93 protein-coding genes (2 of these 93 running past the window's edge) are annotated in these 115,343 nt (G+C 70.4%); 45 read left to right on the forward strand and 48 right to left on the reverse strand.

The window, feature by feature from the left end; all coding sequences use genetic code 11:
- Positions 1-313: the 3' portion of a DUF3043 domain-containing protein gene (locus ACW9TB_RS08910; protein WP_472747451.1), read on the forward strand. Its footprint begins 296 nt before the window's first position; only the last 313 of its 609 coding nucleotides appear in the window; its start codon lies off the left edge, out of view; its stop codon occupies positions 311-313.
- 362 nt (positions 314-675) lie between these two features.
- Here ACW9TB_RS08910 and ACW9TB_RS08915 read toward each other — a convergent pair whose 3' ends face one another.
- Complete coding sequence (locus tag ACW9TB_RS08915) at positions 676-2,037, reverse strand: SMI1/KNR4 family protein (protein WP_472747452.1); 1,362 nt, start codon at positions 2,035-2,037, stop codon at positions 676-678.
- A gap of 55 nt (positions 2,038-2,092) precedes the next feature.
- Between ACW9TB_RS08915 and ACW9TB_RS08920 the strand changes: the two genes are divergently transcribed.
- Positions 2,093-3,091, forward strand: coding sequence for an aldo/keto reductase family protein (locus ACW9TB_RS08920; protein WP_472747453.1), 999 nt, complete (start codon positions 2,093-2,095; stop codon positions 3,089-3,091).
- A 261-nt stretch (positions 3,092-3,352) separates the two neighbouring features.
- Here the strand turns inward: ACW9TB_RS08920 and ACW9TB_RS08925 are convergent, their stop codons facing one another.
- On the reverse strand, positions 3,353-3,559 hold the full coding sequence (locus ACW9TB_RS08925; protein ID WP_329092749.1) for a hypothetical protein: 207 nt from the start codon (positions 3,557-3,559) through the stop codon (positions 3,353-3,355).
- Between the two features lie 480 nt (positions 3,560-4,039).
- Between ACW9TB_RS08925 and ACW9TB_RS08930 the strand changes: the two genes are divergently transcribed.
- On the forward strand, positions 4,040-5,266 hold the full coding sequence (locus tag ACW9TB_RS08930) for a bifunctional adenosylcobinamide kinase/adenosylcobinamide-phosphate guanylyltransferase (RefSeq protein ID WP_472747454.1): 1,227 nt from the start codon (positions 4,040-4,042) through the stop codon (positions 5,264-5,266).
- A 393-nt stretch (positions 5,267-5,659) separates the two neighbouring features.
- Positions 5,660-6,622, forward strand: coding sequence for an adenosylcobinamide-GDP ribazoletransferase (locus tag ACW9TB_RS08935; protein ID WP_472747455.1), 963 nt, complete (start codon positions 5,660-5,662; stop codon positions 6,620-6,622).
- Positions 6,623-6,685: 63 nt separating this feature from the next.
- Here ACW9TB_RS08935 and ACW9TB_RS08940 read toward each other — a convergent pair whose 3' ends face one another.
- Both ACW9TB_RS08940 and ACW9TB_RS08945 read right to left on the reverse strand, forming a co-directional pair.
- Positions 6,686-7,723, reverse strand: coding sequence for a DUF1648 domain-containing protein (locus tag ACW9TB_RS08940; protein WP_472747456.1), 1,038 nt, complete (start codon positions 7,721-7,723; stop codon positions 6,686-6,688).
- On the reverse strand, positions 7,720-8,055 hold the full coding sequence (locus ACW9TB_RS08945) for a GntR family transcriptional regulator (RefSeq protein ID WP_344916610.1): 336 nt from the start codon (positions 8,053-8,055) through the stop codon (positions 7,720-7,722). Before ACW9TB_RS08945 ends, ACW9TB_RS08940 begins: the two co-directional genes overlap by 4 nt.
- Positions 8,056-8,157: 102 nt before the next feature.
- Between ACW9TB_RS08945 and ACW9TB_RS08950 the strand changes: the two genes are divergently transcribed.
- From ACW9TB_RS08950 to ACW9TB_RS08990, 9 genes are all read left to right on the forward strand, one after another.
- Positions 8,158-9,699 carry a leucyl aminopeptidase gene (locus ACW9TB_RS08950; RefSeq protein WP_472747457.1) on the forward strand — a complete coding sequence of 514 codons (1,542 nt, stop codon included), beginning with the start codon at positions 8,158-8,160 and terminating at the stop codon, positions 9,697-9,699.
- 207 nt (positions 9,700-9,906) lie between these two features.
- Positions 9,907-11,286 (forward strand): dihydrolipoyl dehydrogenase, encoded by a 1,380-nt coding sequence (gene lpdA / locus ACW9TB_RS08955; protein WP_472747458.1) that lies wholly within the window; start codon positions 9,907-9,909, stop codon positions 11,284-11,286.
- 37 nt (positions 11,287-11,323) lie between these two features.
- A complete protein-coding gene (gene sucB / locus ACW9TB_RS08960; RefSeq protein ID WP_472747459.1) occupies positions 11,324-12,808 on the forward strand; it encodes a 2-oxoglutarate dehydrogenase, E2 component, dihydrolipoamide succinyltransferase in 1,485 nt (494 codons plus the stop codon).
- A gap of 152 nt (positions 12,809-12,960) precedes the next feature.
- Complete coding sequence (locus tag ACW9TB_RS08965; RefSeq protein ID WP_472747460.1) at positions 12,961-13,857, forward strand: TIGR01777 family oxidoreductase; 897 nt, start codon at positions 12,961-12,963, stop codon at positions 13,855-13,857.
- 48 nt (positions 13,858-13,905) lie between these two features.
- Positions 13,906-14,643 carry a Type 1 glutamine amidotransferase-like domain-containing protein gene (locus tag ACW9TB_RS08970; protein WP_472747461.1) on the forward strand — a complete coding sequence of 246 codons (738 nt, stop codon included), beginning with the start codon at positions 13,906-13,908 and terminating at the stop codon, positions 14,641-14,643.
- Positions 14,644-14,671: 28 nt separating this feature from the next.
- Entirely contained in the window at positions 14,672-15,349 is a 678-nt protein-coding gene (lipB, locus tag ACW9TB_RS08975; RefSeq protein WP_472747462.1) for a lipoyl(octanoyl) transferase LipB, read from the forward strand.
- A gap of 216 nt (positions 15,350-15,565) precedes the next feature.
- Entirely contained in the window at positions 15,566-16,495 is a 930-nt protein-coding gene (gene lipA, locus ACW9TB_RS08980; RefSeq protein ID WP_472747463.1) for a lipoyl synthase, read from the forward strand.
- 364 nt (positions 16,496-16,859) lie between these two features.
- Positions 16,860-17,540, forward strand: a complete 681-nt coding sequence (locus ACW9TB_RS08985) for a DUF4191 domain-containing protein (protein WP_344916624.1) — start codon at positions 16,860-16,862, stop codon at positions 17,538-17,540.
- Positions 17,540-18,334 carry a class I SAM-dependent methyltransferase gene (locus tag ACW9TB_RS08990; protein ID WP_472747464.1) on the forward strand — a complete coding sequence of 265 codons (795 nt, stop codon included), beginning with the start codon at positions 17,540-17,542 and terminating at the stop codon, positions 18,332-18,334. Before ACW9TB_RS08985 ends, ACW9TB_RS08990 begins: the two co-directional genes overlap by 1 nt.
- Before the next feature lie 147 nt (positions 18,335-18,481).
- Here the strand turns inward: ACW9TB_RS08990 and ACW9TB_RS08995 are convergent, their stop codons facing one another.
- The 5 genes from ACW9TB_RS08995 to ACW9TB_RS09015 all read right to left on the reverse strand — a co-directional run bounded on the left by ACW9TB_RS08995 (position 18,482) and on the right by ACW9TB_RS09015 (position 24,341).
- A complete protein-coding gene (locus tag ACW9TB_RS08995) occupies positions 18,482-20,788 on the reverse strand; it encodes an ATP-binding cassette domain-containing protein (protein WP_472747465.1) in 2,307 nt (768 codons plus the stop codon).
- Between the two features lie 132 nt (positions 20,789-20,920).
- Complete coding sequence (locus tag ACW9TB_RS09000; protein WP_472747466.1) at positions 20,921-22,081, reverse strand: serine hydrolase domain-containing protein; 1,161 nt, start codon at positions 22,079-22,081, stop codon at positions 20,921-20,923.
- Positions 22,082-22,417: 336 nt separating this feature from the next.
- Positions 22,418-22,720: a cupin domain-containing protein gene (locus ACW9TB_RS09005; protein ID WP_472747467.1), complete on the reverse strand. Its 303-nt coding sequence runs from the start codon at positions 22,718-22,720 to the stop codon at positions 22,418-22,420.
- Entirely contained in the window at positions 22,717-23,757 is a 1,041-nt protein-coding gene (locus ACW9TB_RS09010) for an RNA polymerase subunit sigma-70 (protein WP_472747468.1), read from the reverse strand. The genes ACW9TB_RS09005 and ACW9TB_RS09010 overlap by 4 nt, the downstream gene beginning before the upstream one ends.
- A gap of 122 nt (positions 23,758-23,879) precedes the next feature.
- Positions 23,880-24,341, reverse strand: a complete 462-nt coding sequence (locus ACW9TB_RS09015; protein ID WP_472747469.1) for an RDD family protein — start codon at positions 24,339-24,341, stop codon at positions 23,880-23,882.
- Between the two features lie 286 nt (positions 24,342-24,627).
- Between ACW9TB_RS09015 and glnA the strand changes: the two genes are divergently transcribed.
- Positions 24,628-26,052 carry a type I glutamate--ammonia ligase gene (glnA, locus tag ACW9TB_RS09020; RefSeq protein WP_329092704.1) on the forward strand — a complete coding sequence of 475 codons (1,425 nt, stop codon included), beginning with the start codon at positions 24,628-24,630 and terminating at the stop codon, positions 26,050-26,052.
- Positions 26,053-26,114: 62 nt separating this feature from the next.
- On the opposite strand, the gene ACW9TB_RS09025 is transcribed toward glnA, so the two are convergent.
- The 7 genes from ACW9TB_RS09025 to ACW9TB_RS09055 form a co-directional block, all read right to left on the reverse strand.
- Positions 26,115-27,374, reverse strand: coding sequence for a tyrosine-type recombinase/integrase (locus ACW9TB_RS09025; protein WP_472747470.1), 1,260 nt, complete (start codon positions 27,372-27,374; stop codon positions 26,115-26,117).
- Positions 27,371-27,547, reverse strand: coding sequence for a helix-turn-helix transcriptional regulator (locus ACW9TB_RS09030; protein ID WP_472747471.1), 177 nt, complete (start codon positions 27,545-27,547; stop codon positions 27,371-27,373). The genes ACW9TB_RS09025 and ACW9TB_RS09030 overlap by 4 nt, the downstream gene beginning before the upstream one ends.
- On the reverse strand, positions 27,534-28,511 hold the full coding sequence (locus ACW9TB_RS09035) for a replication initiator (RefSeq protein ID WP_472747593.1): 978 nt from the start codon (positions 28,509-28,511) through the stop codon (positions 27,534-27,536). The genes ACW9TB_RS09030 and ACW9TB_RS09035 overlap by 14 nt, the downstream gene beginning before the upstream one ends.
- 273 nt (positions 28,512-28,784) lie before the next feature.
- Positions 28,785-29,855 carry a hypothetical protein gene (locus ACW9TB_RS09040; protein WP_472747472.1) on the reverse strand — a complete coding sequence of 357 codons (1,071 nt, stop codon included), beginning with the start codon at positions 29,853-29,855 and terminating at the stop codon, positions 28,785-28,787.
- A 1,441-nt stretch (positions 29,856-31,296) separates the two neighbouring features.
- Complete coding sequence (locus ACW9TB_RS09045; protein WP_472747594.1) at positions 31,297-32,445, reverse strand: DUF4238 domain-containing protein; 1,149 nt, start codon at positions 32,443-32,445, stop codon at positions 31,297-31,299.
- A gap of 587 nt (positions 32,446-33,032) precedes the next feature.
- Positions 33,033-39,110 carry an RHS repeat domain-containing protein gene (locus ACW9TB_RS09050; protein WP_472747473.1) on the reverse strand — a complete coding sequence of 2,026 codons (6,078 nt, stop codon included), beginning with the start codon at positions 39,108-39,110 and terminating at the stop codon, positions 33,033-33,035.
- A gap of 171 nt (positions 39,111-39,281) precedes the next feature.
- Positions 39,282-42,542, reverse strand: a complete 3,261-nt coding sequence (locus ACW9TB_RS09055; protein ID WP_472747474.1) for a LamG-like jellyroll fold domain-containing protein — start codon at positions 42,540-42,542, stop codon at positions 39,282-39,284.
- A gap of 385 nt (positions 42,543-42,927) precedes the next feature.
- On the opposite strand from ACW9TB_RS09055, the gene ACW9TB_RS09060 reads away from it, so the two are divergent.
- Positions 42,928-43,581: a C40 family peptidase gene (locus tag ACW9TB_RS09060; RefSeq protein ID WP_472747475.1), complete on the forward strand. Its 654-nt coding sequence runs from the start codon at positions 42,928-42,930 to the stop codon at positions 43,579-43,581.
- A 51-nt stretch (positions 43,582-43,632) separates the two neighbouring features.
- On the forward strand, positions 43,633-44,469 hold the full coding sequence (locus tag ACW9TB_RS09065) for an LLM class flavin-dependent oxidoreductase (RefSeq protein ID WP_472747476.1): 837 nt from the start codon (positions 43,633-43,635) through the stop codon (positions 44,467-44,469).
- A 20-nt stretch (positions 44,470-44,489) separates the two neighbouring features.
- On the opposite strand, the gene ACW9TB_RS09070 is transcribed toward ACW9TB_RS09065, so the two are convergent.
- From ACW9TB_RS09070 to ACW9TB_RS09080, 3 genes are all read right to left on the reverse strand, one after another.
- Positions 44,490-45,701, reverse strand: a complete 1,212-nt coding sequence (locus tag ACW9TB_RS09070; RefSeq protein WP_472747477.1) for a hypothetical protein — start codon at positions 45,699-45,701, stop codon at positions 44,490-44,492.
- 241 nt (positions 45,702-45,942) lie between these two features.
- On the reverse strand, positions 45,943-48,924 hold the full coding sequence (locus ACW9TB_RS09075) for a bifunctional [glutamine synthetase] adenylyltransferase/[glutamine synthetase]-adenylyl-L-tyrosine phosphorylase (RefSeq protein WP_472747595.1): 2,982 nt from the start codon (positions 48,922-48,924) through the stop codon (positions 45,943-45,945).
- 262 nt (positions 48,925-49,186) lie between these two features.
- Entirely contained in the window at positions 49,187-49,897 is a 711-nt protein-coding gene (locus ACW9TB_RS09080) for a type 1 glutamine amidotransferase (RefSeq protein WP_472747478.1), read from the reverse strand.
- Between the two features lie 290 nt (positions 49,898-50,187).
- Here ACW9TB_RS09080 and ACW9TB_RS09085 point away from each other — a divergent pair, with 290 nt between their 5' ends.
- Positions 50,188-51,051 carry an alpha/beta hydrolase gene (locus ACW9TB_RS09085; protein WP_472747479.1) on the forward strand — a complete coding sequence of 288 codons (864 nt, stop codon included), beginning with the start codon at positions 50,188-50,190 and terminating at the stop codon, positions 51,049-51,051.
- A gap of 47 nt (positions 51,052-51,098) precedes the next feature.
- Here the strand turns inward: ACW9TB_RS09085 and ACW9TB_RS09090 are convergent, their stop codons facing one another.
- On the reverse strand, positions 51,099-51,833 hold the full coding sequence (locus tag ACW9TB_RS09090) for a hypothetical protein (RefSeq protein ID WP_472747480.1): 735 nt from the start codon (positions 51,831-51,833) through the stop codon (positions 51,099-51,101).
- Between the two features lie 318 nt (positions 51,834-52,151).
- Positions 52,152-53,423, reverse strand: a complete 1,272-nt coding sequence (locus ACW9TB_RS09095) for an MFS transporter (protein WP_472747481.1) — start codon at positions 53,421-53,423, stop codon at positions 52,152-52,154.
- A 95-nt stretch (positions 53,424-53,518) separates the two neighbouring features.
- On the opposite strand from ACW9TB_RS09095, the gene ACW9TB_RS09100 reads away from it, so the two are divergent.
- Positions 53,519-54,070, forward strand: a complete 552-nt coding sequence (locus ACW9TB_RS09100; protein WP_472747482.1) for a CGNR zinc finger domain-containing protein — start codon at positions 53,519-53,521, stop codon at positions 54,068-54,070.
- 192 nt (positions 54,071-54,262) lie between these two features.
- Here the strand turns inward: ACW9TB_RS09100 and ACW9TB_RS09105 are convergent, their stop codons facing one another.
- A complete protein-coding gene (locus ACW9TB_RS09105) occupies positions 54,263-55,624 on the reverse strand; it encodes a glutamine synthetase family protein (protein ID WP_472747483.1) in 1,362 nt (453 codons plus the stop codon).
- Positions 55,625-55,817: 193 nt separating this feature from the next.
- Here ACW9TB_RS09105 and ACW9TB_RS09110 point away from each other — a divergent pair, with 193 nt between their 5' ends.
- The 10 genes from ACW9TB_RS09110 to ACW9TB_RS09155 all read left to right on the forward strand — a co-directional run bounded on the left by ACW9TB_RS09110 (position 55,818) and on the right by ACW9TB_RS09155 (position 68,491).
- Complete coding sequence (locus ACW9TB_RS09110) at positions 55,818-56,690, forward strand: terpene synthase family protein (RefSeq protein WP_472747484.1); 873 nt, start codon at positions 55,818-55,820, stop codon at positions 56,688-56,690.
- Positions 56,691-56,725: 35 nt separating this feature from the next.
- On the forward strand, positions 56,726-57,271 hold the full coding sequence (locus tag ACW9TB_RS09115) for an EF-hand domain-containing protein (RefSeq protein ID WP_472747485.1): 546 nt from the start codon (positions 56,726-56,728) through the stop codon (positions 57,269-57,271).
- Between the two features lie 71 nt (positions 57,272-57,342).
- Positions 57,343-58,374, forward strand: a complete 1,032-nt coding sequence (locus tag ACW9TB_RS09120; protein ID WP_472747486.1) for a terpene synthase family protein — start codon at positions 57,343-57,345, stop codon at positions 58,372-58,374.
- Between the two features lie 177 nt (positions 58,375-58,551).
- Complete coding sequence (locus tag ACW9TB_RS09125; RefSeq protein WP_472747487.1) at positions 58,552-60,516, forward strand: sensor histidine kinase; 1,965 nt, start codon at positions 58,552-58,554, stop codon at positions 60,514-60,516.
- A gap of 85 nt (positions 60,517-60,601) precedes the next feature.
- The gene (locus tag ACW9TB_RS09130; protein WP_472747488.1) at positions 60,602-62,080 is read left to right on the forward strand and encodes a BTAD domain-containing putative transcriptional regulator; all 1,479 of its coding nucleotides are present in this window, start codon (positions 60,602-60,604) and stop codon (positions 62,078-62,080) included.
- Positions 62,081-62,082: 2 nt separating this feature from the next.
- Positions 62,083-64,212 carry a sensor histidine kinase gene (locus ACW9TB_RS09135; RefSeq protein ID WP_472747489.1) on the forward strand — a complete coding sequence of 710 codons (2,130 nt, stop codon included), beginning with the start codon at positions 62,083-62,085 and terminating at the stop codon, positions 64,210-64,212.
- Between the two features lie 58 nt (positions 64,213-64,270).
- Positions 64,271-65,212, forward strand: coding sequence for a TolB family protein (locus tag ACW9TB_RS09140; protein ID WP_472747490.1), 942 nt, complete (start codon positions 64,271-64,273; stop codon positions 65,210-65,212).
- A gap of 358 nt (positions 65,213-65,570) precedes the next feature.
- Positions 65,571-65,906, forward strand: coding sequence for a hypothetical protein (locus ACW9TB_RS09145; RefSeq protein ID WP_472747491.1), 336 nt, complete (start codon positions 65,571-65,573; stop codon positions 65,904-65,906).
- Between the two features lie 260 nt (positions 65,907-66,166).
- Positions 66,167-67,951, forward strand: a complete 1,785-nt coding sequence (locus ACW9TB_RS09150) for an NAD+ synthase (RefSeq protein WP_472747492.1) — start codon at positions 66,167-66,169, stop codon at positions 67,949-67,951.
- 63 nt (positions 67,952-68,014) lie between these two features.
- Positions 68,015-68,491: a hypothetical protein gene (locus ACW9TB_RS09155; RefSeq protein ID WP_472747493.1), complete on the forward strand. Its 477-nt coding sequence runs from the start codon at positions 68,015-68,017 to the stop codon at positions 68,489-68,491.
- Here the strand turns inward: ACW9TB_RS09155 and ACW9TB_RS09160 are convergent, their stop codons facing one another.
- Both ACW9TB_RS09160 and ACW9TB_RS09165 read right to left on the reverse strand, forming a co-directional pair.
- The gene (locus ACW9TB_RS09160) at positions 68,492-68,788 is read right to left on the reverse strand and encodes a WXG100 family type VII secretion target (RefSeq protein WP_472747494.1); all 297 of its coding nucleotides are present in this window, start codon (positions 68,786-68,788) and stop codon (positions 68,492-68,494) included.
- Between the two features lie 2 nt (positions 68,789-68,790).
- Positions 68,791-70,587 (reverse strand): hypothetical protein, encoded by a 1,797-nt coding sequence (locus tag ACW9TB_RS09165; RefSeq protein ID WP_472747495.1) that lies wholly within the window; start codon positions 70,585-70,587, stop codon positions 68,791-68,793.
- A gap of 728 nt (positions 70,588-71,315) precedes the next feature.
- Between ACW9TB_RS09165 and ACW9TB_RS09170 the strand changes: the two genes are divergently transcribed.
- The gene (locus tag ACW9TB_RS09170; RefSeq protein ID WP_472747496.1) at positions 71,316-71,561 is read left to right on the forward strand and encodes a DUF397 domain-containing protein; all 246 of its coding nucleotides are present in this window, start codon (positions 71,316-71,318) and stop codon (positions 71,559-71,561) included.
- 283 nt (positions 71,562-71,844) lie between these two features.
- Here ACW9TB_RS09170 and ACW9TB_RS09175 read toward each other — a convergent pair whose 3' ends face one another.
- The 3 genes from ACW9TB_RS09175 to ACW9TB_RS09185 all read right to left on the reverse strand — a co-directional run bounded on the left by ACW9TB_RS09175 (position 71,845) and on the right by ACW9TB_RS09185 (position 75,353).
- Positions 71,845-72,471 carry a TetR/AcrR family transcriptional regulator gene (locus ACW9TB_RS09175; RefSeq protein WP_472747497.1) on the reverse strand — a complete coding sequence of 209 codons (627 nt, stop codon included), beginning with the start codon at positions 72,469-72,471 and terminating at the stop codon, positions 71,845-71,847.
- Positions 72,472-72,478: 7 nt separating this feature from the next.
- Complete coding sequence (locus ACW9TB_RS09180; RefSeq protein WP_472747498.1) at positions 72,479-74,041, reverse strand: MFS transporter; 1,563 nt, start codon at positions 74,039-74,041, stop codon at positions 72,479-72,481.
- Positions 74,042-74,150: 109 nt separating this feature from the next.
- Positions 74,151-75,353, reverse strand: a complete 1,203-nt coding sequence (locus ACW9TB_RS09185; protein ID WP_472747499.1) for an MFS transporter — start codon at positions 75,351-75,353, stop codon at positions 74,151-74,153.
- A gap of 160 nt (positions 75,354-75,513) precedes the next feature.
- Here ACW9TB_RS09185 and panB point away from each other — a divergent pair, with 160 nt between their 5' ends.
- Complete coding sequence (gene panB, locus ACW9TB_RS09190; protein ID WP_329092631.1) at positions 75,514-76,359, forward strand: 3-methyl-2-oxobutanoate hydroxymethyltransferase; 846 nt, start codon at positions 75,514-75,516, stop codon at positions 76,357-76,359.
- A gap of 47 nt (positions 76,360-76,406) precedes the next feature.
- Here panB and ACW9TB_RS09195 read toward each other — a convergent pair whose 3' ends face one another.
- The 3 genes from ACW9TB_RS09195 to npdG form a co-directional block, all read right to left on the reverse strand.
- Positions 76,407-77,318, reverse strand: coding sequence for a threonine/serine dehydratase (locus ACW9TB_RS09195; RefSeq protein ID WP_472747500.1), 912 nt, complete (start codon positions 77,316-77,318; stop codon positions 76,407-76,409).
- Between the two features lie 112 nt (positions 77,319-77,430).
- A complete protein-coding gene (locus ACW9TB_RS09200) occupies positions 77,431-78,603 on the reverse strand; it encodes a trans-sulfuration enzyme family protein (protein ID WP_472747501.1) in 1,173 nt (390 codons plus the stop codon).
- Positions 78,604-78,684: 81 nt separating this feature from the next.
- A complete protein-coding gene (gene npdG / locus ACW9TB_RS09205; protein ID WP_472747502.1) occupies positions 78,685-79,356 on the reverse strand; it encodes an NADPH-dependent F420 reductase in 672 nt (223 codons plus the stop codon).
- Between the two features lie 123 nt (positions 79,357-79,479).
- Between npdG and ACW9TB_RS09210 the strand changes: the two genes are divergently transcribed.
- On the forward strand, positions 79,480-80,058 hold the full coding sequence (locus tag ACW9TB_RS09210; RefSeq protein WP_472747503.1) for a hypothetical protein: 579 nt from the start codon (positions 79,480-79,482) through the stop codon (positions 80,056-80,058).
- Between the two features lie 144 nt (positions 80,059-80,202).
- Here ACW9TB_RS09210 and ACW9TB_RS09215 read toward each other — a convergent pair whose 3' ends face one another.
- Positions 80,203-81,144 carry a LysR family transcriptional regulator gene (locus tag ACW9TB_RS09215; protein WP_472747504.1) on the reverse strand — a complete coding sequence of 314 codons (942 nt, stop codon included), beginning with the start codon at positions 81,142-81,144 and terminating at the stop codon, positions 80,203-80,205.
- A gap of 103 nt (positions 81,145-81,247) precedes the next feature.
- On the opposite strand from ACW9TB_RS09215, the gene ACW9TB_RS09220 reads away from it, so the two are divergent.
- Both ACW9TB_RS09220 and ACW9TB_RS09225 read left to right on the forward strand, forming a co-directional pair.
- Positions 81,248-81,517: a CBU_0592 family membrane protein gene (locus ACW9TB_RS09220; protein WP_472747505.1), complete on the forward strand. Its 270-nt coding sequence runs from the start codon at positions 81,248-81,250 to the stop codon at positions 81,515-81,517.
- The gene (locus tag ACW9TB_RS09225) at positions 81,514-82,182 is read left to right on the forward strand and encodes a cyclase family protein (RefSeq protein WP_472747506.1); all 669 of its coding nucleotides are present in this window, start codon (positions 81,514-81,516) and stop codon (positions 82,180-82,182) included. The genes ACW9TB_RS09220 and ACW9TB_RS09225 overlap by 4 nt, the downstream gene beginning before the upstream one ends.
- A 112-nt stretch (positions 82,183-82,294) precedes the next feature.
- Here ACW9TB_RS09225 and ACW9TB_RS09230 read toward each other — a convergent pair whose 3' ends face one another.
- Entirely contained in the window at positions 82,295-82,477 is a 183-nt protein-coding gene (locus ACW9TB_RS09230) for a hypothetical protein (RefSeq protein ID WP_472747507.1), read from the reverse strand.
- Between the two features lie 44 nt (positions 82,478-82,521).
- On the opposite strand from ACW9TB_RS09230, the gene map reads away from it, so the two are divergent.
- Positions 82,522-83,370: a type I methionyl aminopeptidase gene (map, locus tag ACW9TB_RS09235; protein WP_472747508.1), complete on the forward strand. Its 849-nt coding sequence runs from the start codon at positions 82,522-82,524 to the stop codon at positions 83,368-83,370.
- 54 nt (positions 83,371-83,424) lie between these two features.
- Here map and ACW9TB_RS09240 read toward each other — a convergent pair whose 3' ends face one another.
- The 4 genes from ACW9TB_RS09240 to ACW9TB_RS09255 form a co-directional block, all read right to left on the reverse strand.
- The gene (locus ACW9TB_RS09240) at positions 83,425-83,838 is read right to left on the reverse strand and encodes a sensor histidine kinase (protein ID WP_472747509.1); all 414 of its coding nucleotides are present in this window, start codon (positions 83,836-83,838) and stop codon (positions 83,425-83,427) included.
- Between the two features lie 177 nt (positions 83,839-84,015).
- Positions 84,016-86,058 (reverse strand): bifunctional copper resistance protein CopD/cytochrome c oxidase assembly protein, encoded by a 2,043-nt coding sequence (locus ACW9TB_RS09245; protein WP_472747510.1) that lies wholly within the window; start codon positions 86,056-86,058, stop codon positions 84,016-84,018.
- A complete protein-coding gene (locus ACW9TB_RS09250; protein WP_472747511.1) occupies positions 86,055-86,657 on the reverse strand; it encodes a copper resistance CopC family protein in 603 nt (200 codons plus the stop codon). The genes ACW9TB_RS09245 and ACW9TB_RS09250 overlap by 4 nt, the downstream gene beginning before the upstream one ends.
- Positions 86,658-86,746: 89 nt before the next feature.
- The gene (locus ACW9TB_RS09255; RefSeq protein WP_472747512.1) at positions 86,747-88,039 is read right to left on the reverse strand and encodes a helix-turn-helix domain-containing protein; all 1,293 of its coding nucleotides are present in this window, start codon (positions 88,037-88,039) and stop codon (positions 86,747-86,749) included.
- Positions 88,040-89,267: 1,228 nt separating this feature from the next.
- Here ACW9TB_RS09255 and ACW9TB_RS09260 point away from each other — a divergent pair.
- The 3 genes from ACW9TB_RS09260 to ACW9TB_RS09270 all read left to right on the forward strand — a co-directional run bounded on the left by ACW9TB_RS09260 (position 89,268) and on the right by ACW9TB_RS09270 (position 95,403).
- Positions 89,268-89,873, forward strand: a complete 606-nt coding sequence (locus ACW9TB_RS09260) for a helix-turn-helix transcriptional regulator (protein ID WP_472747513.1) — start codon at positions 89,268-89,270, stop codon at positions 89,871-89,873.
- Positions 89,874-89,973: 100 nt separating this feature from the next.
- Positions 89,974-92,943: an AfsR/SARP family transcriptional regulator gene (locus ACW9TB_RS09265; protein ID WP_472747514.1), complete on the forward strand. Its 2,970-nt coding sequence runs from the start codon at positions 89,974-89,976 to the stop codon at positions 92,941-92,943.
- Between the two features lie 237 nt (positions 92,944-93,180).
- A complete protein-coding gene (locus ACW9TB_RS09270) occupies positions 93,181-95,403 on the forward strand; it encodes a xanthine dehydrogenase family protein molybdopterin-binding subunit (RefSeq protein ID WP_472747515.1) in 2,223 nt (740 codons plus the stop codon).
- Positions 95,404-95,468: 65 nt separating this feature from the next.
- On the opposite strand, the gene ACW9TB_RS09275 is transcribed toward ACW9TB_RS09270, so the two are convergent.
- The gene (locus tag ACW9TB_RS09275; protein WP_472747516.1) at positions 95,469-96,674 is read right to left on the reverse strand and encodes an excalibur calcium-binding domain-containing protein; all 1,206 of its coding nucleotides are present in this window, start codon (positions 96,672-96,674) and stop codon (positions 95,469-95,471) included.
- An 841-nt stretch (positions 96,675-97,515) separates the two neighbouring features.
- On the opposite strand from ACW9TB_RS09275, the gene ald reads away from it, so the two are divergent.
- Complete coding sequence (gene ald, locus ACW9TB_RS09280; RefSeq protein WP_472747517.1) at positions 97,516-98,634, forward strand: alanine dehydrogenase; 1,119 nt, start codon at positions 97,516-97,518, stop codon at positions 98,632-98,634.
- A gap of 46 nt (positions 98,635-98,680) precedes the next feature.
- Here ald and ACW9TB_RS09285 read toward each other — a convergent pair whose 3' ends face one another.
- Complete coding sequence (locus ACW9TB_RS09285) at positions 98,681-99,421, reverse strand: DUF3105 domain-containing protein (protein ID WP_472747518.1); 741 nt, start codon at positions 99,419-99,421, stop codon at positions 98,681-98,683.
- A gap of 122 nt (positions 99,422-99,543) precedes the next feature.
- Between ACW9TB_RS09285 and ACW9TB_RS09290 the strand changes: the two genes are divergently transcribed.
- Positions 99,544-100,197, forward strand: a complete 654-nt coding sequence (locus ACW9TB_RS09290) for a DUF305 domain-containing protein (RefSeq protein ID WP_472747519.1) — start codon at positions 99,544-99,546, stop codon at positions 100,195-100,197.
- Between the two features lie 74 nt (positions 100,198-100,271).
- Positions 100,272-100,571 (forward strand): DUF3467 domain-containing protein, encoded by a 300-nt coding sequence (locus ACW9TB_RS09295; RefSeq protein WP_329092600.1) that lies wholly within the window; start codon positions 100,272-100,274, stop codon positions 100,569-100,571.
- A 225-nt stretch (positions 100,572-100,796) separates the two neighbouring features.
- On the opposite strand, the gene ACW9TB_RS09300 is transcribed toward ACW9TB_RS09295, so the two are convergent.
- The 5 genes from ACW9TB_RS09300 to ACW9TB_RS09320 all read right to left on the reverse strand — a co-directional run bounded on the left by ACW9TB_RS09300 (position 100,797) and on the right by ACW9TB_RS09320 (position 106,509).
- Positions 100,797-101,861 (reverse strand): threonine aldolase family protein, encoded by a 1,065-nt coding sequence (locus tag ACW9TB_RS09300; RefSeq protein ID WP_472747520.1) that lies wholly within the window; start codon positions 101,859-101,861, stop codon positions 100,797-100,799.
- A complete protein-coding gene (locus ACW9TB_RS09305) occupies positions 101,858-102,514 on the reverse strand; it encodes an SDR family NAD(P)-dependent oxidoreductase (RefSeq protein ID WP_472747521.1) in 657 nt (218 codons plus the stop codon). Before ACW9TB_RS09305 ends, ACW9TB_RS09300 begins: the two co-directional genes overlap by 4 nt.
- On the reverse strand, positions 102,511-104,598 hold the full coding sequence (locus ACW9TB_RS09310) for a DUF6421 family protein (RefSeq protein WP_472747522.1): 2,088 nt from the start codon (positions 104,596-104,598) through the stop codon (positions 102,511-102,513). Before ACW9TB_RS09310 ends, ACW9TB_RS09305 begins: the two co-directional genes overlap by 4 nt.
- Before the next feature lie 133 nt (positions 104,599-104,731).
- A complete protein-coding gene (locus ACW9TB_RS09315) occupies positions 104,732-105,331 on the reverse strand; it encodes a tetratricopeptide repeat protein (RefSeq protein ID WP_472747523.1) in 600 nt (199 codons plus the stop codon).
- A complete protein-coding gene (locus tag ACW9TB_RS09320) occupies positions 105,328-106,509 on the reverse strand; it encodes a CHAT domain-containing protein (RefSeq protein WP_472747524.1) in 1,182 nt (393 codons plus the stop codon). The genes ACW9TB_RS09315 and ACW9TB_RS09320 overlap by 4 nt, the downstream gene beginning before the upstream one ends.
- A gap of 240 nt (positions 106,510-106,749) precedes the next feature.
- Here ACW9TB_RS09320 and ACW9TB_RS09325 point away from each other — a divergent pair, with 240 nt between their 5' ends.
- The gene (locus tag ACW9TB_RS09325) at positions 106,750-107,178 is read left to right on the forward strand and encodes a toll/interleukin-1 receptor domain-containing protein (RefSeq protein WP_472747525.1); all 429 of its coding nucleotides are present in this window, start codon (positions 106,750-106,752) and stop codon (positions 107,176-107,178) included.
- Positions 107,175-107,345, forward strand: a complete 171-nt coding sequence (locus ACW9TB_RS09330) for a hypothetical protein (RefSeq protein WP_472747526.1) — start codon at positions 107,175-107,177, stop codon at positions 107,343-107,345. Before ACW9TB_RS09325 ends, ACW9TB_RS09330 begins: the two co-directional genes overlap by 4 nt.
- Positions 107,346-107,465: 120 nt before the next feature.
- On the opposite strand, the gene ACW9TB_RS09335 is transcribed toward ACW9TB_RS09330, so the two are convergent.
- On the reverse strand, positions 107,466-108,116 hold the full coding sequence (locus ACW9TB_RS09335) for a carbonic anhydrase family protein (protein WP_472747527.1): 651 nt from the start codon (positions 108,114-108,116) through the stop codon (positions 107,466-107,468).
- Between the two features lie 537 nt (positions 108,117-108,653).
- Here ACW9TB_RS09335 and ACW9TB_RS09340 point away from each other — a divergent pair.
- The gene (locus ACW9TB_RS09340; protein ID WP_472747528.1) at positions 108,654-109,280 is read left to right on the forward strand and encodes a hypothetical protein; all 627 of its coding nucleotides are present in this window, start codon (positions 108,654-108,656) and stop codon (positions 109,278-109,280) included.
- A 56-nt stretch (positions 109,281-109,336) separates the two neighbouring features.
- Here the strand turns inward: ACW9TB_RS09340 and ACW9TB_RS09345 are convergent, their stop codons facing one another.
- On the reverse strand, positions 109,337-110,140 hold the full coding sequence (locus ACW9TB_RS09345) for an SDR family NAD(P)-dependent oxidoreductase (protein ID WP_472747529.1): 804 nt from the start codon (positions 110,138-110,140) through the stop codon (positions 109,337-109,339).
- A 56-nt stretch (positions 110,141-110,196) separates the two neighbouring features.
- Between ACW9TB_RS09345 and ACW9TB_RS09350 the strand changes: the two genes are divergently transcribed.
- Both ACW9TB_RS09350 and ACW9TB_RS09355 read left to right on the forward strand, forming a co-directional pair.
- The gene (locus ACW9TB_RS09350) at positions 110,197-110,799 is read left to right on the forward strand and encodes a TetR/AcrR family transcriptional regulator (RefSeq protein ID WP_472747530.1); all 603 of its coding nucleotides are present in this window, start codon (positions 110,197-110,199) and stop codon (positions 110,797-110,799) included.
- 157 nt (positions 110,800-110,956) lie between these two features.
- The gene (locus tag ACW9TB_RS09355; RefSeq protein WP_472747531.1) at positions 110,957-111,661 is read left to right on the forward strand and encodes a hypothetical protein; all 705 of its coding nucleotides are present in this window, start codon (positions 110,957-110,959) and stop codon (positions 111,659-111,661) included.
- On the opposite strand, the gene ACW9TB_RS09360 is transcribed toward ACW9TB_RS09355, so the two are convergent.
- The 3 genes from ACW9TB_RS09360 to ACW9TB_RS09370 all read right to left on the reverse strand — a co-directional run.
- Positions 111,601-112,263: a response regulator gene (locus ACW9TB_RS09360; protein ID WP_386268462.1), complete on the reverse strand. Its 663-nt coding sequence runs from the start codon at positions 112,261-112,263 to the stop codon at positions 111,601-111,603. The genes ACW9TB_RS09355 and ACW9TB_RS09360 overlap by 61 nt on opposite strands.
- Before the next feature lie 189 nt (positions 112,264-112,452).
- Complete coding sequence (locus tag ACW9TB_RS09365; protein ID WP_472747532.1) at positions 112,453-114,024, reverse strand: serine/threonine protein kinase; 1,572 nt, start codon at positions 114,022-114,024, stop codon at positions 112,453-112,455.
- A protein-coding gene (locus ACW9TB_RS09370) for a hypothetical protein (protein ID WP_472747533.1) crosses the window boundary here: on the reverse strand, positions 114,024-115,343 show its 3' portion. It continues 303 nt past the right edge of the window; 1,320 of the gene's 1,623 nt are visible here — the last part of the coding sequence; the start codon falls outside the window, past its right edge; its stop codon occupies positions 114,024-114,026. The genes ACW9TB_RS09365 and ACW9TB_RS09370 overlap by 1 nt, the downstream gene beginning before the upstream one ends.

The raw sequence follows: 115,343 nt of genomic DNA on the forward strand, positions 1-115,343 counted from the left end.
CGCCAGCCAGTACTTCCTGCCGTTCTCCCTTCTTATCCTGCTGCTCACCTGGATCCCGTTCCCGGCGGACGTCCGCGGTTACGTCTACGTCGCGGTGATCACGGTCGGCTGGCCGCTCATGATGGTCGGCGTGCTGCTCACCTCGATCTGGGTGTCCTGGAAGGTGAAGAAGCTCACCGCCGAGAAGTTCCCCAACGAGAACCTCAGGGGTGTGGGCTTCTACGCCGCCATGCGCGCGCTGCAGATCCGCAAGCTGCGCTTCCCGCCGCCCGCGGTGCTGCCCGGCGGCAGGCCCGTCCCGCCGAAGAACTGACGGCGGACCGGCAGCGGAGCCAGCGGCGCTGTCTGGGGAGCACCTCGTCCGAGCACGTTTCCGAACCCCGTCCCCTCCACGAGGGGGCGGGGTTCCTCGCGTCTCCCACCGGTCTTCGTCAGCGGGGCGGCCTGCCCCCTGGATCCCCGGCTCGGAACTTTCACAGCGGGACTCCCGGGCCCGGGGGTCCCGAATCAGAATTTCAAGACCGGGACTCCCGGGCCAGAACTTCCGGACCGGAGCCCTTGAGGAGCCCTTGAGCCGAACAACCATCACTCCCGGATGACGGTCACCCCCGAGCCGAACGAGCATCACCCCTGGACGACGTCACTACCGAACCGGGCGACCTCCCCCGGACGACGTCAGTTCTCGATGATGTCCCACCTCAGCCCGCCGCCGACGGCCGCCGGTCGCCAGTAGCCGATGGACCCACCGGTCTCCAGGGCGTCCGCCGTCATCTTCAGCAGGCCGTGGTACGAGCCGATCCGGACGTCTCCGGGCGCGAAGTTCATCCGGCCCTCGTGGTCGGTTTCACCGACGTCGCGCACCACGGAGTCGATCACCAGGCGATGGCCCTCGTCGGTGCCGAACGGGATCATCCGCCCGTCCCACCATTCCTGCCGCGCGTCGGCGTCGCCCTCCGCGTCCATCGCGCACAGCCGCCGCCAGGTGTCGCGGATCTCGCGGACCCCCTGGTTCCGGTTCCTGAGGAACCCGAACGCCCCGGCGGCGACGGAGGCCCCGTCGTGCCGCAGCAGGGAGGCACGCAGGTCGTCGGGGAAGCGCAGGCCCATCTGCGCCTCGGCGACGGCGATCGTACGGGCCCTGGCGGGCCTGCCCAGCGTGCGGCGGCTCACGGGGGCATTGGCCTCCAGCCACCTCTCGATACGGCGCCACTGGTGGTTCACCGCCCGGGTCACCCGGGGGTTGAGCGCCCGCACCCGAGGGGTCCGCGCCCGTGGGTGGCAGTCGGCGTCGGCGACCGCCACGGGAGTCTCGTACGGGACCGGGGTCTCGTACGGCTGGACGGGTTCCGCCGGGCGGGGGCGCTGCTCCATGTCGGGGTAGGCCACCCCGACGTCGAAGAACCCTTCTGTCGCCGGGCACGCGACGGCGGGCAGACCCGTTCCCGGCTCCGCCCCGATCACGTAGCGCAGTCCCGGCTCCAACCGGTCACCCTGTTCCGGTTCGCACCGCTCGTCCACACTCCGGAAATCGGTCTCCACCCCGTTCGAGAAGACTGCGCTCTCCAGGACCTGTGTGCCGAAGGCGAGCAGGCACAGCCCGGCCCCGACGGCGCCCCAGCGGACCAGGCGGCTCCGGGTGGCGCCGTCCAGCGGCTCCCCCGGCTCTCCCGGCCTCCGCTCGAACGTCCGCTCGACGGCGGCCCGGAAGGCGGAGGGGGGCCTGGCCGCGTACCGCCTGAGGTCCTCGTCCGTGGGGGTGCCGAGGACGGGCGCGGGAGGCCATCGCGGTGCGCGCCCGGCTCCGGAGCCCGCCTCCTCCTCAAGGAAGGCCCCCCGGGGGCCCTCGGCCGGAAAGGCGCTCCGGGATCCCTCTTCCGGGAAGGCGGCCCGGGATCCCTCGGCCCGGGATCCCTCCGGGAAGGCGGCCCGGCGTTCCTCCGCTCGCCGCCACACGCGGGCGACCACCACGACGGCCGCAGCCAGCGCCGTGGCGGCGAGGGCCAGCCGTACTTTCCGAGAAATGATCAACCGCGACACGCCCGGCAGGCTATCCCGAATCATCCGGAATTATGGCGCCCACTAATCTCGGACCATGGAATTCCGCCACCTTGGCCGCAGCGGTCTCATGGTCAGTGAGATCAGCTACGGCAACTGGATCACACACGGTTCTCAGGTAGAGGAGGACGCCGCCAAGCAGTGCGTGCGAGCGGCACTCGACGAGGGGATCACCACCTTCGACACCGCCGACGTGTACGCGGGCACCAAGGCGGAGGAGGTCCTCGGCCGCGCTCTCGCGGGGGTTCGCCGCGAGTCCCTGGAGATCTTCACCAAGGTCTACTGGCCGACCGGACCTGGCCCCAACGACCGGGGGCTGTCGCGCAAGCACATCACCGAGTCGCTGCACGGCTCGCTGCGTCGCCTGCAGACCGACTACGTCGACCTGTACCAGGCACACCGCTTCGACAACGAGACGCCGCTTGAGGAGACCCTCAAGACCTTCGACGATCTCGTACGCCAGGGCAAGGTCCTCTACGTCGGCGTCAGCGAGTGGACCGCCGACCAGATCGGCCGGGCGCTGAAGATCGCCGACGAGATGGGCTTCGACCGCCTGGTCTCCAACCAGCCCCAGTACTCCATGCTGTGGCGGGTCATCGAGGCCGAGGTCGTGCCGCTGAGCGAGAAGGAGGGCGTCGGCCAGGTCGTCTTCTCCCCCATCGCCCAGGGTGTGCTCACCGGTAAGTACCGGCCGGGGCAGCCGCCCCCCGCCGGTTCCCGGGCCACCGACCCCAGCGGGGGCAACTTCATCTCCCGGATGCTGAACGACGACGTGCTCACCCGCGTCCAGCAGCTGGAGCCGATCGCCGCCGACCTCGGCCTGAGCATGGCCCAGCTCGCGGTCGCCTGGGTGCTGCAGAACCCCAATGTGTCCTCCGCCATCGTGGGGGCCAGCAGGCCCGAGCAGGTCCGCGACAACGTCAAGGCGTCCGGGGTGAAGCTGGAGTCCGAGGTACTGCAGAAGATCGACGACGTCCTCGGCCCGATCGTCGAGCGCGACCCCGCCAAGACGGTGAGTCCCGAGAAGCGTCCGTAGCGCGGTGACCGGTCACGGGTGAACCCGGCGAACGCCCGAGGCGTTGGCCGGGGCCCGTGTTCGTACGCGGGCCTCGGCGCGCGGAACGTCACGCGCGGGCCACCGCAGGCGGGCCCTCGTATGCCGGATCACGTACGCGGGCCTTCGCGCACCGGATTTCGTGCACCGGGTTTCGTGAGCGGGTCCTCGTGAGCGGGACAGGGAAAAACCCCTCGGTTCCTCGTTTTCGTCGAGGGGCCGGGGGTTTCCCATTCACCCGGGTCATTCCGGGCGCAGTGACATTCCCTCGTACTCCACGCGCTCGCCTTCGATCAGGGTGACTTTCTCAACCCCGGACTCCAGCAGCTCACGCCAGCTTTCACCGAGCCACGACTCGGCGTCCGCCTGGCTCGGGAACGTGTCGGACGGCGAAACACCCTCGACCACTTCGCCGCCATTCGCGTTTTCGTAACGCCAGCGCCACGTCATGCCATAGCTCCTTCTCGCGGATCCTGCCGGTGCCCCTCGGTGGCTCAGCGAACACTACCTCTCCCGGGCACTCCGGGCATGAAGGCGAGATCTTGACTTCCTCCACTCGGCTGAGGCCAAGGGATTCCAACCCTCACGGGCCGGGTTTCCTGCTTCACCACCGGTTGCCCGCCAGGGGGAAACGCTCCCCTTTGAGGTCTTACACCAGCTCCACAGGCGTTTTCTCTCCGTCGGCCCGGCGGCGAGGGTGGTGCGGGTCATGCGTGCGGCGGCTTGGTTACCGCCGCCGCACGAGCATGCTAACAACCCGTACGGCGCCCTGCCGCGTTTCCTCCCCACGCCTAAAAGCGGGTGTCTCCACGCTGAAAGGAACATGATGACCTCATGCTCCGCCGCCGGGACGTTCCCGGCACCCCCGGCACGCCCCGGGTGCCGTCCGCTTCCTCCCTACCGGCTTCTCGACCCGAGGGGAGACCTGGCGTGAAGGTCCTGATCTCCGGCACGGCGGGCGCGGGCGGGTGGCCCGCCCCGGACTGCGGGTGCGCCTCCTGCGCCCGTGTCACGCCGGGCCGTCGCCCCACCTCCGTGGTGCTCGACGTCCCGGTGGCACCCGACGGCTCCCCGGCACCCGGCGAACCCTCACCGCCCGGCGGCCCCCTGACACCTGACGGCTCGGTGGCGCCCAGCGGTTCAGCGGCGCCCGCAGGCCCCGTCCGGCTGCCGCTCTCCGGCCCGCTCCCGCCCGGCTACCGCGCCGCGCCCGGCCCGGACGGCATCACCGTCACCACCCCCGGCGGTCGGCGCGTCCTCCACGCCGTCTCTCCCCCGCCCGTCTCTCACCCGTACGGCGAATCCCCACACGACGGGCACGACGGGGGCCTGGGAGAGGCACTGGATCTAGTGCTGCTGGACGTGCTGGACCGGCCGGAACGGCTGGGGGACCTGCGTCGGCGAGGGCTGGTCGGCGAGCGGACGCACGTGGTGGCCGTCGATGTCGACCACCGGGTACCGACCGGGGCCGAACTCGCCCGGCGGGCCACGCTGTGGGGGGTGCGGGTCGTACCGGACGGCACGGTCGTCGACACGAGCGAGCCCCCTCCCGCCCCGGCTCCCCCGCCCAGGAGGACCCTGCTGCTCGGGGGGAGCCGGTCGGGCAAGTCGGCGGAGGCCGAACTGCGTCTGGCGGCCGAGCCCGAGGTCCTCTACGTCGCGACCGGGCCGTCCGGCGACGGTGACCCCGAGTGGCTGCGCCGAGTCCGGGCACATCGCGACCGCAGGCCCGCCCACTGGGGAACCATCGAGACCACCGCCCTGGCCGGGCTGCTGCGATCCGCCGACACCCCGCTGCTGATCGACGGACTCGGCACCTGGGTGGCCGCCGTCTTCGACGAGTGCGACGCCTGGCCCGGCGCAACCGGCGACAACGGCGGGGCCGACGAGGACGACAGAGGCGACGGGGGTGGCAAGAGCGGCGGGGCCGGTAGAGACGCCGTCGCCGCCCGGTGTGACGACCTGGTGGCGGCCTGGAGACAGACCCGGGCCCGGGTCGTGGCGGTCTCCGACGAGGTCGGCCTCGGCGTGGTGCCCGGCACCGCCAGCGGGCGGATGTTCCGTGACACCCTCGGCCGGTTGAACCAGCGCCTCGCCCTGGAGTCGGAGGACGTCACCCTCGTCGTCGCCGGTCGCCTCCTCCCCCTCCCCATCTGACCCTCCTGCCGTCCGGTCCCCGGTGTCGCGACCGGCCCCCACCGGGCCTCCCGGACTGCTCCGGCCGGGGCCGGTCCGGGAAGCGGCACCCGGTGAACGTGCGCCGCAGCTGTCCCACATCCCAACGTGGAGCGCTTCCTGGCTGCGGTCCGGCAGAACGTACGCGATCCAGCGAACGCACGCGGCCCAGTGAACATGCACGATCCGGCGACCATACGCGGCCCGGCGAACATGCACCGCCCAGTGAACGTGCACGGTCCAAAAACGTGCACAGTCCGGCGAACGCACGCGGCCCAATGAACATGCACAGTCCGGCGAATGTGCACGGTCCGGCGACCGCACGCGGTCACAACGGATTCCGCCCCCGGAGGCCGAAGGCTACGATCATCGACCATGTCCGAACCCTCGCCCCCACCCACGGACGGCCCGTCCACCTTCGTCGACGGAGTGCGTCTCGCGATCGGCACGCTGAGCGTGTTCCCGGTCCGTCCCGGAGTGGTCGACCGCCGGGCAGGGGGGATCGCGATGGCGGTGGCTCCGCTGGTGGGGGCGCTGATCGGGGCCGGTGGCGGGCTGGTGCTGGTGGTCTCCCTGTGGCTGGGAATGACACCGCTTCCGGCGTCGGTGCTGGCCGTGGCGACCGTGGCGCTGCTCAGCCGGGGGCTGCACCTGGACGGGCTGGCCGACCTCGCCGACGGGCTGGGCAGCGCCAGACCCGCCGAGCGGGCGCTGGAGATCATGAAGCGGTCGGACATCGGCCCCTTCGGCGTGGTGACGCTGATCTTCGTCCTGCTGCTCCAGGTGACGGCCCTGTCGGAGGCCGCCCGCGCGGGAGCGGGAACGGGCGCGATCACCCTGGTCGCGGCCTGCGCGGCCGGGCGGCTCGCCCTCACCTGGGCCTGCCGCGCGGGCGTTTCCCCGGCACGCCCCGACGGGCTCGGCGCGATGGTCGCGGGCACCGTGCGACGCGGCGTCGCGGTGGTCGTGACCGCGCTGGTGCTCGCGGGAACGGCGGCGCTGGTCTACCTCCACGGCGCCCTCGGCCCGTGGTCCTCCGGCTCCCCGTCCGAGCCCTTCGGCGGGTTCGAACGGGGCTTTGTCGTCTATTCGGACGTCACCAACCACCTCCCCGAGGTCGATGCGAGCATCCCCGGCATTGGCCTCACGTCAGGCCTGGGGCCGTTCCTCGCCCCCTGGGGGCTCCCCCTGGCCATGCTCGCGGGACTGCTGGTGGCCTGGGCCGTGCGGCGCAGGGCCGTACGGCGGCTTGGTGGCGTCACCGGTGACGTGCTCGGCGCCCTCGTCGAGACCGCCACCGCGACGACCCTGCTGGCCTGCACGATCCTCACGGTCTGACCCCCTCCCGGCCCGATCGGATGAGACCGCCGGGAAGGGGACACCGGAGGGAGGAACGGCGGGTCAGCGGGCGGCCGGGCCGGTGGACGCCCGGTCCACCAGGGTGTTCAGCAAGGCGGCCCCCCGCTCCGCGTCGTCGATCGAGACGGCGAAGCGGCCACCGGAGGCGTACCCCACCACGAGGCACTCCCCGCCGCGGATCATGACCGTCACGGCTCCCGGAAGCCCCCTGACGCCCCAGCCGCCGATGGCGGAGGGGAACAGCTCCTCCGACCAGGCCCGCTCCACCCGCTCGATCGGGATGTGCTTGCGCGGCAGGCGGAACGGCCCGTAGAAGAGCGCGAGACCCTCCTCGGTGACCTGCACCCGCACCGAGCTGAAGGCCAGCACCGGCAGGCCCACCAGGAACAGGATCGTCACGGGGATCCACAGCGCGCCGTCGCCGCCGATCAGGGCGAGCACCGCGCATCCCAGGCCCGCGGCCAGGAGGGAGCCGCCGAGCGCGGCGAGCGGGCCGCTGCTCACCGAGGAGACCCACACCGCGCGCTGCCCGGGGCCGAGCGGGAGCCGCCGCGTGGGGACGGCGGACGGCTCGGGGCGGTCGTCGGGCCCCGGACGGGCCGCGAGGGCGCCGAGCCAGCCACCCAGCACCAGCCCCGCGACCACGAGCAGCGCGCCCCACCCCAGGTTCGCGGCCTGCCTCCAGCCGGGGGCGTCGAGGTTGGCCGTCAGCGTGACCACCTGCAACCCCGGGAAGAACAGGCCGCCACCGCCCAGCAGGGCACCGAGCGCCATGCGGCTCGTCCTGCGCCTGAACATCGCGGTGCCGGCGAGCGCGACCCCCAGGGCCCCGCCCGCGATCAGCGCCCACAGGCCCACCTGGAGCAGCAGCGAGGCGATGAACGGCATCGACCTGTCGGGGGCGCCGGAAGGGCCCCAGTGCGTGGCGATCGGCTCGGGCAGCCGGTCGCGCAACATGAGCGGCACGGCGATCAGCGCGGCGGTCACCAGCGCGGCCCAACCGGCCGCGATGGACAGGAATCGGGCTCGCAGCCCCACGTCGGTCACCCCTTCGAAGGACCGGGCTCGCGGCCCGGTCATGACAGTTCCCTGATGAGCTCGATGACGTCGTCGTGGCGGTAGCCGTACTGAACCGCCTCGTCGAGCAGGGAGCGCAGCTTCTCCTCGATGACGCTGCGCGGGTTAGGGCGGCTGAGCACGCTCACGCCGCGACCCCGGCGGAACTCCAGCACCCCCTCGTCGCGCAGGTCCCTCAGGGCGCGCAGCACCGTGTTGGCGTTGATGCCCAGTGCGGCGGCCAGGTCGCGAGCCGGTGGAAGCCGGTCTCCCGGAGCGTACGAACCCTCGGCGACGGCGCGTCTGATCGCCTCGGCGACCTGCTCGTGCAGCGGCCGGGGATCGTTGAGATCCAAGGTAAGCAACATAGTGCTAGCGACATTAGCACCATGACGCCCGATGGTGCCACCCCGAATAGCACCATCGAGCATCACAATTCGTAGGACGAACCCTCGTTTATGCGTACTGCGCCAGCCCGACTAGCATCGGCCTACGTGACCACTGTGCGGCTTACCCCAACTGACAACGCTGTCTCGTTCGATACCGACGCGCTGGTCGTCGGCGTCCACACCGGAACGGACGGCCCGCTCCCCGCTCCCGGGGCGGAAGGCCTCGACCAGGCGCTCGGCGGCAGACTCGCCGCCACGCTTGCGAGCGTGGGCGCCAAGGGTAAGCCGGGCGAGATCTCCAAGATCCCCACCTTCGGCGCGCTGACCGCGTCCCTGCTGGTCGTCGTCGGCCTGGGCGACGCCCCCGGTGACGGTGACGGCTACGACGCCGAGGTCCTGCGCCGCGCCGCGGGCACCGCGGTCCGCGCCCTGGCCGGTACCGGCCGCGTGGCGCTCGCCCTGCCCGCCGCGAGCGCGGAGCACGCGGGCGCCGTCGCCCTGGGCGGCCTCCTCGGCGCCTACTCCTTCACCAAATACCGCACCGTGGGAGAGCAGAGCTCCCCGGTGTCCGAGCTGGCCGTGCTGACCGACGCCGAGGGCGCCCAGGCCGCGATCGAGCGCGCCACCACCCTGGCCGGGTCGGTCTCGCTGGTCCGCGACCTGGTCAACACCCCGCCGTCGGACCTGTGGCCGGCCCGCTTCGCCGAGATCGCCGAGCAGGTGGGCAGCGAGGCCGGCCTGTCGGTGGAGGTCCTGGACGAGAAGGCGCTCAAGGAGGGCGGCTACGGCGGCATCGTCGCCGTCGGCCAGGGATCGGCCAACCCGCCCCGGCTGGTCCGCCTCTCCTACAGCCACCCCGAGGCCAGTACGAGGCTCGCGTACGTCGGCAAGGGCATCACCTTCGACTCGGGCGGCCTGTCGCTCAAGCCGACGGCCTCGATGGACTGGATGAAGTCAGACATGGGCGGCGCGGGCGCGGTCTTCGGCGCCCTCCTGGCGATCGCCAGGCTGGGCCTGAAGGTCAACGCGGTCGGCTACCTCTGCCTGGCGGAGAACATGCCGAGCGGCACCGCGCAGCGCCCCTCCGACGTGTTCACCAGCTACGCGGGCAAGACCGTCGAGGTGCTCGACACCGACGCCGAGGGCCGCCTGGTCCTGATCGACGGCATCGCCCGCGCCGGGCAGGACGACCCCGACGTGATCGTCGACGTCGCCACGCTCACCGGCGCGCAGATCGTCGCGCTGGGCTGGCGGACGGCGGGCGTCATGGGCAACGACGACGACCTCCGCGCGGAGATCGTCGCGACGGCGGGCGAGCAGGGCGAGGCCGCGTGGCCCATGCCCCTGCCCGACGAGCTCCGCAAGGGTCTCGACTCCCCGGTGGCCGACATCGCCAACCTGCACCCCGAGCGTTTCGGCGGGATGCTGACGGCCGCCATCTTCCTGCGGGAATTCGTGCCGGACGGGGTCCGTTGGGCACACATTGACATGGCCGGTCCCGCCTTCAACAAGGGCGAGGCCCACGGCTACACGCCGAAGGGCGGCACCGGGGCGATCACCCGGACGCTCGTCGGCCTGGCCGAGCGCTACGCGGGCGAGCCTTCGCGCTGACCGTTGTCGCCGCGCAAGCGGGTCACAAGCAACCTAGACAAATGAAAAGATGCGGTTGCCGGAGTCAGGCCAAGGGCGGGCACCGGCGCGGCGCCGGGCCGGGTCCGGCGGCGGCGTGGATGCGATCGAGGATCCGCGCGGCCGTCCAGGGCACGACAAGGGGCGCGACCGTGAAGACGGTATTTCGATCCGACAAGGAGCTTTCCTGTGGCTGATGGCAGCGGCCCCTACGACATCGTCGTCCTAGGTGGCGGTAGCGGTGGGTATGCCTGCGCTCTGCGGGCGGCCGAGCTGGGCAAGACGGTCGCGCTGATCGAGAAGGACAAGATCGGCGGTACGTGCCTGCACCGTGGGTGCATTCCCACCAAGGCGCTTCTGCACTCCGCGGAGGTCGCCGACGAGACGCGGGAAAGCGCGACCTACGGCGTCAAGGCCCGCTTCGAGGGCATCGACGTGCCCGCGGTCCACGCGTTCAAGGACAAGATCGTCACGCGTGCCTGGAAGGGCGTGCAGGGCCTTCTCAAGAGCAAGGGCATCACGATCATCGAGGGTGAGGGCCGTCTCGCGGGCCCGAACCGGATATCGGTGGGCTCCGAGGTCTACGAGGGCCGCAACATCGTGCTGGCGACCGGCTCCGCGCCCAGGTCCCTTCCCGGCCTGGAGATCGACGGCGAGCGGGTCATCAGCAGCGAGCACGCGCTCAAGCTCGACCGGGTGCCCACCTCGGTGGTCGTCCTGGGCGGCGGCGTCATCGGCGTGGAGTTCGCCAGCGTCTGGCGCTCCTTCGGCGCCGAGGTGACGATCGTCGAGGCCCTGCCGCACCTGCTGCCCCTGGAGGAGGAGTCCAGCTCCAAGCTGCTGGAGCGCTCTTTCCGCCGCCGCGGCATCAAGCAGGAGCTGGGCGTCTTCTTCGAGGGCGTCAAGACCACCGACACCGGCGTGGTCGTCAGCCTGGCCAACGGCAAGACCCTCGACGCCGAGCTGCTGCTCGTCGCGGTCGGCCGCGGCGCGGTCTCCGCGGGCATGGGCTTCGAGGAGGCGGGCATCGCGATCGAGCGCGGCACCGTCACGGTGAACGAGTTCTGCCAGACCAGCGTGCCTGGCGTGTACGCGGTCGGCGACCTCATCCCGACCCTGCAGCTCGCGCACGCGGGCTTCGCCGAGGGCATCCTGGTGGCCGAGCACATCGCCGGTCTGAACCCGGTGCCGATCGACTACGACGGCGTGCCCCGGATCACCTACTCCGACCCCGAGGTCGCCTCGGTGGGCATCACCTCCGCCCAGGCCAGGGAGCGCGGCCACGAGATCGTCGAGCTGACCTACGACCTCGCGGGCAACCCCAAGAGCCAGATCCTGCAGACCCAGGGCGCCGTCAAGATCATCGCCAAGAAGGACGGCCCGGTGCTCGGCGTGCACATGGTCGGCCGCCGCATCGGCGAGCTGGTGACCGAGGGACAGCTGATCTACAACTGGGAGGCCCTGCCCTCCGAGGTCGCGCAGCTCATCCACGCGCACCCCACCCAGTCCGAGGCCGTCGGCGAGGCGATGCTGGCGCTGGCCGGCAAGCCGCTCCACGTCCACAACTAACGCAAGCCCTCACTCGGAACGCGAGAGAAGACAACCAATGCCGAAGTCCGTACAGATGCCCCAGCTCGGTGAGAGCGTCACGGAGGGCACCGTCACCCGTTGGCTGAAGAAAGAGGGTGAGCGCGTCGAGGCCGACGAGCCCCTTCTCGAAGTCTCCACCGACAAGGTCGACACCGAGATCCCGTCCCCGGCGGCGGGCATCCTCACGAAGATCGTGGTGGCCGAGGACGAGACCGTCGAGGTCGGCGCCGAGCTCGCCGTCATCGACGAGAACGGCACCGAGGGCGCCGCCGCTCCGGCGCAGGAGAAGGCCCCCGAGCCGGAGCCCGAGCCTGAGCCCGCCCCGCAGCAGCAGCAGGCCCAGCCGGCCTCCTCGATCCCGCAGCCCGCCCCGCAGCAGCAGGCGCAGGCCCCCGCCCCGGCCCCGCAGCAGCAGGCACCCGTGCAGGCGCAGCAGGCTCCCCCGGCCCCGCAGGCGGCCCAGCCCTCCCAGGCCGCGCCGCCGTCGCCGATCGCGGCGTCCGAGCCCGTCGCGCAGCCGTCGGGCGACAGCCCGTACGTCACCCCGCTGGTGCGCAAGCTCGCCGGTGAGCACGGCGTCGACCTCGACGCGCTGACCGGCACCGGCGTCGGCGGGCGCATCCGCAAGCAGGACGTCCTGGAGGCCGCCCGCGAGCAGCGCGAGCGTGCCGCGGCCCAGGCCCAGCCTCAGGCCCAGGCCCCGCAGGCCGCCGCCCAGGCCCCGGCCCAGGCGTCCGCCCCGCAGGCCCCCGAGCCGGTCGTGGTGGACACCACGCTGCGCGGGCGCACCGAGAAGATGTCGCGGCTGCGTCAGACCATCGCCAAGCGCATGGTCGAGTCGCTGCAGGTCTCGGCCCAGCTCACCACCGTGGTCGAGGTCGACGTCACCAAGATCGCGCGGCTGCGCGACCAGGCGAAGGCCGAGTTCCAGCGGCGTGAGGGCGTCAAGCTCACGTTCACGCCGTTCTTCGCCCTCGCCACGATCGAGGCGCTCAAGCAGCACCCGAAGCTGAACGCCACGATCAACAGCGAGACCAACGAGGTCACGTACTTCGACACCGAGCACCTCGGTTTCGCGACGGACACCGAGCGCGGCCTGCTCGTCCCGGTGATCAAGGACGCCGGCGACCTCAACATCGCCGGGCTGTCCCGTAAGATCGCCGACCTCGCCGAGCGCACCCGCACCAACAAGGTGAGCCCCGACGAGATCACCGGCGGCACGTTCACGCTGACCAACACCGGCAGCCGAGGCGCGCTGTTCGACACGCCGATCCTGAACCAGCCGCAGGTCGGCATGCTGGGCACCGGCGCCGTCGTCAAGCGCCCGGTGGTCCTGGACACCCCGGAGGGCGAGGTCATCGCCGTCCGCTCGATGATGTACCTGGCGCTCAGCTACGACCACCGCCTGGTCGACGGCGCCGACGCCGCCCGCTTCCTGACGACGATCAAGCGTCGCCTCGAAGAGGGTCGTTTCGAGAACCAGCTGGGCCTGCACGGCTAGTCACCCGTTCTCTCCCACCGGGCCGGTCCGCGACATCGCGGACCGGCCCGGCTCGTTGCGGGGGCCCAGCTCGTACGGGCCGCGAGGGGGACGCGAATCCGATAGGCGCCGGTTTCCGAAGACTCGGGGGGAGGTCGTTTACATTGGACAACATGACGATCATCGTGACCGGATCCTCGGGCCTGCTGGGATCGGCTCTGGTGAGGGCTCTGCGGGACGACGGCGCCCGGGTGGTCCGTTTGGTCCGGCGGGTGCCCGAGGGCGGCGACGAGGCCTTCTGGAACCCGGCGAAGGGGGTTGTCGAGTCGGCGGCGCTGGAGGGCGCGGAGGCGGTGGTCCATCTCGCGGGCGCGGGCATCGGCGACCGGCGCTGGAGCGAGGACTACAAGCGCGAGGTGGTCCGCAGCCGGGTCGAGGGGACGAGGACCCTGGCGGGCGCGCTCGCCAATCTGACGGCGAAGCCCTCGGTGCTGCTGTCCGGCTCGGCGATCGGCTTCTACGGCGACACCGGGGACACGGCGGTGGACGAGACGGCGCCCGCGGGTGCCGGGTTCCTCGCCCAGGAGGTCGTGGTGCCGTGGGAGGCGGAGACGGCGCCCGCCGAGGAGGCGGGGATCCGGGTCGCGAGGCTCCGTACCGGCCTGGTGCTGAGCGGCCGGGGCGGCATGCTGGCGCGGATCCTCCCCATCTTCAAGACGGGGCTGGGCGCCCCGCTGGGGTCGGGACGGCAGTACTGGTCGTGGATCTCCGTCGACGACTGGGTGCTCGCCGTACGACACATCCTGAAAAATCCTGAGATCTCGGGGCCGGTGAATGTGACGGCGCCCGAGCCGGTCACCAACGCCGAGTTCACCAAGGCGCTCGGAGCCGCCCTCCACCGGCCCACGATGCCCCTGGCCGTGCCGGGCTTCGTACTGCGTACGGCCATCGGGGAGTTCGCCGAGGAAGGGGTGCTGACCGGCCAGCGGGTGCTCCCCCGGCGCCTGCTCGACAGCGGTCACGCGTTCCGGCATACGCACCTCGACGAGGCACTGGCCGCCGTACTCTAAGATCCCTGTTTTCGGCGTTCCGGCCGACGAGACCACTGGGAGACGGACATGGGCAGCCCCGGGCAGTCGCACATCCTCGCGATCGGAGGCGGCTCGTTCCGCGCCTCCACCCGCCAGGGGATCATGGAGGCGAGCCCGCTGCTCAGGTACGCCCTCGACCTCACCGGCCAGGACCGGCCCCGCCTGGGCCTGCTCGCCACCGCCACCGGCGACGACGCGGAGTGGCTGCTGCGGATGTACGGCGCCTTCGGCGCGTGGGACGTCGAGGTCAGCCACCTGACCGTGTTCCCGATGACCAACGTCGAGGACCCGCGCGAGTGGGCCCTCAGCCAGGACATCATCTACGTCAGCGGCGGCAGCGTGGCTAACCTGGCGGCCCTGTGGCGGCTGCACGGCCTCGACGAGATCTTCGAGGAGGCGTGGCGGGCGGGCGTGGTGCTGGCGGGCCAGAGCGCCGGGGCGCTCTGCTGGCACGTGGGCGGCAACACCGACTCCTTCGGGCCGACGCTGCGGGTGTGGTCCGACGGCCTGGGCATGCTCCCCTACTCCTGCGGCGTCCACTACAACTCCGATCCGCAGCGCCGCCGGCTGCTGCACGAGGCGGTGGCTTCGGGCGAGCTGCCCGAGGGCTACGCCGCCGACGAGGGCGTCGCCCTGCACTACGTGGGCACCGAGTTCATCCAGGCCGTCAGCGTGCATCCGGACGCCTACGCCTACAAGGTGGAGCACGACGGGGCGGGCGGGGCCAAGGAGTTCCGCATCGAGCCTCGGCTTCTCACGTCTTAACCACGAACGGGTCAACTACTCTTGAGGCGTGAGTGACCTGGCAATCGTCCGTCTTGGCGTTGACTTCCCCTATGAGCAGGCTTGGGATCTTCAGCGGCGCATCCACGCGCGCCGGGTGGCCGAGGAGATCCCCGACACCTGCCTGATGCTCGAACACGCGCCGGTCTACACGGCGGGCAAACGCACCGCGCCGCACGAGAGGCCCTCCGACGGCACCCCGGTCGTCGAGGTCGACCGGGGCGGGCGGATCACCTGGCACGGCCCCGGCCAGCTGGTCGGCTACCCGATCGTCAGGCTCGGCGGCTCCCTCGACGTGAACGCCTACGTGCGGCTCCTGGAGGAGACCCTGGTGCACGTCTGCGCCGACTTCGGGGTCCAGGCGGGCCGGGTGGAGAGGCGCGGGGGCGTCTGGGTGGCCGGAGACCCCTCGCACGGCCTGCCGGACAGGAAGGTCGGGGCGATCGGCATCCGGGTCTCGGGCGGCGTCACGATGCACGGGTTCGCGCTCAACTGCTCCAACGACCCGAGCTGGTACAACCGGATCGTCCCGTGCGGCATCAGCGACGCCGGGGTCTCCTCGCTGTCGGCCGAGACCGGCCGCCGGATCGTGGTCGACGAGGTCCTGCCGTACGCCGAGAAGCACCTGGCGGAGGCGCTCGGCGCGCAGGCCTTCGAGCTGCCCGAGGAAGACCTCTTCCGGCGTTGACCTTCCGGTCCCCGGTCCCGGCACCGGTTCCGGGGCTTCTCGGGACCGGTTCCCTGACCGGTTCTCCGTACGACCTCCGGCACCGTTTCGCGCACCGCGCCCCGGGGCCGCCGCAGCTTACGGCGGGACATAAGCTGGTGAGGTGAGCGAGCGTGACGACATTTACCGCACCTCGATGTGCACCACCTCGGTCCACCGACCGACGAAGGAGCTCGCATGACCGTCGCCCCCGAAGGGCGGAAGCTCCTCCGCCTTGAGGTCCGCAACGCCGAGACCCCCATCGAGAAGAAGCCCGACTGGATCAAAACCAAGTTCAGGGCGGGCCCGAACCACACCGAGCTTCGGGAACTGGTCAAACGCGAGGGACTGCACACCGTCTGCCAGGAGGCCGGGTGTCCCAACATCTCCGAGTGCTGGGAGGACCGCGAGGCCACCTTCCTCATCGGCGGCGACCAGTGCACCCGCCGGTGTGACTTCTGCCAGATCGACACCGGCAAGCCCAAGGAGTACGACACCGACGAGCCGCGCCGCGTGGCCGACTCGGTGCGGCAGATGGGGCTCAACTACGCGACCGTGACCGGTGTCGCCCGCGACGACCTGCCCGACGGCGGCGCGTGGCTGTACGCCGAGACCGCCCGGCAGATCCACGCGCTCCTGCCCGGCTGCGGCGTCGAGCTGCTGGTGCCCGACTTCAACGGCGACCAGGCCCAGCTGGAGGAGGTGTTCTCCTCCAGGCCCGAGGTGTTCGCGCACAACATCGAGACCGTGCCGCGGATCTTCAAGCGCATCCGGCCCGCGTTCCGCTACGACCGGTCCCTGGGAGTGATCACCAAGGCCCGTCAGGCCGGTCTGGTGACCAAGTCCAACCTGATCCTCGGCATGGGCGAGGAGCGCGAGGAGGTCATCCAGGCCATGCGCGACCTGCACGAGGCCGGGTGCGACCTGCTCACCGTGACCCAGTATCTGCGGCCCACCCCGCGCCACCACCCCGTCGAGCGCTGGGTGAAGCCGGAGGAGTTCGTGGAGCTGCGGAAGGAGGCGGAGGCCATCGGTTTCGCCGGGGTCCTCTCCGGGCCGCTGGTCCGCTCCTCCTACCGGGCGGGCCGTCTGTACAAGCAGGCCGTCGAGGCTCGCCAGCACGCCTGAGCCCCTCGGGACAACCCGTGAGACCGGAAGGACCCCGCTCCCGAGCGGGGTCCTTCCGGTTTCCTGCCCCGCTGCCTCCACCCGGTACGACCGGATCACCCGGCACGGCCGGATCACGATCGCTCGGCACGGCCGGATCGCGGAGGCGTTGCGGAGGGCCCTCGCGCGGCCGGTCCGGGCGTTCGCAAGTTCATCCGGGCTTTCGCATGGCCGTACGGGTCGTACAGGTGCACGCTCGGCCGTACGGAACGCACGGCGGTGGTGAACACGGACGGTCACGGACGTCTCCGTGACCCCGCCCGGGACCGGCGTCCGGCAGATTACGTTTTCACTTCTTGACCCCTGGATTTGTATCCTTCAGAACATGGCCAAGAAGCCCGAAGACTCAGAGCGCCCGGGGCGCATCAAGCAGCTCCGCATGATCGCGAAGATCATCAAGGAGGCCAATCCCAAGGGGATGCCGATCGTCTATGCCTCGGCGTTGGGCACGCTCGCGCTGTGCGTGGTGATCGGCCTGGTCACGGGCTGGTTCTGGTATCTCCTCTTCATCGGGATCATGCTGGCCCTCACCGTCGGGCTGGTGGTGTTCGGCCAGCTCGCCCAGCGGGCCCAGTACTCCATGCTGCACGGGCAGGTCGGCGCCGCCGCCGCGATCCTGCAGGGCATGCGCGGCAACTGGGAGGTCACCCCCGCCGTCGCCGTCACCCGTGACCAGGACATCGTGCACCGCGTGGTCGGCTACCCCGGCATCATCCTGGTCTCCGAGGGGCCGGGCAGCCGCGTGCAGAAGATGCTGGTCGCCGAGAAGAAGCGCGTCCAGCGGGTCGCGCTGGACGTCCCCGTCTACGACGTGCAGTCCGGCGACGGCGACGGCCAGATCCCGCTGGCCAAGCTGCAGCGGCACCTGATGAAGCTGCCCCGCAACCTCAAGAAGCCCGCCCTGTACGAGATCAACAACCGGCTGAAGGCCCTCCCGCAGACGCTGCCGATGCCCAAGGGCCCGCTGCCGCGCGGCGCGAGGATGCCCCGCCCGAAGATGCGCTGATGAGCCTCGCCGGGGTGGGCCGCCACCGGGTGGACGCCGCGGCCACCTCCCGGGCCAACCGCGGCTGGTGGGACGGCGCCGCCGACGAGTACCAGGCGGAACACGGGGAGTTCCTGCGTGACGCCGGGTTCGTCTGGGGCCCCGAGGGCCTGGACGAGGCCGATGCCCGCCTGCTGGGCGACGTCGCGGGCAGGGACGTGCTGGAGATCGGCTGCGGTGCCGGGCAGTGCGGGCGCTGGCTGGCCGGGCAGGGCGCCAGGGTGGCCGCCTTCGACCTGTCCTTCCGGCAGCTCCAGCACTCCGGCCGGATCGACCTGGACGCCGGGTCCGCGCTGCCGGTGGTCCAGGCGGACGCGGAGGTGCTGCCCTTCGCCGACCGGACGTTCGACCTGGCCTGCTCGGCGTACGGCGCGCTGCCGTTCGTGGCCGACGCCGGGGCCGTCCTCGCCGAGGTCCACCGGGTGCTGCGCCCCGGGGGCCTGCTGGTCTTCTCGGTGAGCCACCCGGTCCGCTGGGCCTTCCCCGACGACCCCGGCCCCGCCGGGCTGACCTCCGACCGCTCCTACTTCGACCGTTCCGCGTACGTGGAGACCGGCGAGGACGGGCGGCCGTCCTACGTCGAGCACCACCGCACGATGGCCGACTGGGTCGGGCTGATCACCGCGTCGGGGCTGGTGCTGCGGGGGCTGACCGAGCCCGAGTGGCCGCCGGGTCACGACCGCGAGTGGGGCGGCTGGAGCCCGCTGCGCGGCCGCCACCTGCCCGGCACCGCGATCTTCACCTGCGCGCGATAGCCGCGCGGCGCCCCGGCGGGGCTCCCGGGCGCACGGGCCGATAAAGATCGCTCACACCGGGCGCGCGGACCGGCGAGGACCGTTCGCATCGGGCGCGCGGGCCGATGACGACCGTTCACACCGGACGTACGAACGAGTGGGGGCGGCTCACGCCGAGCGTGCCGACCGGTGGCGGCGCAGGTATTCGGCGGTGAGCGAGTCCTGGCAGGCCAGGAGCTCCCGCGGGGTGCCGGTGAAGACGATCTCCCCGCCGTTCCTGCCGCCGTCGGGGCCCAGGTCGACGATCCAGTCCGCGTGGGCGACGACATCGAGGTTGTGCTCGATGACCACGACCGTGTTGCCCCTGTCGACCAGGCCGTTCATCAGGGCCAGCAGGGTGTCCACATCCGACATGTGCAGCCCGGTGGTGGGCTCGTCGAGGATGTAGACGCTGCTCGTGCGGTTCAGGTGGGTGGCGAGCTTGATGCGCTGCCGCTCGCCGCCGGACAGGGTGCTCAGCGGCTGTCCGAGGCTGAGGTAGTCGAGGCCGACCTCGGTGAGGGTGCGCAGCTTGGCGCGGAGCGCGGGCTCGTGGAAGAAACCGGCGGCGACCTCGACCGGCATCTCCAGGACGTCGGCGATGGACGCCCCGCGCAGTTTGTGGACGAGCACCGCCTCGTTGAAGCGGCGGCCGTCACAGGCCTCGCAGTGCGTGGTGACCGGGTCCATGTAGGCCAGCTCGGTGATGATCACGCCCCGGCCCTGGCACTCCGCGCACGCCCCGGTGGAGTTGAAGCTGAACAGCCCAGGAGCCACCCCGTTGGCCGTGGCGAACAGCTTGCGGATGGGATCCATCAGGGCGAGGTAGGTCGCCGGGGTGGAGCGGGAGGAGGCGGCGATCGCCGACTGGTCCACGAAGATCGCCTCGGGGTAGGCCCCGGCGAACACCTGCGAGATCAGCGTGCTCTTGCCCGATCCGGCCACACCGGTGACGGCGGTCAGCACCCCGACCGGGATGTCCACCGAGACCTTCTTGAGGTTGTGCAGGTCGGCGTCGCGGATCGGCAGCGCGCCCCGGGCCGTCCTGAAGTCCTCCTTGACCTCGCCCGCGCGGCGCAGGCCCTGCCCGGTGAGGGTGTCGGCCTCCCGCAGGCGCGCGTACGTGCCCTCGAAGACGATCTCACCGCCGTGTGTCCCGGCCCGGGGGCCGACGTCGACGACGTGGTCGGCGATCGCGATCACGTCGGGGTCGTGCTCGACGACGATCACCGTGTTGCCCTTGTCGCGCAGCGCGCGCAGCAGGTCGTTGAGCCTGCCCACGTCGCGCGGGTGCAGGCCGGTGCTGGGCTCGTCGAAGATGTAGGTCATCCCGGTCAGGCTGCTGCCCAGGTGCCGTACCAGCTTCAGCCGCTGGCCCTCGCCGCCGGACAGCGTGGCGGCGGCCCGGTCGAGGCTGAGATAGCCGAGCCCGATCGCGGCCAGGCGCTCCAGGGCGCCGCGCGCCGCGGCGGCGATGGAGGCGGACGCGGGCTCGTCGAGCGTGGCCAGCACCTCGATGAGGTCGCTGATCTGCATCCGGGCGTAGTCGGCGATGTTGCGCCCGCCGACGCGGGTGGCCAGCGCCGCCGGGTTCAGCCGGTCGCCGTCGCAGGCGGGGCAGACGCCGTCGGTGACGAACTTCTGGATGCCCTCGCGGGTCCGCTCGCTCAGGGTGCTCAGGTCGCGCTTGACGCCCAGCCTGGTGAAGCGGTCGACGATGCCCTCGTAGGCGATCTGGTACGAGCCGTTCTTCAGGCTCAGCAGCACCGTGCCCTCGGAGCCGTGCAGCAGCGTCCGCCACTCCTCCTCGGTGTAGTCGCACAGGGGCTTGGCGGGGTCGAGCAGCTCGTACCTGCCGTAGACCTGCCACTCGGTGCCGCCGACCTTGTAGCCCGGCAGCAGGATCGCGCCCTCGTTCAGCGACTTCGTGCGGTCCAGCATGAGGTCGACGTCGGCCTGGACGGTCCTGCCCAGCCCGTCGCACTCGGGGCACATGCCCTGCGGGTCGTTGAAGGAGTAGGTGGAGACCAGGCCGTTGCCGTGCCTGGCGAACAGTGCCCGGATCATGGGGTAGATGTCGGTCATGGTGCCGACGGTGGAGCGGGCGTTGCCGCCCACCGGCTTCTGGTCGACGATCACCGGCGTGGTCAGGTTCTCGACGACGTCCGCCTGCGGGCGCTCGTACTTGGGCAGCTGGTTGCGGATGAACCAGGTGAAGGTGGCGTTGAGCTGGCGCTGCGCCTCCACGGCCACGGTGTCGAAGACGATGGACGACTTGCCCGAGCCGGAGACGCCGGTGAAGACCGTGATCATGTCCTTCGGGATGGTCAGGGAGACGTCCTTGAGGTTGTGCTCGCGGGCCCCGACGATCCGGATGCCGTCCTGCGCGGCCTCGGTCCGCGCCTTCGGCCCGGTCTTCTCCTCGGTGACGGTCACGGGGCGGCTCCTCTTTCCTGCTCGCGCGGCTCGCGGCTCGTGCGGCGTGTGGGCGTGACGAAGGCGTAAGGGATCGAGCTGGGGCGGACGGTGCGTGCCGCACGGCGGATCCGCCGTGCGGCACGCGGCACCCTAGCGGTCGCCACCGACATTCATGACGAGCCCGCCGAGGGCGTCGAAGGTGGCGAAATCCCCGCCGGAGACGAGGTTCTTGGTCACGGCGATCGAGATGCCGGTGGCCGTGTCGGCGTACGCGGCCGATCCGCCGCTGCCCGACATGCCGAACAGGGTGGGTCCGGAGAGGAGCTGGGTGGCGCCGAGGGCGTACCCGAGGGACCTGGTGGCCGGGAAGGCGGTGACCTCGTCCGTGCCGTTGAACTCCACGGCGGTGATCTCGCGGAGCCGTTCCGGCGAGACGAGCCTGACGCCGTCCACCTCGCCCAGCAGGGCGGCGTACATGCGGGCCACCGCGCGGGCGGACATGGTGCCGCCCGCCGGGATGTCGGAGGTCAGCACGTCGGCGCGGTTGCCGAAGCCCGCGTCGGGCATCGCCGCCATCGGCGCCGCCGTGTAGCCGTCCACGACCTTGAAGAACGGGATGTCCGCGAACATCGCCTCCGCGGACATCCCCTCGGGCATCTCGAAGTCGCTCGGCGCGTCCTCCAGGCGGGCCAGCCTGTCCAGCCCGGACTCCGGGACGCCGAAGAACAGCTCGTCGGCCACGCCCAGCGGTCCGGCGACCTCCTCCCGCAGGACCTGGGAGATCGGCGTGCCGGTGGCCCGGCGGACGATCTCACCGACGATGTAGCCGAACGACTGGGGGTGGTAGCCGCTCCCGGTGCCGGGCTCCCACCAGGGCTTGGCCCCGGCGATCGCCGCGCACATCTTCCCCCAGTCGCACAGGTCCTCCGGCGTGGTGTCCACCGGTACGCCGGGAACGCCCGTCGAGTGGGTCAGGGCGTGCCGCACGGTCGCGCGCTCCTTGCCGTGGGCGCCGAACTCCGGCCACAGCTCGGCGATCGGCGTGTCGTAGCCGAATAGGCCCCGCTCCACGAGCACGTGCGCCACGGTCGAGGTGACGCCCTTGCCGGTCGAGGCGCTCCAGAACGGCGTGTCCGGCGTGACGAGGCGCCCGGTGGCCGGGTCGGCGACGCCCGCGACGACGTCGACCACCAGCTCGCCGTGCCGGTACGCGGCGACCTGCAAGCCCCGCTCGGCGCCGGACTCCACAAGCTTGTCGGCCGCTTCCTGGACGCGCTTCTGCATGTCGTTCACGGTCTTTCCCTTCGCCATCTTCATGATCTTCGTGTTGGGGTGTGTGACCCGTATGACGGCCGGAGCCCGCGAAAGGAATCGGTCCCGGGACGAGAAATCGGTCCGGGTATCCAACGGGTATCCAAAAGGGCTCCGAAGCCGGACGGGGAGGGACGGGGCCCGTCATGTCCGGCGCCCTCCGGACGGCACCAAGACGCCGTTCCCGCCGCCCAGGACCGGGGAACCGGCGCCGCCAGGGTCCCCGGACCGGGAGATCAGCGCCGTGTGAATCGCCAAAAGAGCCGTGTGAATCGCCAAAAGACCGGCGTCGCGCGGGCCGCCGACAGGTCGGCACCGCAAGGGGCCACCGAAAGATCAGCGACGCGCGGGCCGCCGGGAGATCGCGAGCAGGACGGCGGGCTCCCGTCCCGGATTGCGCAGGGCTCGCACCGTGAGCCCGTCCAGCCACAGCACGTCGCCGCGCAGGAAAGCCCGGCGATCACCGTCGGAGCAGACCAGCTCGATCCGCCCGCGCTCCAGCAGGACGATCGCCCCCCGCCACTCGGCTCCGTCGTAGACGCGCGAGTCGCCGGGCTCGACGACGACCCTCCGTACGTCGAACGACGGCCCGGACCGTCCGGGAGGCGAGGGCGCCAGGTTCTCACCGGCGCTCGTCACAGCGTCTGGGGAAGACCGAGGGCCGGGAAGATCTCGGCGCCGAAGGTGGTGATCTGGCTGACCAGCCCGTCCTCGACCCGCAGGACACCGAGCCACGAGCCGTGGTACTCGGACTCGCCGGGCCGTTTGACGTACGCCGCCGCGGCGGGTTGCCGGTTGACGCGGGTGGGCAGGACGCGCCAGTCGCCCCACGCCTCGGGGCCGACCATCGCCGGGCTCCACGCGTCGACGATCGACGGCCCTCCCAGGATCCAGACCGGCGTCGGCGGCATCGACTGCCACGCGTCCGCGCGCAGCACCCCGGCCAGGATGGCGGGGTCGGCCTGCTCGACGGCGTCGATGTAGCGCTGCAGCACCGCGCGTTCCTCACCGGTCGGGTCCGAGGACGGCGCCCATTCCAGCCGCTGGGCGGGCAAATGCTCCCGCATCGTCGCCCGTGCCCGCTGCAGGGCGCTCTTCACCGAGACGACGCTCACCTCCAGCAGCGCGGCGGCCTCCTGCGCCGACCAGCCGAGCACGTCGCGCAGGATCAGCACCACCCGCTGCCGGGGAGGCAGGTGCTGGATGGCGGCCATGAACGCCAGCTCGATCGTCTCCTTGGCGACCACGGCGGCGTCCGGCTCGGCCCCCGCGGGCGCGACGGGCTCCAGGAGGTGGTCAGGGTACGGGCGCAGCCAGAAGATCTCGGTCGACGACGGCGAGGGCACCCCCGGGGTGGCCAGCACCGGCGCCTCGCGCGGGCGCGGGCGGCGCGGATGGCTGTCGAGGAAGTCCAGGCACGCGTTGGTCGCGATCCGGTACAGCCAGGCCCTGAACGTCGAGCGCCCCTGGAAGCTCTCCCGCCTGCGCCAGGCGCGCAGGAACGTCTCCTGCACCATGTCCTCCGACTCCTCGAACGAGCCGAGCATCCGGTAGCAGTGCACCCGCAACTCCCGCCGGTGCCTCTCCACGAGCACCCCGAACGCGGGCTCGTGACCCGCCAGCGCCGTGGCCAGGACCTCCTCGTCCTCCACCCGCTCCTGGCCTGTCTCGTTCATGGTCACGACCTCAACCTCCCGTACGGCGTCCCGACCCTCGCGGTCGCCCACGGTATGACGGCCACCGGCCGGAAAAGGAATCGGCGCCGGGCACGATCACGGACGAAGGGGCGCGGGCCCGTTCAGAGACGTACGACCACGGTGTTCGCCGCGCGGTCGTGCAGGCCGCGCCCGTCGCGGTCCCAGACGAGGGCGGGTACGGCCAGGCAGAGCAGGAAGGTCCGTATCAGCACGGGGACGAACCTGGGGGCGCCGCCGTCGAGCGCGGCGACCCGGACGCCGAGCAGGCGCATCCCGAAGGTCATCCCCATGGTGCCCACCAGCAGGAGGTATTCGGCGGCCAGGACCAGGACCGGCACCCAGGGCGCCGCGGTGGGGTCGATCCGCAGGAGTCCCTGGGTGATGGCCCAGGTGCAGATCAGCCAGTCGATCACGATGGCGCCGATCCTGCGGCCGAACCCGGCCGTCGAGCCGCTGCCCTCGGCGGGCAGCCCGAGCCGCTCCCCCGGGTAACCGAGATCGACTCCGGCGGACCTGACGCCGCCGAGCCAGGTCTGGGTCCAGCGCGGCTGCTTGCTGCTCATGCTCCCAACGGTAGCCGCCCCACCCGCCGCCCTCGTATCCGCCGTGAACCCTCGTACGTCCCACAGGCCCCGAGAGCCTCTTCTCCCCCCTCGGAAAGGCCGCTCCCGCCTGACGTCGCGGACGTGAAACTCCGGTAAAGGAAAGACCCGCCATACCCGCCCGAAGCGAACCTGACGACTAGCGTGGAGGCGACTTTCGCTTAACACGGGTGAAACAAACGAGACACGGGGCGGTAACGGCACAGGCATACTTTCGGTCTGTTAGCCCGTCCCATGGGAGGTTCGCGTGTTCAACTCCGCCGACGACGTCCTGAAGTTCATCAAGGACGAAGGGGTGCAGTTCGTTGACGTCAGGTTCACCGACCTGCCGGGGACGACGCACCACTTCACGTTCCCCTCGGAGAACTTCGGAGCCGGCGTCTTCACCGACGGCCTGATGTTCGACGGATCGTCGATCCGCGGGTTCCAGGCCATTCACGAGTCGGACATGCTGCTGCTGCCCGACCCGTCCACGGCCGTGCTCGACCCGTTCAGGCAGCACAAGACGCTCAACATCAACTTCTTCGTGCACGACCCGCTGACGGGCGAGGCCTACAGCCGCGACCCGCGCAACGTCGCCCGCAAGGCGGAGGAGTATCTCAAGGGCACCGGCATCGCCGACACGGTCTACTTCGGCCCCGAGGCCGAGTTCTACATCTTCGACGACGTGCGGTTCGAGACCAACGCCCATTCGAGCTACTACCACATCGACTCGATCGAGGGCGCCTGGAACAGCGGCAAGGCCCAGGACGGCGGCAACCTCGGTTACAAGCCGCGTTTCAAGGGCGGCTACTTCCCGGTCCCGCCGATGGACCACTTCACCGACCTGCGCTCGGAGATGGTCCGCAAGCTCATCGACGCCGGGATCGACGTCGAGATGCAGCACCACGAGGTGGGCACGGCCGGTCAGGCCGAGATCGACTTCCGGTTCAACACGCTGCTCAAGGCCGCCGACACCCTGATGCTGTACAAGTACATCGTCAAGAGCACGGCCCTGGAGCACGGCCACACGGTCACCTTCATGCCCAAGCCGATCTTCGGTGACAACGGCTCCGGCATGCACTGCCACCAGTCGCTCTGGAAGGACGGCGAGCCGCTCTTCTACGACGAGGTCGGCTACGCGGGCCTGTCCGACACCGCCCGCTACTACATCGGCGGCCTGCTCAAGCACGCCCCGTCGCTGCTGGCGTTCACCAACCCGACGGTCAACTCCTACCACCGCCTGGTGCCCGGCTACGAGGCCCCGGTCAACCTGGTTTACTCCCAGCGCAACCGCTCGGCGTGCATCCGCATCCCGATCACGGGCTCCAACCCGAAGGCCAAGCGCATCGAGTTCCGGGTCCCCGACCCCTCCTGCAACCCGTACTTCGCCTTCGCCGCCCAGCTCATGGCGGGCATCGACGGCATCCGCAACAAGATCGAGCCGGTCGAGCCGGTCGACAAGGACCTCTACGAGCTTCCCCCGGAGGAGGCCCGCAACATCCCGCAGGTCCCGGGCTCGCTCGACGCCGTGCTCGCGGCCCTGGAGGCCGACCACGAGTACCTGCTGGAGGGCGGCGTGTTCACGCCGGACCTGATCGAGACCTGGATCGCCTACAAGCGCGAGAACGAGATCGACCCGATCCGCCTGCGCCCGCACCCCCACGAGTTCGAGCTCTACTACGACGTCTGAGCCATAAAGCTTCTGACCTGGTGAAACGCTGACGGTTAACCCGTCAGGGCACATCCAGGGCACTAAGGCATCCCGCGAAAGGCCGTCGGCCGTCCCTCCGCTGAGGGCACGCTCGACGGCCTTTCGCATGCGCTCCTCCCCCGACGGCATGAAGTGCGTGTAGGTCCGCAGCGTGAACCCGGGATCCTCGTGACCAAGGAACTCGGCGAGGCTGCGAATTCCACCCCCTCCGCCAGGAGCACGCTCGCGAAGTGATGCCGCAGGGCGTGAAAGCCCTCCTCCCTGCTCTCGACCCACCGGCGAGTCCCGATCCCGCGGGCCGGGATGACTCCCCCGGCTTCGAGGGCCGGTTTCCAGATAAACGAGTTGAAGTAGTTCCGGTTCATCGCCTTGTGCTCTCGCGAGGTGAAGACAAGACGGGCACTCACCGGCTTGCCCTCCGGGTGCTTCCAGAGGAGCGTCACCAGGACGGCGGGATAGGCGCTCAGGTGATCGGTAAGGCGGAGCGCCACCGTCTCCGGCAATGGGATTTCTCGCGGCTTGCCACTTTTGGGCGGGGCAAAACAGAGCCTCGCACCCACGATCTTCACCTGCCGGACTACGTGGACGGCTCCTGACCTGAAATCGACGTCGTCCACCGCCAGATCGAAGACCTCCCCCTGGCTCATGCCGAGACCCGCGCCCAGGTCGACACTGGCGCGGTAGCGGAACGGGAAAAGCGACTGCATGAGCGCGACCCGCTCGCGGCTCCAGGCACGGATCTTCTTGCGGGCCGGGGCGGGAGACTTGACCGAGTTGGCCCGGCACGGGTTCTTGGCGATCACCCCGTCATCCACGGCGGCAGTGAGCACAGCCGAGAGATTGGCGAAAATGGTCCGCACGTAATTAAGCGCGAGAGTCTTCTGAAGGGTGCGCGTCCAGCCCTGTACGGCCGAGGGACGGAGCGACCGCAGTTCCCGGCTTCCCAGATACGGATAGATGTGCAGCCGCAACCGGAACTCCACAGCCTCGCGGGTGGACTCCTCGAATGTCTGATCTTCAAGCCACTTCTCGCCATACTCCTTGAGCGTGATCTTCCCGGCGTTCGGGTCGATGTAGGTTGCGCGGTTCGGCTCGTTCGTGATCTGTGCATCGAACGCTTCTACGCAGGTGTTCGCGTCCTGACCGGCATTCTTGGCGAAGTTCCTCTTGCGCTGGCTTCCGGACTCGTCGCGCCAGCGCACCTGCCACCGGTCGCCGATGCCGTACTCGGAGCTACGGACCTTCTTGGTGGTGCCGTCGGGCTGTTTCACCATCTTGTGCCAGCGGTCATGGACGGTCATGGCTGCCTCCGCACCCAGGCCACGACGTCTTCCGGCAGGTAGCGGAGGTGACGGCCGACCTTGTAACTCTCCGGACTGGTGCCGAGGTGACGCCACTGGTAGAGCGTGGCGACAGGTACTCGCATGAAGCGCGACGCTTCGGCCATGCCCCAAAGGTTGTCATCGAGGGTCATGCGGCCCCCATGGGTGCGACGTACCGGTAAGAGTGCTCACCAGAAGTGCGTCACCGACGGAGAACCCCTTGCCCGCGTACTCCCAGTTTGTGATGACGAGGACGGTGTCCTCGTCGAAGAGGGGCAAGCGTCCGGTGGTGGTCTCTTCGGTGCGGGCGAAGTCGCGGCGTTCGTCGCGGATGGAGCCGATGATGATGGAGTAGTGGCGGGAGCGGGTGGAGAAGTGACCGCGGAAGCCCAGCATGTGGGACCAGTGGGCAAGGCAGAGGTCAGCCAGTTCGTCGAGGGCGCCCAGGCGCTGGCATTCGGCGATGAGGCGGCGAGGGTGGTCGCGGAGGTTGAAGGCGGTCAGGTCGTCGAGGGGGTTGATGCGCCGGTCCAGGGTGCCGACGCACTCGGCGGCTTTGGTGGCGTACTTGGCGATGTAACCGACCACGGCCTGGTGGGAGAGTTCGCCGTCCATCGTGATCTGACGGACGTCGAGCTGCTGGCCCCAGCGCAGGATGCGCGTCGGTTCATCGCCTGCTGCGGGAATAGCCACGGTCACCGCTCGGACGGCGTATTGTACGGCGTGCGTCAGCACCTCCGCCGTCGCCCAGGCTGGAGGCGGTGAACCGGGTCCGTCCGGCCCGTCGAGGCGAATGACGGCGTGGAAGTGGACGACGCCGCGCTTCTGGTACTCGGCGACTTTGGCGAAGGAGATCGTCAGGCGTTCGCGGAGCTCCCACAGGGTCAGACCGGCCGTCTTGGCGACGCGTCGCCGCAGAGCGTCGGTGAAGCGCTGCCAGAGCTTCAGGGAAACGGCGTTGAACAGCACCGATCCCGTGTACTCGTAGCAGTCCGGGCAGAGCGGCTCACCGAGACACGATTCGTTGGCGCCGTGTCGGGGGGTGGATGCATCCGAAGCCAGCCTTCCACTACCTGCAAAGCTGAGCAGTTCATCAACAAAGAGGCCCGAGATTATCTCTGGGCCTCTTTGATTTTTCGATAGAGTGACCCACTAAGGTAACCCTGAGTCCCATAGATGCGAGGGGGGCCTGTCTTCGTAATAGCTAGTTCCGTAGTCTCCAACTTTCCAACCACGCTCCTTGATGAGGGTCGCTATGCCCTCAATTAGCTCTTGGACTTTTGAATGCTCCGCGTATTTGTCGTCCATGTAAATATCATCTAGCCCTGGAGGGTTGAAAGCGATCCAGAGTAGCGTGTCACCTCCCTACATATGACACCTTCGTTATCTTCACAAGCCTTCCCTTGAAGCTGATTTTTTGCGGCGGCAATCAATTGCAATTACATCGATATTTCCGGGCCTACTCCGAGCTAGTTCCGTTAGTTCAGCTTGGACCTCATCGGGATCCCTCTTGTGACACATGGCCATATAGTATCCCCAGATGGCGTCCGCGGCGTTCATATACTGGGGCAATTGATCTGCCAGTCCATGTCGCAGCTTTTTCGATTCGCGATCCTTCTTAAATTCAATCACGCACGTAGAGGCATTTAAGGTCAGGGTTAGATCCGTCGCCCCATTGCCGTGGTCAGCCCCAGGGTGAACATGGATGCCGAGCGCATCAAAGGTGAGGCTGGCGAAGAGCCTAAATACGCTTTGATGACGAGTTTCGTGCTCGGGCTCACCGTTGGCATTATACAGAAGCTTCCACGTGCCTTGGTCTCGAACTGCGGTAGCGAAACGTTCTGCTGTGTCGTGCACCGCCGCCATCAACACTTTTTCATCAGGTAATCCCTGATATTGTATTGTAGGGAGGTAGTGGGCTCTTCGGGAGCCGAGGGCGAGGGCATTGCCTTGAAGGTTATCGCGCGCATCCCAGCCAAAAGAAGCAAGCGGCTCGCGATAACCTGCCACAACCAGATCGAACCTGTTTGGTGATATTAGCCGTCCAACCACCAAGGAAATATCATCAACCTCTCTCATGTTACTAGAAGCCGTGCTGGTGATTCTACACTCTTTGCGCACGTAGCCCGAAATGGTCCTGCCATCCATCAGTTGGATCTGTGCGGTCAGTTCGTCCGGGTACTTCGTCTCCCCTGAGTGAACGAACCAGTCGCCCACTGCTGGATTAAAGTTAGCAACCTCGTCTAGCTGTAATCCCCGTATTAGATCGGCGATTAAATCGCCTATCAGTGCACTTCGATATAATTCACTGAGCTGTCGGCCATCACCTACATCCCAGAGATTTCCGAGTAAGCCCACACTAAAGCGACCCAGCAGGCCACCTAAGGCGTTTAGGCGCACATAATATGCCTGAAATGTCAAATTTGGATCGTCTTTTGCAGGTATTTCATTCCATGCCATGGCTACTTCCTTTTTCATGAGCGAGGCGAGTAAAAAAGCTTGTCGCTAGAGTGCGCGGTCGGGGGTAATCTCGCACTGTGGCCGACCTTGAGAAGCGTGGATGGAAATACCACGCGTCCATTGTCTCGGCAGGTTTGGAACGTGGTGTCTTCGAGCTGAGGCAGAGGTACGGCCTCCAGGGTGTTCCATTCCTGTTGGATGAGTTCGAATAGCTCCGCGCACTGCGATGCGCTACGGGCACCTCTTGATTGGCTTCGTTCCGGGTCGCGCGGTCGCCATTCGCCGGTACTAGTACGTGCACGTGCGTTGAGTGGGGGTCTGCGACAAACTTGGAGTAAGTACTCCAAGGCCAGGCCGCATGCCTCTGATCCCAGGATGCTTACCTGATCCTGCTGATTTGAGCTTGTAAGTTGGACTAGGTTGGGCCACTGGATGACCACTACGCGTTCCCATATCTCTGGTGGAACAGTAGTTGCTATATGATGGCTTTCCCCGATTGGGAGATCGCGCAGCCGCCGCTGTGCGTTTTGTGTCTGCCCCACGTACGCTAAGCCCGTGCCGGACAGGTATACGCCGTAGAGCGCAGGACCCGTGACCGCTGGCCTGTCTGGAGTGCTGCCTGCAAGGAGTTTGCCAATAGCGTAGGCGAACTGAAAACGGCTGTCTTGCCATTGTTCGAGCATCGGACGTGTGCCTGTCAGGTGCCCAAGGGCGGTCCATAGGCTCATGGGGTCTATCGGGGGGATCAGTTCCATCGGCTCAGCTCATTGTGGAGGTAGGGAAGGGTCGTCTACGTCTGTGCGTGCTTCGCGTGGGAGGGTTGCAACGCACAGGCATCCTCTCAAATATACCCATACAGAGGCACCCGGATCTTGTGGCATCTCATGGCTTAAGCTCTACGAGAGTGCTGGGACTCAGCCGAGCGTTGCTGCCGGCCCGCTGTTGCTCTGCGGTGGGTATGACGGCAGACGGGATAGACAAGCACGGTAGTGCCATTGGGATTGCGGAGCATTTCGCTAATTATCTGGAAATCCCCATTCGCTTCCTAGAACCCATCGGAGGGCCGAGAGCTTACCCTACACAAAACCCCACCCCCAATCGTCCCAAGGACCTACGTTTTCTGCACCATATCGATTCTCAATGCGTCGCATAGTGGATTCTACCTGGGTAGCCAACCCTTCCGGCACTGAGTCAGCTTCACCGTGCGCTTCTTTCTCCTGTCGAATTACAGGACCCGAATGCGGCAACACAGCCTTCCAGGCCCGCACGATCAGTCGTCATCACACGCTTGAGCAGGCCCACCCGGCATTGACGTTGATGCGGCCCGCAGTCCGCATCGAAGGGGGCGATGGCTCGAATCCCTGCGCTCCACTCACATGCTAGCGAAATCCCCCCTCGGCTAATCAGTGGCCCGATCGCGTACATGGCAAACGAAGGACGTTCAAGATGATCTGTATCGGCAGGCCGCCCTGACGAATCTTTCCGTGTCCTGGTCTGGTTTGAAGAACACGTGTCGGTAGGCTGCGAAGATCTGCAGCTGGTTGAGCCATTCGACTAAAGGTTTCTCCACTTCACTTGTCAGTTGCTGAGGGCCGAGGGCGACTAGGTGTCGGGGGCCGAGCGGCAAAACCACACTGTGTGCATCACCTACGGCCATATTGTACGTAGCAATGTTGAGATTGGTCGGATCGAACCTGACGGCGATTGCCGGACTGTCTCCGATGATGAACTGTCCAGCCTTGGCGGTTAGGATTTCGGGCTGCCATGTGTCGATCAAGGCTCGGACTTTTTTGAACGTTTCCTCGATGTTCTGCCTAAATAGCTGTCCGCTTGCGAAGCCTTTAGCGGGAAGGGACTCTTCCAGGATTGGATCGAGGAAGGCTGGCAGCGCCACATCCGGCAAGTGCAGGCCCGTCTGCCGTTGTGCTTCGGCACGCACCAGTTCCTTGCGCCGCCCGAGCATGTTGGCGCGCAGGTTCTGATAGGCGTGATGGAACGAGTCTTGGTGGATCTTCTTGTAGCGGAACGATCGAACGAGGTGAACACTGATCAAATCCCGAAGAATGGACGCGTTTGCCGTGTTAGTGAACGGATCGCCTTGATCGATGGCCGCGAAGATTTGTGGTGCACGTTGTTCAGCATGCGCCCAAAGATTTTCGATTGAAGCTGAATCCACCGGGACGAAGTCTTTGTCGTAGGCACATGCCCTCGGAGTCTTGAGCTTGTGCGTGCCATCCGGCCTCTCAAGGTTGAATCTCGTGAGTTGCCGTCCGCTGCTCTTTGAACCCGGAACCGTAAAGCGCTTGAGCAGCACCTGTGAGACGACATGCTGATCCCTTATATGCCTGATGGGCGCCTGATCCTGCAAGGGGCCAGACGTGGATCCTGCCTGTGATGAGGATGGAGCGGTGTGCACGTTAACCGATTCTGCCTGTGCGGACCGTAGTCGGCACACGATTTTGTCGATGACCCAACCGGCCCGAAGGCGATCCGCATCGTTGCTTACGAACGACGTCGACAATCGAGCGGTTTTCGTGCACGGCCGGACCCAGTGGTGGAAGCCATCCAGATCTGGAAGCACAGGGCACATGAGAACGAGAAGCAGCGCGAAACGCTGAGAACCAGCGAACGTCAAAAGCCCAGCTCAGAACGCCCTGTAAAAGATCACCGCAGGTCGGCCGCCATGGCAGATCAGATCTACGACGTCTGAGCCATAAAGCTTCTGACCTGGTGAAACGCTGACGGTTAACCCGTCGGGGCACATCCAGGGCACTCAGGCATCCCGTGAAAGGCCGTCGGCCGCCCCTCCGCTGAGGGCACGCCCGGCGGCCTTTCGCATGCGCTCGCCCCGGCGGCATGAAGTGCGCGCGGGTTCATCCGGAGCCATCGCGAAGGAACAGAGCCGCTCCAACTCGCCGGCCGACTGCCGGCGCTGCCGGGATCCGGGCAGGCCGCTGCGTCACGGCCGTGGTCGGCAGTCCGGCAGCCCGCGTTTCGCAGCGCACCGGTCTGCGTGCCCGGCTGCGGCTCTCCGGCCGGTCCGGGCACGCACCGCCCGCGCGGGGCCATGAAGGTCCCGCGCCGGTTAGTGCCCGGTGGGAACGCCGCCGGCGCGGGGCCTTGGGGGTCCCGCGCCGGTTGGTGCTCAATGAGGATTCAGTGGGACAGAAGGTGTTGTCAGCCCATTCCTCCGAACCAGGCGTTGAGGAAGTCGGTTATGATCTTCTGCCCTCGGACGCCGAGTTCGGCGGTCGCGGCGCCCGCCCGGTTCGTCTCGATCTCGTACTTCTCCGGTTTGAAGATCTGCCTCTCACCCTGGCCGGAGCCGCTGCGGGGCAGGTTCGACGGCGGCCTCCCCTGCGGGTACATCCGGCCGTTGCCGTAGATGGTGTAGGACTGGGTCGGCTGGGCGGAGCCGTCGTTGCGGTAGACCTGGCTCGGTCGTGGCCGGGCCGTCTGCCGGTTCGCCCTGGGCGGTGCCTGCCGCTGTGTCGACCTGTGGCTGGTCGGCCGTCTCGCCGCGCGCGAGCGCGCCTCCTGGATTCCTCTGGGGAGCCTGCCTGCCTGGCGGTTCCGCCGCTGGGACGCCTGCGCCAGCCGCCTCAGGGCCGCCGCCTCGCGAGCCGCCTTCCTCGCCTGTATCCGGGCCGCGACCGCGGCCCTTCGTTTCTCCGCGGCCTCCCGTGCCTTCCTGGCCACCTCGGCAGCCTTCCTTCTGGCCGCCGCCAAGGCTTGCTTCTTCTTCTCGGCTTCGGCCCGTTTCTTGGCCGCCGCCAACGCCCGCTTCCTGGCGTCCTCCAGGGCCTTCTTCCTGGCCTCCGCCAGGGCCCGCTTCCTGGCGGCCTCCCGGATGCGCTGGAGCATCTTCCGCCTGATGGCGCGTTCGGCCGCCTTCTTGGCGAGGTAGCGGGCCCCGAACCGGACGCCGATGGCGACCGGGATCCAGACCCACTGCCCGTCGGGGTCGCTCATGGTGACGGGGCTGTTGTTGGCGTAGGTGTAGGCGTTGAGCTGCTGCGGGTCCACGTCGTCGATGACCGGGTCCACCGACAGGAAGCGGCCGTTCTTGGGGTCGTACTCGCGGGCGCCGAGGTGGACGAGGCCGGTCGTCGAGTCCTCCGTGCCTCCGACGAACCCACGCTGGCCCGGCCACCAGGGAGGTGGCGCGCCCCGGTTCTCGCCGAACGGGGTCATCCTCCGTACGGCGAGGTCGCCGTTGCCCGCGTTCACCGCGGCCTGCGCGGTGCCCTGGTGGTCGTTGGCCAGGAGGTAGACCTTGTTGTCGGGGGTGCGTACCGCGATGGGCTGGTCGTTGATGGTGTAGTAGCGGGTCTGCTCGACGGCGTCCTTGGCGAAGTCGAAGCGCAGCTCCATGTCGTCGACGTAGAGCGTGGCGTCGGTCGGGGTCTTGCGGATCAGCCGGTCGCCGTCCGCGTCGTACACGAACGACGTGGTCCTGCCCGCCTCCGTCACCGACGCCAGGTTGCCCTCGGCGTCCCAGACCAGGGCCTGGTCCACGGCGCCGACCTTGCGCCTGGTGGTGTTGCCCGCGGCGTCGTACTCGAAGAGGTCCGTGCCGACGGCCTGCAGCGCGTGCGGCTGCCTGCCGCCCGCCTGCGGGTAGGTGGAGGTGCGGACCGTCTCGCCCGCGCCGCCCCAGGCGTGCCTGGTCTCCTTGGTCCGGTTGCCGATGGAGTCGTAGGCGTAGCTGGTCGCGTACGGCGCCACGCCGCCGATCTTGCCGGACGTGGGCGTGCCGCTCGCGCAGTCGTCGGTGCCCGTCCAGGCCGAGGTGAGGCGGCGCATCTGGTCGTAGGCGAAGCACTGCGTGTCCTGGCCGCTCGCTCCCCTGTCAGCGATCTTGGTGACGTTGCCGACCGCGTCGTAGGTGTAGTTGATGTCCAGGTCGGTCGCGGTGGTGCCCTCCCTGTCCAGCCGCATGCCGGTCAGCCTGCGGGTGGACTCGTCGTGGGTGTAGGTGAGCCAGGTCTTCCTGTCTCCGGTGCCCAGCTCGTACTGCAGGGTCTCGCCCAGCTTGGAGTAGCGGGCCGCGCTCACGTACGGCGACAGGCCGGTGACCTTGGTCGGCTGGTTCAGCTCGTCGTAGGTGTAGACGACCGACTCCTCCTCCAGCCCGCCCGCGGCCGGGAAGCTGACGGACTGGACACTGTCGTCGAGCGTGTAGCGGGTGTTGAGCACGTACGAGCCCGCCAGCTTGCCCTCCCGCTCGGGGATGGTGACGGTCTCGCGCAGCGGTCGGTAGTCGGCGTCGATCGCGTTGAACTCCGCCTTGTACGCCTGTCCGTCCACGTACCGGATGCTGGCGTTCATGTGGCCTTTGGCCAGCGCGTCGTACTTCCACTCGGCGAGCAGCGGACCGGTCGCGGAGCCCTCGCGCTGCTCCTTCTTGCGACCCAGCTCGTCGTAGACGTACCACAGGGTCCTGCCTCGGGCGTCGGTGGTGCTGACCAGCTCGTCGGCGTCGTTGTAGGTCATCGTCGTGACGCCCTTGTCGGGGTCCTCGGTCTTGGTCTCCCGGCCGCGCACGTCGTAGTGGTGGCGCCACACGTTGCCCGCCGGGTCGGTCACCGTGGACAGCCGTCCGGCGTGGTCGTAGGTGTACTTGGTCGCCTCGTACTCGCCGGTCGGGTTCGGGCCCTTGTACTGGCGCAGTTCGAGCAGGCGGTCCTCGGCGTCGCCGATGCGGGTGGTCGCCGTGCCGCCCGGGGGCGGCGTGACGTGGACCCTGTCGCCCTCCTCCTTGGAGGAGACCCGGTACTTCTCCACGCCCTTCGCCCTGAAGACCTGGGCGTCGACGTCACCCGTCCCGTCGAAGACGGACACGACCTGCGTGGGTACGTCGGTGTCGGCCACCGCCAGCAGGCTGGTGGAGGGTGCCCCGGTGGCGAAGTAGCCGGTGTTGGCCTTGGACTGCTCGCCCAGCGAGTTGTAGAAGGTGTCGGTGATCGTGCGGCCGTCACGCAGCGCGGGGTCCTGCGTCTGGTCGTTCCTGGGCGCGGGTTCCTGGGTCTGGCGCTCGCGCGCCAGGCCGTCGTACAGCTCGTGGCTGGCGGTGTAGCCGCCGTCGGCGCGCAGCGTCCTCGTGGTGACGACGCTGGGACCGTCGGCGCGCATGACGTAGGAGTACTCGGTGCTGGGCGACTGCCCGCCCGCCTTGCTGCGGTCGGGCTGCCAGACCTTGGTCAGGCGGCCGAGCGCGTCGTACTCGATGTCGACGCGGCGGTTGTTCACGTCGACCTCGGCGACGGGCTCGCCCCAGGCCGGTTCGAGGATCGTGCGGTTGGCGTGGCCGAGCTCGTTGGTCTCGGTCACCTCGTTGGGCAGGGCGCCCGTGGCCGGGCTGTAGGCGGTCACGGACCTGGCGCCGACCGCGTCGGTCTCGCTGGTCTCGCGGCCGTACACGTCGTAGGTGTGGACGCTGTCGGTGATCGTCGCGCCGTCCCCGGAGACGAGCTGCTGGACCAGGGTCACATCGCCCTTGCTCGGCGCCTGGCCGTACGCCTTGCCGTCGTACTGGACCCTCTCGTCGGAGATCGGCGTGGACGTGGTGGCGCCACAGCTCGCGGCGACCTTCTGGATGCGGCTGGGGTAGTCGAGCATCCAGCTCGCGTCGTTGCGGGCGTAGGTGTAGCTGACACACCTGTCGTCGCCGGTCGAGGCCAGGTCGCCCTTCTCCTCCACCTGGGTGAGCAGGCCCCTGGTGTCGTACGAGCGCTCCTCGCCGACGCGCCGCCACTTGCCGTCGGGCAGCGCGGTACGGGTGGCCATGGACTTGGCCTCGACCACGTAGGCGGCCTTGGTGACGCCGCCCTGCGTGGACTCCGCGGTCTTCACCGACCACGGCTGCTCGACGGCCGCCTTCAGGACGGCCCCGCCGTCGCCGTCGTACAGGATCTCCTCGCGCTCGAAACTGGCGTACTGGTCGAGGTCGTCCACCTTGACGCCCTCGGAGTCCTCGACCTGCGCGCTGCGCTTGGAGCCGTCGATCTGCTTGTCGCCGTGCATGCCGCGGAAGTAGCGGAACTCGGTCAGGGTGCGCCTGGTGTCCTGCCCGTCGCCCTCGCGCACCCGTACCCGGCCGAATCCCCGGAAGTCCGACCAGGTGCGGTGCTCGGGCTTGACGAGGATGTTGTCGGCGTAGTGCCAGGCGGCGCCGCCCAGGTACTCGTAGCTGGTGACCGCGTTGGGCGAGGCCGCGACGCGGTCCACCTCGACCGTCTGTGCCACCACGTACTTGTGGAACCAGTCGGTCACCTCGGTCTCGTTCTGCGGCGCCCAGCGCTGCGGGAAGCACCGCTTGGTGTTCTTGTCGGCCGCCGGCAGTTCGCCCGGCCTGCACTCGGCGGGGGCGTAGTTGATCCGCAGCTCGCCGCCGGTCCCGTTGTCGACCGACTGGACGCGCCACTTGACCAGCGGGGCACGGCCCTCGTTCGCGTCCACCCGGTTGGGGAGCTGGATGCCGGCGAACGTGGTCTTGGGCAGCGCGATCGTGCCGCCCACGTGACCGGTCTGCTGGATCGAGGCCAGCCACAGCGACGGGCTGAGTCCGTCACCCGTGGCGGGGAACTGGTGGGTCAGCGCCCAGGAGTCCACCGGGTAGTACTGGCCGGAGCGGTTGAGGACCTGGGTGGTGACCTTGGCCAGCCGCTTGCGGGTGAAGAACGTCGGCGCCAGGCGGTCGGTGCACTTCACCCCGGAGTCACAGATCTGGTCGAACGGGACGTCCGGCCAGTGACCGGCGGTCTCCTTCTTGAGCTGCTCGGGGGCGCAGGTGACGGTGCCGCTGGGCAGGCAGCGCTCGGCCACCTCGAACAGCACGCGGGACGCCGGGGACTTGGTGAACAGCTCGTTGTGCAGGTAGCCGTAGTCGATACGGGTGAGGTAGGCGCCCCGGACGTACTGGGTGCCCAGCTCGGGCTTGGAGTTTCGGCCGTAGTAGTTGGTCTCGCGTTCGTACCAGTACGTGGTCGCGTTCCCGTGGGTGTCCTGGGCGTGGTCGAGGTTCCACCGGTAGGCCTGCTGGCACCAGGCGTTGGCCGGGGTGCTGGAGTAGCAGGGCTCGCCGCTGTTGTTGCCGAACACCGGCACCGTCTGGACCGACCTGGTCTCCGGCTTGCCCGTCACCCAGCCGGGCAGGCGGTTGAGGCCGAAGGTGTACTGGGTGCCGTCGGCGCTGGTGACGCGCCAGTACTCCCCGTTGTTGTCGCCGTTGGTGGCCCCGGTGAGGTACTCGACGCGGGTGCCGTCGTCGCGCTTGGGCCGCCACTGCTTGGTCGTGGCGTCCTTGACCAGCTCGACGGCCGAGCCGCCGAGGGCCAGCGTGGCGTTCTCCTGGTCCCAGCACAGGTCGCCGGTCTTCTTACCGTCGATCATGCAGGACTTGTGGCGGCGCTCGATGTAGCCGCCGGGGCTCAGCTCGAAGCCGTCACCGGCCCATGACGCCTGGTTGTTGGTGGAGGCGGTGCGGCCGTCCAGGCTCTGCGAGGAGTAGGCCAGGGAGATCTCCGGCTCGTCGCCGCCCAGCGCGGGCGGCGTACGCATGTCGTGCCCCCAGCTGAAGTCGCCGGTCTGGGCGCCGACGCTCCAGTCGGCGGAGGGGGACAGCGAGGTGGCCGAGTGGTCACCGGACTGGCCGGAGGCGGCGGCCGTGAGCGCGTACACGGCGCCGGTCTCGACCTCGGCGGTCAGGGTGGCCGCCTTGGCGTCGTTCTCGCTCTTCACCGTCTGCGGCTGCGGGCAGGTGGCCGCGGCGGTGCTGAGCTGGCATTCGTCCAGTTTGACCATTCGGAGCCGGGCACCGTAGTCGCCCCCGTAGGCGTAACGGAAACCCGAGTAGTCGACCAGCAGACGCGTCTTCTTCGCCGCCTTGGCCGTCGCGACGCCCTGGCCAGGCGAGACGCGCATCGTCAGGCCGAGCCGGTCGGTGTCGAGCAGTTCCACGCTCACCGGCTCGGCGGACGCTCTGGCCTCCCCTGGGGCGGGGGCCAGTCTCACCGGGAAGTCGGCCGCCAGGGTGGTGGCACCGCCGCCCAGCTCGGCCTTCCCGGGTTTGGGCCAGGTGACCTTCGGTGGCGCCTTCCACGCCTGTTTCCGCACGGGGTCCGCCATCGCCGGCAGGACCGGGACCGCCTGGCCCCTGACCGGTGTCTCCTGCTGTACGAACGGGGCCGGGCGGGCCTCGGCCGAGGCGGGCATGGCGTGCACCAGCGGCACGACCAGGAAGACGGAGAACACGGTCGCGAGCCTGCGCGGCCAGGGCGACTCGCGTCTGGAGCCCTGGAAAAGGTTCCAGGAGGAGTCGGGAAGATCAGGGATTTCGGGTGGTGGAACACGATGCCAGCGGGATTCGGGCAGCTCTAACTCATCCGGTAGATCCATGGACCTCTCCCAGTTGGGGGGCGGGAGTTACTGGGCGGCCAGTTGAGCGATCTGCTCGGTGCTCAACACGCCGTCATACGCGCGGACGTCGTCCACCGTCCCCGGCCAGAAGCCGGTGAAGGCGCCCGCGGTCTTGGTGCGGCCCAGCTGTAGCGGGCCGGTGGCGCTCCAGGCGCTCAGGTGGTTGGTAACGGTGGTGGTGGACAGGCGGCCGTTGACGTAGACGCGGAGCTGACCGGCCAGCGGGTCGTACACACCGGCGAGGTGGGTCCATTCCAACGGGTTGGGAATGTCGTCGGAGCGGGTGCGGACGAGGGCGGCGGTGTCGGTGTCGGCGGCGGCCATGCCGAGGGTCCAGCGCCCCTGCTCCTTGTCGAAGCCGAGCTGGAACCCGGCGGCCCTGCCGCCGGTTTGTGCCACGGCCGCCGTGTCACGGGTGGGCAGGTAGTCGAGCTGGGTCCAGGCGGCCACGGTGAACCCGTTCCTGGTGTTGACCACGGGCGCGGTCGTCTGGGCGTAACCGCCGACCCCGTCGAGCGCGAGCGCGCCGTCCAGCCAGCCCGACGTCCACGAGGCGGCTCCGGCCAGCGTCGCGGCCGTCGCCCGGCCCGAGGCGTCGGCCGCCGTCGAGCCGGACTCCTCGTCCAGCGTCCAGTGGCCGACCAGCGTGGCGGCGCTGTTGACCAGCTCGGAGATCTCGTCGGCGAACATGGCGCGGCCGTGGACTCGCACCTCGTCGACGTCCCCTGACCAGTGCTCGGAGGCCGCCCCGCCGACCTTCCCCCGGCCGATCGTCAGGGGGCCCGTGGCGTTCCACGGGGGTGTGACGGCGACCGTGGACTCCAGCTTGCCGTTCACGTAGAGCGAGATCTGGCCCGCCGCGGAGTCGTAGACGCCGGTCAGATGGGTCCACTCGTTCAGCCTCGGGGCGGCGGAGGACAGGGCGCGCACCACCGGCGCGCCGTCCGTGTCGGAACCCGTCACGGTCAGCGCCCAGCGGTCATTGGCCTTGGCGTACTGCAGCGAGAACGCGCCCGTCCTGCCGCCCTCCTGGGTGACGGCGGTGGCGGTGGCGGCCGTGCCGGTCAGCCGGGCCCAGGCGCTGACGGTGAAGTTGCGGCCGGTGTCGACGACGGGGCCGGAGGTCTGGGCGTGGGCTCCGGCCAGTTTGAGCGCCGTGCCGACCTTGCCGGAGGTCCAGGTCGCCCCGTACAGCGTCACGGGGTGGGCCGCCGCGCTGTCGGCCGCCACGGTGCCCTGGCCCTCGTCCAGCGTCCAGTGACCGCTGGGGCCGCTGCCCGCGTTGACGTTGAAGACGTAGGTGCGGATCGGGCCGAGCTGGCCCGCGCGGTCCTTGCTGCGCACCGACAGCACGTTGGGGCCGTCGTGGCGCGGCGTCAGGGTGATGGTGGCGGTGCCGTCCTGGCCGGGCGCGACCTCCGTCTTGGGCGCGGAGTCGAGGCCCCAGACGTAGGCGGCGACGTCGGGGACGCCGTTCGGGGCGAACGTGAACGTGCCGGAGAGGCCGACCCCCTCGCTCCAGCCGTCCTCCGCGTACCGGGACGAGGAGATCTCCGGCTCCCTGCCGGGGGCCGTGGCGTCCACGGTGGCCTCGCACCACGGGCTCCACGCGCTGCTGGCCCTGCCGTCCTCGGCGCGGGCCCGCCAGCGGATCAGCGCGCCGTCGGAGTAGAGGTTCGGCGGGACCGTCGCGGAGAAGGCGGTGCCCGTCGAGCCCGTCGCGGTGAGGTACTCGCCCTTCTTGGTCCCCGCGGCGTCGTACCACTCGAACCGGCCCCGGACCGAGTTGTCGACGTCCTTCAGCTTGGCCCACAGCTTCGGCGCGGGGGTGCTGATGATCGGCCGGGCGTCCCCGGAGACGCAGGGACCGCCCGGGTCCGACCAGGTGTCGGCGGCGACCGGGTTCGTGGGCAGCGAGTTGTACTCGATGACCAGGCTCGGGTTGTTCTTGAACTTCTTCCAGGCGTACACGTCGGTCTCGCTGGTGGCGCGCAGGCCGATGGTGACGGTGGGCCACTTCTTGGCGGCGGCGTCCACGACCTGCGAGGTGACGTCGAACTCGACACCGCCGGGCAGGCACGACGGGCCCCAGCCCTTGGCCACGTTCACCGTGGACAGCAGCCTGACCCAGGTGGGCTGCTTGTTCCAGGTGGTGCTCTTACTGATGGCGTTGGTCGCCCAGGCCTCGACCTTGCGGGCGCTGCACGAGTACGACCACGTCTCGTACGTGCGCAGCGTCGCCTTGATGATCTGCTTGCCGTGGATGGTCGAGCCGGTGTTCATCTGGAAGAACGAGCGGTTCTTCTGCGAGTCGACGTGGCCCGTCCTGGCCACGTCGCTGGAGTTGAGGTAGTTGGAGTTGGGCCAGTTGCTCCAGACCGCCGTCCAGGCGTTGCGCGCGGCCGAGAAGTACGGGTCCAGGTAGACGGGGAAGCGGGTCTTCGGGTCCGTCATCATCTTCCTGTCGGGCCTGAGCCGCAGCCGGCCGCCCGCCAGTTCCACGCCCATCGTCGCCTCGCGGGCCTCCGGGGAGCGGCCCTCCTTGAGCGCCTGCGGGCTGGTGATCCCCTCGGAGTCCCACATCTTCGGGGTGGGCGCGGTGAAGATCGTGCCCTCGTTCCTGTCGACGGCCTCAAGGTTGCCCGCCCTGTCCGATCTCACCGACAGGCCGGAGACGGACAGCGGGAACGTCAGCTCCGTCATGCTCGCCGCGGCGGCTCGCGACTTGACCACCAGGATGTGCGAGAAGCCGTCCACGTCCGCGCTGACCTGGAGGTCGACGCCCGGCATGACCTCGGCGTAGGTGGCGGTGTCGCCCTTGAGCGTGGGCTTGGGCAGCTCGCCCTGCCAGCCGAGCCGCAGGGACTTGGCGCCGCGCGACAGCGTGGCCAGCGGGGCGTCGCCACCGCCGGAGAACGTCAGGCCGACCGCCGCCGCGGCCGGGCCGACCGTGCCGTCAGGGTTGGGCCGGAGGGTGGTGTCGACGGGGACCCAGCCGCCGGACTGGCGGACACGCACCGGGCGCACGTGCTGCTCCAGCGTGACGGTGCCGTCCGGCTTGGCGAAGACCTGGCGGGTCTCGGTACGCATCGACTCGACCTCGACCGGCTGACCGGTGCGGCGGGCCGCCGCGAACGCGTGCTCCTCGGTCCCCGGTTGCTCCCGGAGGGTTTTCCGCGGCTCCGGCACGTCGTCCGCACGGGCGGTCACCGCTGGGGAGATCCCCAGGATCAACGTCGCTGCCAGCAACCCACGCAGTACCCGCATACGTCCTCGCCCAAGGTGAGCAGGGGTTACGCGCGGGACGGACCACCCGCCCGGCGTCTCCACGATCTTCGATTGATGATCGGATCTTCACCCGCTTCGACCGATTCGTCCATAGTTTGGACGTTCTTTCTTAAAGATTTCTTCAGAAATCTCGCCCGTGTGAAGATAACCGCCAGAGGGCTCCGACCTCCTTCGCGGCCCGCCACCGCCCGTGTTCGATCAAGGGGACCGCATGGCGGTGACGTCGGCGGCCGACGGCGCGAGCGATATCGGCCCCGGGCGGACGAGGGCCGAAACCCGCCCTGCTGAATCCGTACAGAACGCACATCACCGGCTTGTTGGGCAGACTGGTCATGACTCACAGGGACCGACCAGGCGAGGTGACGTGGCGGCGGCGCTCCGGGACGACGAGGTGGATCTCACGCCCTCCCGGACCGGGAACCGGCCTCTCGGCCCTCACGTACGCCGCAGATGGGCCGCGGCGGTCGTGCTCCTGGGAACGTTCCTGCTCTTGAGCGCCTCCGCCTGGATACCGACCCGGCCCGTCACCCCCAACCGGATCACCGCCATCGCGTACGCGATCGAGGCCGGGCAGCACCAGCCCGGCTGGCGGGGCGGGGAGATCCCCTACTCCTGGGGCGGCGGCCACGACGAGGATCCCGGCCCCTCCCTCGGTACCTGCCAGGGCTACCAGGGATCGATCAAGCCCTGCCCGGCCACCAGGACCCTCGGCCTCGACTGCTCCGGTCTCGCCCGCTGGGTCTACCACCTCGCCTACGGGCGCGACGTGCTGGGACCGGGCAACACCGACGCCCACGTCAGGCGGCTCAAGAGGGTTCCCGCCGCCTCGGCCAGGCCGGGGGATCTCGTTTTCTACGGCAAGGTCGGCAAGCGTAAAGTCAGGACCCACCACGTCGGCGTCTACGTCGGCCAGGGCAAGATGATCAACGCGCGGAGGACCGGGACCGAGGTGCGGGTCGATCGCGTCGCGGCCGTCGACGACCTCGCCGGATACTTCCGCTACACGAGACCCCTCTGAGGTTCCGCGAAAACGGCACAGCGGGAACTCCCGCCGTTCACTAGGAGAGATATGCGCCTGGGCGTCATGTTCGACCGTGACCTTCCCCCCGAGTCCCTCGTCCCCTTCTGCCGCCATCTGGACGCGGCCGAGGTGGACGACGTCTGGGTGGTGGAGGATCTCGGCTGGACCGGGGCCGTCTCGTCGGCGGCCACCGCGCTCGCCGTCACCGAACGCCTCAGGGTGGGCATCGGGATCACCCCGGCGCCGCTGCGCAACCCGGCCCTGCTCGCCATGGAGCTGGGCAACCTCGCCAGGCTGCACCCGGGCAGGCTCGCGGCCGGTGTCGGGCACGGCGTCCAGGACTGGATGCGCCAGGTGGGCGCCCTCGCGCCCTCGCCGCTGGCGCTGCTGGAGGAGACGATCACGGCGGTACGGGGGCTGCTGCGCGGCGAGACGGTCACCTTGCGGGGCAGGGCCGTGCGGCTCGACGGGGTGAGCCTGGTGCATCCCCCCGCCGTCGTGCCGCCGGTGCTGGCCGGGGTGGTGCGGCCCCGCTCGCTGGAGCTGTCGGGACGGGTGGCGCAGGGCACGATCCTGCCCGAGGGGGTCGGCCCCCGGCGGATCGAGGAGGCCCTGAAGCTCACCGGTGAGGGTGATCACGAGATGGTGGTCTTCGTCAACCTCTACCTCGGTGACGACGCCACGGTGGTCACCGGCCTGGCCGAGGGGTCCGCCGAGTTCCTGAAGGTCGCCCCGGAGGAGGTCGTGATGGCGACGGGCTCCCCCGAGGAGGCCGCCGACCAGGTCAGGTCGCTGTGGGAGGCGGGTGCCCGTACGGTCGTGGTCCGCCCGTTCGGACCGGACCCGCTGCCCCAGGTGGACCTGCTCCTGGCCCAGCTCCGCTAGGAACGACCGCCGCCGGGGTTCTAGGAGCGGTCGCCCCGGACGCCGGTGAGGCGGCGCAGGACGTCCCACCAGAACGGGGCGCCAAACAGCAGCGCGACCATGGTGAGCAGGTAGCCGGGCCAGTGCCCGGGAGTGATGAGCCGGTCCCACCAGGCTTCGCCGTTCCAGTGGAAGGACGGGTCGGCGGAGCCGTCCGGCGGGATCGTGATGCTCACGATCGAGTGATCGAAGATCTTGACCAGCGCCGGGGAGCTGAGGGACTCGGTCACGCACTGGTACGGCTCGGCGAGACCGATCTCGGTACCGGCGCACTTGTCCTTGAGCGCGGCGTACCCGTCCCCGCCGCCGCCCGCGATGGCGCTCACCCCCGCGCGGTAGGCGTTGTCGCGCAGCAGGGTCTTGCCGTACTCCAGCGCGTCCATGCTGAACGCCAGCGTCAGCACCACGCCCAGCGCGAAGACCACCCACTTCACGTAGCGGGCGTAGAGCGTGGACAGGCGCTGCATCTCCCCGTCGAACCAGTCCTCGACGCCCTTGCGGAACCTCGGCAGGTCCCGCTGGGCCCCCTCCCAGACGCCCTTGAGGTGACCCGCGAGAGGGCTGTTGATCGCCTCCAGCTTGGCGAGCAGGCCGTCGATCCCGCCCTCCTCGGCCGCGACCAGCTCCATCACCGCGCCGGAGAACCGCTCGGGCGGGATGTTGGCGATGCTGGTACGGGCGCCCTTGGGGTGGTCGATCTCCTGGAGCCGCTCGTACAGCCGCGCGGTCATGTCGACCTTCTCGGCGACGTCGCCGTCCACCGGAGAACCGGACGAGTCAGCTGGGCCGGGAGAGCCGGGGGATCCGTCGGTGGCCTCCCCCGCGACGCTCTCCGGGGCGATCCCCTCGGCGATCTCCGCCGAGACCCGCTCCCTGGCCTCCTCGGAGGCCAGGACGACGGCGGGATCGACCCGCATCGGCTCGACCACCGCGGGCGCGGGGTCGGGGCTGTGCTCCGGGCGCGGATCGTCCCTGGAGAAGGGCAGCTTCGCGAAGACGTCGGCGATCTTCGACGGGATCCACGACCTGCCGTCCTCGGAGCCGTTCAGGGTGTCCCTGAGGTAGGCCCACAGGAACTTGCTGCGGATCCCGAGCAGCCGGACGAAGGCCTCGTTGATCCCGCTCACCAGGAGAGACAGGAGCAGGAAGGCCAGGATCAGGCCGATGGCCAGATCAATGTAAACGGATATCAAAAGGATCACCCGGATCGTTGATACACGCCCGTCCCAGGCGGCGCAACGCGATCACCGAAACAGGTCGGTTTTCGTGACCCGGAGAGTTTTCGCGACCCGGAGAACGGCCCGGAGAACCCGCCCCAAGAACCTCCCGGAGAACGGCCCGGAGGGCACGCGGACGAGCAGGTGCCCCCCGGCGCGGACCGGCCCACGCGATCCGCGCCAGTCATCGGAACGGCCCCCGAAGGGACCGGGCCGATCAGTCCTCGTAGAAGACGCGCTCCACGACCCGGCGGGCCCGGCGGGTGGCACGGCGGTAGTCGTCCACGAAGTCCTCCGTACCGTCGGGCGGGTAGCCGAGGGCGCGGGCGACGAGCGTGCGCTCGCGGGCGTCCACCGGGATCGCGTCGGAGGCGCGGCCCCTGACGGCGACGATGGCGTCACGGATGCGCGAGGCGAACCGCCAGGCCTCGGCGAGCACAGCCTCGTCGGCCTCCGACAGCAGCCCCTCCGCGACCGCCGCGCCCAGCGCCTCCAGGGTGCGGGTGGTACGCAGCGAGGGCCGCATCCCCGCGTGCCGGAGCTGGATGAGCTGGGCCACCCACTCCACGTCGGACAGCCCGCCGGGGCCGAGCTTGGTGTGCAGGGCGGGATCGGCCCCGCGCGGGAGGCGTTCGGCCTCCATCCGGGCCTTGAGCCTGCGGATCTCCAGCACGGCCGCGTCGGAGATGCCCTCCTCCGGGTAGCGCAGCGGGTCGGCCAGGTGCAGCAGCCCGACGCCGAGCTCGGCGTCCCCCGCCGAGAGGCGGGCGCGCAGCAGCGCCTGCGACTCCCACGGCGACGACCACCGCTCGTAGTAGGCGGCGTAGGAGGCCAGGGTACGGACCAGCGGGCCCGCCTTGCCCTCGGGACGCAGGCCGGGGTCGATGAGCAGCGGCGGGTCGGGGGCGGGCAGGGCGAGCAGGCGGCGCAGCTCGTTGGCCACCTCGAACGCCGTCTCGGTGGCCTCGCGCTCCGGCACGCCCTCCTTCGGCGAGTGCACGAACATCACGTCGGCGTCGCTGCCGTACGAGGACTCGATCCCGCCCAGGCGGCCCATCGCGATCACCGCGAACCTCGTGCCCAGCGGGGTGCGGCGCTCCATCTCGACCTTGTCGATGGCGGCGTCGAGCGCGGCCTGGATCGTCACGTCGTTGAGGTTGGACAGCGCCTGGCCGACCTCCTCGATGCCGATGATGCCGGACAGGTCGGCGACGGCCGTGCGGAGCAGCTCCCTGCGGCGCAGCGCCCGGACCGCGGCCACCGCGCCCTCGGCGTCCCCGGGGTGGCGGGCGACCACGGTCCGCGCCTCGGACAGCAGCGTCTCGACGGGCCTGGGGGCGAGTTCCGTGTCCGAGCCGAGCATCGCGACCGACTCGGGGGCGTTCATCAGCAGTCCCGTCACGTAGCGGCTGGTACCGAGCATCCTGGCCAGGCGCGACGCCACGGCGGTCTCGTCGCGGAGCAGCCGCAGGTACCAGGGAGTGGAGCCGAGCTTGTCGGAGACCTGGCGGAAGCCGAGCAGACCGGCGTCGGGGTCGGGGGCGTCGGCGAACCAGCCGAGCATGACCGGCAGCAGGGTCCGCTGGATCGCGGCGCGGCGGGAGACGCCCGTGGTCAGCGCGCTGATGTGGCGCAGCGCCCCGCCCGGGTCGGCGTAGCCGAGCGCCTCAAGACGGGCCTTGGCCGCGGCCGTGGAGAGCCGGTCCTCCGACTCGGGCAGCCGGGCCACGGCCTGCAGCAGCGGCCGGTAGAACAGCTTCTCGTGCAGGCGCCTCGCCTCCATGGCGTGCCGCCGCCACCTGGTGGTGAACTCCCCCACCGGGTCGGCGGTCATGCCCAGGCTCCGGCCGAGACGGCGCAGGTCGGCGTTCCCCTCGGGGACCACGTGCGTACGGCGGAGCCGGTGCAGCTGGATCAGGTGCTCGACCTGGCGCAGGAAGGTGTACGCCTCGGCGAGGGCCTTGGCGTCGTCCCTGCCCACGTAGCCGCCGCGGGAGAGGGCGCCGAGCGCCGGGAGCGTGGCACGGCGGCGCAGCAGCGGGTCGAGGCGGCCGTGGACGAGCTGGAGCAGCTGCACCGCGAACTCGATGTCGCGCAGCCCGCCGGGCCCGAGCTTCAGCTGGCGGTCGGCCTCGCCGCCGCGCACGTGGGCCTCCACCCGGCGGCGCATGGCCTGGACGTCCTCGACGAACCTCTCACGGGTGGCGGCCTGCCAGACCATCTCGTTCACCGCGGCGACGTACTGCTGGCCGAGCTCGGCGTCGCCCGCGACCGGCCTGGCCTTCAGCAGGGCCTGGAACTCCCACGTCTTGGCCCAGCGCCGGTAGTAGGCGAGGTGGCTGGCGAGGGTGCGGACCAGCGGCCCGGCCTTGCCCTCGGGGCGCAGCGCCGCGTCGACCTCCCACAGCGCGCCCTCCGGGGTGCTGGTCGAACAGGCGCGCATCATGCCCTGGGCCAGCCGGGTGGCGAGTTTGATGGCCTCGTGCTCCTCGAGGGAGCCGTCGGGTCCCTCGCGCGGCTCGGCCACGAAGATGACGTCGACGTCGCTGATGTAGTTGAGCTCGCGTGCCCCGCACTTGCCCATGCCGATGACGGCCAGTCGCACCGACCCCGCCTCCGGGTGCTCGGACCTGGCGATGGCGAGGCCCGCCTCCAGGGCGGCCCCGGCCAGGTCGGACAGCTCGGCGGTCACCCCGGACAGCGAGACGACCCCGGTGACGTCTCGCGCGGCGAGGTGCAGCAGGCGCCCCCGGTAGGCGGCGCGCAGCGCCGACAGGGTGGCGGTGGAGGCGTCGGCGGCCCTCGGCTCGGGGTCGTCCGGCTCGGCGCCGACCGCGAGCAGCAGCTCCGAGCGGAGCTCCTCCTCGGACGGGCGGTCCACGGCCGGTGCCCCGCCGAGCGCGCGCCAGTGGTCCGGGTGCCTGACGACGTGGTCGCCGAGCGCGGCGCTGACGCCGAAGACGCCGATCAGCCGTTCGCGCAGGCCGGGGTCGGAGCGGAGCGCTCCAAGAACGCTGGGATCCTGCTCGGCCAGCCGGTTCAGCGAGGTGAGCGCCAGGTCGGGATCGGCCGCGGCGACCAGCGAGGTCAGCAGGTCGATGTCACCGACGGCCTCCGGACCCAGCTCGTCGAGCAGCCGCTCGGCCCTGGCACCGTCGGCGAAGCCGAGTCTCGCCAGGCGCCCGGCGGTCGTCTGCATCCGGGGCACGGTTTCCACCGACCCTCCATGGTCCTCGATCACAAGCACGGGTGCCCTTCCTCAATCCCTACCCCGAGCGATCAAAGGTGCACGCTCCCCGCGGTCGCATGGGCCTCGGTTCCCCCGGCGGGCAGGGGGGATCGGCGCGGTCTGCCTCCGGATCCCCACCCTGGCTCGCATCCCAGGCGTTCGGAGCGTCGCCGCACAGGTTAATCCTGAAACTGTGCGGCGTCGTTAGCGGATTCGGAACGTAATCGCGCGGTCACGCGGTTTGCACGTCGGTGACGGCGGCGGCGAAACGCTCGGCGAGCGGCTTCCACGCGGCGACCAGGCCGTCCTCGGCCTCCTTCACCTGCGCGTTCAGCACCTCGACCGAATGGCCGAGACCGGTCAGGGCGTCGGCCGATCCGGACGTCCAGCCGACGAAGATCTCCGGGGTGGCCTCGGGGTGGAACTGCACCGCCCAGGCGTTCTCCCCCAGCCGGTAAGCCTGGTTGGGGTACGGGTCCCCGGTGGCCAGCGGCACCGCGCCCGGGGGAAGCTCCGTGATCGCGTCGCGGTGGTACTGCACGGCGAGGGAAGGGACGAGGCCGGTGAACAGCGGATCCGTCGCGGCGGCGGGGAGGGGGACGACCTCGGTCACGCCGACCTCCAGCCCGTGCCCTCCGCGCCCGACGGCACCCCCGCAGGCGAGCGCCATGAGCTGTGCCCCCAGACAGATCCCCAGGGTCGGCACGCCCTCCTCGACGCAGGCGCGGATCAGGTCGCGGGTGGCCGGCAGCCAGGGAAAGCTCTCGTCCTCCCAGGCCGCCGCCTCGCCGCCGAGGACGACCAGCCCCCCGGTGATCCGCTCGGGCACGGCCTCGCCCAGGTAGGGCCGGACGACCTCGCAGACGGCCCCGGCCTCCGACAGCCATCCGGCGAGGAACCCGAGCCCCGCGTCGGCCTCGTGCTCGATGACGGTAATCCTCATAGGGCAATTATGAGCTGATACGCACACAAAAGGGTCACAGCCGGAGGGACATATGCACTCGCCACGCTTCACGCGAGGCGGGCACGCTCAGGAGGGCATGCGCACCCGCCGCCTTCACGCCCGGAGCGGCATACGGACCCGCCACGCTTCATGTCGGCCGTGGACATTGACCGCGGGCGCGAGTACCCGCCACCTTGGCATCAGCCCCGCCGGAGCCAAGACCAACGTCAAAACCAAAGCCGGAACCAGAACCGGAACCGGAGGCGGGGCTCCAGGCTCAAGGAGAACCGATGAACCCCGTCCTGAGTGATGTCGAGGTCCCCGGCGGCACGCTGCGCGTCGCCAGGTTCGGCACCGGCCCCCGCGTGATCGTGGCGGTACACGGCATCACCGCCTCGCTCATGGCCTGGGCGGGCGTCGCCCGCAGGCTCCCCGCCGAGTGGTCGCTGGTCGCGATGGACCTGCGGGGCCGCGGCCACAGCGCCGGGCTCCCCGGCCCGTACGGCCTGGCCGGGCACGCCCGGGACGTGAACCTCGTCGCCCGGTCCGTGGGCGCCGAGTCCGGCATCGTGCTCACCGGTCACTCGATGGGCGCCTACGTCGCGGCCCTCGCCGCCGAGGGGCGCGACTACGCCAGGGTGGTGCTGGTCGACGGCGGGCTCCCGCTGCCGCTGCCCCCCGGCGCCGACCCCGACGCGGTCCTGGAGGCCACGCTCGGCCCGGCCCTCGCCCGGCTGGACCAGACCTTCCCGGGCGTGGACGCGTACCTGGACTTCTTCAGGGCCCACCCCGCCTTCGCCGAGGCCTGGACGGCGGAGGCGGAGGAGTACGTCCGCTACGACGCGTCGGGCCCCGAGGGGGCGGTGCGCTCGCGGGCGCGGCGGGAACCGGTCCGCGAGGACGGCCGGTGGCTGCTCACCGAGGGCGAGACGATCGGCGCCGCGCTACGCGCGATCACCTCGCCCCTGTCGCTGCTGCGCGCCCCGCGGGGGCTGCTGAACCAGCCGGTCGGCCTGATACCCGACGAACTGGCCGCCGCGTGGTCAAAGCGGCTGCCCGCGCTGGAGGACGAGGTGCTCGACGACTGCAACCACTACACGATCCTTTTCGACGACCGCTGTGCCTCGCTGGTCGCCGGGCACCTCTCCCGCTGACCCCCCCGGGCCGGATCACCGCCATACGGAACGCGAGAGGAAGCGGGTCAGCCGGTCTGGGCGGGAGTGATCCAGGTGGCCTTGGCGGCGGCGACCAGGGTGCCGTCGGCCTCGTAGACGGCGCTCTCGCCGAAGAGCTTGCGGCCCTCGCGGCCGGTGGCGCGGGCGACGACGGAGTAGGCGCCGCCGGGGTAGATCCGGCGGTGGATCCGCACGGTCAGGCGGCCGAGCAGCGCGAACTCGCCGGGCCCGAAGTGCACCCAGCCGGTGGGGCAGTCGAGGGCGGCCCAGAGGATCGCGTCGGGGACGGTGCCGTCCGCGTCGGTGATGGTCATCGGGACCCGCCAGCCCGCGGCGATCAGGTCGGTGCCGGGCACCGGGCCCGGGAAGATCCGCAGGCCGTCGCCGGGGCCGCGCAGGCCGCACGCGAAGCAGCCGGGGAAGGCGTGCCCGACGAGGCCGGTGAAGCCGCCCTCGGCCCGCGCGGCCTCGTTGAAGGGCACGAAGTCCGGGACGTCGAGCTCCTCGGCGACCGTGATGGCCTCGACGAGGAGCTTGTCGCCGTGGGTGAGGGTCGCGGTGTTGGCGAGGTGGCGCAGGGACAGCTCGGTGTCCAGTGGCGTGGGCGCGTGCAGCGTGACCTCGACGGCCGAGTCGTGCCGGGCGCCGTGCAGCGCCTCGGAGACCGTGCCCGCGATCCAGCCGCCGTTCGCGGACCCCTCGGGGCCACGGAAACGCGCCGGAACGGTCAGCACGGTCTGCAGCTCGGACGTCGTCGTCATGCCGCACCTCCTGTCGCCTTTATGGCGATCAATCCTCAGAAATCACGTTAATGGGACTGACCGATTTTATCGGACTGCTTGTACATACAGCCAACTCGGGATCGATGACGCCCTCATTAGCTGCAGGTAACGCCGGTATGACGTTCGGCGGGCGGCCCCGGATTACCCGCCGCGGCAACTCTCCGCCACATCGCCCGGATCGCGAGGCCCGGCACCCGCGTACGCCCGTGACCTGCTTCCCTGGCGTTCGTGGTCTTCAGGGGCGTGGCGGACACCCCGGAAGCCCACCCTGCCCTCGCCCGCCCGCGCCGATCGCGTTCACGCGACGGGCCGACGGTCCGCTTCCGGCTCGGCGGGCTCGATCGGCTCGATCGGCTCGATGGCCGCGGACAGGTCAGTGCGGAGCGCGTACGGCACGAAAACGCCCAGCACGACGACGGCGAGCCCGGCGGCCAGGACGAACACCGCCCGGACCCCCCACAGCTCCGCCGCGACCCCGGCCAGTGCCGCGCTGACGGGGATCACGCCCCAGCTGAGCATCCGGGACGCGGCGTAGACGCGTCCCAGCAGCTCCGGCGGCGACAGGTTCTGCCGGATCGTGGCCACCAGGACGCGCCAGACGCTCGACCCGGCTCCGGCGACCACCGCCCCCGCGACCACGGTCCACACCGGCCCGCCCAGCGCCACCGGCGCCACCAGCAGAACGGTCCCTGCGGCGTCGACGACCAGCAGCCTGGTCACCCCGAACCGGCGCCGGAGCGGCTCCACCACCGCCGCCGCGAGCAGCCCGCCCACCGCCATCGCCGTCAGTACCAGGCCGTACTGGGCCGCGGTGAGACCGAGCGGTCCCGGGCTGACGGCGTACACGACGAGCAGGGCCGTCGCGACCGCCCAGGGGATGTTCATCGCGGCGGTGAAAAGGGTCAGTGTCCGCACCACCGGCTGCCGCCACAGGTACCGGAAACCGGCGACCACCTCGCCGCCCCCCGCGGTCCCGGTCCTGGCAGGCGCCCGGCGCAGGGTCATCATGGCGATCCCGGCGACGGCGAGGGCGTAGAGGGCCGCGCTCGCGCCGGTGGCCAGGGCGAGGGTGAGGCCCGCCAGCAGGCCCGCGAGCGGCGGCCCGGCGAGCTGGTTGGTGACGTTGACGGTCCCCTCGATGCGCGCGTTGGCCCTGTTGCGACCGGCGGGCTCGACGACCACGGGGATGGTCGAGGTGAGCGCGGTGTCGACCAGCGTCTCGGCCACACCGAGCAGCACCGCCACGGCGAGGATCAGCGGCAGCGACAGGGTGCCGGTGAGGTGGCCGACGGTGAGGCCGGACAGCATCAGCGCGCGGGCCGAGTTGACGCCGCTCAGCAGCATCCGGCGGTCGACCCGGTCGACGATCCAGCCTGCGTGCAGGCCGAAGACCGGCCAGGCCAGGGTGAGCGCCGCCGTCACGGCCGCCACTCCGCCGGGTGAGGCACCGGCGGCGATGGCGAGGAGCGGCAGGACGAACAGCGCCATGCCGTCACCGAGGTTCGCGGCACCGGTGCCGAACCACAGCGCGTTGAACGGCCGGCCCAGGGACGAGGGGAGAAGGCGCATCCGTTTCTTACCTTTCAAATGCATTTGATCGGTCATAGCGTGGCCGCTACCGTCTAACCTGTCAACAGCGTTTGATCGGTGAGATACTCGACGCCATGACTGCCGTCGAGCTGGTGGGAAACGCGCTGTGCCTGGACTTCGCCAACACGGTCAACGCCCGTCCGGTGGCTCGGCGAGACTGGCTGGGCACGCCGGAGGAGGCCGTGACCTGGGCCGGGGCGACGGGACATCCGATCGAGGAGCCGGAGGGGCTCGCGGCGGCCCTGCCGGACGCCCGCGAGCTGCGCGAGGCGGTGTTCCGGGTGTTCCAGCCGCTCGCGCGGGGAGACCGGGCGCCTCGGCCGGATCTGGACGCCGTCGTCGCGCTGCACGCCGACGGCGTCGCTCACGGCCGCCTGGAGGAGGCCGGCGAGGGCTTCCGCCTCTCGTGGGGGGCGCCGCGCACGGCGCGAACCCTGCTCAGGGAGGTCGCGGCCTCGGCGGTCGAGCTACTCACCCACGGACCCCTGGACCGGCTCGGCGAGTGTCCGTCGTGCCACTGGCTGTTCCTGGACGTCAGCAAGAACCGGCGCCGCCGCTGGTGCAGCATGACCACCTGCGGCAGCCGCGACAAGTCACGGCGCTACTACGCGGGACGCCCCTCCTGAAAGCCCCGGCCGGGCACGAGGCCCACCGGTGTGGAGTCCCCTTGCAAAGCCTCAGTACGGGGAAAGGCCGCGACAGGATCCCCGAGGCCGCCGAAGCTCATCCTGGACCCTAAAAGCCGGAGCTCATCCTGAACTCCAAAAAAGGCGCGGGACGACGAACCGTCCCGCGCCCTTTACGGTGTAAGAATCGTCTTACAGCACCGGCAGGTAGCGGCCCAGCTCGAACTCGGTGACCTGCCTGCGGTACTCGTTCCACTCGGAGCGCTTGTTGCGCAGGAAGTAGTCGAAGACGTGCTCGCCGAGGGTCTCGGCGACGAGCTCGCTGCGCTCCATCACCGCGATGGCCTCGTCCAGCGACTGGGGCAGCGGCTGGATGCCCAGCGCCCTGCGCTCGGCCGAGGTCAGCGCCCACACGTCGTCCTCGGCGCCGGGGGGCATCTCGTACCCCTCCTCGATGCCCTTCAGACCGGCCGCGAGGATCACCGCGAAGGCGAGGTACGGGTTGCAGGAGGAGTCGAGCGAGCGGAACTCGATGCGGGTCGAGCCGCCCTTGTGCGGCTTGTACATCGGCACCCGGACGAGGGCGGAGCGGTTGTTGTGGCCCCAGGAGATGTAGCTCGGGGCCTCGCCGCCCGCCCCGGCGATCGCCTCGGCGCCGCCCCACAGCCGCTTGTAGGAGTTGACCCACTGGTTGCAGACCGCGGTGATCTCGGCGGCGTGCGTGAGCAGGCCGCCGATGAAGGAGCGGCCGATCTTGGAGAGCTGGTAGTCGGCGCCGGGCTCGTAGAAGGCGTTGCGATCGCCCTCGAAGAGCGACATGTGGGTGTGCATGCCGGAGCCGGGGTGCTCGGTGAAGGGCTTGGGCATGAAGCTCGCCCAGATGCCCTGCTCCAGCGCGACCTCCTTCATGACCAGGCGGAAGGTCATGATGTTGTCGGCGGTGGTGAGCGCGTCGGCGTAGCGCAGGTCGATCTCCTGCTGGCCGGGGCCGCCCTCGTGGTGGCTGTACTCGACGGAGATGCCCATCGACTCCAGCATCATGATCGCGTTGCGCCGGAAGTCGTGGCCCGAGCTGTGCGGGGTGTGGTCGAAGTAGCCGCCGCCGTCGATCGGCTCGGGCCGCTCGCTGCCCTCCGGCCGGTTCTTCAGCAGGAAGAACTCGATCTCCGGGTGGGTGTAGAAGCTGAAGCCCATGTCGGAGGCCTTCGCCAGGGTGCGCTTGAGCACCCAGCGCGGGTCGGCGTGCGAGGGAGAGCCGTCGGGCATGAGGATGTCGCAGAACATGCGGGCCGCGCCCGGTGTCTCACTGCGCCAGGGAAGGATCTGGAAGGTCGACGGGTCGGGCTTGGCGAGCATGTCCGACTCGTAGACGCGGGCGAAGCCCTCGATGGCCGAGCCGTCGAAGCCGATGCCCTCCGCGAAGGCCCCCTCAAGCTCGGCCGGGGCGATGGCCACCGACTTCAGGAACCCGAGCACATCGGTGAACCACAGCCGGATGAACCGGATGTCGCGCTCCTCAAGGGTACGGAGAACGAACTCCTGCTGGCGGTCCAAGGCTTCTCCTTCATTGCCGACGTGTCGCAACACGCCTAGTGGTCTCCCAGTTTGCCCTCTCAGTGTTTCGCACACGTTACGAGGAAGAACGGTGAGATGTGGCCCCGCGACCGTCGCGCCTCCACGTGTCCCACCCCCTCTCCTCCTACAGTGTGCGACCGGAGCCGCTGGAAGTTCGATCCGGGGGGAAACGATGACGCGTACCGAAGTCCACGAACCGTCGCACGCGATCCCGCCACCGGTCAGGCTCACCGAACGCCTCGCGGCACTGGCGATGCCCTGCCCCGTCCATCCGTCGATACACCTGGTGGAGGCCGCGACGTCCGGCTGGGCGGGCGCGGTGGGGCTGGACCCCGACCCGGCCGCCCCCCGGCTGGCCGGATGGGCGTTCGCCCGTTGCGAAACCGGCGCGGCCACCCTGCTGGCCCGCTGGCTGACCTGGAGATCATGCCTGCGCCGGGCCCCCGAGGCCCTCACCCCGGTCCTCGCCGTGGCCGAGGGCGGCGAACCGGGCCCCGCGCCGCTGGAGCGGGCCTTCTCCGGCCTCTGGACGGCGTGCGCGCCGAGGATGAGCGCCGCGTGGCGCGAGCGGTTCACGGCCGGGCTCGCCGCCCAGCGCGAGGCGCTCCTCACTCCCGGGACGCCTCAGGGCGGTCGTACGGGGCCGGACGCCTTCGGCCGCTACCTGTTCGACCTGGTGGAGCCCTGCCTGGGCGTGGAGGTGCCCGGCCCGGTGTGGCGGAGCCCGCACTGGCGGGCGCTCGTCGAGGCGAGCGGCGACGTGGCCGCCCGGTGCGAGGAGACGGTGGCCGGACACGGCCATGCGGACACCATTTCCTTGGAACGCTCCAATCGGGAGGCCGAAGAGTGGACGATCGACAGGGTCGCCACCCGCACGGAGGAGCTGTGGACGGCCGCCCGCGCGATCCCCGCGCTCACGGAGCGGCACGGCCTGGGCTTCGCCGCCTCCCGCGAGGTGACGCGGGTGGCATGCGCTTTCTTGACCATCCCGAGGGCCTATCTGGAGTGGCTTCTGGAAACACCCCGCTATCGTCACTTACGGTAACTGTTCGATTCCAATAAGCAGTAGTGGAGTAAACGATGAGCACCACGCTCCTCAATCACAAGCTCGACCGTGCCTTCGGGCACATGGACGTCGACGGCAGCGGATCGATCGAGCGCGAGGACCTCCTCGGCCTCGGTGCCCGGATCCTCGTCGGCTTCGGCGAGTCGCCGACCTCCCAGGCCGGGAGCAGGCTCGCCCAGGGCTTCGAGGGGATCTGGCGGACGCTGGCCGCGGAGCTCGACACCGACGGCGACGGCGCGATCTCCTCGGAGGAGTTCCGCGCCGGCATGACCTCCGCGTTCATCGAGGGCGACCGGTTCGACGCGGTCTTCGCGCCCGCCGCCGAGGCGGTGGCCGGCCTGTGCGACACCGACGGCGACGGGGCCGTGCGGCCGGACGAGTTCTGGACCATGATGGCCGCGTTCGGCACCCCGCGCGAGGACGTGCGAGCCACCTTCGAGCGGCTCGACGGCGACGGCGACGGCGTCGTGTCCGTGGACGAGCTGGTCGAGGCGACCCGGCAGTTCTACACGAGCGCCGATCCGGACGTGGCCGGCAACTGGCTGTTCGGTCCGCTGTAGTGGCCCTCACCCCAACGTTCGGCGATCCCCTGACCCGTCCCCGACCCCACTCACAACCCTTGTCACTCCCGATGCCCCTTTCCCTTTCCTCCTCCCCCTCCGAGCCCACCGCGCTCGCCTCCGCCGCCTCCGCCGGGCCGTCACGGCCCTCCGGGGTGGCCGCGGCCCTGCTGCTGCCCCTCACCGAGCTGGTGCCGGTGATGTCGGCGCCGTGCCCGATGCACCCCTCGGTCGACCTGATCGGCGCCGAGCTCGCCGTCTGGGCCCGGGAGGTGGGGCTCGAACCTCCCCCCGGCGCCGGGTTCGAGCGGATGGCGGGCCGCGCCTTCTGCGGATTCGGCGTGGAGTCGGCGCTGCTGTTCGCCAAATGGCTGACCTGGCTGTTCCACTTCGACGACGAGTGGGACGAGAAACCCGCGGGGCGCGCGGCCGAGATCGTCGAGGCCACCTTCGCGCGGCTCGACCTCGTCGCACGCGCCCCCGCCCACGCCTCCTCACCCATAGAGCTGGCCTTCGGCGACCTCTGGAAGGCCACCACCGAGCGGATGAGCACCCGGTGGCGGCACCGGTTCCTGGCGGGGCTGGCGGCGCAGGGCGAGGCCTGCCGTACCGAGGCCGAGAACCGGTGCTCGGGCCGGGTGCCCTCCCCCGCGGAGTACCCGCGGCTGCGGCGGGGCACCGCGGGACCCTACCTGTTCGACCTGGTGGAGCCCTGCCTGGGGGTGGAGGTGCCCGCGGGGCTGCGGGAGAGCACGACCTGGCGGACGCTGGTGGACGCCTGCAACGACGTCACCGCCTGGTGCAACGACGTCGCCTCGCACCACAAGGAGCGGGCCAACGGCGACGTGCACAACTACGTGACGGTCGCCGCGACCGCGTTCGGGCTCTCCGACACCGGCGCCGTCTCCTGGGTGAACAACCGGATCGCCGCCCGCGCCGAGGACCTGCGGACCTCCGCGCGCCGGCTGCCGGCGCTGTTCGACCGGTTCGGGTTCTCGACCGGCCAGGCCAGGGACGTCAGCAAGGTCGCGTGCGCGTTCCTCACCGCGCCGAGGGCCCAACTGGAGTGGCTCCTGGAGTCCAGCCGGTACGACGTACCGTGACCGGCGGCCCCCGGGCGGACGCGCCCGGGGTCCGCGTACCCGGCCCCGGACGCGCCGTGGACGTCAACGGCCGCCGGGCGTCAAAGGGGATCCAACGGCTTTGATCGCTCGTTGATTGGATTGCGGTCTGCGCAGGTTAAGGTCCCTTTAAGCACATAGTGAAGGGCCTTAACCATCATGCGCGGGCTGTACCGGGTGATCCCGACGGTGACGCCCGTCCAGAGTCGGGTGGCGGCGGTGGTGGCCGCCGCCGCGTCCGTGGCGATGGAGTGCGTCAACGTCTGGGTCACGGCGCGGCTCCCGCAGCCCTCCTACACGCCGCTGCCGTTCGCGCCCGAGGACGTGGCCGGGGCCGCGTTCCCCGTCCTCGGGGCGCTGCTGGTGTTCCAGCGGCCCCGGCTGGTCATCGGCTGGCTGCTCTGCCTGGGCGGGCTGTGCTCCGCGCTGAACAGCCTCACGGTGAACCTCGCGCTCCTGGACGCGGCGCGGGAGTGGGCGGTCCCGTCGCAGGCGCTCTGGACGGTCGCCGGGGTGAGCTGGAAGCTGACCATCCTCTTCCTGGTCGTGCTGCTGCCGCTGCTCTATCCGGACGGGAGGCTGCCCTCCCCGCGCTGGCGGGCGCTGGTCTGGGTCTCCGTCGCCGTGCTGGGCACCGACGTTCTCGTCATGGATCTCATGGCCCTCCCCGGGGAGCGGTACACCGGCCTCTCCCCCCACCCGCTGCGCTTCTCGCTGGACATGCTCACCAACGCGGTGATGATCGCGGCCTTCGCCTCGCTGGCCACGCGGTTCCGGCGGGCCGGCCGCGAGGAGCGTCGGCAGATCATCTGGCCGCTGGTCGCGATCGCCACCGTCGTCGTCCCCTGGGTGATCGGCAACCCGGTGTGGTGGCTGGCGTCGTTCACGATCCCGCTGGTCCCGGTCGCGATCACCTTCTCGGTGCTGCGGCACCGCCTCTACGGGATCGACACGCTCATCACCAGGACGCTGGTCGGCGCGGGCCTGGTCGGCGTGATCGGCGGGGTGTACGTGGCGGTGGGCGCCGCCTCCAGCCTGTTCCTGTCGGACGTGGACCGGATCGGCGGCTTGGTCGCCGCGCTCTGCGCGGGGGCGTTCTTCCACCCGATGCGGCGGGTGCTCCAGCGCGGCGCCGACCGCCTTCTGTACGGCGGCAGGGGCGACCCGGTGGCGCTCGCCGCCGAACTCGGCCGCAGGCTCCAGCGCACCGACCCCGCGGCCGGGCTGGCCGCGGCCCTGGACGTGCTGCGCGACGGCCTGGCGGTCACCGGCACCGGCGTGCGCTTCCAGGGCGGCTGGCCCGAGGAGACGACGGTGGGGACGCTGGAGAAGGTGGCGCGCGACATCCGGCTGGTCTGGCACGGCGAGCCCGTCGGCCGCCTGCTCATCGGCCCGCCGGGGGCCCGGCGCCTGCCCGCCGCGCACAACGAGCGGGTCATCGCCGCGCTCACGCCGTACGTGGCCGACGCGGCCCACGCGGTCCGGCTGGTCGGCGCGCTGCGGCGCTCCCGGGAGCGGATCGTCACCACCCGCGAGGAGGAGCGCCGCCGCCTCCGCCGCGACCTGCACGACGGCCTCGGCCAGTCGCTCAGCGGGATGGCGATGTCCATCAACGCGGCCAGGCTCTCCCTGCGCGCCTCCCCCGAGACGGCCGAACGCATGCTCGGCGAGCTGCGCTCCGGCATGGACAGCGTCACCAGCGACATCAGGCACCTGGTGTACGGCCTGCGCCCGCCCGCGCTGGACGATCTCGGCCTGGCCGGGGCCGTGGCGGAGATGGCGGGCCCCGGCGTCGCCGTCGAGGTCAGGGGCGAGCTGCCGGGGCTGCCCGCCGCGACCGAGGTCGCCGCGTACCGGATCGTGCAGGAGGCGCTGACCAACGCGCGCAAGCACGCCGGGGCCGCGACGGTGCGGGTGTCGCTGGAGCGGGGCGAGGACGACCTGAGCGTCCGGGTGCGCGACGACGGGGTCGGCGTACCTGCCGGGCGTCGCTCGGGGGTCGGGCTGGCGTCGATGCGCGAGCGCGCCGCCGAGCTGGGCGGGACATGCGTGATCACCACTCCTCCCGAGGGGGGAACCGTGGTCGAGGCGATGCTCCCGGTGAACTTGAATGTGGAGATATGACCATTGATGATTTCTTACGGCCTGCGAACGATGGTGAGTATTGCTCTATGAGGTTCGTCCAGGTAGCCCTACCCTTACGCCTGCAATGCTGACATTTCGTGCTCTCGGACCGTTCCAGGCGTGCCACGGTGAGACGTCACTCGACCTCGGCGGCCAGCGCCAGATGGCGGTGCTGGCCCGGCTCCTCGTGGCCGGGGGCCGTGCCGTCCCGGTGACCATGCTCATCGACGAGCTGTGGCCCGGCCGGCCTCCCGCCCAGGCCCTGTCGACCATCCAGGGATACGTGTCGCGGCTGCGGCGCGCCCTGGAGCCCGGCCGCGCGCCCCGGGAGGAGGCCGGGGTCCTGGTCTCCGCCCCGCCGGGGTACGCGCTGCGCGCCTCGCCCGGCCAGGTGGACACCTGGGGTTTCGAGAGCGCGGTCAAGACGGGCGGCGAGCCCGCCCAGGTGTGGGAGCGCCTGGAGGGCGCCCTCGCGCTCTGGCGCGGCCCGGCCCTGGCCGAGTTCTCCGACCTGCCGTGGGCGGTGAGCGAGGCGGGCAGGCTGGAGGAGCTGCGGCTGATCGCGGTCGAGCGCCGCGCCGACGCGGGACTCCTCCTGGGACACTCCGGCGCCCTCGTCGCCGACCTGGAGGCGCACGCCTCGGCGCACCCGCTGCGGGAGGAGGCCTGGCGGCTGCTCGCGCTGGCCCTGTACCGCAACGGCAGGCAGGGGGACGCGCTGGGGGCGCTGCGGCGGGCCAGGGTGCTGCTCCGCGACGAGCTCGGCCTCGACCTGGGCGCCACCCTGCAGCGCCTGGAGGCCGACATGCTGGCCCAGGCCGTCCACCTCGACCCGCCCGCCGAGACCGTACGGGCCACGGAACCCGCGGTACGCGCGACCTCCGCCGAGGAGCGGGCGCTGCCGGGGTTGCGGGTCGTGGTGGTGGACGACCAGGCGCTGGTCCGTACCGGCCTGCGCGTGGTGCTGGACAGCGAACCCGGCTTCGAGCTGGTCGGGGAGGCCGAGAACGGCGAGCAGGCGATCGCGGTCGTCAGGGAGACCTCCCCCGACCTGGTGCTGATGGACATCCAGATGCCCAGGCTGGACGGGCTGACCGCCGCGCGGCGGATCCTGGCCGACAAGGAGCCGCCGAAGGTCGTCATGATGACCACGTTCGGCACCGACGACAACCTCTACGCGGCGCTGCGGGCCGGGGTGAGCGGGTTCGTCCTCAAGACGTCGGCGCCCGAGCAGCTCATCACCGCGATGCGGGCCGCGCAGGCCGGTGACGCGCTGATCGACCCCGCCGTCACCACCCGCCTGATCGCGGCCTTCGCCGGGCGTACCGACCCGTCGGCGCCGCCCGGCCTCGCCGGTCTCGGCGACGCGGAACTCGACCTGATGAAGCTGGTCGCCCGGGGACTGACCAACCGGCAGATCGCGGTGACCCTGGCGGTCCCCGAGGTGTCGGTCTCGCGGTCGGTGGTCAGGCTGCTCGACCACCTCGGGCTGTTCGACCGGGCCCAGCTCGTCGTCACCGCGTACGAGTCCGGGCTGGTCAACCCCGGCGACGTGGGCAGATAGCGATGCGCCCGCGGCCACACGACCGCGGCCGGACGCTCGACGGCACCGGCACCGGCACCGGCACCGGCATCCGCGGCGAGGGCGGGCGGGCCGTCGACGCGGCCGGGGAGGGGCCCGCCACCTCGCCGGTGCGCGGGCTGCTGCGCTCCCCGCTGCGGCTCGCCGTCGTCTCGGCGGCGACCCTCTCGGTGGCGCTGACCGTGGTCGGTCTCGTGCTCCGTCTCGGCCTGCCGCCCGGGTGGCGGCCGGAGCTGCCCGCGACGCCCGACCTGGCGGCGGGGCTGACGTTCCCCGTGGTGGGCGCGTTCCTGCTGGCCCACCGCTCGCGACCGGCCACGGCGTGGCTGATGTGCGCGGGCGGGCTGATGTGCGCGGTCAACGCGTTCTCCGAGGCGGCGATGTTCACCTTCGCCGCGGCGGGCGACCTGGAGTCCGCCGGTTACCTCCGCCTGAGCATGGTCACGGGGAAGGTGGTCGGCGGGTTCCTGCTGGCGATCCTGTTCCCGCTCTACTCCCCCGACGGGCGGCTGCCCTCGCGGCGGTGGCGGCCGCTGGTGGCGGCCGGTGTGGTCGTGTTCGCGGCGGACCTGCTGCTCACCCTCACCCGCCCGGACCCCGACCCCGCGTTCTACCCCTGGCCGAGGGTCATCCCCAACCCGATCGTGGTGGACCTCCTCGCCCCGTACAACGTGGCGGCGCGCGAGGTGACCGCCATCCTGGTCTCGGCCCTCGCGGTCCTGGCGCTGGTCTCCCTGGTACTGCGCTTCCGGCGGGCCGGCCCCGAGCTGCGCCGCCAGATCGCCTGGCCGGTCTTCGCGTTCGCCGTCTACGTCGCCTTCCTGCTCGCCGGACCCGGCTGGTGGCTGGCCGGGACGATCTGGACCGGGCTGATCCCCGGGGCCATCGTCTTCTCGGTGCTGCGCTACCAGCTCTACGGCATCGACACGGTGGTCAGCCGCGCCTTCGTCGCCGCCGGGCTGATCGCCACGGTCAGCGCCATGTACGCGGCCGGCGCGGTCGCCGGGCTGGCACTGTCGGGGTACGACCGGATCGGCGGCCTGATGGCGGCCCTGCTCGCCGGGGTGATCTTCCATCCGCTCCGGCACCGGCTCAGAAACCTGGTCGACCGGCTCATGTACGGCACGCACGGCGACCCGCAGGCGCTCGCCGCGCTCCTGGGCAGGGAGGTCCGCGAGACCGAGCCCGCCAACGCGCTCGCCGCCGTCGCCGCCGTGGTCAAGGACGGGCTGAGCGTCACCGGAGTCGCCGTCGAGGTCTACGAGCCCGGCGCCAGGCAGGTCCAGGTCGGCCTGCTGGGCCCGGCGCCGCGCGAGGTGCCGCTGGTCTGGCACGGCGAGCCGGTCGGACGGCTGCTCCTCGGCTCCCCGGGCCCCCGCAGGTTCGCCGCCGCGCACAACGGCCGCCTGGTCGCGGTCGCCGTCCCGTACGTCGCCGACGTGGCGCACGCCGTGCGGATGACCGCCGACCTGCAGCGCTCCCGGGAGCGCATCCTCACCGCCCGCGAGGAGGAACGCCGCCGCCTGCGCAGGGACCTGCACGACGGGCTCGGCCACGCGCTGACCGACATGGCCATGTCGATCAACATGGCCAGGATCAGCCTGCGCACCGCCCCCGCCTCGGCGGACAGGCTCCTGCTCGAACTGCGCGGCGGCATGGACACGGTCAGCCAGGAGATCAGGGAGCTGGTGTACGGCCTGCGCCCGCCCACCCTCGACGAACTCGGCCTGGCGGGGGCCGTACGGGCCCTGGCCCAGGAGGGCACGCCACGGGTCGCGGTGGAGATCGAGGGCGACCTGTCGGACCTGCCCGCGGCGGCCGAGGTGGCCGCGTACCGCATCGCGCAGGAGGGACTCACCAACATCCGCAAGCACGCGGGGGCCAGCTCCGCGGTGATCTCGCTGCGGCGCGGGGAGTCGCTGGTGGTACGCGTCCAGGACGACGGGGGCGGGCTGCCCTCGGGACCGCGCTCGGGGGTCGGGCTGCTGTCCATGCGCGAGCGGGCCGCCGAGCTGGGCGGCACCTGCGTGATCGGGGCGGCCCCCGGGGGCGGGACGGTCGTGGAGGCCGTGCTGCCGATCCCCACCGCACCGGCCGTGGCGAGCCACCTGTAAACCTTTTCGCCTTCTCGGGACTCTAACGAGCCGTTACGCGATTCACGAGGAGATCCCCTTGAAGCACTGGGCCCTGGCCACCGGCGTCGCACTCACCCTGACGGCCACCGCCACCCCTCCCGCGCTCGCCGGGTCCACCGCTCCCATAGCGACCACGCAAGGGGCGGTCACGCAGAGGGCGGCTCCCGTCTCGGGTGCCGTTTACTTCCGCTACGGGAGTGGCGGCATCGAGGTGCTGACCCACCGGGGAGGCTGGACCCGCCTGAGGGTCGGCGGCGGAGCCCTGGCCGGCCAGTTCGCGGTCGCGCCCGACGGCCGGAAGGTCGCCTGGATCGACGACAAGAACAGGCTGCGCGTCAAGACCGCCACCGGATCCGGCGCGGACAGGGTGATCGCCAGGAACGCCGCCTTTGGCGGCCCCTGCCTGACTCCCGCCTGGACGGCCGACGGCAGGCGGATCGCCTACCCGGTGAAGGGCACGGCCACGGCGATGACGGTGGCCGTGGTCGGCGCCGACGGCGGGGGCCGGTTCGATGCCGGGAGGACCCTCGGCCCCTGCCACCTGACCTGGTCGGCCGACGGCAGGACCCTCGCCGGGTACGCGGGCGACACCAACGGCGTCCACCTCCTGGACACCAGGCGGCGGATCTCCAGCCGCGCCCCGGGCGTCAGGCTCGCCAACCACGTGGAGAGCCTGTCGCCCGACGGCCGCCGGGTGGTGGTTAACGCCATCGGCGCGAACGCCCCGGGCGGCGACGGCTCCTGGCCCCTGTCGTTCACCCCGTCGATCTACGACACCAAAACCGGCGCGAAGGTCGCCATCCCGGTCAGGGGGCGGCTGCTGGGCGCGCGCTACCTGCGCGACGGCCGCCTGGCGGTCCGGGTCAAGGGCACGGCCGCCAACACGATCGTGGTCCTCTCCCGCTCGGGCGGGGTGGTCCAGCGGGTGGCCGAGCCCGCCGGAGCGAAGGACCTCGGGCTGCTCTGGGTCCTCGACTGACGGGCTCCCCGGCCCGGAATCGCGTCCCCCCGGCCCCGGCCCCGGCCCCGGCGTCCGCCGGGGCCCGAGGCGCCCGGCCGCGCCTGTCGCCCCCGGCGACGTCAGGAATGACACCGGACCCCACCCGGCTTTCACCGCCCACAACCCGATAAATACTTACGATCAGCAATAAATCATATTATTGCGAAACTTGTCACCATGGACAAAAAACCGGCAAACTCAAATCCTTCTCAACTTACCCCGAAAATAAGGAAATGAGCACCTAGGTCCTTTGGGGCGAGCGGCCCGCCTTATATCTTTCCTCCTAATCATGGCCGTCGAGCCGGCTCCGCTCGCGGCCCGACCAAAGGAGAGAACCATGTACGGCAGGCGACAAATAACAATGCTCGGTCCGGCGCTTCTCACGGCGCTCGCCCTCGGACCGGTCTCGTTCGCCCACGCCTCGCCCGCCCCGGATCCCGAGCGGCCCGCGACGGCGAGCACCCTGCAGAACGAGACCCTGCTGGACCCGGCCATGGCGCAGGAGGATCCGAGGGACTACTGGCGGGGATACCGGGACGGCTACCGGGCCGCCGCGCAGGACTGCCGCAGGAGCAGGTCGCGGAGCTACGCCGGGCCGCCCAGCGACTACGACAGGGGCTTCCTGGACGGCTATGACGCCGGTTACGCCCGCTTCTGCTGGTCGGCGAACTAGAACGTACCGGCGCACTCAGCACAGGACCGTGACGGCCCCGTTGATCCCTCTGATCCCCGGACAAACCAAAACGGCCGGTCGCGAAACCCGGCGGACGGTCCCGTCAGGCGGGTTCGAATGTTCGCGTACACCGCGAGGAGGGGAACCCGCCAACGGGAGGCGGCCGGGGATCACCCCCGGAGGTCCGCGCCCACCCACCGGCGGCCGAGGAGGGATCACCTGAACGGCGGGCGCCGAGCGCGCCCCAATAGGATGGCCACGTGGCTCAACTCCGCATCGCCCTGGCCCAGACCAATCCCGCCGTCGGTGACCTGGCCGCCAACACCGACAGGCTCGTCGAGTGGACCCGCCGCGCCGCCGACCGCGGCGCGCACCTGGTCGTCTTCACCGAGATGTTCCTGACCGGATATCCCGTCGAGGACCTCGTGCTGCGCACCTCGTTCGTGGAGGCGTCGATCGCCGCGATCGAGGAGGCCGCGCGACGGCTGGACGAGGCGGGGCTCGGCGAGATCCCCGTGGTGGTCGGCTACGTGGACCGCGCGAAGCTCGCCCCGCGCGCCGGCCAGCCCAAGGGGGCCCCGCTCGACGCGGCCGCGCTGCTGCACCGGGGCCGGGTGGTCGTCAAGACCGCCAAGCACCACCTCCCGAACTACGGCGTCTTCGACGAGTACCGCTACTTCATCCGCGGCGACCGGATGCCGATCTTCCGGCTGCACGGCGTCGACGTGGCGATCGCGGTCTGCGAGGACCTCTGGCAGGAGGGCGGCCCCGTCGCGGTGGTGGCCGAGGCCGGGGCCGGTCTGCTCGTGGTGCCGAACGCCTCCCCGTACGAGAAGGAGAAGGACGACGTACGCCTGGCGCTGGTGGCCAGGCGCGCCCGCGAGGCCGGGTGCGCCCTCGCCTACGTCAACCAGGTCGGCGGCCAGGACGAGCTGGTCTTCGACGGAGACTCGGTGGTCGTCTCCGCCTCCGGCGAGCTGGTCGCGCGCGCGGCGCGGTTCTCCGAGGAGCTGCTGATCACGGACCTGGAGCTGCCCGAGGCCAGGTACGGCGGGCTCGGCACGTTCCAGGTGGACGCCGGGGACGGCACCGTGATCACGGTGGAGCGGCTGGAGCTGTCGGCCCACCCCGTCGAGCCGTACGAGCCGCAGGCCCCCACGATCGCCGAGCACCTCGACGACACCGCCGAGGTCTACTCGGCACTGGTCCTCGCGGTCCGCGACTACGTCGCCAAGAACGGCTTCCGATCGGTCATCCTCGGCCTGTCCGGCGGCATCGACTCGGCGCTGACCGCCACGATCGCCTCCGACGCCATCGGCCCCGACCGGGTGCACGTGGTGCTGATGCCGTCCCGATACTCCTCCGACCACTCGGTGAGCGACGCCCAGGAGCTGGTCGACCGACAGGGGATCAACGCCAGGACCGTGCCGATCGCCGAGATCGTCAGCGGCTTCGAGAAGGAGATCGAGCTCTCCGGCCTCGCCGCGGAGAACCTCCAGGCCCGGGTACGCGGCATGATCCTGATGGGCCTGTCCAACGAGCACGGCCACCTCGTCCTCACCACCGGCAACAAGAGCGAGCTGGCCACCGGCTACTCCACCCTCTACGGCGACTCCGCGGGCGGCTTCGCCCCCATCAAGGACGTGCTCAAGACCCTCGTCTGGGACCTGTCGCGCTGGCGCAACGCCCAGGCGGGCCGGTCGGGCGAGTTCCTGCACGGGTTCGCGGTGCCGCCGATCCCGGAGAGCTCGATCGAGAAGGAGCCCAGCGCGGAGCTCCGCCCCGACCAGCGCGACACCGACTCCCTGCCCGAGTACGAGATCCTGGACCGGCTGCTGTACGACTACGTCGAGAAGGACATGGGCTCCGCCGAACTCGTCGCCGCCGGGCACGATCCGGCCCTGGTCACCAGGGTGATCCGCCTGGTCGACCTGGCCGAGTACAAGCGCCGCCAGTATCCCCCGGGCCCGAAGATCACTCCCAAGAACTTCGGCCGCGACCGCCGCCTCCCCATCACCAACCGCTGGCGCGAGACCACCACCTGACCCCCGGACCGTTTCCGGCCGTTGGACTCCCCCGCCGGGGAAACGATCAGTACAGTCGGCAGGGTGCGTCATGTCGTGGGATGTGCCCTGATACTGCTCCTGGCCGTCGGCTGCAGCACCGCCGGCCCAACCCTCGACGAGGCCGCCCAAACGCTGGCCCGAGACGCAAAAAAGCTCGAAGCATTTCATCCGGCGGCGAACAAAATAATTGTAGACAAGACCGGCAAGGACGGCGACGATTTCGCGAGTTGCGCCAACAACGACACCGCACTCAGGTTCTATCAACTCAGCGGTGATTTCGGCGAAGGCGGCGAGCTCACACCGGCCAAGCGAGCCGATTCGTTCGGCCTCCCCCTGCGTGACGGGCTTAAAAAGATCGGCTACGAGGTCGATCGCAGTGCCAGCTGGACGCAGCCCGGCCGAAGCATTGTCATACTACGCAAACCGGACCCTGGCATTACTTTCATCGTTCTCGTGCAGGCTTCCCAGCCGAACGTAGAGATAATCGGCAAAACCGATTGCCTGCCGGCGAGTCGTTGATCACAGAGGTTTGCCAGAAAGGCGAGCCCGTTCCCGGAGCTCCGAGGCGGATCGCCTGAGGTTTCGCGAAGCTCCCCGACACTGTTCGGCAAGCCTGTTCACATCCGCACTTCGCCGGGAGGTGTCGCGTTCAAAACGCTGAGCGGCAGGCCCCGTCCAGATTGGCCCGTCACCTGCCGCACCAAGCCTGATGCGGTCCAGGAGCGTTTCGAGGTTTTTCACGTAGCCCTCGAAACGGTCGGCCAGCAAATCCTTCTCCTCCGCCTGGCGCAGTAATTCGGCCGGCTTCTCTGTCATCTTCACCCTCCGCGCGCTTTGAACGCTTCCTTCAGCACCGGTTCCAGCCGCCCGTAGAACAGGTCCTTGAGCTGGCGGAGATCGGAATCGCCGAGCGGCGTCTGCCCATGAGCCTGCCGGGAGATGTTGAAAGCAACCAGCTGAGAATCAACGAGAACATCGAGCAGATCTGATGCCTCTCCCGGGCCGCCTTTGTTCAACAAATCAGTGATGACGTCTTTCAGGTCGTTCTTCCCCACCGCGTCGGCCACTTTTCCCGCTGACGCCCCCGCCCACACACCCTTGCCTATCATTTCACCGGTTCCCCATCCGATGAGCGCGTCCACGGGAAGGAGGAAAAGGTCCGCGATGATCCCGTTAACCGCCTCGGCAGACAGATCGGCCTCATGGAGTCCGGAAAAAAACATCGATGCCAGCGCTCCGGCATCGACTGCTTTCCCGTAAAATATCTCACGCTGTTCTGCGCGTGCGTTCTCGGTTGGGGCATCGCCAAACGGGTGATCCCTGCCCAGGTCGAGATCGAGCAGAAATTTGCTATAACCGACCTTGAGCGGTCCGAACGTTCCGTGGCCCCGTAGCAGGCCCCCGAAAAATCCTGCGATCTTCTCGGAGTCGAGCTTCTTCCAGCCTTCACCCAAGGCGATGCCCGGCACTCCGTGCCCTTGATTCCAAACGGCGACGAGCTCGGGAAAATACTGTGACACGTGTTTGGCGAGCACCTGGCCAACGGGAGAAGGAGCGGACGCGGATATCCATTCTCCCTTTTCTGGACCGGAGTTCAGGGAGGGCCAGAAGTTCTTCCTGCCGAGATTGACGATGATGTTGATCCAGGCGTCGCGGCGGAGGGTGGCGTCTCCCGCCCCCGGGGCCAGGGCTCTGTCCAGAGCCCTGGCCAACAGATGCTCGAAGTCCGTGCCTTCGAGGCCGTTCACCACCTCGGGGCGGAGCAACAGCGCCGCGTTGTCACCGGTGGTGAGAAACCGCTGAGTCGCCTTCAGGTCCTGGCTCAGTGCCTTGACCAGCCAATAGATGTTCCAGTCTTTCCCGTCCACCCGCGAGCCGCTGTACTGGAGCAGTTTGGCTCCGGCCGCCAGGACGAACTCGCGTGACTGGCGGGCCAGGCCGAGCAGCGCCGCCATGTCTCCGATGGGCAGATCTCCCAGTGCGTGGTCGCGCAGATCTTTGGGAAGGGTGCCCGCCGCGTCCGTCGAGGCGAACGCCTCGGCCAGCGGGCCCAGGTCCTTCTTCGCCTTCGCCAGGTTGGCCGGGCTGTAGCCACGCGCGTCGTTCTGGTTCCTCGCGCTCACCGCGGCGAAGATGCCCGCGAAGGTGCCGACGCCCAGCGTGGTCAGCAGTCCCGCCGAGTAGGCGGCGTCGGCTGACCTGCCCCGCCCCTCCCTGAGCGTCTCCTGGACCTTCTCCCAGTTCTTGACTTGGGGGTCCTTCTGGTAGGCCCGCCATGCCGCCAAGGTCCGTTTCCCGGCGAGGGTCCCGGCGGTCCGAGCCGCCGCGGCGTCCCCGAACGCGAACTCCGTCGTCATGAGGCCCTTCTGCGAAGCGGCGTTCTCGACGCGCTCGATCGTCTGGGCCCGCCAGATCAGATCCCGCCGTGTCTCGTCGAGGAAGCGCCCGACACCGTCGAGCACCTCGGCGCCCGGCCCGGCGGGCCAGTCGGTGCCGGCCTCGGCGATGGAGGCCGACAGCGAGGGCCTCAGTGTCCGGGCACGCTGCACGGCGTCGTCCATCGAGGTGATGAGACGCCGTACTCCGGCCGGATCAATGCCGACAAACTCCGCCATTCGACCCGGCCTCCTCGGGGCAGAGACGCCAGAAAAACAAAGCCTCAACAGATTATCGCGAACTCTCAACAACTGAAGATGCTGATAAGAAAAGACTGGCGGCCGTCTGGGAAATATGCATCCGGCGGAGCCTTCGACCCCGGATCCAAAGCACTTTTCACCGCGTTCCGGATACGTGCTTCCTATTGCGGCAACGGATTATTACTTTCCGTAGTGATTCGATGACGAAGCGCGCGCCGGTCCCCCGGCGGCCCCGACTACGCCCGTACGATCCTGAAGGCCCGTGCGGGGGTGACGGAGCGGGTGCGGGAGCCGCGCTGACCGTCCGCCTGGAGCGCCGGAGAATCCTGGTGCGCGACGACGCTCCGCCGCTGTGGATCGTGCTCGACGAGGGAGTCCCGCACCGGGGCGTCGAGCTCCGGCCTTGGACATCACGCGCGGCCAGCCCGCCGTGCTCCCGAGCGCGTCCGACCGCAGGAACATACTCATCCAGGTCATTCCAAAAGGCGTCTACCTGACCGGCGGTGCGATCGTGGGTCTGGAGGGAGGATTCCTCGTTGCGAGCGCCTGGGGCAGCCCGATGGTGTATTCGTGGAGTTCGCTGCCGTAGGGCACGTCACGGCCCGTCCTCGCGACGTGGCGGCGATCTGCGGGCGATACGAAGCGGTTCGCTCGACGGCCCTGCCCGCGCGGGCGAGCGCCGACCTCATAGCGAAGGTGATGACGGAATGGCAGCAAACCTGACCGGCGCGGCCTGGCGCACGTCCTCCCTGAGCGGCTCCGGCGGTGGCGAGTGCGTCGAGGTGGCCGTCGTCGACGCCCCTCGCACCGGGCACAAGGCGGGCCTCGGCGCCCTGCACGTGCTGCGCGACTCCAAGAACCCCGGCGGGCCGAAGCTCTTCTTCACCCGTACCGAATGGGACGTCTTCATCGCGGGCGTGAAGCTCGGCGAGTTCGACCACCTCGGCGACTGACACCTCGCGTTCGGTCGCGGAACGCCCGAGCCGCCCAAGCCGAACCCGACCGCCCAGGCCGAACCGAACCGTCCGGGCAGGGCCGAGCCGGGCCGACCGGGTCAGGTTACGCCGGGGGAAAACGATCCCGGCTCCGCGAAGAAGCGTGACATCTCACGTACAAAGCAAAGCGTCAGAGCACCCGAAATGCCGAAGCCCCGGCGTTCAGCGTCGGGGTTTCGTGACGACATCCTTGACGCCGCCCACCCGAGGCCCCCGCCTCGGACGGCCGTACGGAAGAACCTCAGGGGCCGAGGCCCGCCAGGAGGTGGTCGACGATCCGTTCGGCCAGGTCGGAGGACTCGGCGCACTCGGCGGCACCCTCGGTGCGGACGTACCACATGACGGTGCCGACCAGGTTCGCCATCGCGATGGGGATGTCGAGGCCGGCCCGCAGCTCGCCGGTGGTGACGCCGCGCCGCAGCAGGGCGGTGATCGCCGCCCTGCGCGGCTCGATGCTCGCCTGGCGGATGCGCTCCACCAGGCGGGGGTGCCGCTCGGCCTCGTTCATCGCGATGTTCATCACGCAGCGGTTGCGCGCGTCGCACGCGTCACGCAGGAACACCCGCGCGTAGACGACGAGATCCTCGCGGATCGAGACGCCCGCGACCGGGGGCAGCGGCGTCTTGAGCGTGGCCAGCGCGTCGACGAGCAGGTCTTCCTTGTTCGACCAGCGCCGGTAGATCGTGGTCTTGCCGACCCCCGCGCGAGCGGCGATCGCCTCGATCGACAGCTCGGAGAGACCGACGCTCTCCCCGACCAGGTCGAGGGTCGCGTCGATGATGGCCTTCTCCGCCCTGGCACTGCGGGGACGGCCCGCGGAACGGGGCGTCTGGGCCCCGGCCGCCTGAGTCTCGTCGGTGGTCGTCATGGCATTCCTACACTACCGCCGGTTCCTTGTCCGGGCTGATCGCTTCGGGGACGGGAGCCCCGGAGGACTTGCCGGGCAGCCATCTGAACACCATCAGGGCTCCGATCAGCGCGATGACCGCGGAGACGACGGCGGTGATGTGCATGCCCTCGACGAAGGCGAGCTTGGCCGGTTCGATCAGCGCCGCGCCCCGGGCGCCGAGGCCCTGGGCCACGCCGAGCGTGCCGGTCAGGGACTCGCCCGCGATGTGCCTGAGCTGGTCGGGCAGGCCGGTCAGGGCGGGGGCGATCTGGTCGCGGTAGGTGGCCGAGAGCAGCGAGCCGAGAAGCGCGACGCCGAGCGCGCCGGCCACCTGGCGGACGGTGTTGCTCATGGCCGAGCCGACGCCGGCCTTCTCCCTGGGGAGCGCCTCCATGATCGCGGTGGTCGCCGGGGGCATGATGTTGGCCATCGCCGCGCCCTGGACGAAGAACACGATCTCCAGCAGGACGATCGAGGTGTTCTCGTCCATCAGCGAGTACGAGGCCAGCGCGGCGGCCACGATGACCATGCTGACGGTGGCGCTCAGCTTGCCGCCGAAGCGCGCGGCCATCTGCTGGCTCAGCGGGGCGAAGATCAGCTGGGCGGCGGCGAAGGGGATCATCAGGGCGCCCGCCTGCATCGGGCTGAAGCCCAGCACGATCTGCAGGTAGAAGACCAGGAAGAACATCGCGCCCATCATCGCGAAGAACACGATGCCGATCATGCCGACCGCGGTGGCGAAGCGCGGGTCGCGGAAGTAGCGGACGTCGAAGGCCGGGTGGTCGATGCGGCGCTCGTACCAGGCGAAGACGGCGAGCACGACGATGCCGAGGATCGTCGGGACGAGCACCTCGGCGCTGGCGATCGTGGCCAGTTCCCCGCCCCGGATGATGCCGTAGGTGACGGCGACGAGACCGACGATGGAGAGGATCACGCCGACCGGGTCGAGCCTGGAGGGCTTGGGGTCACGCGACTCGGGCACGACCAGGGTGATGAGCACCATGCTGATCAGCACGATCGGCAGGTTGACCAGGAAGACCGAACCCCACCAGAAGTGCTCGATGAGCAGGCCGCCGGTGATCGGCCCGATCGCGACGGCCAGGCCCACCCCGCCGGCCCAGACGCCGATCGCCTTGCCGCGCTCCTGCGGGGGGAAGACGTTGGAGATGATCGCCAGCGTGGCCGGCATGATCGCGGCGCCGCCGATGCCCATGAACGCGCGGGCGACGATCAGTTGCATGGGGTCCTGGGCGTAGGCGCTGGCCAGCGAGGCCAGGCCGAAGAGGACCATGCCGACCATGAGCATGCGCTTGCGCCCGGTGCGGTCGCCGATCACCCCGAAGGTGAACAGCAGGCCCGCGAACACGAGTGTGTAGGAGTTGATCGCCCATTCCATCTGGCTCTGGGTGGCGCCCAGGCCCAGGTCGGGGTCCGCGATCGTCTTCAGTGCGACGTTGAGGATGGTGTTGTCGAGCACGACCGCCAGGAGGCTGAAGACCAGCACTCCCAGGATCTGCCACCGCCGCGGGTGACCGAGCTGTTGTTCCACGAAAGGCCCCGTATTCGATACGCTTGTGTTTCGAAACACCACCGTAGCGTTGATCATTACGATACGCAACCGTATCGTTTCGTATTTATCGTGAAATCTTCCGAAGAGGTCAGGCGGCCAGCGGGACCGGCTCCTCGACCGCGGCCGCGGTGCGCCGCCAGAACGGCAGGGCGATCAGCACCATCCCCACGCCGACCAGCCCGGCGGCGGCGAAGGCCCAGCCGGGACCGGGGCCGTCGATGATCACACCCGCGATGGGCGCCGCGGACCCCGCGCCGATCAGCAGCGCCGTGCCGTGCAGGCCGAGCGCCTCGCCCCGGGCCCCGGCGGGCACCCATCGGCTCACGGTCTCGATCGTGGAGGACAGCGCGGGGGCGCACAGCACCCCGGCCGGCAGCAGGGCCAGGATCAGCCAGTGCCAGTCGGCGCCGGCCAGCCCGACGGGGATGGTGAGCACCCCCATGGCACCGATCAGGACCAGCGGCGACAGCGGCCGGGGCAGCATGCCGTACACGAAGCCGCCCATCAGCGAGTAGCCGCACCACAGGCCGATCGCCAGCCCGATCCACGCGGTGTCGCCACCCTGCTTCATCGTCGCCACCAGGGACAGCTCGGTGGCGGCCAGCACGAAGGTCGCCGCGGCGACCGTGCCGAGCAACCCGAGCATGCCCGGGGTGAGCCACTGGCGCCGGGGGACCTTCACCGCCGGTTTCCTGAGCTCCTCGTCCGAGCGGATGGGCGGGTTCAGCGCGATCAGCGTCACGCCCGAGGCGACCAGGCCGACCGCGACGACGCCCATGGTGGGCACGCTGCCGAGCAGGGTCACCCCCGCGACCGCCAGGGCGGGACCGGCCATGTAGGACACTTCGACGATCATGGAGTCGAGGGAGAAGCCCATCCTGCGCTGGTCGACCGGGACCAGCGCCGCGAGGCACTGCCTGATCACACTGAACACCGGGAGACTGAGCAGGCCCGCGGGCACCGAGGCCGCGAGCAGCAGGGGGAACGGCATCGCCCACGCGGTGGACCAGAAGACGAGCTGGGCGAGCGTGGTCACCACCAGCACCGGGCGCAGGCCGTGGCTGTCGACGAACCTTCCGGCCAGCGGCGAGCCGACCGCCATCCCCACCGTGCTCGCCATGGTCACCAGACCGGCCGCGGCGAAACCGAGCCCGAGCCCGCTGGGATCGACGACGTGCATCGTCAATGTGATCGCGACCGCGGTCGAGGGAATGCGGGCGACCAGCCCTACCAGCAGCAACGACCGCACGCCCGGAATCGCCAGCAGGCGGCGGTAAGGTTCGAAAGCCATCGTGATTACTTACCTCCGCGAGCATTGTGCCGTACACCCCCGACACTTCCGCCACCGAATTACCAGGCCGGCCGGGACTGTTGAACCTGTCGTACGCGTGCAATCATCGAAACCGTCCGGGGACGCCACAGGGGCGCCTCGAGACTTCACTGGAGGTCCCATGTCCTCTTCCGTCACCAACCGGCCGACCTCTCTCTACGGCGGCCAGGCTGGACGAAGGATCACCGTGCGCGACGTCGCCGCCGCCAAGGAGCGCGGCGAGCGCTGGCCGATGGTCACCGCGTACGACGCCATGACCGCGAGGGTCTTCGACGAGGCGGGCATCCCCGTGCTGCTCGTCGGCGACTCGGCCGCCATGGTCGTGTACGGGTACGACTCGACGCTTCCCGTGTCGGTGGACGATCTCATGCCCCTGACGGCGGCCGTGGTCCGCGGCTCCTCCCGCGCGATGGTCGTGGCCGACCTGCCGTTCGGCTCCTACCAGTCCTCCCCCCAGCAGGCCCTGGAGACGGCCGCCCGCTTCATGAAGGAGGCCGGGGCCCACGCGGTCAAGCTTGAGGGCGGGCGGCGGGTGCTTCCCCAGGTCGAGGCCCTGGTCTCGGCCGGTATCCCGGTGATGGCCCACCTGGGCCTCACCCCCCAGTCGGTCAACACGCTCGGCGGTTACCGCGTACAGGGCCGTGGCCAGTCGGGGGACGAGCTGATGGCCGACGCCAAGGACCTGGAGTACGCCGGAGCGTTCTCCGTGGTCCTGGAGTGCGTCCCCGCGGACCTGGCCGAGCGGGTCACCGCGTCCCTGTCGATCCCCACGATCGGCATCGGCGCCGGGCCGGGCACCGACGCGCAGGTCCTCGTCTGGCAGGACCTGATGGGCCTGACCGCGAGCCCCGCCAAGTTCGTCAAGAAGTACTTCGACCTGGCCCACGAGATGGACAGGGCCGTGCGCAGCTTCGCCGACGAGGTGTCGACCGGCGCCTTCCCCGCCGCCGAGCACAGCTACCGCTGACGCCGCGCCGCCGCCCCGGGTAAACCGGGGCGGCTCCACGGAAGGGTTCAGGCGAGCGTGGCCGGGTCGGTGTTGGCGCCGCACACCACGACGGCCACCCGCTCGCCGGGGGCCGGGGTGTAGACGCCGGACAGCAGGGCCGCGTACGCCGCGGCGCCCGCGTGCTCGGCGGCGATCCTGTGGTCGCGCCACAGCGCGCGCCGCGCCTCGGCGATGGCCTCGTCGGAGACCAGGAGGCTCCGCACCCCCGCCGCGCTCGTGACCTCGTAGGCGATCTCGCCCGCCCGGCTGGCGCCCAGGGCGTCGGCCCCCACCCCGGAGACCTCGACGGCGACCGGCCCGCCCGCCTCCAGGGCCCGGCGCAGGGTCGGGATGAGCTCGGGCTCGACGGCGACCACGCGGGCCCGGCCGCCAAGGGCGACGGTGATCCCGGCGACGAGCCCGCCGCCGCCGACCGCGACGACGACCGTGTCGACTCCCCCGGTCTGCTCCAGGATCTCCAGGCCGACCGTGCCCTGTCCCGCGACCACCTCTGCCTGGTCGTAGGCGTGGATGTCCAGGGCGCCGGTCTCGGCCGCGCGCTTGACCGACGCCTCGTACGCGTCGGCGTAGACGGCGCCGACCTGGGTCACCCGCGCGCCGAGCGCGCGCAGCCCGGCGACCTTCACCGGGCTGGAGACCGTCGGCACGAAGATCTCCGCCTGGACGCCGAGGCCGCGCGCCACGTACGCCACCGCCAGGCCGTGGTTGCCCCCGCTCGCCGCGATCAGCCCGGCCTCGGGGATCCCCGCCGAGGCCAGGGCACGGTTGAAGCCTCCCCGCGCCTTGAACGACCCCGAGTGCTGCAACCCCTCCAGCTTCAGGAACAGCCCCGGCGACACCTCGACCACCGGTGTACGCAGGACATGCCCGGCGATGCGCCCGGCGGCCCGCTCCACGTCCTCGATCGACACGCTCACGCGCGCTCCCTTCCCAGAAAGTGATCCGGAAGCGGCCGCCCGGCCTCCTTCGTGAGGCGGGCGGCCCCGCGCCGCAGTGTAGGAGACAGCGCGGCCCACGCTCCCGGCGGTGTCAGGCGAGCGCCTGCTCGAAGTCGGCCCACAGGTCCTCGACGTGCTCGATGCCGACCGCCACCCGTACGGTGCCCTCGCCGATCCCGTGCCGGGCGAGTTCCTCGGCCGTCAGGGAGCGGTGGGAGGTGGTCGCGGGATGCAGGATGAGCGTCTCGACGCCGCCGAGGGACGGGGCCAGCAGGGCCAGTTTCACCGAGCTCATGAACCGCTCCCCCGCCTCCCGCCCGCCCGCCAGGTCGAAGGAGAAGACTCCCCCGAAGTCGGGCAGGAGCTTGGCCGCCAGCTCGTACGAGGGGTGCGAGGGCAGTCCCGGCCAGTGCACGACGGAGACGGCGGGGTGGGCGTCCAGGCGGGTGGCCAGCTCGCGGGTGTTGGAGCAGTGGCGCTCCATCCGCAGCGGCAGCGTCTGGATGCCCCGCAGGGTGAGCCAAGCGGCGAACGGGTCCGCGGTGGCGCCCAGCTTGGTGGTGAAGGACCACACCTTGCGGTACAGCTCGTCGGAGGCGAAGACGGCGATCCCGCCGAGCACGTCGGTGTGCCCGCTCAGGTACTTGGTCGTGGAGTGCACCACGATGTCGGCGCCGTGCTCCATCGGCCTGCACAGGATCGGGGAGGCGAAGGTGTTGTCGACCACGGAGACCAGTCCGGCCTCGCGGGCCACCGCGCACATGCCCGGCAGGTCGGCGACCTGGGTCACCGGGTTGGCGATGGTCTCCAGGTAGACGAGCTTCGTCTCCGGCCGTACGGCCGCGCGCAACGCCGCCGGGTCGTCCTCGGGGACGTAGGAGACCTCGATCCGGAACCGGCCCACCAGGTCGTTGATCACCGCGGCGGTGCCGCCGTAGAGCGGCTTCTGCGCGATCAGGTGGTCACCGGGCTCCAGCAGCCCGAACAGCACGGAGTTGATGGCGCCCATCCCGGAGCCGGTGGCCACGGCGCCGACGCCGCCCTCCAGCCCGGCGACGGCCTCCTCAAGGGAGCGGACCGTCGGGTTCGACAGACGTCCGTAGACGAAGGCTCCGTCCGGGCGGCCCATCCCGTCGGCGAAAACGGCCGGGTCGTCGAAGACGAACCCGGAGGTCTGGTAGAGCGGCACCGTGATGGAACGGCTGCCGTTCAGGGGCGGCTGGGGCAGGTGGACGGTACGGGTCTCCGGACGAAAATCAGTCATGTGTCAAGGATGTCCGGTTATCGCGCTATTTGTCAGATCCAATGAGGCAAGATTGGCCTGCTTTGAGGGCCGGATCCCGCGCTACGGCTGGATGTCGGTGACGCGCAGGCCCGCGTGGGCCTTGTAGCGGCGGTTGACCGAGATGAGGTTGGCGGTCAGCGCCTCGATCTGGTGGGCGTTGCGCAACCGGCCCGCGTACACGCCGCGCGCGCCGGGGATCCGGCCCGCCAGCGCCTGGACGATGTCGGTGGCCTCGCGGTCGTCGCCCAGTACGAGCACGTCCAGGGCGATCTCCGCGACCTCGGGATCCAGCAGCAGGACGGCCGAGACATGGTGGAACGCGGCGACCACGCGGCTGTCGGGCAGGACGGCGGCGGCCTGCTGGGCGGCGCTGCCCTCCTCGACCGGGAGCGCGTACGCGCCCTGCTTGTCGAAGCCGAGCGGGTTGACGCAGTTGATCACGATCTTTCCGGCCAGCTCGGCGCGAAGGGACTCCAGCGTGGAGCGGTGCCCGTCCCAGGGAACGGCCACGATCACCACGTCGGCCTCCGCCGCGACGGACGGGTTGTCCGCGCCGCGTACCGACCCCTCGATGCTCTCCGCCGCCGCCTGAGCCCGTTCCGCGCTCCGCGAGCCGATCAGCACGGTGTGCCCGGCGAGGGCGAACCGCCGGGCCAGCCCCTTGCCCTGATCACCGGTCCCGCCCAGGATGCCGATCGAGATCCCGCTCACGTCCGGAATGTCAGTGCTCACTCACCGCTCCTCATCGTCCCCCGGTCGCTCAAGGCCGGACTTCAACGACCATATCGCCTGTCCCGATCATCTCAGGGCCGCGTTTCCAGGATCGGCACGGGGTGTCTGGGGCACGATGGTGCGATGGACGCTCGGTCGGTGACGCTGCTGCGCGAGATCCTCGCCTCGACCGGCTGGGTCGAGCGGACCCGCGAGCTGGGTCTCGCCCTCCGCACGACGCGCTCCCCCGGCGGGCTGCTGGTGGTCGGCACGCCCCAGGAGGAGCCCTGGCACCTGACCGCGCACCTGAGCGACGAGGCCAGGTTCTCCGGGCTGCCCCAGCTCGCCCCGACGCTGGTCCGCTGGGCGCCCGCCCCCGGAGCGCCCCCGCACCTGCGGGTCGGGCTGGAGCGGATCGAGCGGGCCGGGCGGGGCGAGACGCTGTTCGTGGTGGCCGAGGAGCGCGCCCCCGACGCCCTGCTGGAACGGGTGAGCGACGCCCGCAGGACCGGTACGACAATCCTGGCCCTGGACGGCGGCGACCCGGATCTGGCGGATCTGGCCCACGACGCGCTGACGGTGCCCGAACGGGCGCCGTTCTCCTTCGACGGGGCCCAGCACCTGGTGAGCATGGCCGCGGGCGAGACCGGGCGCCGTCCCGGCCTGCGCGACCGCCTGGCCGGGCTGCTGGAGCGGATCAGCGGCCCCCGGGTCACCGACTAGACCGGCGAGGAAGCACCGGCCGACCCCGTTCACCACCGAGCCGTTCGTCAACGAGCTGTTCGCCAGCGAGCTGGTTCGCCACCGGGCCAGAGGATCACCGACCGGCGCGCCCACTGTCAGGCCCGCCCATCAGGCCCGTACCCGTCAGGACGCGTTCCAGCGCGCCCCGAGCCGTCCCGACAGGTCCTCGGCCGCCTCCCTGAGCGCCGCGATGACCACGGCCTGCACCGGATCGGGCTCGCCCGAGCGGGTGCGGCTGAGACGGGTCGCCGCGTCCAGCTTCCTGGCGCCCACGTTGGTGATGCCGGTGACCACGACCTCGCCGTCCGGGACGTCGAGCAGGGCCAGCGACGGCACGATCGCCACCCCGTGCCCGGCCGCGACCAGGGCGAGCGTGGGCGGGAACTCCTCGATCACGTGCGCCCGGCGCGGGGTGAACCCGTGCAGGACCGCGAGCCGCTCCAGGGCGTGGCCACAGGCCTGGTCGGGCGGCCCGGCGATCCAGGGCACCCCCGCCAGGTCCGCGACCCCTCGCGGGACCTCCGTCCAGCCCGGCGGGGCCACGATCCGGTACTCGTCCACGTAGAGGGGATGGGAGACGATCGCCTGCTGCATCGTGACGGTCTTGTCGGCATCCTGCTCGGTGAGAGCGAGATCGACCCCGCCGAGGCGGAGCTCCTGCAGCGCGGGCGGCCCGTACAGCTCCTGGATCCGCGGCGTGATCTGGGGGTGGCGCTCGGCCAGCCTGCCCAGCGCGGGCACCAGCAGGTGCCGGATGACCGTGGGGAACGCGGCGATCGCCACCGGCCCGGCCAGCCGCTCGGTGAAGCGGATCAGCTCCCGCCTGGCCTCGCCCAGCTCCTCCTCGACACGTTCCGCGTATCCGGCCAGGACCCTGCCCGCGGGGGTGAGGGCGACCCGGCGCTGCGACCTGTCGATGAGGGAGAGCCCGACCTCCCGTTCGAGGAGAGCGAGCTGTTGCGAGACCGCCGAGGCCGTCAGGTGGAGCGCCTCCGCCGCGCGCATGACACCGCCGCGACGGGCGACCTCGTGAAGCACCCGCAGTCGCCGGGGATCGATATCCATACAGCTCAGCTTACGTGGATATTAAGGAAACTTTATTTGCCCTTCAGTGAGGGGAGCGGAAATCATGGGGACATGAGTCTCCCCTCGCCGGACGCGTGATCCGGTGCCTCTCTTCGTCAACCTGCTCGGCTGGGCCGGCGCCGCCGTCATGCTGTACGGGTACGCCATGGTGTCGGCGTCCAGAATGGCCGGTGACGGCATGCCCTACCAGGTGATCAACCTTGCCGGGGCGGTCGCCCTGATGGTCAACACGGCCTACCACGCGGCCTGGCCCTCCGCGATCCTCAACGTCGTGTGGGGCGCGATCGGTCTCGTCGCGGTCGGCAGGATGGCCGGAGCCCGCGCGAGGCGGAAGCGGGTGGGCGTCCCGTGACCCGGCTGGTCGAGCTGAGCCACCGCATCACCGAGGGCATGGTCACCTACCCCGGCGTCCCCGGCCCCCGCCTCGGCGTGCACCTGAGCCGGGAGGCCTCGCGGGAGGTCTACGCCCCGGGCACGGAGTTCCACATCGGCAGCGTCGAGCTGGCCGCCAACACCGGCACCTACCTCGACACCCCCTACCACCGCTACCCGCAGGGCCCCGACCTGTCGGGGATGCCGCTGGAGTCGCTCGCCGACCTGCCGGGCCTGGTCGTACGGGCCGAGGGGGCGCCCTCGGTGGGCCTCGACCGGTTCGCGGGGCTGGACGTGCGCGGCAGGGCCGTGCTCCTGCACACCGGCTGGGACCGGCACTTCGGCACCGAGACGTACTTCCACGGGCACCCCTACCTCGAACCGGAGGCGGCTCGCTGGCTCGCGGAGCGGGGGCCCGCGCTCGTCGGCATCGACAGCCTCAACGTCGACGACACCCCGCCCCGCGGCGAGCGGCCCGCGCACACGCTGCTGCTCGGGGCGGGCATCCCGATCGTGGAGCACATGACGGGGCTGGCCGCGCTGCCCGGCAGCGGGTTCCGCCTCCACGCCGCGCCACCGCTGCTGGCCGGTTTGGGGACCTTCCCCGTCCGCGCGTACGCCGTGGTGGACGACCGGCCGTACTGACCGTCACGGACGACCGGCCCTACTGACCGTCACGGACGACCGGCCGTATCCACCGTCATGGACGACCGGCCGCACCCACCTGAGGGGCCGGGTGCGCGGCCGGCCGGTGATCTCAGTCGTCCCCCTCCCAGGCGCGGTCGTTCTTCCTCCACTCCTCGTTCCTGTCGGCCGCGGTCTTCAGCGCGCCGGCCGCGGCCTCGCGCGTCGGGTACGGCCCCATCCGGTCCTTGTTCGGGCACCCGTCGTCGGGTTCGACGGCCATGTGCGTCAGGCAGAACCACCATTGATCACTCATGCGGCAATCCTGCCCAGTGAGAAGCACAACTAGACTGGGGGACCATGACGACACTGCTCCAGCCCGGGCGGATCTCTCCCATCCGCAAGGTGCCCTCTCACATCCGGCGGCCGGAGTACGTCGGGAAGAAATCCCCGAAGACCGGGGAGGCCGACGTCAAGACCCCCGAGATCATCGAGCTGATGCGGGTCGCGGGCAAGCTGGCCGCCCAGGCGCTCGAAGAGGTCGGCAGGCACGTGGCACCCGGCGTCACCACCGACGAGCTCGACCGGATCGGCCACGAGTTCCTCTGCGACCGCGGCGCCTATCCCAGCACGCTCGGCTACCGGGGATACCCCAAGTCACTGTGCACCTCGATCAACGAGGTGATCTGCCACGGCATCCCGGACGACACCGTGCTGCGCGACGGCGACATCGTCAACGTCGACATCACCGCCTTCATCGGCGGCGTGCACGGCGACACCGACGCCACCTTCCTGGTCGGCGACGTGGACGAGGAGTCGCGCCTGCTGGTCGAGCGCACCCGCGAGGCCACCAACCGCGCCATCAAGGCCGTCGCCCCCGGCCGCCAGCTCAACGTGGCCGGTCGCGTGATCGAGGCCTACGCCAAGCGGTTCGGCTACGGCGTGGTCCGCGACTTCACCGGCCACGGCATCGGCACCACGTTCCACTCGGGCCTGATCGTCCCCCACTACGACGACCCGTCACTGGCGGTCACGCTGGAGCCGGGCATGACGTTCACGATCGAGCCCATGCTGACGCTCGGCACCATCGACTACGACATCTGGCCCGACGGCTGGACCGCCGTCACCAAGGACCGGATGCGGACCGCCCAGTTCGAGCACACCATCCTGGTGACCGAAACCGGCCACGAGATCCTGACCCTTCCCTGAGCCCCGCTCCACGGCCGCGTCCCCGGGATCCGGCGCCTTCCGCGCCGCTCCCGGCTAGTCCTGGCGGGGCACCACCCCGGTGACGGTGGTTCCCTCGCCGGGAACGCCGTTGACACCGAGCGTGCCGCCGAGCTGCCGGAAGTGGGTGCGCATCGCGGCGACCCCCCGGCCCTCCGCCTCCCCGTAGAAGCCGACACCGTTGTCACTCACCGTCATGCGCAGACCGGCACGCCCGAAGGTGACGGCGACGGAGACGACGCGGGCACGGCTGTGCCGCTCGACGTTGGACAGCGCCTCCCCGAGCGCGGCCAGCACGGCCCTCGCGACCGCGGGCGGGACGTCCTGGGCGGGCAGCGCCCAGATCTCGACGATGATCCCGGTGCGCTCGGCCCATTCGGTGAGATGCTCTTCGAGCGCCTGGGCCAGGCTCCTGCTCCGGCCCTCACGTACGCGCACTTCGTCGGACACTGCTCAACCTTCCTGATGCACATTGCAGCCACCGGCCCCCCGACCGGATATGTGACTGGGCGTGGCGCGCGATGACGAAGCGCTGCACCCGCTGCGGTGAGCACGAGCCCCCTGAAATACAGGCTACCGGGAGGTGTCCGTGAGGGGGCTCGAAGATAGAAGGCCGTAGCTGTCCGGCTACTCCGCGCCGTCTCGCCTGTTGAGTTTGGCCAAGTAGTCATTATAGGCGTCGAGCTGGGCGTCGCCGCTGCCGCCGTCGCGGGCCGCGGCGGCGTCGGCGCGGCGGTCGGCGCGGCGGGCCCCCCGGTCGTCGTGGCGCCACCACTGGAAGGCCAGCGCGAGGAGCACGATGAGGGTCGGGATCTCGCCGAACGCCCAGGCGATGGCGCCGCCGGTCTGCTGGTCCTCGACCGCGGACGCGCCCCAGGTGCGGCCGAGCTGGTCGTACCAGTCGGAGGCCAGCACGGTGGTCATGCTCATCAGCGCGATGCCGAAGAACGCGTGGAACGGCATGGTCACGAACAGCAGGATGAGCCGGGCCACGTGCGGCAGCCGGTAGGGGGCGGGATCGACGCCGATGATCACCCAGAAGAACAGGGTCCCGCTGAGCAGGAAGTGCGCCGTCATCACGATGTGGCCGAGGTGCTCCTCCATCGCGGCGGCGAACAGCGGGGTGAAGTACAGCGCGTAGGTGGAGACGATGAAGATCGCGGTGGCGATCGCCGGGTGGGCGATGAAGCGGACGAACCTGCTGTGCAGGATCGTCGTCAGCCACTCCCGGGGACCCCGGTCACCCCTGCGGGCGGCCGGTCTGAGGGCGCGCAGGGCCAGGGTGACGGGCGCGCCGAGCACGAGGAAGATCGGCACCATCATCGACAGCGTCATGTGCTCGGCCATGTGCGCGCTGAACAGCACCTTGGCGTAGCGGGCGACACCGCTCTGGGTGGCGACCAGCAGGATCAGCACGCCGGTGAACCAGGCGGCCGTGCGGCCCTTGGACCAGGCGTCGCCGCGCCGGGCGAGCCGTACGACACCGGCGAGGTAGAGACCGGCCAGCAGGGCGATGAGCGTGCCGGAGAACAGGTCGAACCACCACAGCGAGGCCAGGTTGGCCAGTGAGATCTCCGGCGGCATGGTGTAGCCGAGCACCTCGAAGGCCCTGTCGACGGGCAGGACCGCCGGGGGCGGCGCGGTGCGGGACAGCGCGACGGCCAGCCCGACGGCCGCGAACATGACGACGATCTCGCCGGTGGCGAAGCGGACGAACGTCCCGGACCCGCCCGCCGCGAGCAGCGGGAGGGTCCGCCTGCGGTGCCACCAGCCGACGGCGCCGAGCAGCGCGAACGCGACGGTCTTGGCCAGCAGCAGGAGGCCGTAGGCGGAGGTGAACACCTCGGAGAGCGCGCTGAGCCTGGCCATGACGCTGAACAGGCCGGACAGGCCCACCCCGACGAAGCACCACAGCGCCAGGGCCGAGAAGCGGGCGGCGGCGATCTCCAGGTGCGGCTGACGGCGCAGCGCGTGCGCGCAGAGCACGCCGAGGCCGCCCACCCAGAGCGCGAGGACGACCAGGTGGACGGCGACGCCGGTGGTGGCCAGGTCGTGGTTGGGCGAGGAGGCGGAGTGGCCGGTCAGCGCGGGCGGGAGCATGGTGGCCAGGGCGAGGGCCAGCAGGCCGCCTGCCGCCCCGGCGGTGATCGCCCCGCGGGCGAAGAGCGCGATCGCGACCGAGAACAGCACGACCAGGGTCAGCGCGATGCCCTGGGAGACCTGGCTGGCGAAGCTGGTGAGCTCGTCGCCGCCGAGCACGTCGACCACCGGCAGCCCGAGCGCCTCCGAGAGGCTGAACACCATCGTGGCCGCGGCGGCCCCGGCCCAGACGAGGGCGATCCAGGAGGCGGCCTTGACGTAGCCGAGGGCGGACTTGCCCAGCAGGCCCTTGTCGTTGGGGAGCAGGAACGTGGCGGCCAGGAGCGTGCCGACGGTGAGCACGCCCGCCGTGTCCATCGCCAGCTTCGCCAGCGGCAGGCCCCAGCGGGTGAACGAGCCCTGGTCGGGCAGGCCGGGGATGATGCGCGGGCTCGCGGCACCTCCGGCGATCATGGCGATCACCAGGGCGGCGACGGCCGCCGCCGCGCCCGCCAGGGCGAGCTTCACGGCCCGGCCGTTTCCCGGCGCCTCGACCTGTGCCGCCTGGGCGGCCCGCGCGGTCTTGCTCATGGCTGCTTCCTGCCTCGCATGCTGAAGAACACGCCGATGCCGATGCCGATCAGGCCGCCGACGACGATCCACATCCAGCCGGGCACGCCCCCCGAGGAACCGGGCTCCTCGGACTCCCCGGCCGCGACCGCCGGGCTGAGCGTGGCGGCCGGTGTGCTCGCCGCCGAGGTGCTCCCGACGGGCTCGGGGGATGCCGAGGGAGGCGACGGAGACGGAGGAGATGGGGAGGGGTCGGCGGAGCCGAGCAGGGTGAAGGGAATCTCCCCCTCGATCGGATGGCCGTCGGAGGACACGACGCGGTAGGCGATGACGTACTCGCCGGGAGGAAGATCTCCCTTGACCTTCTGGGTCACCACGGGGCCGTCGACGGCGGGTTTGCCGTCCTGGTGGGTTTCGTCTCCGGAGCGCACGACGACGTTCGGGAAGCGCACCGTGGCGCTGAACGTCAGCTTGACCTCCTCCAGGCGCTCGACCTTCGCGCCCTTGACCGGGTCACTGCTCTTGAGCCGGTCGTGGGCGAGGGCGGGCGAGGCGAAGGCCGTGCCGAGAACGAGGGCGGCGAGAAGCGCGAGGGCGACCGCGACAGGGGAAGTCTTCATGGCAACCACAAGGCTACCGACGCGACCGCGCGGTCTCGACCCCCCTGTCCGATCTACGGCCTCGTGCGCGTCTCCCTCGCCGTCTCGATCTACAGCCCGACGCAGGCCATCGCCCGCTTGTAGGCATCGACGCTCCGGTCGGGCTCGTCGATCCGCTCCAGAACCTGGGCCGCGGTCAGCCAGGCGTGGGCGGTGAAGCGGGTCTCCGGCGCCTGCTCCAGGCATTCGGCCCCGGCGGACAGCTCCCGTGAGGCGTCCGCCCGCAGCCCCAGCGCGGCGAGGGTCTCGCCGTGCAGCAGGCGGGCCTCCGCCTGCAGGACCTTGGGCATGCCGTCGAGCAGGTCGCAGACGAAGCGCATGTGCTCCTCGGCCCGCTCGGGCTGGGCGAGCAGCAGCTCCGCCCGGACGAGGTTCATCGCGCAGCGCATCTTGTTCATCGAGCTGGCGGAGCTCTCGGCCAGCTCCTTCTCGACCTTCAGCAGCACGTCGCGCCAGGCCTCGGCCTCCATGGGCCGGGCGATCAGCATGACCTGGGCGTAGTCGTTGCGCAGCCGGGCCAGCCGCCACGGGTCGCCGTACTCGGACTGGATGGCCAGGGCGCGCTCGGCGTGCGTGACCGCCTCTTCGGCGTGACCGGTCTCGACGGCGGCGATCGCGGCGCCCCAGTGCGCCAGGGTGAGCGCCATCGGGCTGGCGAGGAGCTCGGCGGCGGCGATCAGCTCGGCGGAGAACTGACGGGCCCTGAGCAGGTCGCCGCGGTCGACGTACGCGGCGAAGAGCTGGCTGCCCAGCCGCATGAGGCCGTCGTTCCAGGCGGGCCGGACCGCGCCGGTGAGGATCCGCTCGGGGACCTGCATCGCGCGGGCCAGGTCGCCGATCTCGCGGTAGCAGCGCGAGAGCGCGACGGCGACCGCGACGTGCCGCTCGGGGCTCATGACCGTCGCGTCGCTCTCGTGCAGCCCGCTGAAGAGGGCGATCGCCTGCTCCAGGTCGCCGCAGGCCTCGGTCGCGAGGGCCAGGCCGTACTCGGCGTCCTGCCGCAGCTGGGGCAGGCCCGCCAGGCCGCTGTCGGTGAGGAGCTCGGCGTAGCGGGTGCGGGCCTCGACGACCTCGCCGTTGTCCAGGGCCATCTGCGCGTAGCTGAGCGCGAGCTCGATCTCCTGCATCTGCTCGGCGGTGACGCCGTTGATCAGATAGGTCAGGGAACAGTCGAGTTTTTCCGCGAGAAGCTCCAGCACCGCGGGTGTCGGAGTACGCTTGCCACTCTCGATCAGAGAGACGTAACTGTCCGACAGTTCTGGATGAGCGAGCTGCGCCTGGGAAAGACCACGTTGCCGACGGACGGTTTTGATGCGCTGCCCCACCAAGTCTTGACCAGTCACGTTACCCCTTGAAAGATATCATTTGAGCAGCAGAACCTACGACAGGAGTCTCCCCGTGCGCCGACGTCTTGCCTTGTCTGCCCTCGCCATGCTATTTACGGCTACTTTTGCCGTCTCTGGCAATGCTACGACCGCGAGTGCTGATTCGTCTGCCCCCCCGAAGGACACCGGCAAGTATTCTTTGCAGATGAGCAGCGCCCAGGCCAACCTGGGCTGGGATTACCCGGGCTGAGCGACGGCTCAGCCCACCCGAAGGACAAGGAACGAAATGAACCCCGCCCCCGTGGAGAGCTTCCAGCCAGCGAGCCGCTCCACCCGGCGGAACCGGTGCTCTCGCACCGGTGTGAGCGTGCCGGCGCCTGTCACGCACGCTCCAGCAAGACGCGAACCATTGAACACCGGGGCGTCCGCGCCCCAGAATCGGTGCCACCGATCGCGGCCGAGCCGGGATCCGAACCCTTCCGTGAAGATCGTTGTTTTTCGCGGGGGATCCCGGCCGGAAGAACACCCGACCGTGGCCCGTGTTGCACACGTACGACTTCATCGCAGGTCACGGCTCGCGGGCCACACGGTCCGGGTCGAGGGTGCCGGTGACGGCCGCCCGTCCTCTTGTCGGCGTCATACCGTTTCCGCCCCCTCCGTCGCCGACCGGTCCGCAGGCCGGTCGGCTCACGGATCCCGTGTCGCCGGCACCCGCCTTCGGCGCCCCCGTTTATAAACCAGCCATTACCTGAGAAAATACATTGAATTAATCCACTATCAAGCCGATGTCCTAAAGCGGTCAGCCTGATTCCCAGAAGGCGGACTGCCTTTTTGTCGTGGACACAAAGAAAGCTTTCGGCCGGTCGGTCCACGGGAAATCGGAATGGTGGCCCGCCCGCCGGCGAGGCCGGGAAATCATGATCCGCCCGGGGGAAACCGTGATCGCGATCCGCCCGCGTGCCCGGCTCCGCCTCGGCTTCCCCGGATTCCGGCCTCCCGCCCCGGCGCCCGCGGCCCGCGCCCGCGCCTCCGCGGGCGTCTCTAGATGATCTCTAGAAGAGCCTGAGACAGTAAACCGCGAGAATTGCGGAAAACCCGGCGGAGACCGGCTCTCCCGGCTCCCCGCCGTGAAACGTCTCTCCCCGGCGGGAAACGCCCCGGGAGCCCGCCCACGGCGCGGGCCGGTGGCGGCGCCCGCCGGGAGGAACACGGGCACGTCCGGTCCGGCACGGTTCGCGGAGGGCATATGAACCACTTCCTGCCCACCTCTCCCTCCGCGGGAGAGAGGTCCCCGGTCCGGTACGACGCGGAGACCCTCTGCTCGTCCGCCAAGCGGACGATCGCCGTCTTCCTTCCCGAGCCGGAGGGCAACTCCGCGTTCCTCCGGATTCTCGGTTCGGCCGTCATCCCGCCGGGCGTGCGGACCAGGATCGTCGTCGACTCGCCGTACGAGGCGGCCGGTCTCCCCGAGTCCGTGGAGCTGAGGGTCGACCCGCTGATCACCGAGAGGTTCCTGGTGATCGACGACCGCTTCGCCGTGACGGGCCACGCGTCCCGGATGGCCGTGGTGCGAGCCCCCGTGCTGGTCTCGTTGCTGGGAGACCTGTTCGAGCACGTCTGGGCACGCGCCGAGCCTCGGCTCAGCGAGGGGGAGGCGCCGTTCGCGCTGACGGAGCAGGAGAAGGTCGTTCTGCGGATGGCCGCGGAGGGGGTGACGGACGAGGTGATCGGCCGCCAGCTCGGGCTGACCGCCCGCACCGTGCGCCGCCACATGGCGACCGCGATGGAGCGGATGGGGGCGCAGAGCAGGCTCCAGGCGGGGGTGCGCATCGCCAAGGCGGGGATCGTCTAGGCGATTCGTCAACAATCCCGCGTCACGAAATCGTTGGATCTCGTCAGATAGTGTCTTCTCCACGACTTCGCTACGCCATGCCCGACCGCGTGGAGGTCCGATGGACGAGACGCACGCCACCACCCCCATGGGGGAAGACCTCCCGGCGGGGAAACTCGGCATTGACATTCTGGGATCCGTGACCGGCCGGAGGGGTCCGCAGCGGCTCGACCTGGGAGAGCCCAGGCAGCAGGCCGTCCTCTGCCTCCTGGCGCTCAACGCCGGGCAGGTGGTCACCAAGGACAGGCTCATCGACGGGGTGTGGGGAGAGAGCCCGCCGAAGACGGCCGGGCAGAGCGTCTACACGTACGTGTCCAAGCTGAGAAGGACCCTGGACCCCGGCCGGGATCCCCGGCGCCCTTCGAGGGTGCTGGTCTCCGTCTCCGGCGGATATTCGCTGCGCCTCGCGCCGGAGCAGGTGGACGCCCTGGTGTTCGAACACTCTCTTGACCAGGCGCGGAAAGCGCACGCGGAGCACGCGTACGAGACCTCCATGCACTGCCTGGACAGGGCCGTGGAGCTGTGGCGGGGCACCTGCCTGAGCGGGATTCCCGGCCCGTTCGCCGAGGTCGAGCGGCACAGGCTGGGCGAGCTGCGCCTGACCGCGCTGGAACTGCACACGGACCTGCTGCTCCTGCTCGGGCGTCCCCAGGAGGCCGCCGCCCGGCTGGTCCTCCTGACGTCCGAGCACCCGCTGCGCGAGCGGCTCCGCGAGCTGTACATGATCGCGCTCTACCGCTGCGGCCGGCAGGTGGAGGCCCTGAAGGTCTACCAGGAGACCCGGCGCCTGCTCAGGGAGGAGTTCGGCATCCAGCCGCACGAGAGCCTCCGCAGGTGCCACGAGCTGATCCTGCGCGCCGACCCCGTGCTGGGCCCGCCCCCTGAGCCCCGCCCGTCCCCGGAGAGGCCCGAAAGGCCGGAGAGGCCGGAGAGGTCCCCGGACTCGCGGCGCCGTACGGCCGCGAGGACGAAGGTGGCCCACCAGCTGCCACGCGACCCCGTCGACTTCGTCGGACGCGCCGAGGAGCTCGTACGGCTGAGGACGCTGCTCTCCCCCGGGGACGGCGCCCCGCCCCACCACGTCGTCGCGATCACCGGAGCGCCCGGATCCGGCAAGTCGACCCTGGCGGTCCGGGCCGCGCACCTGGTCCGCGACCGCTTCCCCGACGGGCAGCTGTACGTGAACCTGCGCGGGGCGACCCCGGGCATGAAGCGGCTCCAGCCGATCGAGGTGCTCGGCAGGTTCCTGCGTGACCTCGGCACGTCCCCGCACGCCGTCCCGACCGACGTCGACGAGGCCGCGGCCCTGTGGCGCGGCCGGCTCGACGGCCGCGAGATCCTCGTCGTACTGGACGACGCCGCCGACCTGGCCCAGATCCGCCCGCTGCTGTCGGTGCCGATGGGCAACGCGATCCTGACGACCAGCCGGGAGAGCTTCACCCTGCTCGACGACTGCGCCCGCGTACCGATCTCCGGGATGCGGCGGACCGAGTCCTCCGCGATGCTCACGAGGCTGATCGGGGCGGAGCGGGTCGCCGAGGACACCCAGGCGACGATGCGCCTGATCGACCTCTGCGGGGACCTGCCGCTGGCCGTCGGCATCGCGGGGGCCCGGCTGGCGAACCGGCCGCGCTGGACCGTGACCGACCTGGTGAACCGGCTGGACGACGAGCGCGGGCGGCTGCGGGAGCTGTCGGCGGGTGATCTCGCGGTGAGATCCAGCCTGGCGGTCAGCTACGAGATGCTCGCCGGCAGCGAGCACCGCCTCGACCGGACGGCCGCCCGCGCGCTGCGCGCACTCGGCGTGCTCCAGACGGCCGACGTGACGGCGCACGTCGTCGGCGCCCTGCTGGACGTCCCGGTGGACACCGCCGAGCACGCCATGGAACGGCTGGTCGACGCGCATCTCGCGGAGATGGACGAGCCGGGAAGATACCGGCTGCACGACCTGGTGCGGTTGTTCGCCAAGGAGCAGGTCGCCCTGGAGGAGACGGAGGGCGACCGCGACGCCGCGCTGGACCGGGCGCTGAGCCTCTACCTCGGGACCACCCTCCTGGCCGTGAAGCTGGGCGGTTACCCCCGAACCGTGCCGACGGACCTGGAGCTGGGCGCGGGCCTCCTGCAGTTCGGCTCCGGCCCGCAGGCCCGCGACTGGCTCAACCGGGAGCAGGCCAACCTCGTGTCCGCCGCCGCCCAGGCGATGAGCGCCTCCGGGGAGCGGATCGCGCGCCTTGGGGCCGCCCTCGCCTTCGCGCTCTTCTGGCACCTCCAGCACGCGGGCCTGCCCGCCCAGCTCCAGGCGCTCAACCTGCAGGCGCTGTCGGTCGGGCGGCGGCTGCGGGACCACCGCATCGAGGCGAACGCGCACAACCACCTCGGCAGCGCCCTGAACATGATCGGCCGCCCCGAGGAGGCCCAGAACCACATCCGGCGGCAGCTGGTCCTTTCCCGGCGCCTGTCCGACCTGCACGGCGAGCAGAAGGCACTGGGAAGTCTCGCCATGAACTACCTCGAACTGGGCCGCTACGAGAAGGCCCTCAGCTGTGGCGAGGCGCAGCGGAAGGTCACGATGCAGGTCGGTCACGTGTCCGGCGAGCACTTCGCCCTCACCGTGATCGGCTCGGCCTACCACGGCATGCGCCGTACCGGCCAGGCGCTGGCGGTGCTGGAGGAGGCCCTGTCCAAGTGCCGCAGGGACGGCAACAGGTACCAGGAGACGTCCGTGCACGAGAAGCTCGGCTGCGTCCATCTCGACCGGGGGGATCCCGAGTCGGCCAGGAGCTCGTTCGAGAACGGTCTCGGCTGCGCGCGGGCCGTGAAACTCAAGGTCGCCGAACCGTACCTGCTGCTCGGCCTGGCCCGTTCCTCGCGCCTCCTCGGCGAGACGGACCGGGCCGCGGCCTACCTGGCGCTCTCCCTGTCCGCCGCCCGCGCGGTGGGGAACCCGATGGTGGAGAAGCTGACGGAGGAGGAGGCGACGATCCTGACCGCGTCCGCGAAACCGGTCACGGCCGGACGGGCGGCCCCGTAAGCGACCCCCGTAGCGACCGGGTGGTCCCGCCCCGAGGCGACGGGCGCCGCCGGGGGACGCGGGGCCGGACGTTGGCGTGTCGGCGTGTCGGCGTGTTGGCGTGTTGGCGTGTCGGCGTGTCGGCGTGTCGGCGTGTCGGCGTGTCGGCGTGTCGGCGCAACAGTTGCCGATCGGCCCGCCCGGTGTTTCGTCGTCTCCGCCATGTCCGGTCCCGGGCCCGGCTGATGTACTGCTGGGATGAGCGGCATCGAAACGCGGCAGCGCCGGGGCGTCGGCGAGAGCGTCCTGCGTCCCGACGGGACGGCGAAGGTGACGGGCGAGTTCGCCTACTCCTCCGACCTGTACCTGGCGGACATGATCTGGGGGGTCACCCTTCGCAGCCCGCACCCGTCGGCGTGGATCCGCTCGATCGACATCGGTCCCGCGCTGGCCATGCCGGGCGTGTACGCGGTGCTCACCCACGAGGACGTGCCGGGCGTGAAGTTCTACGGCCTGGACCACAGGGACCAGCCGGTGCTCGCCGTCGACCAGGTCCGCTACCAGGGCGAGCCGGTCGCGCTGGTCGCCGCCGACCATCCCGAGCGCGCCAGGCGGGCGGCCGGGGCCATCGTCGTGGAGTACGAGGTCCGCGAAGCCGTCACCGACCCGCGCCGGGCCGCCTTCGACGCCTCCTGCCCCGCGGTGCACGAGCGCGGCAACGTACTGCGCCACCAGCCGGTCCGGGTCGGCTCCACGTTCGAGGCCCCCGTGGTCGTCACCGGTGAGTACGAGGTCGGCATGCAGGACCAGGCCTTCCTCGGCCCCGAGTCCGGGCTGGCCGTACCGGCCGAGGACGGCGGGGTGGACCTGTACATCGCCACGCAGTGGCTGCACGCCGACCGGGGGCAGATCGCGCCGTGCCTGGGGCTGCCCGAGGAGAAGGTACGGCTCTCGCTGGCCGGGGTGGGCGGGGCGTTCGGTGCCCGCGAGGACCTGTCCATGCAGGTCCACGCGTGCATGCTGGCCCTGCGCACGGGCCGCCCCGTGAAGATCGTCTACAACCGCGAGGAGTCCTTCTACGGCCACGTCCACCGCCACCCGGCCCGGATGCGCTACGAGCACGGCGCCACCCGCGACGGCAGGCTGCTCTACGTCAGGGCGGAGATCCTCCTGGACGGCGGCGCCTACTGCTCCACCTCCCCCGCCGTGGTCGGCAACGCGGCCTCCCTGGGGGTGGGCCCGTACGAGGTGGACAACGTGTGGATCGACGCCTACGGCGTCTACACCAACAACCCGCCGTGCGGCGCGATGCGCGGCTTCGGCGCGGTGCAGGCCTGCTACGCGTACGAGTCGCAGATGGACAGGCTCGCCGAGGCGTGCGGGATCTCCCCGGTCGAGGTCAGGATCCGCAACGCGGTCTCCCAGGGGTCGGTGCTGGCCACCGGGCAGGTGATCGACTCGCCCGCGCCGCTGGCCGAGATGCTCAGGGAACTCGCCGCAATGCCGCTGCCCGCCGCGACGGACACCACGGACGCCCCCGACCTGCGGGACATGCCGGGCGGCGTCTCGCAGACCACCCGCGGCGAGGGGGTACGGCGCGGTGTCGGATACGGCGTGGGCATCAAGAACATCTGTTTCTCCGAGGGCTTCGACGACCACTCGACCGCCAGGGTGAGGGTGGAGCTGATCGGCGGCGAGCCGCACGTCCTGGTGCACACGGCGGCGGCCGAGGTGGGACAGGGCCTGCTGATGGTCAAGGAGCAGATCGCCAGGACCGAGCTGGGGATCGACGCGGTGACGGTCGCGCGGGCGGACACGTCGGTCGGCTCCGCCGGGTCCTCGTCGGCCTCGCGCCAGTCGTACGTCACCGGCGGGGCGGTCAGGGCGGCCTGCGAGGCCGTACGGGAGCGGCTGGACGCGCTGAGGGCCGACGGGTCGTCGCTGGTGGCCGCGCTGGAACGGGCCGGGGCGGTGGAGGAGACCAGGGAGTACCGGCACCGGCCCACCTTCCCCCTGGACCCGGTCACCGGGCAGGGCGACTCGCACACCCAGCTCGCCCTGTGCGTCCACCGGGCCGTGGTGGACGTGGACGTGGAGCTGGGCCTGGTCAAGGTGGTGGAGCTGGCCGCCGTCCAGGACGTGGGCAAGATCATGAACCCGCTGGCGCTGGAGGGGCAGATCCACGGCGGCTCGGCCCAGGGGCTGGGGCTGGCGCTCATGGAGGAGATCCAGGTGCGTGACGGGCTGGTGCTCAACCCGTCGTTCACCGACTACCTGATCCCCACCATCCTCGACATGCCGCCCATGCAGCTGTCGATCATGGAGAATCCCGACCCGAACGCCCCCTACGGCCTGCGCGGCGCGGGCGAGCCGCCCACGCTCTCCTCCACCCCCGCGGTGGCCGCCGCCGTACGGGACGCCACCGGCCTGCGGCTGCCCCGGGTGCCCATCCGCCCCCACGACATCGCCCTGGAGGGGTGACCCCCTCCTCTCGCCCTCAGCGGAGGGGGCCGCGTCAGCCGGGGGGCGGCCGGGAGTCGGCCTGGTTATCCGGCGTCGCCCAGCTCGCAGGCGACGCCGTCCTTGTCCCCGTCGATGTACCACTGGTACTCCTCGTGGGTGCCCCGGGTGTAGGGGCCGTATCCGTTCTCCCTCGCGGCCTTGCAGGTGGGGAACCTGCGGTCGGTGCCCTCGCCGGTGGTGTTCGCCTGGCGGTTCGGGTCGGCCCCGGTCCCCGCGGTGTTCGTGACGACCGGGTTGCCGGTGGTGGCCGGAGGGGTCACCGGCTGGCTCGCCGGAGGGGTCACGGGCTGGTTGTTCGCCGGAGGGGTCGTCGGCTGGGTGGCCGGAGGGGTCGCGCCCGGGTCTGCCGGAGGGGTGAAGACCGACGCGCTCGGCTGCGTGCCGTCCGTCGGCTGCGGGACGACGGCGCCGCCGGAGCCGAGCAGCTTGACGACCATCGCGTCCGCCTGGTCCTTGGTGAAGGAACCGGCGATGCTCAGGCTGTCGTCGGTGATCGCCTGGGCGACCCTGGGGGCCGCCACCACCTTCTGTCCCACGACGATCGCGATCTGCTGTCTGACCGGGTCGTCCTCGTTGACCGCGTCCGCGGTCAGGTCGTTGATCTGCTCGCGGAAGGCGGGCGCGAACGCGATCCTGACCGAGTAGGCGCCGCTCTTCTCCTGGACCGCCTCGATCTTCCGTACGGCGTTCACGTTGACCCCGGCGGCGACCGAGTAGCAGTTCTGCCCGAGGTCGTCGGGGTAGGTCTCAGGGACCGTGCAGGCTCCGGGCTTCGCCTCGGTCACCGGGGCGAAGTGGATGGGAATCGCCAGCCGCCTGGGGGGCGTGGCCCCGAGCGGCATGTCGGGGTTGCGGGTCATGAGTACCGCGATGGTGCCGAGCACGCCAGTGATCAGCACGACGACGACCAGCGTGGTCACCAGGATCGCGGTGGTGACGCGGCTCGCCCTGGGCGTCCCGTCCGGCGACCCTCCGGCCCGCCTCCTGCCGGCCTTGGGCTTGCCGCTCCCCGGCTTGGTCCCGGGCGCGCCCTCCCCCGGCTCGGCGGGGCTCCCGCCGGGGGGCTCCTGTCCCCCGGCGGGGGGCGGGACGTCGAGCCCCTCGGGAACGGCCGGGCCGCCGGGTCCCCCGGGAATTGGGCCCCCGAAATCCGGGCGGGTCGGCCCCGGGTCGCCGAACCTCGTACCGCCGGGGCCCAGGTCGTCGGAGCCGGGATCACCGGGCCGCACACCACCAGCACCAAAGGCATTGAAATCTGAACGCTTATTGCCAAAGGCATCGAAGTCAGAACCACCGGGAGCCCGGCCGGGGCCGCCAAAGGCATCGAAACCCGGACCGCCGGGACCGGGATTGGGGCTGGAACCGAGGTCGGAACCGGCACCGGAGCCGGGGCCTGGGCCACCGAAACCCCGGTCACCACGGCCGGGACCGCCGAAAGCGTCAAAGCCGGAACCACCGGAACCAGGGCCGGAACCACCGAACGCGTCAAACCCGGAACCACCCGGACCAGGACCACCGAAAGCGTCGAAACCGGGACCAGGGCCGGGACCACCGAAGGCGTCGAAACCGGAACCGCCGGGGCCGTCGAAATCCCGGCCGCCGCGACCGGGTTCGCCGAGATCGGCAGGACCACCAGAACCGCTCAAACCACCCGAACCACCGGGAGAGTCGTCGTCCGGCGTTCCGGGACCGCGGGCGTGGCGTCCGGGCGAGGCGCCTGAGCGCCCCGGCGCGGTGAAGGCGTCATAGGAGCCGGACGAGGACCGCGACGCGTCAGAGGGGTCGTCAGGTCCGGCTGGAGGTCCCTGCGGTACGGGCGGCCCACCCTGCCCCGCGTGCATCCCCATCGTCATATCCCCGTATTCCTCGCAGCTGTTCGCGGCGAGCCTACCGATCGGCGCGGGGAGCCGGTAACCCCGCACGTCACGACGGCTCCCGGAGGGCCGAACGTAGGCGTCCGCTGACGGAATGTCATCAACTCCGACCCCATTCCTGCCGCCTTGTGCGTGATGACGCTCTTTCGGGGAACGCACAGTGAAGAAGAGGACACGCGCCCACCCTGGAGGAGCCGTGAAAATCTCCGTTCCCCGCGAGGTCAAGAACCACGAATATCGTGTGGCGCTGACACCCGCCGGGGCTCACGAGTTCGTCCGGAACGGCCACGAGGTCTTCGTCGAGAAAGACGCCGGGGCGGGGTCTTCCATTCCCGACGCCGACTTCCAGGGCGTCGGCGCGACCATCGTGGACTCGGCCGACGACGCGTGGGGCGCGGGCGAGCTGGTCCTGAAGGTCAAGGAGCCGGTCCCCGAGGAGTACCACCGGATGCGCAAGGGCCAGGTGCTCTTCACCTACCTGCATCTGGCCGCCTCCCAGGCGTGCACCCGGGCCATGCTGGAGGCCGGGGTCACCGGCATCGCCTACGAGACCGTGCAGAACCCGAGCGGCTTCCTGCCGTTGCTGGCCCCCATGTCGGAGGTGGCCGGGCGGCTCGCCCCCCAGGTGGGGGCGTACCACCTGATGCGTCCGGGGGGCGGGCGCGGCGTGCTGATGGGCGGGGTGTCGGGGGTGCACCCGGCCAACGTGGTCGTGATCGGCGCCGGGGTCTCCGGCATGAACGCCGCGGTCATCGCGCTCGGCATGCAGGCTGAGGTGCTGCTGCTGGACCGCAACATCGACAGGCTCCGCCAGGCGGACATGATCTACAAGGGCCACTGCAAGACCATCGCCTCCTCCACGTACGAGATCGAGCGGGCGGTGCTGAACGCGGACCTGGTCATCGGCGCGGTGCTGATACCGGGCGCGCGGGCGCCCAAGCTGATCGACAACGGGCTGGTCTCGCGGATGAAGCCGGGGTCGGTCCTGGTGGACATCTCCATCGACCAGGGCGGCTGCTTCGAGGACTCCCGGCCCACCACGCACGCCGACCCGACGTACCGGGTCCACGACTCGGTGTTCTACTGCGTGGCCAACATGCCGGGCGCGGTCCCGCACACCTCGACGTACGCGCTGACCAACGTGACCGTCCCCTACGCGCTCGCGATCGCCCACCTGGGCTGGCGGGAGGCCCTGCGGAGCGACCCGGCGCTGGCCCTGGGCCTGAACACGCACGAGGGGCACCTGACCAACCAGCCCGTGGCCGAGGCTCACGGGCTGGAGGCGGTGCCCCTGGAACGTATCCTGCGGGTCTAGCGGCCGGGACGCCTCGTCAGGACGGCGTCACCGGCACCGGCCCCGGTCAGGGCGCCGGGGTGCCACTGGGAGCCGGGGCGTCGGTGGCCGGGGCGTCAGTGGCGGGAGCGTCGGTGGCCGGAGTGCCGCTGGGGGCGGTCGACGGGTTCTGGCTGGGCGCGGTCGCCGGGATGGGCGCCTCGGCGGTGGTGGTGCCCACGCCTCCGCTGCAGGGCGCGCCGAGCTCGGGGGTACCCGGGCCGTTCTTGTACTTGGTGATGAACCTGGCCAGGCGCCCGTCGGTCGCGCTGTCCAGCTTGAGCTGGTTGTTCCAGGAGCTGGCCACGACCTTGGAGGGCAGACCCGGGTACGGGCTCAGGAGCATGTAGTCCTTGGTGGCCAGTTCCCTCAGCTTGTCCACCTCCGCCTTGGGGAGGTCCGGCTGGTAGGTGATCCACACGGCGCCGTGCTCCATGGCGTGGACGGCGTTCTCGTTGTTGATCGGCTGGTCGTAGATGCCGCAGTTCTGCCAGGCCGGGTTGTGCTCACCGCCCATCGGCGGTGTCTCCTTGTACGTCACCTTGGTCTGCGTGTGCTGGCTACCGGTGTACTTCGCGGTGGCGACGCTGTCCAGCGAGGTCGCGGCCCGCTCGGTGACCAGGTAGTAGGCGACGACCGCGACCAGCAGAACGACGACGGCACCTCCGGCACCCCACATCAGGAACGCGGCCCTGCGCTCCTTGCTCTTCTGCTCCTCACGCATACGGGTGAGGTGCTCACGCCTCGCCTGCGCCTTTTCCTTGGTCATCAACCCTCCAGCCGGCAAACAACTTCGGGTCACCCTATGCCCTACCGGCGTATGTGGAGAATAAGGGGATGACAACGCGTGATACAGCGACGATTCCCGACAGTGGGTACTCTGGGGTGGTAATGGAAACCCCGGTTAAAGATGGCGCGAAGTCCAGACGTGGCGTGGTGGTCGGCGTGCTGCTCGGCTGCCTGGTCACGGCGGTCGTGTTGCTGCTGGTGACGGGGAGGACGGCCACTCCGACGGACGCCTCGGCGGAGGCGGGTTTCGCCCGCGACATGTCCGTTCACCACGCGCAGGCCGTCGAGATGGCCTTCATCGCCAGGGACGGTAGCCAGGACGACGCGCTCCGGCGGCTGGCCTACGACATCATCGTCACGCAGACGGCCCAGCGCGGCATGTTCACGGGCTGGCTCCAGCAGTGGGGCCTCAACCAGTCGAGCGAGCGCCCCTCCATGGCGTGGATGGCCGGTCACGGCGGCGGTCACGCTGTAACGCCGGGCGCACCCGCCACGATGCCCGGTATGGCAAGTGAGGACGAGCTCAAAAAGCTCCGCGAGGCCACAGGAAAGGACCAGGAGATCCTCTTCCTCCAGCTCATGATCCGCCATCACGAGGGCGGCGTGCAGATGGGCAGGGGTCTGCTGAAACTGTCCGACCGTGAAGAGGTGGCCACCATGGCACAGCACATCGTCGACGGTCAGACGGGCGAGATCGAGTTGATGACCGAGATGTTGCGGCAGCGTGGCGCCCAGCGGCTGCCTTCCATCCTTTAATAGCGTCGGCGCGTCCCTGTGTGGCCGGTTCCCGGCCAGGGCAGCATGGAGCCAACCTGGCCGGAGGAAAGAGAATGGTGAACGACGAGCCGGAGAACCGCCTGGAGGTGAGCATCTCCGCCGAGGTGGAAATGGGGCAGTACGCCAACTTCGCCTCTGTGTGGCACACCCAGGATGGGTTCGTCCTGGACTTCGCGGTGATCACCAGACCGCCCCAGCTGGCCAACGACCCCTCCTCGGGGCAGCACTTCGTGAGCGTGCCGACCCGGATCGTCAGCCGGATCCGCATCCCCCCGAGCCAGGTCTTCGAGCTGATGAAGGCCCTCGAACAGCAGCTGACCGCGTACGAGCACGAGACGGGTCACAAGAACTGAGGCCGGGTCCCGGCGCCGGGCCATCGGTGTTCCGGGCCCGGCCGTACTCGCTCACACCGATGAGCGCGACCCCCGCGCACGGCGAAGGCGTCCACGCCGGGGGCCGTACTCGCTCACGAAGGCACCCACGCCCGGCCATCGATGTCCAGGCCCGGACGTGCTCGCTCACACCGGTGAGCGCGACCCCCGCGCACGGCGAGGGCGTCCAGGCCCGGACGTACTCGTTCACACCGGTGAGTGCGTCTCCTGTGCCACGGCGGCGGCGAAGGCGTCCACGTCGGCCTCGGTGGTGTCGAACGCGGTCATCCAGCGGACCTCCCCGGTGGCCTCGTTCCAGGTGTAGAACCGGAAGCGCTTCTGCAGGCGCTCGGTCACGTCCCGGGGCAGGATCGCGAAGACCGCGTTGGCCTGCACCGGGCGCGGGATCTCCACCCCGGGCACGTCCCGTACGGCGTCGGCGAGCCGCAGGGCCATGGCGTTGGCGTGGCGGGCGTTGCGCAGCCACAGGTCGCCCGCGAGCAGCGCCTCGAACTGCACCGAGACGAACCGCATCTTGGAGGCGAGCTGCATGGCGCTCTTGCGCAGGTAGCGCAGGCCGCGCACGGCGCCGGGATTGAGCACCACGACGGCCTCGCCGAACATCAGACCGGCCTTGGTGCCGCCGAAGGACAGCACGTCCACGCCCACGTCGGTGGTGAACGCGCGCAGCGGCACGTCCAGCGCGGCGGCGGCGTTGGTCGCGCGGGCGCCGTCGAGATGGACGACCATGCCGAGATCGTGGGCGTGCTCGCAGATCGCCCCGATCTCCTCCGGCGTGTAGAGCGTGCCCAGCTCGGTGGTCTGCGTGATCGACACCACCTTGGGCTGTGCCCGGTGCTCGTCGCCGAAGCCCCACGCCTGCCTGTCGACCAGTTCGGGCGTGAGCTTGCCGTCCGGGGTGGCGACCGGCAGCAGCTTGAGTCCCGCCGACCGCTCGGGGGCGCCGCCCTCGTCGGTGTGGATGTGCGCCGACTCCGCGCAGACCACCGCCTCCCAGTGGGCGGTCATCGAGCGGAGCGCGACCACGTTGGCCCCGGTGCCGTTGAACATCGGCCACGCCTCCGCGGCGGGGCCGAAGTGCTTCCTGAAGACCTCCTGGAGCGCGGCGGTGTAGACGTCGTCGCCGTACGAGGTCTGGTGGCCCCCGTTGGCGAGCGCGATCGCCTGGAGGATCTCCGGGTGGACCCCGGCGTAGTTGTCGCTGGCGAAACCCTTCACCAGCGGGTCGTGCCTGCGGATGGCGTCCGTCACGCGCTGTCCCCCTTTGTGGCGGTGAGGTCGATCCGGGTGCCGTTGGCGTCGGTCTTCCACAGGCCGTCGATCGCCTCGGCGAGGTCGTCGACGTCAGTGAAGCCGGGGAACGTCCGCTCGGGGCTCGCCGCGCGCATGCCCTCGTGCACGAGCGCCTTGACGACCAGGATGTTCGCGGTGGAGGCGGTGCCCTCCAGGGCGTCGGCGAAGGCCAGGGTCCACGCCTCGGAGGCGGCCTTGGCCGTGCCGTACGCCGCGTTGCCCTGGGTGGGGCGCTCGGCCGCCTTCGCCGAGACGATGGCGAACCGGCCGCGCTCACTCGCCCTGAGCAGCGGCTCGAAGGCGAGCGTGACGTGCTGGAGGGTACGGATCAGCAGGTCGTGCAGGAGGGCCCAGTCGTCCAGCGACGTCTCGGCGAAGGTCTTGGACCCGCGCCAGCCGCCGACCAGGTGCACGATCCCGTCCACCCTGCCGTGCTCGGCCCGTACGTCCGCCGCGAGCCTCGCGACGGCGTCGGTGTCGAGCAGGTCGACCGGCAGGGACCCCTCGGCGCCGCTCTTGTCGACGCCGATCACCGTGTGGCCCTGGCCGGTGAGTTTGCGGACGACGGCCCGGCCCGCGGGACCGCCGGCACCGGTGACGAGGATGATCATGCTCGGATGCCCTTCGTGGAGTCGACGACATCGCCGAGCTTACGGCGCAGGGCCTCGTAGAACATGCTCAGGGGGAACTCGTCGGGCAGCACCGCGTCCACCACGGCCCTGGGGAACCCCTCGACGGGCAGGGCTCCGACCCCGCGTGCCCAGACCGAGGCGGGGTTCGGCTCGACGTAGGCGGCGACCAGCTGGTGGGCGGCGATCCAGTGGGCGAGCTTGGAGCGGTCGATGCCGTCCCGGTAGAGCTTCTCGATCTCGCCCCGCAGGTCCGCGACGCCCCCGGCGAGCCGCTCCCAGTCGACGCTCAGCCGGTTGTCGGTCCACCGGACGACGTCGTTGCGGTGCAGGTACGAGAAGAGCAGCTGCCCGCCCAGGCCGTCGTAGTTGCGGACCCGGTCACCGGTGATCGGGAAGCGGAACAGCCGGTCGAACAGGATCGCCAGCTGGACGTAGCGGGCGTGCGGCACGCCCTCGCGCTCCAGCTTCACGGCCTCGCCGAACGCGGTCAGGTCGCAGCGGAGCTCCTCCAGGGAGTAGAGCCAGTACGGCATGCGCTGCTTGATCATGAACGGGTCGAACGGCAGGTCGCCGTGGCTGTGGGTGCGGTCGTGGATCAGGTCCCAGAGCACGAAGGTGTCCTGGGCCAGCTCCTGCGAGGCGACCAGCCTGGCCGCGTCCGGCGGCAGCGCCAGCTTCAGCGTGGTCGCGGCGGCCCCGCTCACCGCGCGGAACCTGGCGGCCTCCCGGTCGGCGAAGATCCCGCCCCAGGTGAAGCGGGCCGGGGTCTCGCGGACCGCGACGGTCTCGGGGAAGAGCACCGCGGAGTTGGTGTCGTAGCCGGAGGTGAAGTCCTCGAAGGCGATCGGCACGAACATCGGGTTGTCGTAGCGGGTCCGCTCCAGCTCGGCCAGCCAGTCAGGCCAGATCGTGCGGATCCACACGGCCTCGATGTGGCGGAAGGTGGTGCCGTTCTGGGTGTACATCGGGAAGACGACCAGGTGCTCCAGGCCGTCCACCCGCTGGGTGTCGGGGTGGAAGGCGTCGAGCGCGTCGAGGAAGTCGGGGACGCCCAGCCCCTGGTCGGCCCACTTGCGGAGGTCGGCGACGACGGCGGCCAGGTAGGCGGCGTCGTGCGGGAAGCGCGGCGCGAGCCGTTCGACGTGCCCGGCGATCTCGGAGACCAGCCCGGCGGCCCGCTCCCGGTCGTTCTCCTCCGGGATCGAGCCGTCCTTGGCCTGCAGCGGCCTGAGCGCCTCGACGGCGTCCTTGAGCCCCTGGAACTCGGCGCGGGCCCCGGACTCCCCGGTGATCCCGGCGGCCGGGGCCGGGACGCGGGCGGCCCAGGTGACGAGGTTGCCCCAGAGCGTGGCGTGGTCGTAGTCGCCGATCGAGTCGTCACCGAACAGGTCGGAGTCGGCGATCACCACGACGCGGCCCTCGCCGTACCGCAGGGCCACCGCCAGCGGGCGGTTCGCGGGGGTCGCGGTGGGCGAGGTGCCGAACAGGACGGTCGCGTGGCCGGGGGCGGTGAGCACGCCCGACCGGTAGAAGCAGGCGCGGCGGGCCCCGGCGAGCAGGTCCTGGCCGCTCTCCTCCCGGGAGTTCCTGGGGGTGCCCAGGACCCAGGAGGCCACGCCGTTGTGGGCGTTCCCGGGGTCCCGGACGAGGGTGTGCTCGACGCCCACGCCGAAGCGCGCGAGCAGCTCGGTGAGGTTGCTGCCGTACTTCTCCTGCTCGTACTCGGCCAGCACGACCAGCCCGCCGCCGTTTCCGACGTACTCCTCGATCGCGTCGAGCTCCTCGACGGGGAGGACCGGGCTGCCCAGCCCGGTGGTGTGCTCCCAGCGGTCGCCGGAGGGGTGCGCGATCACCAGCACGTCACGCGCGCTCAGCAGCCCCGGGGTGAGCGGGCCCTCGACGTGCGCCTCCACCGAGTGCCCCAACCGGCGCAGCAGCCCGGCCGCGCGGGCGTAGCTGCTGTCGTCGGGGTGCCCGGGATTCATCGTCTCGGCCACATCCCGCCGGATGGTCCACGACTCGCTGTGTGCCTCGTCGAACAGTACGCGCGGGAACGCCGTCACGATAAATCCTCCTTCGGGTGAGATTGATTAACGGAAAATATACACAACCCATGCCCGTTTTGACGCATCTCTTACGTGTCGAGGATGTTAAAGATTGGGGCCCCACGGGAGGGGGCGGGCCGCGGGGAGGGGGTCAGGCGTCGGGCTGGCCGAGCCAGCCGATGACGGTCTCGACGTCCTCGACGCTCAGGTGTTCGGCGAGAAGGCGCCGGAACTCGGTCTCCCCGAGGGCTTCGCGCTGCCGCCCGAGCCAGAACAGGTTGATCCTGATCTCGGGTTTCTGGAGTTCGGCGCGGATGAGCAGACCGCGCACGGTGAAGGCCACGGCCTCGGCGGCTCTGCCCGTCCCGGTGTACAGCGCACCGATCTGTCCGTAGCCGCTGGCCATGCCCGCGCGGTCGCCGAGCTCCTCGCTGATGGTGAGGGATCGGCGGTAGTGCTCCAGCGCCCGCTCATACTCCCCGCGCTCCTGGGCGATTCTGCCGAGCTGGTAGTAGCCGCTGGCCATGTTCACCTGGTTGCCGAGTTCTTCGTTGATGGTGAGGGCCTGGTGGTAGTACTCCAGCGCCCGCTCATACTCGCCCCGCTCCTGGGCGATCATCCCGAGCTGGTGCAGGTAGGTGGCCTGTTCCTGACTACCGGCCGCGACCCACGACAACGACTCGCGACACAGCCGCTCCTCCCAACCCCACGCCCCCCAGGTGTGCAACCGCTCGCATACCCAGTCCGTCACTGCTGTGGATCACCCGCGGCATGCCAGTGGAAGCGCGCCTCCAGCATGTCCGCCAGGTCCTGCCACGCACTCTGCGGCCGGATCCGCACCCGCCAATGCCAGAACCTGGCCGCCGCCGCGTGCGCCCGCCCCACCCCGGCCACCGACGCCACCCCCAACCCGGCCAACGTGCCCGCCGTCCACCGATGCACCACGAACAACCGCTCCCCACCGGAGCCACCCGACCCCTCACCCGGCGCCAGCAATCCCAACGTACGGCGGCCGACGAAGTCCCCGACGGCCCTGACGACCACGCCGGGATCCAGGGAGACGGCCCTCGGCGGTCTCAGGGTCGCGTCCACGCCGTCGTTCACGTCGTAGAGCGGCAGGGACGGGCCGCGCAGGAACAGTGCCGGGGTGGCCCATTCGACCAGGCCCGCGTCCCGGTCGTCGGCCTTCCCGCGCTTCTCCTCCAGGTCCCGGCGGGCCTCGGACAGCGCGGTCAGCACGTCGGGCTGGGGTCGTACGGCCAGCTCGCGGTAGAGGGCGCCGCTGAGCAGGGTCGCGTACCGGTCGGTCACCGGCGCGGTCATCGCCAGCACGGCCGGGACCCCGGCCGCCGACAGCCCGCGCGCCAGCCCGGTGAGCACCGCCTCGGCGTCGTCCGTACGGGAAAGCGGGCGGTGGGCGTCGAGGGCGGTGGAGCAGCCGGAGAGTACGACCGGCGGGACCCCGCGATTCCGGGGGATGGCCCCGGCCAGCCGGGCGGCCGTCACCCGGTCGACCCCGCCGCGCTCGTCCTCCAGCAGCAGCGCGTCCGGTCCCGCGTGGCAGGAGACGTGCAGGACGTGGAAGCGCTCCTCCTTGAGCGCCCGCTCGATCGCGTCGAGGGTGCCCTCGTTGAGGATCCGCACGTGCGCCCCCGTGTGCCGCCGCGCCTCCTCGACCGAGTCGAGAATGACCCGCAGCTCCCCCTCCAGGTCGCCCTCGATCGCCCGGCTGTGGACGAAGACGCAGTTCTTCGAGGCCCGGATCAGGTCCTCGATCCTGCGCACGACGATGTCGCCGGGCAGGTAGTCCTCCAGCGCCGCCCGGAACCCGTCCTCCGACAGCCGCGCCAGAACCTGCCTCGCCCATTCCAGGTCGGCCTGGGCGTGCACGATGAAGACGTCGTACGTCTCCACCGCCGGTTCGCTCACGTGACCCCCACGCGTGTTCTCTCGTTTACGGATAGTTGACCATTTACCGCCACTTCCGGCCGTGGAAACGCTTCGCGCCCTAACCTGATCACATGGATATCGCGGAGCTGGCGGTCGCCGTTGTCGGTACCGTGGCGGGCATCGCGGGCGCCTACTTCGCCTGGATTTCCACGGGAAAGAAAGCTTCAGGAAAGCGCGCCTCCCGCACTCCTGTTTCCCCGGCGCCCTCTCCCGGAAGCGGTGGCACGACGACCTACGACGTGTTCGTCTCCTATTCGCACGACGACTTCGCACGACGACGCCGACATCGTCACCGACCTAGCCGGACGGCTGGAGCGGCGCGGCATCCGGGTGGCCTACGACAGGGTGGTCGTCCGGCCGGGTTCGATCATCTTCCACGACGTGGAGGAGGCGATCAGGAAGTCGGCGCACGGGCTGCTCGTCTTCAGTCCCGCGTCGATGGCGAGCGGCCCGGTGACGAACGAGTACTACGTGCTGCTCCAGCGGTCCATGTACGACGGGCAGTTGCTCATCCCGGTCCTCGTGGAGGACGTGGAGCTGCCGGAGTTCATCAAGATCCGCTTCTACAGCGACCTGCGCGGCGTCTCCGACCCGGTCTTCGACCGGCGGGTGGACGAGATCGCGGAAGCCATCCGGAGAGCGTCGTGAGCGACGCGTACATCTCCTGCCACGCCGAGCCCGGGGTGCTGCTGCTGGAGGACGCGGCCGGACGCGCACGCTTCGTCCGGGACGGGCTTCCCGCGGATCGCGGGGTGCCGCCGCGCGGGGCCGGTGAGTTCGTCGGCCGCCGTCGGCCCGACCGGTCCGGCGAATAACCCCTCACCCTCTCGTACGCGCCCCGCCAAGCTCGTGAAACGACCGCGCCGGCCGAGGCGTGCCTCGGCCGGCGTGGTCGTCACGATCACCGAACCGGGCGGACCCGGAACGGCAGGGTGTTAGTGGTACGAGTAGAAGTTGGGCTCCGTGGCGTTCTCCTGGAGCTCCCGGTGGTTGCCCTCCGGGCCCCACAGCGACCGGTACGACTGGATGTTGTTCTGGTGCGCCTTCGCGTGCTGGTTGAAGACGACCCAGTTGACCGGCTGGAAGTAGGTGCCGGTCTCGTCCGGCGTCGTGAGGGAGCCGGTGTAGCGGTAGGTGGCGCGGTTGTCGGGCAGCATGGCCTTGAGGTCGACGCCGTGGACGCTCTTGGACTCGCCGAGCGCGGGGGGCGACTTGATCAGGCGGTCGTGCTGGGACTGACCCTGGAAGGCCTTCGCGTCGACGAGGACCGAGAAGACCACGTAGCCCTTGGGCCCGGTCGCCCGCTCGTGGACGAAGTGCGCCTCAAGCGGAGCGAAGGGCTGACCGGCGAACTTGTGCTCGGCGTGCCCGTGGAAGTGCACGTTGTTCAGGTTGTACCGCTGGCCACCGTAGGTGATGTACGGCTGGGTGCCGCCGGTGCCGATGATGAACCTGACGTCGTCGTGCTCGCTCGCCTCGTCCAGCGGGGCCTTGTCCTGGAAGAGGAGCGTCCCGTCGACACTGTTCGGGTAGTGGATGGCGAGCGCGGCCCCGGTACCCGGGCACGCCGCCGAACGGTCGATCACGACAGGGGTCTGGACCGCGCTGTCCGTGCCGGTGCCGTGGCACGGCTTGACCTGAGCCTGTACGGGAGATGAAAGCGAAATGAATGGGAGGGAAAAAACGGCAGCCACCGCGATGGGGGCAAGACGGAACCGCACCTGTCGGCCTTTCGTACGAGGGGATGCCGCATATACCACCTACGGAGCGCCAAGTGGGGCGATGTCCGCATTAAAGGCGACATAAGGGCATTGGCGACCCTAGTCGAAGAAGGTGAATTTGCACCCTGTTTTTCCGCGTCCAAAACGACCATAAGTAAACAGCCGATTACTCGGGATCAAGACATCTGCCCGCGAGCCCCGGAACGACGGCCCATCCGGCGGGCACGCGCCCCCGCGACCCCGTTCCCGCCGGACCTCACGGCCGCCGGACACTCCGGCACCCCCGCACTCCCACGGGTCCGCCGGAAGACACCCGTCTCACAGAACGTGTCGAACCAACCACAAAGGGTACGAAGAGGACGAAAGTCACAAAGTTACTGTGAACGTCCTTCAGGGGGGAAGATGCCTGTACGGAGTGCCCGATCCGTTGCCGCCCCGGCAGCGGTACTGCTGGCCGTGACACTGCTCGGCGGCTGCGGCGGCGACAGGTCGACCGCCATGAAGCCCGAAGCCGCCGTGGCCACGACGTCCGCGGCCGTTCCGCCCGCGGGCGCCCCGCCCGCCGCGGACCTCCCGGCGCTGGCGGGTGAGGACCTGGAGTACACCGCGGAGGAGTGCCCGGTCGGCGCCAACACCAAGAGGTTCGCCAAGACCCGCTTCGCACTGCACGCGGGTCTCGCACTGGGGGCTTTCTACCGCTACATCTACAAACCGCTGCGGAGCGGTGGCTTCAAGGCCGGAGCGGAGAAGCGGAAGCGGACCTTCGCGAAGGCCGCCGCGGCCGGTCTTTTCACCGTTCACGAGCTGAGGGTCGCCAGGCGCTTCGCCCTGGCCAATCCGAGCCTGTGCAAGGGCGTCAAAACGGTCACCGACAGCTTCAGCAACCTGACCAGCAAGCTGAAGAGCGGCACCGCCACCCAGGCCGATCTCGACGCCAGCAAGAATTCCTTCGACAGCCTGCGGCAGAACGCCCTGAAGAACGGCTACGACTTCAAGGAGAAGACCGCCATCGTCCCCGGCGCGGGCTGAGCGCGCGTCCGGCCGGCAGGTCCCGGGACGCGGGGCCTGCCCCGGCGCGTCGCCGGTCATCCGGACAGCGGTGACACCATCTCGCGGACGGTCCTCTCGAACCTCAGCGCCTCGTCGCGGTCGACGGTGAGCGCGATGGGCCTGCCCCCGCGGTAGGCGGTGAGCGGTCCGGCCGGGGGCCGGTCGACGAGCGCGGCGATCGGCGGCACGGCCTTCGCCACCGGCTGGGCGAACAGCGCGGACATCACCCGTACGAGACCACGCATCGGCTGCCGGAAGGGTTCGAACAGCCCGGTCGCCACGAAGAGCGGGTTGTAGAGCACGTAACGCGTCCGCCCGGCGGCGTGGACCGAGGCCAGCAGCTCCCTGGCCCTGGCGCCCCGCATCGTCGCGGTGAAGGCCCGGTAGCCCCTGGTCAGCTGCGGGTCGTCCCAGCGGATCCCTCCCGCGCGGACGCTCCCGACGCCGCACAGGTCGACGATCACGGGTGCCGGTGCCCGCTCCAGGGAGTCGCGCAGCCCCTCGGTCATCAGCCAGCGGCTGATCACGTAGAGGGCGAAGGTGTGCTCGAACCCCTCCTCGGTCTCGACTCTCGCCAGGTTGTACCTGAAGGCGCCGAGCACCAGCGCGTCGATCACCGGGTGCTCGTCGCGGAGCCGCCCGACCAGGTCGCGGGTCTGGCGGACGGAGCTGAGGTCGGCCCGGACGAAGCGCGCCCCGGGCACGTCCCGGCGCAGGCTCCGGCCCCCCGCCTCGCCGCTGCCCACGGCGACGACCAGGTCGCCCCGTTCCGCGTAATGCCGGGCGAGAGCCTTGCCGATGCCGCTCGTACCGCCGGTGATCACTATGGTCCGCCGCATAAGGTGAGGGCCTCCTCAAGTTGAGATCGGCCTCAACTTACGCGAGGATTCCCGGTATGCGCAAGGACGCCCTCCACAACCGCGAGCGCCTCCTCCTGGCGGCCAGGCGGCTCTTCGCCGACCGGGGCCTCGACGTGCCGCTCGAAGAGATCGCCCGTACCGCGGGAGTGAGCATCGGGACGCTGTACAACCGTTTCCCCACCCGCGCCGAGCTGGTGGCGGCGGTGTTCGAGGACCGGGTGGCGACGGTCGAGGACCTGGCCGCGCGCGCGCTCGCGACGGACGACGCCTGGGAGGGGTTCGTCACGTTCATCACCGGCGTGTGCGAGCTGCAGGCCACCGACCTCGGCTACAACGACCTCGCCGTACGCGGCGCCACGCCCGACACCGGCACGGGGTACGCGCTGATGCGGCGGATCGTCGAGCGCGCCCAGGAGTCGGGCGCCCTGCGGGAGGACGTCGCGCTCGACGACATGGCGTTCGTGATCTGGGGGGTCGCGGCGACCGTACGCGCGACGTTCCGCGTCGCCCCCGGCGTCTGGCGGCGGCACCTCGCCCTCACCCTCGACGGCCTGCGCGCCGAGGCGGCCCGTCCCCTTCCCGTCCCGCCCATGTCACCGTCCCAGACACGTGCCGCGCTGGGCGAGTGCCCGGGGTGAGCCCCGGCGCCGCGCAGAACGCGGCGGTTACCCCGCGCGGGGGACGGCGGGTCACCCCGGGGGTGGACGACCCGGGGCGGATCGGCGGCTTACCTTCCTGGCGACAGTCCCGCTCGGGCGCACGGGCGTGCGGGCGCACAGGTAAGGAAACCCCCACATGGTCAAGGACTCCGCCGACTTCCGGCGCGTCACCTCCGGAGCGTTACTGATCGTCGCCCCGCTGCTCCAGCTCGCCGCCGTCGTCGTCGATCCCGGCACCTGGGGCGACGAGCGCGAGGCGGTCAGCTACGGCGTCAACCCCGCGCTGACCCAGGTGCAGTCGGTGCTGTACCACTGGTCCTACCTGCTGGCGGCCCTGTCGGTCTTCGGCCTGCTGCACGTGATGCGCCGCCGCGCCGTGGTCTTCGGGCACCTCGCGGGCCCCCTGACCGTCCTCGGCTACGTCAACACGTCGGCCCTGCTGATGATCGACCCGGTGGAGTGGTGGCTCGGGCGGCACCACACCCTCGCGGAGAGCGAGAGGATCCTCGGCGAGATGCTGGACCTGCCCGGCGTCGTCCTCGGCTTCCAGATGCCGTGGGTGTTCTTCGCGATCTTCGGCCTGCCGGTCCTGCTGGTCGGCGTCTGGCGGGCCGGGTTCACGCACTGGGCGGTGCCACTCGTCGCGGTGCTCTCCTCCGTCGGCTCGATGGTGACCGAGTACGGGCCCGTGACGGTGCCGTTCTGGGCGGCGACGGCGGGCGCGATCGGCTGGGTCGGGGTGAGGATGCTCCGGATGAGCCGCGAGGAGTGGGTCGCGTACTACCCGACGGCCGCCCCCGGCCGGACCACGCCCGACTCGTACGCGAACACCACCGCCTGAGCCCGGTCGCGCAGGTGAAGCTTCATCAGCACCCGCGCCACGTGGGTCTTGACCGTGGCCTCCCCGACGAAGAGCTTCCCCGCGATCTCGGCGTTGGTGAGGCCGCGCGCCAGGGAGCGCAGCACCTCCAGCTCGCGCGGGGTGAGGTCGGCCAGCTGCGGCGGGGGCGCGGGGTCGTGGCGTCCGGCGAAGGAGGCGATGACGCGGGTGGTGACGGCCGGGTCGAGCAGGGCGTCCCCGGCGACGACGACGCGGATGGCCTCCACGAGCTGCTCGGGCGGCGAGACCTTGAGCAGGAACCCGCTGGTCCCGGCGCGGAGCGCGGCGTAGAGGTTCTCGTCGGTGTCGAAGGTCGTCAGCATCACGACCTTCGGCGGGTCCGGCTGGCCCAGCAGCTGCCTGGCGGCGGTGAGGCCGTCCATCCTCGGCATCGAGATGTCCATCAGCACGATGTCGGGCCTGGTACGGCGGGCCACGGCGAGGGCCTCGATCCCGTCGGGGGCCTCACCGACCACCTCCAGTCCCGGCTCGCTCTCCACGACGAGCTTCAGCCCGGCACGGACCATCGCCTGGTCGTCGGCGATCACGACGCGGATGTTCACTTCTCCTCCTTGGCAGGCGGCCGGGCACCTCGTTCCGGGGGCGGACGAGGGTACCGAAGAGACCCGTGCGCGCCGGTGCCAGAGGGATGGGAGAACCGCCATGCGGGGAGACTAAAGCCTGGTGACCGTCTTGCCCATAGGACAAAACGCCCGGACAAGCCGCTCACAAGTGGGACACAAGTCAACGGATCAGAAGGTCGGGAACGAGACACTCCGCACGAACCGGTTGGCGACCGCGTCGTCACACCTGCCGGAGGCGCAGAAGTAGATCAGGAGAGCGGGCTCGTCCTGCCGCTCGACGACCCAGCCGGTGAACTCCAGCTGCCCGCCGCGCTGCGGGTCGGCGATCGTCCCCTGCAGGCGCGAGGCGTTGCGCCCGCCCACGCTCACCTGGACGACCTGGGAGAAGACGCTCACCGTTCCGGGAAGCGAGGACTGCAGGGTCTCCTGCAGCTGCTTGGCCGCGCTGAGCGGGTCGAGGGTGTCGAGGGTCTGCGCGTAGAAGCCGGTGGCGTCCTGCGGGGCGTCCTTGATGATCTCGTTCGCCGCGGCCCAGTCGGCGGTGACGGGGGTGGCGAACAGCGCGCGGAACTGCTCCACCTTCGGCGAGGCCGCCACGAACACGTCGGCGTGCGGCTGCAGGGTCCAGCCCTCGGGGTACTGGAAGGCGACCGGCACCGCGGGGGAGCCTCCGTACGCCGTCCAGCTGTCGCCGCCGCGCAGGAACGTCGCGAGCACCGCCACCAGTGCGACGATCGCCGTGATCGCCACGGCCGCGCCGATGAGGATGCCCTTCCCCGACGAGGGCTTCCTCGGCCCCTTCCGCTTCCCGGACACCTCGGTCGTCTCGGACGCCGCCGGTGCCGTTGCCGGTGACCGGGGGGCCTGCGCGAGCGGGTACGGCTGCCCGGCGCCGCTGATCGCGTCACGCAGGTCGGCGATGAACTGGCCGCAGGTGTCGTAGCGCTGCTCGGGCGACTTGGCCAGGGCCCGCATCATCACGCCGTCGACCTCGAGCGGCAGCTCGGGGCGGAGCGTGGTGAGCGGCGTGGGCGTCTCGGCGAGGTGCGCCCAGAGCAGGGCGATCTCGTTGTCGCGCTGGAAGGGCAGCCGCCCGGACAGGGCCTCGTATACCACGCAGGCCAGGCCGTACTGGTCGCAGCGGCCGTCGATGTGCTCCTTGTTGATCTGCTCGGGCGACATGTAGCGGGGGGTGCCGATGAACTGGTTGGTCTGGGTCAGCCCGGAGATCGAGGTGCGGTGCTTGGTGATGCCGAAGTCGGTGAGGTAGGCGTGGTCGCCCTCGGTGTGACCGGCGATCAGGATGTTGGCGGGCTTGACGTCGCGGTGGACCAGGTCGTGGGCGTGCGCCGTGTCGAGCGCGGCGGCCACCTGGGCGAAGATCCGGCTGACCTGACTGACCGGCATCGGGCCCCGGTCGTAGAAGAGCTTGCGCAGGTCGGGGCCGTCGACGTAGCGCATCGCGATGTAGAGGGTGCCGTCGTCGGCGGTGTCGGCCTCGTAGATCGGGATGATGTTGGGGTGGTCGATGCTCGCGACCGTGCGCGACTCCAGCACGAAGCGCTGGCGGAACCGGTCGTCCTCGCCGAGCAGCGGGTTGAGGATCTTCAGTGCCACCCGGCGGTTGAGCCTGGGGTCGATCGCGAGGTAGACGACGGCCATGCCGCCCTTGCCGATGATGTCCTCGATCTGGTATCCGGCCATCTCCCGGCCGATCAGCGCCCTGTCGTTCACGGACATCACGTCTTGGTCGGCTGGCCGCAGTAGCCGCAGAAGCTGTGGGCCGGGCCCAGCCGCATCCCGCAACCCGTGCAGTATTTCTGCACCACCGTGTCTCCGGGTTTCGCCCCCGGTCCCGTACCGGCCCCCGGGGCCGTGTTGTGCCCCGGAGCCGTGCTGTGACCCGGGTCGCGCGCCACCAGCACCGGCTGTCCTGGCGCGGTGGAGGAGATCTTGGGCAGCGCCGGGAAGGAGCGGCCGACGACGACCGTGGAGTCGGCCTGCTCGTCGAAGGCCGGTCGCGGCGGTGTCGGAACCGGGATCGGGATCGGCGGCGAGACCGGGACCGGGGGCCGGGTCTCCGCGGCCGGGACCGGCCCGGGATCGGGCTCGGGCTCCGGCGACCCGCGGCGCCAGAGCAGGATCGCGGTGGTCAGCACGGCCAGCACCAGCAGGCCGCCGCCGACGAGGAACGGCCACAGCGGCGTGCTCCCGGGCAGGCCGGTGGAGGCCGCCGCCGTCTTGGTGGCCTCGTCCTCGGCGGTGCCGCGCTTGGCCTGCGACGTCTTCAGGTGCGCCGCCGCCACGGTGTGGCCGGGGTAGAGCTCCAGCACGCGCTGGAAGGCGGGGACGGCGTCACCGTAGTAGTGGGTGTGGAAGCGGGTCAGCGCCTGCTCGAAGGCGGCGTCGATCGGGCCTCTGGCGGGCGCGACGTCCGCCTCGGCCAGGGCCTTGGTGACCTCGCGGACGCCGATCATCCGGGCGTCCTTGCCGCCGCCGACCAGCAGGCCGACGATCTCCCCCTTCTTGTCCTCGATCACCGGGCCGCCGAGCAGGCCCCTGTCGACCAGGGCGCCCAGCTTCTCCGGCTCGTTGGCCTTGTTCTGCGGGTCCTTGAACTCCCTGCCGCCCTCTCCGGCGCCGCCCGCCCGCAGGTGGGCGATGTCGACGGTCTCCGGCAGGTTCGCGGCGGGCCGCCCGGTGAACCCCGCGACCGCCACCGGCGAGCCCTCCTTGGCGGGCACCGCGGCGGCGAGCGGGGCGGTGGGCAGGCCCGCGCTCCCGTCGGCGCGGCCGACCGGCCTCAGCACCGCGGGGCTGTCGGGCCTGTCACCGGTACGGACGATCTCGGCCTTGAACCCCTCCTTGTCGGCGGGGGCGATGTTGGGGAAGACCGTGATCTCGGTGGTGACGTCGACGATGCAGGTGGCGGTGGGCTGCTTGGGCGGGTAGCACTCCTGCAGGTGGTGGTTGAGCTGGTCGTCCTTGAGCTTGTGCCGCTCGAAGTCCTCGGGGATCTTGACCTTGTGGTGCGCGGCGAAGATCTTGTTGGCGGCGTA

The sequence above is a fragment of the Streptosporangium sp. H13245 genome (assembly GCF_055690525.1).

Excerpts from the sequence above, each read along its gene's own strand:
- ACW9TB_RS09065 (WP_472747476.1), top strand. The coding sequence starts at position 43,633 with ATGCGCCTGGGCGTCATGTTCGACCGTGACCTTCCCCCCGAGTCCCTC.
- ACW9TB_RS08965 (WP_472747460.1), top strand. The coding sequence starts at position 12,961 with ATGACGATCATCGTGACCGGATCCTCGGGCCTGCTGGGATCGGCTCTG.
- ACW9TB_RS09000 (WP_472747466.1), bottom strand. The coding sequence starts at position 22,081 with ATGGCGAAGGGAAAGACCGTGAACGACATGCAGAAGCGCGTCCAGGAA.
- lipA (WP_472747463.1), top strand. The coding sequence starts at position 15,566 with ATGACCGTCGCCCCCGAAGGGCGGAAGCTCCTCCGCCTTGAGGTCCGC.
- ACW9TB_RS09350 (WP_472747530.1), top strand. The coding sequence starts at position 110,197 with ATGCGCAAGGACGCCCTCCACAACCGCGAGCGCCTCCTCCTGGCGGCC.
- ACW9TB_RS09345 (WP_472747529.1), bottom strand. The coding sequence starts at position 110,140 with ATGCGGCGGACCATAGTGATCACCGGCGGTACGAGCGGCATCGGCAAG.
- ACW9TB_RS09215 (WP_472747504.1), bottom strand. The coding sequence starts at position 81,144 with ATGGATATCGATCCCCGGCGACTGCGGGTGCTTCACGAGGTCGCCCGT.
- ACW9TB_RS08990 (WP_472747464.1), top strand. The coding sequence starts at position 17,540 with ATGAGCCTCGCCGGGGTGGGCCGCCACCGGGTGGACGCCGCGGCCACC.
- ACW9TB_RS09125 (WP_472747487.1), top strand. The coding sequence starts at position 58,552 with ATGCGCGGGCTGTACCGGGTGATCCCGACGGTGACGCCCGTCCAGAGT.
- ACW9TB_RS09130 (WP_472747488.1), top strand. The coding sequence starts at position 60,602 with ATGCTGACATTTCGTGCTCTCGGACCGTTCCAGGCGTGCCACGGTGAG.
- ACW9TB_RS09175 (WP_472747497.1), bottom strand. The coding sequence starts at position 72,471 with ATGACGACCACCGACGAGACTCAGGCGGCCGGGGCCCAGACGCCCCGT.
- ACW9TB_RS09100 (WP_472747482.1), top strand. The coding sequence starts at position 53,519 with ATGACTGCCGTCGAGCTGGTGGGAAACGCGCTGTGCCTGGACTTCGCC.
- ACW9TB_RS08970 (WP_472747461.1), top strand. The coding sequence starts at position 13,906 with ATGGGCAGCCCCGGGCAGTCGCACATCCTCGCGATCGGAGGCGGCTCG.
- ACW9TB_RS09305 (WP_472747521.1), bottom strand. The coding sequence starts at position 102,514 with ATGATCATCCTCGTCACCGGTGCCGGCGGTCCCGCGGGCCGGGCCGTC.
- ACW9TB_RS09090 (WP_472747480.1), bottom strand. The coding sequence starts at position 51,833 with ATGACGACGACGTCCGAGCTGCAGACCGTGCTGACCGTTCCGGCGCGT.
- ACW9TB_RS09085 (WP_472747479.1), top strand. The coding sequence starts at position 50,188 with ATGAACCCCGTCCTGAGTGATGTCGAGGTCCCCGGCGGCACGCTGCGC.
- ACW9TB_RS09145 (WP_472747491.1), top strand. The coding sequence starts at position 65,571 with ATGTACGGCAGGCGACAAATAACAATGCTCGGTCCGGCGCTTCTCACG.
- ACW9TB_RS09270 (WP_472747515.1), top strand. The coding sequence starts at position 93,181 with ATGAGCGGCATCGAAACGCGGCAGCGCCGGGGCGTCGGCGAGAGCGTC.
- ACW9TB_RS09165 (WP_472747495.1), bottom strand. The coding sequence starts at position 70,587 with ATGGCGGAGTTTGTCGGCATTGATCCGGCCGGAGTACGGCGTCTCATC.
- ACW9TB_RS09170 (WP_472747496.1), top strand. The coding sequence starts at position 71,316 with ATGGCAGCAAACCTGACCGGCGCGGCCTGGCGCACGTCCTCCCTGAGC.
- ACW9TB_RS09230 (WP_472747507.1), bottom strand. The coding sequence starts at position 82,477 with ATGAGTGATCAATGGTGGTTCTGCCTGACGCACATGGCCGTCGAACCC.
- ACW9TB_RS09365 (WP_472747532.1), bottom strand. The coding sequence starts at position 114,024 with ATGTCCGTGAACGACAGGGCGCTGATCGGCCGGGAGATGGCCGGATAC.
- ACW9TB_RS09110 (WP_472747484.1), top strand. The coding sequence starts at position 55,818 with ATGACGCGTACCGAAGTCCACGAACCGTCGCACGCGATCCCGCCACCG.
- ACW9TB_RS09045 (WP_472747594.1), bottom strand. The coding sequence starts at position 32,445 with ATGTGCCCTGTGCTTCCAGATCTGGATGGCTTCCACCACTGGGTCCGG.
- ACW9TB_RS09120 (WP_472747486.1), top strand. The coding sequence starts at position 57,343 with ATGCCCCTTTCCCTTTCCTCCTCCCCCTCCGAGCCCACCGCGCTCGCC.
- map (WP_472747508.1), top strand. The coding sequence starts at position 82,522 with ATGACGACACTGCTCCAGCCCGGGCGGATCTCTCCCATCCGCAAGGTG.
- ACW9TB_RS09295 (WP_329092600.1), top strand. The coding sequence starts at position 100,272 with ATGGTGAACGACGAGCCGGAGAACCGCCTGGAGGTGAGCATCTCCGCC.
- ACW9TB_RS09340 (WP_472747528.1), top strand. The coding sequence starts at position 108,654 with ATGCCTGTACGGAGTGCCCGATCCGTTGCCGCCCCGGCAGCGGTACTG.
- ACW9TB_RS08925 (WP_329092749.1), bottom strand. The coding sequence starts at position 3,559 with ATGACGTGGCGCTGGCGTTACGAAAACGCGAATGGCGGCGAAGTGGTC.
- panB (WP_329092631.1), top strand. The coding sequence starts at position 75,514 with ATGTCCTCTTCCGTCACCAACCGGCCGACCTCTCTCTACGGCGGCCAG.
- ACW9TB_RS09055 (WP_472747474.1), bottom strand. The coding sequence starts at position 42,542 with ATGCGGGTACTGCGTGGGTTGCTGGCAGCGACGTTGATCCTGGGGATC.
- ACW9TB_RS09075 (WP_472747595.1), bottom strand. The coding sequence starts at position 48,924 with ATGCAGACGACCGCCGGGCGCCTGGCGAGACTCGGCTTCGCCGACGGT.
- ACW9TB_RS09265 (WP_472747514.1), top strand. The coding sequence starts at position 89,974 with ATGGACGAGACGCACGCCACCACCCCCATGGGGGAAGACCTCCCGGCG.
- ACW9TB_RS09010 (WP_472747468.1), bottom strand. The coding sequence starts at position 23,757 with ATGAACGAGACAGGCCAGGAGCGGGTGGAGGACGAGGAGGTCCTGGCC.
- ACW9TB_RS09160 (WP_472747494.1), bottom strand. The coding sequence starts at position 68,788 with ATGACAGAGAAGCCGGCCGAATTACTGCGCCAGGCGGAGGAGAAGGAT.
- ACW9TB_RS09015 (WP_472747469.1), bottom strand. The coding sequence starts at position 24,341 with ATGAGCAGCAAGCAGCCGCGCTGGACCCAGACCTGGCTCGGCGGCGTC.
- ACW9TB_RS09210 (WP_472747503.1), top strand. The coding sequence starts at position 79,480 with ATGGACGCTCGGTCGGTGACGCTGCTGCGCGAGATCCTCGCCTCGACC.
- ACW9TB_RS08950 (WP_472747457.1), top strand. The coding sequence starts at position 8,158 with ATGCGTACTGCGCCAGCCCGACTAGCATCGGCCTACGTGACCACTGTG.
- ACW9TB_RS09185 (WP_472747499.1), bottom strand. The coding sequence starts at position 75,353 with ATGGCTTTCGAACCTTACCGCCGCCTGCTGGCGATTCCGGGCGTGCGG.
- ACW9TB_RS08985 (WP_344916624.1), top strand. The coding sequence starts at position 16,860 with ATGGCCAAGAAGCCCGAAGACTCAGAGCGCCCGGGGCGCATCAAGCAG.
- ACW9TB_RS09355 (WP_472747531.1), top strand. The coding sequence starts at position 110,957 with ATGGTCAAGGACTCCGCCGACTTCCGGCGCGTCACCTCCGGAGCGTTA.
- sucB (WP_472747459.1), top strand. The coding sequence starts at position 11,324 with ATGCCGAAGTCCGTACAGATGCCCCAGCTCGGTGAGAGCGTCACGGAG.
- ACW9TB_RS09290 (WP_472747519.1), top strand. The coding sequence starts at position 99,544 with ATGGAAACCCCGGTTAAAGATGGCGCGAAGTCCAGACGTGGCGTGGTG.
- ACW9TB_RS09285 (WP_472747518.1), bottom strand. The coding sequence starts at position 99,421 with ATGACCAAGGAAAAGGCGCAGGCGAGGCGTGAGCACCTCACCCGTATG.
- ACW9TB_RS09260 (WP_472747513.1), top strand. The coding sequence starts at position 89,268 with ATGAACCACTTCCTGCCCACCTCTCCCTCCGCGGGAGAGAGGTCCCCG.
- ACW9TB_RS09245 (WP_472747510.1), bottom strand. The coding sequence starts at position 86,058 with ATGAGCAAGACCGCGCGGGCCGCCCAGGCGGCACAGGTCGAGGCGCCG.
- ACW9TB_RS09080 (WP_472747478.1), bottom strand. The coding sequence starts at position 49,897 with ATGAGGATTACCGTCATCGAGCACGAGGCCGACGCGGGGCTCGGGTTC.
- ACW9TB_RS08940 (WP_472747456.1), bottom strand. The coding sequence starts at position 7,723 with ATGACCGGGCCGCGAGCCCGGTCCTTCGAAGGGGTGACCGACGTGGGG.
- ACW9TB_RS09030 (WP_472747471.1), bottom strand. The coding sequence starts at position 27,547 with ATGACCCTCGATGACAACCTTTGGGGCATGGCCGAAGCGTCGCGCTTC.
- ACW9TB_RS09135 (WP_472747489.1), top strand. The coding sequence starts at position 62,083 with ATGCGCCCGCGGCCACACGACCGCGGCCGGACGCTCGACGGCACCGGC.
- ACW9TB_RS09200 (WP_472747501.1), bottom strand. The coding sequence starts at position 78,603 with ATGACTGATTTTCGTCCGGAGACCCGTACCGTCCACCTGCCCCAGCCG.
- ACW9TB_RS09025 (WP_472747470.1), bottom strand. The coding sequence starts at position 27,374 with ATGACCGTCCATGACCGCTGGCACAAGATGGTGAAACAGCCCGACGGC.
- ACW9TB_RS09250 (WP_472747511.1), bottom strand. The coding sequence starts at position 86,657 with ATGAAGACTTCCCCTGTCGCGGTCGCCCTCGCGCTTCTCGCCGCCCTC.
- ACW9TB_RS08920 (WP_472747453.1), top strand. The coding sequence starts at position 2,093 with ATGGAATTCCGCCACCTTGGCCGCAGCGGTCTCATGGTCAGTGAGATC.
- ACW9TB_RS08935 (WP_472747455.1), top strand. The coding sequence starts at position 5,660 with ATGTCCGAACCCTCGCCCCCACCCACGGACGGCCCGTCCACCTTCGTC.
- ACW9TB_RS09115 (WP_472747485.1), top strand. The coding sequence starts at position 56,726 with ATGAGCACCACGCTCCTCAATCACAAGCTCGACCGTGCCTTCGGGCAC.
- ACW9TB_RS09040 (WP_472747472.1), bottom strand. The coding sequence starts at position 29,855 with ATGGCATGGAATGAAATACCTGCAAAAGACGATCCAAATTTGACATTT.
- ACW9TB_RS09095 (WP_472747481.1), bottom strand. The coding sequence starts at position 53,423 with ATGCGCCTTCTCCCCTCGTCCCTGGGCCGGCCGTTCAACGCGCTGTGG.